Below are 114,143 nucleotides of genomic sequence, written 5' to 3'. Positions count from 1 at the left end.
GAGCGACGACGCGGCGCTGGGCGGCGTCCCAGCCGCCGAATCTGCTGCGACCAAGGCAGGCGGGCTCTCCACAGATGTTCCGCCCGCCGGGGAGGCCTCCGATCCCGCATACGCGAATCAGAGTGCCGATAACGGTCCGCCGGAGCACGATTCGGCGCCGGGATCCGGTGAGCAACCGCGGGAGGCCCCGCAGCGCGATCCGATGTACGACACCGGGATGATCCCGATCCCGCCGCAGCTGCCGCCGATGGACGACGGCGCGGGTCGAAGAACGCCGCGCGGCCCCAAGCTGATTCCGGGCGCTTCCGTAGCGGGCGGCCGCTACCGGCTGCTCGCGAGTCACGGCGGATCCCGCGGACTCAAGTTCTGGCAGGCGCTCGATATCAAGCTCGACCGCGAGGTCGCACTCACCTTCGTCGACGCGGATCAGAAGGCCACCGACAACTCCGGTCACGATGGTCCGCAGGCCATCCTGTCGCGCACGCTGCGCCTCGGCCGAATCAACTCGCCGGGCCTGGCCCGTGTGCTGGATGTGGTGCGTGGCAGCTCCGGCGGCATCGTGGTGGCCGAATGGACGCCGGGGCGATCGCTGCGCGAAATGGCCGAAACGGTGCCGTCTCCCATCGGTGCCGCCCGCGCCATCCGGGCGCTGGCCTCGGCCGCCGAACTGGCGCATCGTGGCGGTGGGTCGCTGTCCATCGACCATCCGGATCGGATCCGGATCAGTGCCACCGGTGATGCGGTACTCGCATTCCCGGGCACACTGTCCGATTCCGACGCGCAATCCGATGTGCGCGGCCTCGGCGCGATGCTCTACGCGCTGATCACCGCACGCTGGCCGATCCGCGCCGGTGGTATGACCGGCGCCGCCGCGACGGTCGGTGGGTTGCGGCTCGCCGATTTCGGTTCCGACGGCACCCCCGTCGAACCGCGGCAGATCCGGCCCGAGGTGCCGTTCGAGATTTCGGCGGTCGCAGTCCGGTCGCTGGAATCGAATAAGGGTGTGCGCACCGCGGCGACCGTGCAGCATGTGCTCGAACAGGCCTCGGTGGTCGATCAGAAGACCGATTTCATCCCGGTGCTTCGTCTCGGTCAGCGCGCGCCGAGCGGTGCGGAGGAGTCGCTCGCCGATCCGGAATTGCTTGCGGCGGAACGGGAACGCTCGCAGCGGATGATGTGGATCATGGTCGGGCTCGGCATCCTGGCCGCACTGGTGGTCGGCATCATCATCTGGTGGATGGTGAGTGTCTTCGCACCGGGCGCGACGGACGCACCCCTCAACGAGCAGCGCAATATCGGTCTCACCACGAACAGTTCACCGGGGCCGGCACCCACCTCCGGTGGTGCGGCAGGTACGACGGGAACCGCCGCGAACGGGGTGCCGGTTCCGGTGACGAGTGTGTCGGTCTTCTCTCCGGAGGGCACGCCGGACAATGTCGGTGGTACCGGTGCGGTGCTCGATCACGATCCGGGCACCGTCTGGCGCACCGATCAGTACTTCCAGCAGTTCCCGGCGCTCAAGAAGGGCGTCGGGCTGCTGGCCACCCTGCCGAGTCCGGCCAAGTTGACGAGCGTCTCGATCGAATCGCCGAGTACGGGCACCTCGGTCGAGATCCGCACCTCGCCGACCTCCTCGCCGACCCTGGACCAGACCCAACTGATCGGCTCGGCCCGACTAGAGAACGGCATCACCGAGATCCCGGTCCGCGGCGATCAGGCGGCCCGCTATGTGCTCGTATGGATAACCGGACTCGGCAATTCCGGTGGTCAGTTCCAGACCTCGATCGCCGAAATCCGATTCGACGCCGCGGCTTGACCGCCTCCGGCGAATCAGTAAGTACCGCCAGGGTCGCGTTTCGGTCCTGAGCCGAGTGCCCACCGACTTTGTGGGCGCCCTCGTCGAGTTACCGATGTTCTTGCGAATGTTCTCGCATTCCGCCCGCCGGTGTCGATTCCCCGGGCCCACCGCACCGATTCAGCCCTGACTGGTCTGGTTGCTGCCAAATCTTTACTGACGATATGATCTAGCCGCGCTCTCACAGCAGGGGGAGCTCCCCGGGTTCTGGTTGTTCGATCCTGGATGCTGCGAAATTTCGATGGTGGTCGCCCGTGTCCGTCATCGCCGTGAGAGCTGTCCAAGGGGTTGGTTTTGCCGTCCGAACTGAACGAGGATTCCCACGGGGGAAAGTCGCGGCCTGTTGCGTTCCGCGAGCGTTCGTTCACACCCGACGAGCTCACCGATGCCGAATTGCTGCAAGCCCATGTACGCGGTGAGCGGCATGCCTTCGCCGAACTGCTGCGCCGTCATAACGATCACCTCTGGCAGACCGCCCTGCGCACCTCCTATACCCGTGAGGACGCGGCGGATTCGCTGCAGGACGCACTGCTCTCCGCACACCGCACCGCCGCCACCTTCCGCGCCGAGGCCGAGGTGCGCAGCTGGCTGCACGCCATCGTGGTGAATGCCTGTCTGGACCGGATCCGGCGCAATAAGACCCGACGCGCGGTATCGCTGTCGCCGGAGTCCATGCCGGAACCGAAGGACACCAGGGACGATTTCGCCGAACTGGAAATGTCACTCGTCATCGACCGCGCGCTGTTCACGCTGCCGGAGGAGCAGCGTGCGGCGCTTGTCGCGGTGGAACTCGAGGGGCGTAGTGTCGCGGAGACAGCGGCGCTGCTCGGCGTTCCCGAGGGCACCATCAAGAGCCGATGCGCGCGGGGTCGGCTGCGGCTTCAAGAACGTTTGGAATTTCTGCGTGATCCGGGGAACCGGAAGTAGTCGAGATGCGTCATTAATAGTGACGGACAACCAGGCGATGTACCGGCAGTGCCCGCGCCGTGCGGGCGCGCGCGATATCTACTCGAGGACCCGGAGGTGCGATGGCGACCCGATCCGATCCGCAACCTCCGTTCTCGCCCGAACTGCTCGCCGATCTGCACGCCGACAATGTGGCCCCGGAGCTGAGTGAGCAGCTATGGCCGGTGGTCCGCAATGATCCGGACGCGCTGCGGTTCCTGAACTCGCTCGATGACGTCAGCGTCGAATTGCGCGCACTCGGCCGAAATGAGCGCGTCATCCACACCATGCCCGCCGATATCGCGGCCCGGCTGGAGGAGTTCGTCGAAGGCCTGGACGTGGCGCAGGAACCCACCGAGCGGGCCGCAACCGTCCATCGGCTGCCCTCGGTCGCCGCACGGCCGGAATCAGCGTCGGTATGGCCCGAATCCGCCGATGACGCAACGGATTCCGGACCGGCGGACCTCACACCCCGCGCGGCCCCCATTCCGCTGGAACAACGCCGTACTCGCACGCTCCGCTGGCTCGCCGCCGCGGCCGCCGTGGTCGCGGTCGTGGCTTGCGTCGCGGCCGTAGTGGACGTACTGCGCGGGCGTGAGGTAGCCCCCAGCGCCCAACCGACCACCGGCAACGTCCAACTCGGTGATGAACTCGACGCCACCGTCGCACTGACCGCCCTCGGTCGCAACGACGTCACCGGCACACTCGGCACCCCGGCGGCCCTGAACCGCTGCGTTCACGCCAACGGCCTGGACCGCACCGTCCTCGGCTCGACCAATACCACCTTCCAGGGCAGGGACGCCGTGCTGATCCTGCTCACCGGACCGCGCCCGCACAAGATCACCGCACTTGTCGTCGGAATCGGTTGCGGCGCCGACGATCCGCAACAGTTGGCACTCACCGATATCGGTTAGCGAGTGGGCGAGGTCACGTCGCGCGGTTGTCCCACATCACGTCGGGAACAACACCGTTTACCCTGTTGTTGACCGACACGTCTAATGAATCTCCCTCGGAAGGGTCACCCGTGAGCGAGCGCAGCGAGCGAACAATCAACACAGCCAACTCGTTGGTCGTGGTGGAGCCGAGCGCCAGCGAGGCGGAGGCATGAGCAACGCAGTTCGCGACTTGATCATCGTCGGCTCCGGCCCCGCCGGCTACACCGCCGCCGTCTACGCGGCCCGCGCAGAACTCCAGCCCCTGCTGTTCGAGGGCACCCAGTTCGGTGGCGCACTGATGACCACGACCGAGGTCGAAAACTTCCCCGGCTTCCGTGCCGGCATCATGGGCCCGGATCTGATGGAGGAGATGCGCGAACAGGCCAAGCGGTTCGGCGCCGACATCCGGACCGAGGATGTGGACGCCATCGACCTGACCGGTCCGATCAAGACCGTCACCGTCGGCGATGAGACCTACCAGGCCTATGCCGTAATCCTCGCCATGGGCTCGGCGGCGCGCTATCTGAATGTCCCGGGTGAGCAGAAGCTGCTCGGCCGCGGTGTCAGCGCCTGCGCCACCTGTGACGGCTTCTTCTTCAAGGGCCAGGACATCGTCGTGGTCGGTGGCGGCGACTCCGCGATGGAGGAGGCGACCTTCCTCACCAAGTTCGCCAGCAGTGTGACCATCGTGCACCGTCGCGAGGAATTCCGCGCCTCGCGCATCATGCTGGAGCGCGCCAAGGCCAACGAGAAGATCAAGTTCGTACTCAATGCCGAGGTCGCCGCGGTAAACGGCGATACCAGCGTAACCAGCCTGACCTTACGCGATACCCGCACCGGCGAGACCTCTGAGCTCGCCGCGACCGGCCTGTTCGTTGCGATCGGTCACGATCCGCGCAGCGAGCTGGTCAAGGATCAGGTGGAACTGGACGACGAGGGCTATGTGCAGGTGCTGCATCCCTCGACCGCCACCAAGGTGCCCGGTGTCTTCGCCGCCGGCGATCTGGTCGACCACACCTACCGCCAGGCCATCACCGCCGCGGGCACCGGCTGCCGCGCCGCGATCGACGCCGAGCGCTGGCTGGCCGAACAGGGTGACATCACCTCGAACACCCTGGATCACGCCGGCACCTCGGTTGCCGTGCCCACCAACTGATCTCATTATTTTTGCACTACAAGGAGATACCCATGTCCGAAAACACGGTCACCGTGACCGACGCGTCCTTCGCCGACGATGTGCTGCTCAGCGAGAAGCCGGTACTCGTCGACTTCTGGGCCGACTGGTGCGGCCCGTGCAAGATGGTCGCCCCCGTGCTGGAGGAGATCGCGGGCACGCACGCGGATAAACTGACCGTAGCCAAGGTGGATGTGGATGCCAATCCGGGCGTTGCCCGCGATTATCAGATCCTCTCGCTGCCGACTATGATGCTGTTTTCCGGTGGCAAGCCGGTCAAGCAGATCGTCGGCGCGAAGGGCAAAGCCGCCCTGTTGCGCGAACTCGACGGCATTATCTGACGTATTCGTCAAAGGAACGCCGTCATTCGACGACGCGCCGTAGGATGCCTGGACGCCGGGAATTGCTGAATTCCGGTCCGGGTCTGAGACAATCGACCGACCTCCGGTCGTGCGAGGGTGTTAGCCATCGCATGAGTGGGTACCCGGGTTGACGGAAGGAAAGGGCTCTCACGCATGCACCGACTTCGTCACGGCGATACCGGTCCAGCCGTCGCCGAGGTTCGGAGCACCCTGGCAAGTCTCGGTTTCCTGCATACGCACTCCGCCGCGGCAGATCACGCTGATGCGCGAGAGTACTGGAAGGACACCGACGCTTCCTTCGATCGCCAGCTCGACTCGGCGGTTCGCGCCTTTCAACAGCACCGCGGACTGCTGGTCGACGGGGTCGTCGGGCCGGCTACCTACCGTGCGCTCAAGGAAGCCTCCTATCGCCTGGGTGCCCGCACGTTGATCTACCAGCTGTCCGCGCCGCTCTACGGCGACGATGTCGCAACGCTGCAGCGCCGGCTACAGGACCTCGGTTTCTACGTGCACCGCGTCGACGGTTACTTCGGCCCGCACACCCATGAGGCACTCACCGCATTCCAGCGGGAGATCGGCTTGGCCGCGGACGGCATCTGCGGTCCGGATACGCTGCGCTCGCTGGAACTGCTCGGGGCACGCGTCACCGGCGGCAATCCGCATCGGATCGCCGAGGAAGAGGTCGTGCACCGGGCCGGGCCGCAGTTGACCGGTAAGCGGATCGTCATCGATCCCGGCCTCGGCGGTCCGGACAAGGGCTTCGCGGTGCCGACCGAATACGGCGATGTCTACGAGTCGGAGATCCTCTGGGATCTGGCCAGCAGGCTGGAGGGCCGAATGGCCGCCACCGGCATGGAAACCTTCCTGTCGCGGCCGTGGGGTGCCAATCCGACCGATGCCGAGCGTGCCGACACCTCCAATGCGTTCGACGCCGATCTGATGATTTCGCTGCGTTGCGCGAACAACCCGAGCCCGTCCGCCAACGGTGTCGCGAGCTTCCACTTCGGCAACTCGCACGGGTCGGTGTCGATGATCGGCCAGGTGCTGGCCGGCTTCATCCAGCGTGAGGTCGTCGCGCGAACTTCGTTGCAGGACTGCCGAACTCACGCGCGCACCTGGGATCTATTGCGGCTCACCAAGATGCCGACGGTCCAGGTCGATATCGGTTATCTCACAAACGAATACGACGCGTCGGTGCTCACCAATCCGCGGATGCGCGATGTGATCGCCGAGGCCATCCTGATCTCGGTGAAGCGGCTGTATCTGCTCGGCCAGGACGATCAGCCAACGGGCACATACACTTTCGCTGAACTACTGGCTGAGGAATTAGCCGCCGCGGACCGTATGTAGCTGATTACCTTCTGGATCAATAAAATACGAACAAGCCGAAGTACTTCCGATACGAGTGCGCCCCTGCCGACAAAGACCGTCAGCGGGGGCGCACGTTTGTTGTTCGTGCAGAACTTCAGGGTGCTCCGACGCGGAAGGGCACCGTCAGCGAGGCCGCGGCGAGCAGCTGATCGAGCGCGCGCTCCACATCTTCCTTCCAGCCGTGATCGGAGTTCAGCTCCAAACGCAGCCGAGGGAAACGATGGTGCGGCGCCACCACTTCGAAGCCCACGTCCTCGAGGAAGTCGGCCTCGATCATGCAGGTCTCCGGCGAGCATTCGGTCGCCTTACCTGCCGAGGCGGCATCCCGGACCGGTGACCCGATCCGCTCCATCAACCGAATCGAGCCGAGCGAACGATCCGACATCGCGGTCGCCGGGGGATCGGTGCGAATGCCGAAGGCCTCCAGCGCACGTACACCGCGACGCACCAGATCGGCTACCACGGCCGTCATGAGGCGCGTGGCTATGTCGGCATCCTGATAGGGGAATTCGGCCCGCAGCGTGGTCAGGAGGACCGCATCCGGGCTGACCGGCGAGGTGGGGAAGAGACCGGCACGCGGTACCGCGCTGGGTGGCGAATACAGCGCACACCCTGCGACATTTCCGTCCACATTCGCGACCTGCCCGCATGAACCCCACTCCAGCATGACCGTGGAGAGCCAGGCCTCCTTCTCGAAGACCGGGTCACTGAACTCACGGGAGGTCGCGGCCACGGCCGGATCGATCTCCCAGAACACGCAACGCCGCGCATGCGCGGGTAGTTTGTCGAGTCCGCCCAGGGTTAGTGCTGTGACGCTGGTCGACACCGCTCTGCTCAGCCTCCAGCTATCCGATTCATCCACACTCACGCTGCATTCACTCGCCAGCAAGAATAAGCGATCAAAGCGAACCCGCCTCATTCCACGTCGCTGTGCTGTTGGTAAGGAGCCCCTCCGTAGGCCGTTTTCGGCGCCGTCACAGTGACGTTTCGGTGCTGAACACATTGCCTACCGGAAACACACGGCTATTTTTGCCACTTCTGTCACTTGCCGAGCTGCTGCTGCTCCATCATGCCCACGATGCGTTCGAGGTCTTCGACCGAACCGAATTCGACGACGATCTTGCCCTTCCGCTTGCCGAGGCTCACTGTGACGCGAGTGTCGAATGATTCCGACAGCCGCTCGGCCACATCCTGCAAACCCGGCATATGAATCGGCTTGCGCCGGGGGGAAGGGGGAGTGGCAGTATCCGGATCCCGGTTCGCCAGGGTGACGGCTTCCTCGGTGGCCCGGACCGACAATCCCTCGGCCACGATGCGGGCGGCGAGTACCTCTTGGGCGTCGGCGCCTGCCTCGAGACCGAGCAGCGCGCGAGCGTGCCCAGCGGAAAGCACGCCGGCCGCGACCCGGCGCTGCACCGGGATCGGCAGTTTCAACAGGCGAATCATATTCGTCACGACAGGGCGGGAACGACCGATTCGTGCGGCCAACTCCTCGTGAGTGACATCGAATTCCTCGAGCAGCTGCTGATAGGCCGCCGCCTCTTCGAGTGGATTCAGCTGTACCCGATGGATGTTCTCCAACAGGGCGTCCCGCAACATCGCGTCGTCCGCGGTCTCACGAACAATGGCCGGAATCGCCGCGAGCCCGGCCTCCTGGCAAGCGCGCCAACGTCGCTCGCCCATGACGATCTGATACTTGTCCACCCCCGGTTCCAGCCGACGCACCACGATGGGCTGCATCAGGCCGAATTCCTTGATGGAATGCACCAGCTCGGCGAGCGCCTCTTCCTCGAAGACGTGGCGCGGTTGCTTGGGATTCGGTTCGATCTGCTCCGGCGGAATTTCGCGATAGGTCGCACCGCCATCCGACAGCTGCTCGTCACTGGGGTCGGGGACCCGATGCAGGAAGGCGGAGGCCGGTTGCGGACCGATCGGATCGATGCCGATGACGACATTGGCTGCGGCACTGCCGAGTCCCGGTGTGGCACCGAGTCCCGGTGTGACTGCCGGCCCCGTCGGAATCAACGCGGCAAGTCCGCGGCCTAGCCCGCCCTTCTTCGCCTGAGTCATCGGTTACCGACCCTTTCCTCGTTCGTCATTGCGCGTGCTCTGCCGCACCCGGCCGGACCACCGACCGCGCGGCCATCTCGCGACCGGCGTCCAGATAGCTCATCGCACCCCGGGAGCCTGGATCATAATCGAGCACCGTCATGCCGTAGCCCGGTGCCTCGGAGACCTTCACGCTGCGGGGGATGACCGACTTCAGCACCACATCGCCGAAGTGCCCACGCACCTCCTCGGCGACCTGGTCGGCCAACTTGGTCCGGCCGTCGTACATCGTGAGAAGCACCGTCGACACATGTAGTTCGGGATTCAGATGCGCCTGCACCAGACCGATATTGCGGAGCAGCTGCCCGACACCCTCCAACGCGTAGTACTCGCACTGGATCGGGATCAGCACCTCCTTGGCCGCGACCATTGCGTTGACGGTGAGCAGACCGAGCGACGGCGGGCAGTCGATCATCACGTAATCGATGTCGTACCCGGCGATATTGGCCTCCTGGATGGCGGCCTTGAGTCGTCCCTCCCGGGCCACCATGGAAACCAATTCGATCTCGGCACCGGCCAGATCGATGGTCGCTGGGATGCACAGCAGGCGATCGCTGTGCGGGCTCTGCTGAATCGCATCCATCACCGACACCTCGCCGATGAGGAGTTCATAACTCGACGGAACCCCCGAGTGATGTTCGATGCCCAGGGCGGTGCTGGCATTGCCCTGGGGATCGAGGTCGATCACGAGAACCGTCATCCCGGTATGCGCCAGGGCGGCCGCGAGATTCACGGCGGTTGTCGTCTTACCGACGCCCCCCTTTTGATTGGCGATGGTGATGATCCGTTGCTCGTGCGGTTTCGGCACTGTCACCTTTCCTGGATGCAATATTTGGCTTGCACGTTGGGCTTCGGCCGCTATCGGGGTCTCACTGGGGGAGATGTGCCCGAACGGTGTGCTTCCAAATGCCTCCGCATCGAAGGTGCTGGAGTCCAGCATCCCCGGCACGCGCGACGTTGTTTCCCGTGAAACATTCGCCGGACCGCTCGACATAGACAGCTCCTAACGCGAGAACCTCAGATCACGTGCGCCCGACCGAATTCGGCGCCGCGTCATCACTAGCTGTGTCGGATCGAAGTTGATGCTCGACCGGAACCGCGTCGCCCGATCGACCGAGCGGAGCTCCCATCGATGTGACATCAACATCCCTCCGTGGCATCAACGCTCACGCCCGACGCACACTAGCTTGCCAGCACTCAGCGGGATAAGAAAGTTGAATCGCGGCAATACGCAAAGGACACGCGAATCTGCGTCGAATCATGCCGCCGCGAACAAGATTGATACGCCCGATTCGCTGTTTCACATGAAACATGAAGCCCGAGACCAACACCGAAGTCCCGTTTCACATGAAACATCGGGCACGTCTCGGAGTCGACTCCACCTATCGCGGAGCGGAAGCGATATCTCACACCGAGCGCTCTCGCGTCCAATGAGCCTTGCGCAATGGGGATAATCGATTTCCTCACCCGATGGCACCAGATTCAAAACGTCACGTGAAGTTTCGTCTTGATGCCTGCAGCAAGACGGGGCACTCGAGCGCATGTTTCACATGAAACATCGCCTCGAATCGGCTACTGCTGCTTCGGCTTCCGCGCCGACCTACCGGACCGACGAGACGGGCGCGCGGCGCGCGGTAGCCGCTCGGCGCTGATCACCAGAGTCGGGGTGGAGACGAGTCCGGCGCCGCACTCCAGCACGGTCGCATTCCCTGCGCCCGCCTTAGCCAATGCCTCACCATCGCGCTCGAGTTCTTCGGCCGCGCTGACTCCCTTGAGCGCGAGCATCCGTCCGTGATCACGCAATAGGGGAATGGACCACTGTGCCAACTTCGCCAGCGGTGCGACCGCGCGCGAGGTCACCACATCCGCGCCGCCCGCTTCCTTCGTCACGCCCGACTGCTCGGCCCGGCCGCGTACCACGGTCACATCGAGTCCGACCGCCTCGATGAATTCGCTCAGAAAGATGGTGCGGCGCAACAGCGGCTCGACCAAGGTGATTCGGAGATCCGGGCGCGCAATCGCCAATGGGATTCCGGGCAGTCCGGCACCGCTGCCGATGTCGACCACGGTGGCGCCCTCCGCCATTAATTCACCGACCACCGCACAGTTGAGAATGTGTCGATCCCAGAGCCGTGGCACCTCTCGGGGACCGATCAGTCCGCGCTCGACGCCTGCGGCGGCGAGGGCAGCACAGTACCGACGCGCGAGATCCAGCCGGTCTCCGAAAACCACCGCAGCCGAGGCTGGGGGCTCCAGCTCATTCGGCAACGCGGTGATGCTACCGAGATCTCGTTCCACGTGAAACATCCTTCCGAACTCGAGTCGATCAGTGCGGCTATAGGGCCGGGGGGAGGGGGAGCGCATCCGAGACATAAAGAGGGCCCTCGGTCCGAAGACCGAAGGCCCTAATCCAATCACAGCGCGCGATTCAGACAGGCACCACGACAACGTGCCGGTTGGGCTCGACGCCCTCGCTCTCGCTGCTGACACCGTCGACGGCGGCCACCGCGTCGTGCACGATCTTCCGCTCGAACGGAGTCATCGGCGCCAACGGCTCCGACTTACCGGATTTCAGCACCCGCTGTGCGGCGGCGGTACCGAGTGCACTCAACTCCGAGCGACGTTTGGCCCGCCAGCCCGCCACATCGAGCATGAGTCGACTGCGCACCCCGGTGGCCTGCTGCACGGCCAGGCGGGTCAGCTCCTGCAACGCGTCGAGCACCTCGCCGTTACGGCCCACCAGCTTCGAGAGATCGCGGCCGCCATCGATGCTCACGACCGCGCGGTCACCCTCGACATCGAGATCGATATCGCCATCGAAGTCGAGCACATCGAGCAGCTGCTCGAGGTAGTCGCCCGCGATTTCGCCCTCTTCGATGAGGGCTTCCTCGGCATCGTTGGCGGCGTCGGTGGATTCGGCCCCCGCATCGGCTTCACGACCGTCCGCGTCGTTCACCATCGTCGTCGCCACTGTGGCGTCCCCTCCGTCGGTTTCAACAGTCATTTGATTTCCTTCATCTGCTCATCGCGCGCGACCGGCGACCGGCGCCGATCGGAGAACGCGAACAGGGTTGCTCAGAGATCCCGCAGGCGCGCGAGGTGTCAGCGCCGTCGCTTCTGGTTGGGCCGCCCACGGTTACCCGGTCGCTTCTGCCCGCCCGAGCGCCGTTGCCCCGCCTTGGTCGGGGATTTCGCGGTGCCATTCGTCGACGGTGCCGCGTCGACCGCGTCAACGGCATCGGCATCCGCATCGACGGGTGTTGCGTCGGAGGGTGACTGCTTCTTCTTGACATTGACCGGCTTCGCACCGGGCTTGGGCGCGTTCTGTGCGCGCTGCTCCAGCTTCTGCTGCTTTTTGACTTCCTCTTCCTTCGCCATGCGGCCGAAGACGAGGTGTTGCTGTCCGTAGGTCCAGATGTTATTGGAAACCCAGTAGAGCAGGATGGCGATCGGCAGGAACGGACCACCGACGAGCACACCGAGCGGGAACACCCACAGCGCAAGCTTGTTCATCATGGCCGACTGCGGATTGGCCGCGGCCTCCGGACTCTGCCGGGCAACCGAGGCGCGCGCATTGAAGTGCGTCGCCAGACCGGCGATCACCATCAGCGGGATAGAGACCAGCGCGATGCTCAGCTTGGTCGGCACGCCGCCGTAATCGGCGAAGGCTTGCAGCTGGCTCGGCGGGCTGGTGATGTAGGCCGAGATGGGGGCACCGAAGATGCGTGCGCTCAGGAAGGACTGGACATCGGCGGCGCTGAAGACATAGTTCGGCGTATGCGCATTGTCGAAGGCCGACATGCTGAGCTGGCCGATACCGGTGCCGGTGCGGTTGAACGAGCGCAGCACATGGAACAGACCGAGGAAGACCGGCACCTGGGCCAGGATCGGCAGGCAGCCCATCAACGGGTTGAAACCGTGATCCTTCTGCAGCTTCTGCATCTCGGTCGCCATCTTCTGGCGATCGTTCTTGTACTTCTTCTGCAGCTCTTTGATCTGGGGCTGCAGCTCCTGCATCTGCTTGGTGGTCCGCACCTGCTTGACGAAGGGCTTGTAGAGCACCAAGCGCAGCGTGAACACCAGGAACACCACGGCGAGTGCCCAGGTGAGTCCGTTGTCCGCGCCGAACGCGAACCCGAAGACCCGATGCCAGAACCAGAGGATCCAGGACACCGGATAGTAAATGAAGTCGAGCACGGCTCTATGCACTCCCGTCGTTCGTATCGCCGATCACCGCGCGCGGTGATCCTTTACAAGCGTGTGGCGCCGACTCTTGCCGGTCGGCGGCTGGCCCGTTCCGTTCGCGCGTTTTTCGCTCCGGAACGGGATCCCACCCACCAGGGTGCCAGGGTGCGCATTTCGCCAATCGCACGACCGTCAATCCGAGGCCGACGAACAGGCCGCGGGTGCGCAACGCGGTCACCGCGTACTCGCTACATGTCGGGGTGAAACGGCACACCGGCAGGCGCATGGGGGAGACATATGTCCGGTAGAGCTCGATCAGGAAGATCACCGTGTTCGCGGGTAGCCGAGCAACGGTGGAGCGCGCACTCATCCCGCACCGGCCACGGTAGCCGATGGGCGGACGATATCGAGCTTGCGCAGCGCGCCACGCAGCTGGCGGAGCAATTCCGTCGAGTCGGTGATCGCGGCGCCGGGCAATGCGCGGATGACGATATCGGCATCAGCGGGCAGCTCGGCGATCACCTGAGCGCACATATGACGCAGGCGGCGGGCGACGCGGTGTCGAACCACCGCGTTGCCCACCGCCTTGCTGACAATCAATCCGAACCGCGGACCGCCCACGCGGACCAACGATCCGGCCTCAGCTGCATCGCTTCGTCGTCCACTCGCGCCCATGATTCCGTCATACCCGTGCACGAGCGCGTGTACGACCAGATCTCGCCTCCCGATTCGCTGGCCGCGGCGCACCGTCCGGGAGAAGTCGGCACGATGATGCAACCGATACGGCTCAGGCAACACCCGAGCGTCCGAGAGCGAGGATCAGGCAGTGAGGGACTTGCGGCCCTTGCCGCGACGCGCGGAAACGATGGCGCGGCCAGCGCGGGTGCGCATCCGGAGACGGAAGCCGTGGACCCGCGCCCGACGACGGTTGTTCGGCTGGAACGTCCGCTTGCCCTTGGCCACGGTCAACACTCCTCGAGTAGGTGGGCACCGTTCGGCGCCCAAAGCTTGTCAGTGATACGTCTTTGCGCGATGAATCACGAGGCGGTCATCATCGATGCGCGTCGGTCCTGGCGCACGAGGTCGATACGACCTGACACGGTCAGCACAGGACCGCCACCGCACCAAGGGGTGACTGTACGAGGGTACTGATCGGCAAAGTGCGGGTCAAACTCGGCCCACCCGTTCGGCGGCCTGCTCGGTACCGCTGCACGGGAGTGACGCATCCTGGGTATAACCGTGAGTTCGTCCACACCCCTAGCCGTCGACCGGTGCACCGACTACGGTACGTAGCCAGAAGATTGCTACAGAACCGCAGGTCCAGGCCATATAGTGGCTGAGCGCAACCTCGTTTCACATTTCCCCAGGGTTCTCCACATCTGTGGATAATTGTGTGGAAAGACCCCTGGAGTGGCATATTCGTAGGGCCGACGGTGCCACGCCGCCGCCCGGATGGGGGACCTGGGCTGCGTTCGAACCGGTTACGGACGTACGCGGAATCACAAACATCGGCTCAGCCATGGCCGATACTCCGCAGGCTCCGACCGTCTGCTCCTATCGCCTACTTCCGGGGAGGAAACTGCATGGACGACGAGCAGAACGTGTTGGCCACCGTGTGGCCGGAGGTGGTCGCCGAGCTCACCGCCGGCTCGGCCGATGGTGCCATCCCGCCGGTGTCCCGGGCACAGCAGGCCTGGCTCAAACTGGTCAAGCCGCTGACGGTGGCGCAGGGTTTCGCCTTGCTCTCGGTGCCATCGTCGTTGGCCCAGGAGGCCATCGAACGCGATCTGCGCGAACCCATTCTGCGTTCCCTCGGCCGTCGGCTCGGTCCACAGGTCGAGGGCCTCGGCGTCCGGATCGCGGCGCCGGCGACGCAGCCGACCGAACGGCCCGGCAACAATCCGCGCCACGCACGCATGACGAGTCGGCCCGAGCGTGGCCGCGACAGCGGTCGCGGTCCGGCCGGCTATCCCGCCCCCGACTATCCCGGACGCAACGACTACGCACCGCCGCGTTATGCACAGCCCAGCGACTACCCGGCGACGCCCGAATACTCCGCCGGACCGGACTACTCGTCGGCACCCGACTACGAGCCCGCGCCCGAATATGCGGGCGCAGCGGAGTACCTGCCGGTGCCCGGATACGAAGTGCCGGGCGAGTACCCGACGGACGAATACCCGACCCGTGGCGACTATCCGAGCCAGACCAATGGCGAACGGCAGGAGCCGTCACCCGCGCCCCGACGCGAGTCCGGGCTCCCGCCGCGACGCGATTCCGTACCGCCCGGCCAGGAGTCACTGTTCAATCCGGAACCGACACCGGAACCGGTGCGGGCGCAGGGCCGTGCGCCGATGCGTGAAGCGGCGCCCGCGCGGGAATCCCGGCCGAACGCCGATCCGGCCATCGTGGCCGCACACGAATCGGTCCGCGAGCCGATCTCGGACAGCTCGCACGACGACGAACCGGTCGTCAATGTCCGCAATTCGTGGCCCACCTACTTCACCAAGTCGCAGGAGAACCCGGCACCGTCGAATTCCTCGGCGAGTCTGAATTCGAAGTACACCTTCGAGACGTTCGTCATCGGTGCATCCAATCGCTTCGCGCACGCAGCGGCGGTCGCGATCGCGGAGGCGCCCGCGCGCGCCTACAATCCGCTGTTCGTCTGGGGCGCCTCCGGTCTGGGCAAGACCCATCTCCTGCACGCGGCCGGACATTATGCCCAGCGGCTGTTCCCAGGCATGCGGGTGAAGTACGTATCGACCGAGGAATTCACCAACGACTTCATCAACAGCCTGCGTGACGACCGCAAGGTGGCATTCAAGCGCCGCTACCGCGAGACCGACATTCTGCTGGTCGACGACATTCAGTTCATCGAGGGCAAGGAAGGTATCCAGGAAGAGTTCTTCCACACCTTCAACACCCTGCACAACGCCAATAAGCAGATCGTGGTGTCCTCCGACCGACCGCCCAAGCAGCTGGCCACGCTGGAGGAGCGGCTGCGGACCCGGTTCGAATGGGGGCTGATCACCGATGTGCAGCCGCCGGAGTTGGAAACCCGCATCGCGATTCTGCGCAAGAAGGCGCGGATGGACCGACTCGATGTTCCGCACGATGTGCTCGAGCTCATCGCCAGTCGGGTCGAGCGCAATATTCGCGAGTTGGAGGGTGCGCTGATCCGGGTGACGGCCTTCGCCTCGCTGAACGGCCAAGCGCTGGATCTGCCGTTGGCCGAGGTCGTACTGCGCGATCTCATGCCGGATACCACGACGTTGGAGATCAATGCGGCGACGATCATGGCCGTCACCGCTGAATACTTCAACACCACGCTCGAGGAGCTGACCGGGCCGGGTAAGGCCCGGCCGCTGGCCCAGGCGCGTCAGATCGCCATGTATCTATGCCGGGAACTGACCGATCTATCGCTACCCAAGATCGGCCAGGCCTTCGGTCGTGACCACACCACGGTCATGTACGCGGAGAAAAAGGTACGCAAGGAGATGACCGAGCGGCGGCGCGTATACGACCAAGTACAAGAACTAACAGCCCGGATTAAACAGCGTTCGCGCTGATCGGTACTAACACCCCGGCACCGCCTCTGACCTGGGGCGGTGCTTTTCTATGCCCTGTGGAGTCCTCGAGGAATTCTTGTGGAGTCCTCGAGGAAACTCCGAGTTGTGCACCGGTTCGTCCACAGGCTGTGCGCGCGATCGTGGATCCGTTGCTAACAGGGGTGGAATCAACAGAGTCCACAGGCGGCCGCACACACAGGCCCTGACCAGCGACGGGCTCGGTCAGCGGCTTGTGGAATCCTCGAGGAGTCCATGTGGAGTCCTCGAGGATTCCACGAGCTGTCCACGATTCGGTGCACATGTGTGAACAACCTCGTGAATCAGGTGGAACAACTCGAGGAGTGCTCGAGGATGAATGGGGAACAAACGCGCAACGTCCACAACCCCCATCCGTTCATCCTCGAGTCACCCCGCAGTCATCCCCACCGCACCACGCCCCCGGACCTGCGGATTCAGCCGCAGTCCACAGATTCCACAGTGCCTACTACTACTTCAGTTCTTCTTCTTGAAGATCTCTCTTCAAAACAGGATGTGTGGAAAGTCGATCGGGGAACATCGGTAACCGAGCCACTCATCGAGACAAGCAAGGACAAGAGAGCGGGACATCTCCGTGTGATTCACCCGCACCTGTTCTCCTTGCCCGATATTTCGGAGCGCGGATCGTGTTCGCTACACAGAACGACCGGAGGGTCGGGCTAGGTTCAGCTGGTCCGGACGAGTACGGTTCAATGTCGGTCGCCTATGCCAGACTGCAAGGTGGCAGGTACAGCACCCCCTATTTCGAGAATCAACGCTGACGAGCCGACAGAGATCACGGAACCGGGAGAGGACAGATCGGGCGATGGAGCTGGCGAGTATGAAGTTTCGGGTCGCCCGAGAGGATTTCGCCGAGTCCGTTGCGTGGGTGGCGCGCAGCCTCCCGTCGCGGCCTCCGGTTCCGGTACTCGGCGGCGTACTACTCGTGGCGGGCGAGGACGGACTCACCGTCTCCGGCTTCGACTACGAAGTCTCCGCGCAGATGCGCGTAGCGGCCGAGGTCGCTGGACCTGGTGAGGTGCTGGTCTCCGGTCGACTGCTCGCCGACATCACCAAGGCACTGTCCAATAAGCCGGTGGATGTCGCTGTCGACGGCACCCGCGTGCTGATCACCTGTGGTAGCGCGAAATTCTCATTGCCGACCATGCCGGTCGAGGACTATCCCCAACTGCCCGAGGTGCCCCAGCAGACCGGTGAGCTGAGCGTCGATGTTTTCGCCGAGGCCGTCGGACAGGTCGCGGTCGCCGCGGGTCGCGACGACACCCTGCCGATGCTCACCGGTATCCGGGTGGAGATCGAGGGGCCGCAGGTCGTGCTCGCGGCCACCGACCGATTCCGGTTGGCGGTCCGGCACATCGAATGGCAGCCCACCCGCACCGATATCGAGACCTCGGTGCTCATTCCGGCTCGGACGCTGTCGGAGGCGGCGAAGACACTCGGCCCGTCCGATGCCCCCGTGCAGCTTTCGCTCGGCACCGGCAGTGGTGCGGACGGTCTGCTCGGCATCGTGAACGCGGGCCGCCGGACCACCACCCGACTGCTCGACGCGGAATTCCCCAAGTTCCGGCAATTGCTCCCCAAGGAGCACACCTCGATCGCCACCCTGCAGGTCGCCACGCTGACCGACGCCATCAAGCGCGTCGCGCTGGTCGCCGAGCGCGGTGCCCAGGTGCGACTGGAATTCACCGACGAGGGATTGCTGCTCTCGGCGGGTGGCGATGACGCGGGCCGCGCCGAGGAGTGGCTGGAGGCCGAATTCCGCGGTGAGGCACTGACAATCGCGTTCAATCCGGGCTATCTCATCGACGGACTCTCCGCGCTGCACGCCGATCGGGTCACCTTCGGCTTCACCACGCCGAGCCGTCCCGCGGTGCTGCTGCCCGCGAGCGACGAGGAACCCAAGGTGACGGAGTCGGGCGCGTTCGCCGCGCTGGAGAGCCTGTACATCTACCTGTTGATGCCGGTTCGGTTGCCGGGCTGAGCATCGGCGGCGATGCGATTTATCCACAGTTCGTCCACAGACAGTGGATGGACCACAAGATGTTGTGGTCTAGGCACGATTCGTTGCCAACGGCGGCGGAAAACGGCGATTACGACGGCCGGAGCGGAGTAGACGGGTGTTCATCAGGACGCTGTCACTGCGCGACTTCCGCTCGTGGGAGCACGCCGAGCTCGAATTATCCCCAGGCCGAACGGTTTTTCTCGGGGCCAATGGCAATGGCAAAACAAACCTGCTCGAGGCGGTCGGCTACCTCGCCACCTTGGGCTCACATCGGGTCGCCGCCGACGCACCGCTGATCCGGATCGGCACCGAACGCGCCAGGATCGGCGCGACCGTCGTCAATGCGGGCCGCGAATTGCGCGTTGATCTCGAGTTGAACCAGGGCGCCGCGAATCGCGCGCAGATCAACCGATCTCCGGTGCGCAGGCCGCGGGAAATCCTCGGCATTCTGCAGACGGTCCTCTTCGCACCGGAGGATCTCGCCCTGGTTCGCGGAGATCCGGGGGAACGGCGGCGCTTCCTCGACGAGTTGTGCACAGCCAGATTGCCGCGGCTGGCCGCCGTGCGCGCCGACTACGACCGGGTGCTGCGGCAGCGCGCCGCCTTGTTGAAATCCGCTGGGCGCCAGGCCCGCTCGAAGGCGGAACTCAGCACGCTGGACGTATGGGACGGACATTTGGCGATACACGCCTCGGTGCTGCTCGCCCAGCGACTGCGCCTGGTACACGATCTGTATCCCTATCTCGCACAGGCGTACTCGTCGATCGCGCCCGAATCACGCCCGGCCACAATCGGCTACCGCAGCGCGAGCTTGCCGCCGGAGTTCCTGGATCCGGCACGCGCGCCGGAGCCCGATGACGTCGCGGCGCTCGAGGCGAATATGCTGCGGGAATTGGCGGCGGCGCGGCCGAAGGAATTGGAACGTGGAGTCTGCCTGGTCGGCCCGCACCGGGACGAACTTGATCTGATGCTCGGCACCGCCCCCGCGAAAGGCTTTGCCAGCCACGGTGAGTCATGGTCGTTCGCGCTGGCACTGCGGCTGGCGGCCTTCGAACTGCTACGCGCCACCGGCGCCGAACCCGTGCTGCTGCTCGATGATGTATTCGCCGAACTCGATCGCCGTCGACGCAGTGCACTCGCCGAGGTCGCGGCCGGTGCCGAACAGGTGCTGATCACCGCCGCAGTCCCCGAGGATGTGCCCGCGGAACTTTCCGCGGTTCCGCTTCGGGTGGAAACGAACGGCGGTGCGGACGGCCGGATCTCCCGGATCGTCGACCGGGAATCCGACGCCGCCACCGGTTGATCGCGCCCCGTCGGGGCCTTCTCACGTCGGTAAGATCAGCCGCGATTTGCAATGCGACGCGTCGGCAACCAATGCGCGAACGGCGGCAGGGAGAAGGGCGGACCAGGTGAGCGATCCGACAGCGTCGAATACTTCCGGATCCGAGCCGGAACCGGAGCTCCGCGGTATCGATTTGGCGCGGCGCGCGCTCGAAGAGGCGCGGGCGGCAGCCAAGGCCAGTGGTAAATCGGTGGGGCAGGGCCGAGCATCGCCGCGTCGGCTGCGCACCGGAGCCCGCCGCCGCACCGGCTGGTCGGGCGCGCGGCCCGATGACCGTGACCCGCAATTGCTCTCGAGCCTGGCCGGTGTCATCGCGAAGAACCGGGGCTGGTCGGCCAAGGTCGCCGAGGGCATGGTCTTCGGCCGCTGGGCCGGCGTGGTCGGTGAGGACATCGCCGCGCATGCGACTCCGATGACATTGAAGGACGGCGTGCTGGCCATTGCCGCCGAATCCACGGCATGGGCCACCCAACTGCGCATGCTGCAAGGTCAGATCCTGGCGAAGATCAATGCGGCGGTGGGACAGGGCGTGGTCACGTCCTTGAAGATCACTGGTCCGGCGGCGCCGAGCTGGCGCAAGGGCGAGCGGCATATCAAAGGCCGAGGTCCGCGGGACACCTACGGATAAGCCGTGGTCGCGGCGCATTGATCGGTTTCACGTGGAACGCCCTGGGCACTATCGAGCGAGTTCGCACCGTAGGCTGAACCGTGTAGTGGTCACCCACTCGGCAGCCCGTGATTGCGGCTCCGCCGCACAGGTAACTCTCAGGCCGAATCTGATGGACTCAAAGGGGTTGAAGGCGGAACCGACCCGCGCTCGACCGATTTCTCGCATCCACGGAGCCGTCAGGGGTGTCGTAGGTGCATTGTGGCTTGGGTCTACCAGTAGGATGGTGGGGTAACTAGCGGCGAACCTTCGGCGCGTTCCGTACAGCCCGCGCATGGGCCCGTATTTCACGACCAGAAATCTGAAACCGGGCCCCACGTGTGCTGCCGATCGCTGCGCCAAGGATCAGCAAGTAAGGAGAGCTACCGACCAGTGGCTGCCAAGGACTCCAACGCATCGGGCTCGACCAACGCGACATCGGGTAAGCAGGACTACGGTGCCTCCTCCATCACGGTTCTGGAAGGCCTGGAGGCGGTCCGCAAACGCCCGGGCATGTACATCGGCTCCACCGGCGAGCGCGGCCTGCATCACCTGATCTGGGAAGTCGTCGACAACTCCGTCGACGAGGCGATGGCCGGCTACGCGAGCAAGGTCGAGGTGACCCTGCTCGCCGACGGTGGTGTGGAAGTGGTCGACGACGGCCGCGGTATCCCGACCGATATGCACGCGCAGGGGGTGCCCACCATCGAGGTCGTCATGACCCAGTTGCACGCCGGTGGCAAGTTCGACGGAGAATCCTACGCGGTGTCCGGCGGTCTGCACGGTGTCGGCATCTCGGTGGTGAACGCACTGTCCACCCGCCTCGAGGCCGACGTGAACTATGGCGGTTACCACTGGACGCAGGAGTACAAGGACGCGAAGCCCGGCAAGCTCATCCAGGGCGAACCGACCAAGCGCACCGGTACCACGATCCGGTTCTTCCCGGACCCGGATATCTTCGAGACGACCACCTTCAGTTTCGAAACAGTCGCGCGTCGCTTGCAGGAGATGGCGTTCCTGAACAAGGGACTCACCATCACCCTCACAGATCAGCGGGTACATGAAGGTGATGTCACCGATGAGGTGGTCAGCGAAACCGCCGAGGCGCCTAAGCACCTCGACGAGGGCACCCCAGCCGCTGAGCCGAAGGTGAAAGCCCGGACCTACCACTATCCGGGTGGCCTCGAGGACTTCGTCAAGCACATCAACCGCACCAAGCAGCCGATCCACAACTCGCTCGTCTCATTCACCGGCAAGGGCACCGGTCACGAGGTCGAGGTTGCGATGCAATGGAACTCGGGTTATTCCGAGTCCGTCCACACCTTCGCCAACACCATCAACACCCACGAGGGCGGTACACACGAGGAGGGCTTCCGCGCGGCGCTCACCACGGTGGTGAACAAGTACGCGAAGGATAAGAAGCTGCTCAAGGAGAAGGAGGGCAACCTCACCGGTGACGACATCCGGGAGGGGCTGGCCGCCATCGTGAGCGTGAAGATCGCCGACCCACAGTTCGAGGGGCAGACCAAGACCAAGCTCGGTAATACCGAGGTGAAGTCGTTCGTCCAGCGCACCTGCAACGAGCACATCTCACACTGGTTCGAGGCCAATCCGGCCGATGCGAAGACCATTGTTCAGAAGGCGGTTTCGTCCGCGCAGGCCCGGGTGGCGGCGCGTAAGGCCCGGGAGTTGGTGCGGCGCAAGTCCGCCACGGATATCGGTGGCCTGCCCGGCAAGCTGGCCGACTGCCGATCCAAGGATCCGAGTAAGTCCGAGATCTACATCGTGGAGGGCGACTCCGCCGGTGGCTCGGCCAAATCCGGCCGCGATTCGATGTACCAGGCGATCCTGCCGCTGCGCGGCAAGATCATCAATGTCGAGAAGGCCCGTATCGACCGCGTCCTCAAGAACAACGAGGTGCAGTCGATCATCACCGCCTTCGGCACCGGCATCCACGACGAATTCGATATCGCCAAGCTGCGGTATCACAAGATCGTGCTGATGGCCGACGCCGATGTGGACGGCCAGCACATCTCGACCCTGCTGCTCACCCTGCTGTTTCGCTTCATGCGGCCGCTGGTCGAGCACGGGCACGTGTACCTCGCGCAGCCGCCGCTGTACAAGCTCAAGTGGCAACGGTCCGATCCGGAGTTCGCCTACTCCGATCGCGAGCGCGACGGCCTGCTCGAGGCGGGTCTCGCCGCGGGCAAGAAGATCAACAAGGACGACGGTGTCCAGCGCTACAAGGGTCTCGGCGAGATGAACGCCAAGGAGCTGTGGGAGACCACCATGGATCCCTCGGTGCGGGTACTGCGTCAGGTCACCCTGGACGATGCCGCCGCGGCCGACGAGCTGTTCTCCATCCTGATGGGTGAGGACGTCGAGGCACGTCGCAGCTTTATCACCCGCAATGCCAAGGACGTTCGCTTCCTCGACGTGTAACCGGCGTGACGCGTAATTCCACGTCCGGTGCCAAAGGAGACTTTTAGATGACTGAAACCACCCTGCCACCCAACGGCGGAGCGGGTGACCGGATCGAGCCGGTCGATATCCAGAACGAAATGCAGAGCAGCTACATCGATTACGCGATGAGCGTGATCGTCGGCCGCGCGCTGCCCGACGTCCGCGACGGCCTCAAGCCGGTACATCGCCGCGTGCTCTACGCGATGTACGACAACGGCTACCGGCCCGACCGCGGCTATGTGAAGTCCGCCCGTCCGGTCGCCGAGACCATGGGTAACTACCACCCGCACGGCGACGCGTCGATCTACGACACCCTCGTGCGCATGGCCCAGCCGTGGTCGCTGCGCTATCCACTGGTCGACGGCCAGGGCAACTTCGGTTCCCGCGGCAACGACGGCGCGGCCGCCATGCGGTACACCGAGTGCCGCCTGACCCCGCTGGCCATGGAGCTGCTGCGTGAAATCGACCACGAGACGGTCGATTTCACGCCGAACTACGACGGTCGCTCGCAGGAGCCGACGGTTCTCCCCAGCCGGGTGCCCAACCTGTTGATGAACGGCAGCAACGGCATCGCGGTCGGCATGGCGACCAATATCCCGCCACACAACCTCAACGAGTTGGCCGAGGCGATCTACTGGGCGCTGGAGAACTACGACGCCGACGAAGAGGCGACCCTGGCCGCCTGTATGGAACGGGTCAAGGGTCCGGACTTCCCTACCTACGGCCTCATCGTCGGCAATCAGGGCATCCAGGATGCCTACACCACCGGTCGCGGCTCGATCCGCATGCGCGGTGTTGTCGAGATCGAAGAGGACAACCGCGGACGCACCACGATCGTCATCACCGAACTGCCGTACCAGGTCAACACCGACAACTTCATCAACTCCATTGCGGAGCAGGTGAAGGACGGCAAGATCGCGGGTATCTCCGATATCCACGACGAGTCCTCGGACCGCGCGGGTATGCGGATCGTGGTCACCATCAAGCGCGACGCTGTTGCCAAGGTGGTGCTGAACAACCTCTACAAGCACACCCAGCTGCAGACCAGCTTCGGCGCCAATATGCTCTCGATCGTCGACGGCGTGCCGCGCACGCTGCGCCTGGATCAGATGATCCGGTTCTACGTCGAGCATCAGTTGGAAGTCATCGTTCGGCGTACCAGGTACTTGCTGCGCAAGGCCGAGGAACGGGCGCACATCCTGCGCGGTCTGGTCAAGGCACTCGACGCGCTGGACGAGGTCATCGCGCTGATCCGGCGTTCGGCCAATACCGACACCGCGCGCACCGGCCTGATGCAGTTGCTGGATATCGACGAGATCCAGGCCACCGCCATCCTCGATATGCAGCTGCGCAGGCTGTCGGCCCTGGAGCGGCAGAAGATCATCGACGAGTTGGCCAAGATCGAGGCCGAAATCGCCGACCTCAAGGACATTCTCGAAAAGCCGGAGCGGCAGCGCGCGATCGTGCGTGACGAACTGGTCGAGATCGTCGAGAAGTACGGCGACGAGCGACGCACCAAGATCGTGGCCGCTGACGGCGATATGGCCGATGAGGATCTCATTGCCCGCGAGGACGTGGTCGTCACCGTCACCGAGACCGGTTACGCCAAGCGCACCAAGACCGACCTGTACCGCAGCCAGAAGCGCGGCGGTAAGGGCGTGCAGGGTGCGGGCCTCAAGCAGGACGACATCGTCAAGCACTTCTTCATCAGCTCCACGCACGACTGGCTGCTGTTCTTCACCAATAAGGGCCGGGTGTACCGGGCCAAGGCCTATGAATTGCCCGAGGCCAGCCGGACCGCGCGCGGTCAGCACGTCGCGAATCTGCTGGCGTTCCAGCCGGATGAGAAGATTGCCCAGATCATCCAGATCAAGGGCTACGAAGATGCGCCCTACTTGGTGCTCGCCACCAAGAACGGCCTGGTCAAGAAGTCGAAGCTGTCCGACTTCGATTCCAACCGCAGCGGCGGCATCGTCGCGGTGAACCTGCGCGACGATGACGAATTGGTCGGTGCCGTGCTGTGCTCGGCCGATGACGATCTGCTGCTGGTGTCGGCGCGCGGCCAGTCGATCCGCTTCTCCGCCACCGATGAGGCACTGCGTCCGATGGGCCGCGCCACCTCCGGTGTGCAGGGCATGCGGTTCAATGCCGACGATGAACTGTTGTCGCTCAATGTGGTTCGCGCCGACACCTATCTGCTCGTCGCGACCTCCGGCGGTTATGCCAAGCGGACCGCGATCGAGGAGTACACCCCGCAGGGGCGTGGCGGTAAAGGCGTATTGACTATCCAATACGACACCAAGCGTGGCACCCTGGTCGGTGCGCTCATCGTCGACGACGAGGATGAGTTGTATGCGATCACGTCCGGCGGCGGCGTTATCCGGACGGCGGCGAAGCAGGTTCGTAAGGCTGGACGACAGACCAAGGGCGTGCGATTGATGAACCTCGCCGATGGCGATACGTTGCTTGCTATCGCGCGCAATGCCGACGAACCCGATCCTGATTCGATCGTCGGCGGAGACGGCGACACCGGTTCCTCTGAGCAGTAACCCCATAGCGGCGGCAACGAACGGATCTAAGGATTCCCATTGACCACGAATCAGCCGAACGACGAGCGGCACCAGACGAACGGTGTAACCGAACGGATCGCACCGTCACCGATTCCGCCGCGGCCGATCCCACGGCCGGTCGCATCGGCCGAGAACGGCCAGCCGAGTAGCCCGCAGGGAGGGGCCCAGCCGCACGAAATGCACGGCCAGCAAGGCGAAGTCGCGTTCAGCGCGCCGGAGCCGAAGTCGGGTGCGGATGGGCCGGAGGCTTTCGGTCCGCGGGCGGCTCGGCCGGGTAACTCCGGCGAGTCGGTCGCCCCGGAGGCAGGCGACCGCTCGGCATCGAACGGCGGCGGCCAGTCGCCCTTCCAGGAGGGTTGGTCGCAGCTGCCGCAGCGGGAGCCGCAGTCGAACCTCTACCGCCCCGGACAGTCGCCGGTGACCGGTCGCCCGAATTCCACCGGCGGTGGCCTCGGTGGCGGTGGTGGGCTCAGCGGTGGCGGCGGTGGTGGCGGTCTCGGTGGCGCCGGTCTCGGTGGCGGCAATGCCCGTACCACCGCGGATCTCGCGGCCAAGGCGGCGCGCAAGGAGGCGGCGATGGTGAAGTCCGTCGGCATCGACGGACCAACCCGCAGCATCGCGCGCCCGGAACTGATCAAGGACATGCCGGACCTGTCCGAGATCCGGCACCCGCTGCCGGTCGAGGCCCCGGGCCCGCAGGCCGTACCCGTCTCGCCCGCGGTTCCGGTCGCCGTCGCGGCGGCTGTCGCCTCTGGTGAGCCATTGCGGGCCACAGTGCAGATCCGCCGGATCGACCCTTGGTCGACCTTGAAGATCTCGCTGGTGATCAGCGTGGCCATGTTCTTCGTATGGATGCTCGCGGTTGGTCTGCTCTACATCGTGCTCGAGGGCATGGGTGTATGGGAGCGGCTCAACAGCACCTTCACCGATATGGTCTCCTCCGACAGCGGCGGTGTCGGTTTGGTCGATGCCGGCTCGGTATTCGGCTACGCGGGCGTCATCGGACTGATCAATGTGGTGCTTTTCACCGCATTGGCGACCGTTGGTGTCTTCATCTACAACCAGTGCTGCGACCTGGTCGGCGGTATCCAAGTAACCTTGGCCGACCCTGACTAGAATGGCATCCGTGCGGCCGGTCGCTGTCCTAGAGCAGGGCGGTGACCGGCCGTTTTGGTCATCGGCGGGCGGGTAAGGTAATCTCGTGCCTCGGTTCGGTTAGCAGCTCCGGCGGGTAATCCGAACGAGAATAAGGGCCTATAGCTCAGGCGGTTAGAGCGCTTCGCTGATAACGAAGAGGTCGGAGGTTCAAGTCCTCCTAGGCCCACTCCCGAATATCACAGTAGGGTGGGAATCATGAAAATTCTTCTCACGGTCGGTGTCGTTGTCGCGGTTCTCATTGGAATCACCAAACTCCGCAAACGCGACGATGCGGATCTGTGGCACGAAGTCACCACCCGCTGAACTGTCTTCGGACGGTAGGGATTCGGGGCCTTAGCTCAATTGGCAGAGCACTGCCTTTGCAAGGCAGGGGTTAGGGGTTCGATTCCCCTAGGCTCCACTCGATAACAGGCTCATGCTCACGGAGAGCGTGAGCCTTTTCTCGTTTCGCGTGTTTTTTGGGGGCGAAGCCCCCGAACCCCACCCGGAGGGGCTTCGCCCCCGGACCCCCATACCTGGTGCGCCTGTCCGGATGATGCGCTCAGCCTCGGTCCCTCAGCCTGGTTTGCCTGTCCGGATGATGCGCTCAGCCTCCGGATCCTCCGCCTGGCGCGGCATGTCCAGATGCTGTGCTCGAACCCGGACCGCCGACGCTGGCGCTGTTCAGATGTTGTGCTCGGACCGAGACTCTCCGCACCTGGCTCGCCTGCCGGATGTGGCATTGGGCCCTCGACATCCGGCTCTTCGGTCCGGATGTCGCGTTCAACCCTGGGACCTTGGTTTGCCAGCCCGGATATCGCGATCGGCGGTGGTCGGTCACACCTGGCGCGCTTGGTTGGATGCCGCGCCTGGCCACTTGGTTGTGATTGCGTGTGTTGGGTCGGCACTTGGTGCGCTCTGGGGGGGCGGGGCGCGGCGGATGAGATTGTTGAGAACTGTGGCTTGTCGAGGTTGTCGGGTTCCGCCCAGGGCTCGGCGGCGTTGTTCTTGTCGTGGTGGTGTGGAGGCGGATGGGGGAGGGCGGTAAGGCCGCGGATCAGCAGGCTTTTTCGCCATGTCAGGGTTGTTGGCCGGTGCATTTACTGGGATGCGGGCCAGTGGGCGGGGTGAGGGCGACGGTGGCTTCTGTGCGGTCCAGGGCGGCGCCGAGGCCGAGTCATCGACGAGGACTGCGGTCACGGAATTCGTCCTTGTCCGCGCCCGGCACCTCGAGCAATTCGCAGATCACCGAGATCGGCACCGGGAATGCATAGCTGTCCAGCAGGTCGGCGGCTCGGGGGTGGTCAGGTCGTCGAGCAGCGTGTCGGCGATCTGCTCGATTCGAGGTCCGAGATCTCGGATGGCCCTGCGGATATCCGAACCGAGTCCCGGCAGGATTCACAGGGCGACCGAGGCCTGCTTCAACTGGGTGAGCATTGTTGCATCGGGCCAGAAGCGGGCTTCGAATCGAATGGGGGACATGGCGGGAATCGGTGTGAGGCCGGTTATTTCGAGGGCCGCGGTGAGTGGGACGGTACAGACGGGAACCGCGTTGTTGTCGGCGTCGGTGCTGGCGAACATGATGTAGTCGGCGGCGGGGAGCAGATAGTCGACGCCCTTACCCCAGACGGTGTAGGTGTAGGGGCGGGTGTCGGTGCCTGCCAGCTTGATCTCGCCGACTATGGCCATATCCAAACCGTGGCGGGTGAATTCGAGGTCGCGTTCGAGCGCCCGGTTGAGCCAGTGGGCCTGGACGGCGTATTCCCACATGGCCAGGCGATATCCCGCGCGGACGGCGGTCGGGTGTTGTTCGTGTCGGCCCGCGCGGTCGAAGGGGACAACGGTGTCATCCCCGTCGAGGGTGTAGCCCTGGGGTGAGAGGCGGTGGCGTGCATCCACATACTGCTGCTCGACTTGGCGGTAGATGCGGGCGAGCAGGTGTGGGATATCGGGTACCACGATCAGGGTGTCGATATCGGGCATGAAGACGACGGGGCGGCGGCCGGCGTAGCGGCGGCTGAAGCTCGCCAACCAGCCTGGGGCGAGTGGCCAGGAGGTGAGGTACGCGCTGCCGTCGCGATCGGTGCGGGTGAGGATGGCATTGCCGCGTGGATTATGGGGCTGCGCAATGGCTTCCAGATTTTCGCGGGCCGCCGCGAATACCTCGTCGGCCGAGACCGGCCAAAGCTCCAGGGTCGAGTAGTTGATGACCGATCGCGCATTCGGCAGATCGATCGCGACCAATTCGTCGACGAACGGGAAGGCCGGGCGGCTGACGAACCGGGTGTCGATTTCGGCGGCCTCGGGCCAGCGGTGCAGCAGATCGTCTCGCGCGGCCTGTTTGTAGGTCGTCGGGCGCAGAATCGGCCGCAATAGCGGTCGGACTTCGGCCCAGTTGCCGTGTTGTGTAAGTGCCGCAAGGTGATCCGGCGTTGGATCCTCGAAACTCCACACCGCACAACCGTATCCGTCGTTTCGACGGCGCGCACGGGGTCAGCTCTGCGTGGGCGGGCCGTGGCGGTCCAGGTGCAGGTAGGTGTAGCAGGTAGTGATCAGGCACACCACGGTGGCCGTGATGAGCATGGCCCAGCCTGCGACGATCAGGCTCAGCAGTCCACCGAGCAGTGCACCCGCACAGAAGGCGGCATAGAGCAGGAAGTAGCCGAGCCAGTCCGTGTAATCGCCACCGCCGATGTGACGTTCGATGCCCTGGGCCAGCTTGACGAGGGTGCCGGTGACATAGCTGAGCGGAACCGAGACCTCGCCGTCCTTGACGAATGAGGTGTTGAGCGCACCGACGCCGAAGGCGACGAACAGGATCGGGATGAGGTCGATATTGGTGGCGTTCGTCGCCCAATAGATGACGCCGTCGACCAGCGATGCCACGGCGAGGCTGAGTGTGGTGAGCAGGGTCGGGCCGTGCGGATGGCCCGACCAGTAGTGCCTGCGGCACCAGGAGGCCACCACCACGCCGGCGAGGAAGGAGAACAGCAGCAGGGCCGCGGCGATGGCGAGATGGGGTTCGTCATGGAAATAGCCGACTACGGCGCGTTCGGTATTGCCGGTCATGAACGTGACGAAGTAGCCCTCGGTATGCATGAAGGCCGCGCCTCCGATGAGACCGGCCAGTGCGGCGAGTACCCACGACAGCCGCGCCTCGGCGTCGTAGAGTGCCTTTCGGCGCGCGAGATCTGGTTTCGTCACTGGTCAGGCTCCTCGTGAGGGGAATGACGAGTCAGTGATACCCGGCGATCCTGAGATTCTGCTGTTGCATCGCCGACGTTGCGGATAAGGATTGCGCGGTGGTCGCTGGCTTCCTGGATGCGAGCAGGACGACGGCTCTCGGTTAGCGTGCACGGGTGGACTCTGTGTTCGACTACCTGTTGACCGAGGCGCTCGATCCGACACCGCTCGCATCGGTCACCGACGCGTGGACGCGGCATCGGGCGGCCGCCGAGCGTTTCGACACCACGATCGATATCGCGATCGCCGGAGGATTCGGTGCGGACCGACTGGGTTTCGCATTCGTGTCCGGATATCAGCAGGCGCTGCGCGCGCTGCTGCCCGAACTCCCCGTCGACGAGCTGGTCGCGGTCTCCGCGACCGAGGCGGGTGGCGCGCATCCGTCGGCGATCACGACCCGGGTGACCGAAACCGACGGGAGCTGGCGGGTGAACGGCACCAAGACCTTCACCACCTTGGGAATACTCGCACGGCGGTTGTTGGTCATCGCCAGCACGGGCACGGCGGCCGACGGCCGCAACCGGCTGCGCGCGGTGCTCGTCGATACGGCACAGCCTGGCGTCAGTGTGACGAATCTGCCTCGGGTACAGTTCGCTCCCGAAATCCCACACGCCTCGGTGATATTCACCGATGCCGCCGCTACGCCGCTGCCTGGTGACGGGTACTCCGATTACCTCAAACCGTTTCGCACAATCGAAGACGTCCATGTGCTCGCGGCCACGCTGGGCTGGCTGGTGCGGGTCGGGCGCGCGTCCGGCTGGCCGCGGGCGACGCTGCAGCGGTTGGTCGCGGCGGTGGCCTTCGTACGTGGCCTCGATATGGATCGGCCGACCGCGCCCGGCGGACATATTGCACTGGGTGGCGCGTACGCGTGTTTCGAGCAGATGCTGACGGAATTGGAGCCGCTGTGGGCACAGGCCGATCCGGTGGTTCGCGAGCGGTGGGAGCGGGATCGTCGGCTGCTGGCGACCGCCGGAAAGGTACGGGCGCAACGGTTGACGGCGGCCTGGCTGTCGGTGGGTATGGCGGAGAATCCAGCGGTGCCGACAGATAGCTGAGTGGGCTGACCTGCCCCGGAAATGGGGAGCGGGCCTCGGCGAAGGGGGGGAGTTAGCCGAGGCCCGCGTAAGGTCGGCCCGGGGGGGGAGGGGCCGACGTGAATGATCCTACGCGATGATCCGAGATTGTGTGCGCGTGGGGGATCGCCACTTTCCAAGATTTTTCTAGACGGCTCACCTGCGGCAGGTGCAGGCGCCGCCCAGGTAGCCGGACCGGTCGGTTATCGGCCCGCGCGGCGGTTCCCTGACTGTTGTCAAAAATGTTGTCGCGCAGGGTTTTCCGGCCGCCGCCGGAGTTCACGATCCGGTCGAGACATATATGAAAACCATGCCGACCGGTTGCTGCGTGCCCGGAGTCGCTCCTCGGGTTCGTCGTGTTGACGGCAGATTCGGTCGGATTTGCCGCGTGTCGTTCCGGCGCGGGCATGTCGGGGCGCATGGATACCGAGTACCGGTCGAGCCCGAATCGGGTAGTGCGCTACCCGCGATCGGCTAGGTAGCGGGCGGGATGATCGAACCGGTCGCATCCCGGACCGGCACCCCCGAGCACCGCCCGGAACGGGATGCGGCCGTTTTGTGTTCGATCGCAACTCGCACCCGTCGATCTCCGACAAAGCCCAGGTCGACGAAAAATGACCGGAAATTGTCGGTGCCCAGGGCAATACTGACTCGAGTAATGGTCACCTCGCCCGCGCGAGCGAACCTCAGGAGAAGTATGCCCGACGCAATTGTCGCCGAGGGTCTGGTCAAGAGATATGGCCAGTTGGTCGCCCTCGATGGACTCGACCTGATGGTGCCCGAGGGCACCGTCACCGCATTGCTCGGACCCAATGGTGCGGGCAAGACCACCACGGTCCGGGTCTTCACCACCCTGCTCATCCCGGATGCCGGCCGCGCGACCGTCGCGGGAATCGACGTGCTCCGCAATCCACAGGCCCTGCGCTCACGCATCGGCGCATCCGGGCAATATGCCGCCGTCGACGAATATCTCACCGGATTCGAAAACCTGGAGATGGTCGGTCGGCTCTATCACATGGGCGTGCAACGCAGTAAGGAGCGCGCGCGGGAACTGCTCGAGCGCTTCCGGCTCAGCGATGCCGCCGACCGGCCGGTCAAGGGCTATTCGGGCGGTATGCGCCGACGGCTCGACTTGGCCGGCGCGCTGGTGGCCAATCCACCGGTGCTCTTCCTCGACGAGCCGACCACCGGACTCGATCCGCGTGCGCGCCTCGACCTCTGGGATGTCATCGAGGAACTGGTGGCCGGGGGCACCACCCTCTTGCTCACCACGCAGTACATGGAGGAGGCCGACCGACTGGCCGATGCCATCGCGGTGATCGACCACGGCAAGGTGATCGCCCGCGGCACCGCGGATGAACTCAAGACCCTGGTCGGCGGAGACCGCATCGAACTCACCGTCGACCACGCCGACAATCTCACGACCGCCCAGGAGGCACTGCAGGGTTTGGCGGACGGGGAGATCCATCTCGAACCCGGACTGCGACGGATCACCGTTCCGGTCAGCGACGGGTCGCAGGCGCTCGTCGATGCCATCGGCAGGCTGACCACCCACAATGTGCAGATCCACGATGTCGGTCTGCGTCGTCCATCACTGGACGATGTCTTCCTCACGCTGACCGGTCACGAGGCCGAGGAATTGGTCAATGGCGATGGTCGCGGTGGTGACAAGGCCGCGGATCGGCTCGAAGTAACGGAAGGACACAAGCGATGACCGCGGCGACTATGGACACCAGAATCCGCATGCCGCTCGGCGAACGCCTCGCCATCGTCTGCACCGACAGCGTGACCATTGCGAAGCGGAATGTCATCAAGATCAAGCGCGTACCCGACGTGCTGATCTTCTCGACGCTGTCGCCGATCATGTTCGTGCTGCTGTTCGCCTATATCTTCGGCTCGGCGATCGAGGTGCCCGGCATGTCGGGCGGCTACCGAGAGTTCCTGATCGCGGGCATCTTCGCGCAGTCGGTGGTGTTCGGCGCGACGTTCACCGGATTGGGCCTGGCCGAGGATATGCAGAAGGGCATTATCGACCGGTTCCGCTCGCTGCCGATGGCGCCGTCGGCCGTGCTGGTCGGGCGCACGATCAGCGATGTGGTGATCAATGTGGTCAGCCTGGTGGTGATGTCGCTGACCGGTTATGTCGTCGGCTGGCGGATTCGCGGATCATTGCTCGACGCGGTACTCGCCTACGTGCTGTTGCTGCTGTTCGCGTACGCGATCTCCTGGATCATGGCCGTGGTCGGCCTGCTGGTCCGCGCGCCCGAGGTCTTCAACAACGCCAGCTTCATGGTGATCTTCCCGCTGACATTCCTGGCCAATACCTTCGTGCCGCTCGAGAATCTGCCGACGGCGCTGCGGGTATTCGCCGAATGGAATCCGGTCTCGGCGGTCACCCAGGCGACCCGCGATCTGTTCGGCAATACCAGTCCGATGGCGCCGAAATCGGACGCCTGGTCCATGCAGCATCCGGTGGTCACCACGCTGGCCTGGGTGGTCATCATCCTGCTGGTGTTCGTCCCGCTGGCGCTGCGGCAGTACAAGCGCACCGTCAGCCGCTGACCGGCGCCGAGCGGCCCGTCAGCGACCGTTGTCGGCGCCGGCGCCCGCCAAGGGGTTCGGCGCCGAACCGTTGCGGGAGTATCCGATTCGCGGCGGCGCCGGTGCGGGCTCCGGCGGTTGTGGGCGCTTGCTGCGGGCCAACCAGGCCACTCCACCGGCCAGCGCGACGGCGATCGCGGCGATCAGTCGGTTACGAGAACGTGTGGAGGTGAGTAGGCGCCCCAGGGTCATTCGACAACTGTGGCACATACCCGCGCATCGCGCAGTAGCTGCAGATCACCGCCGCCGGTTGTGGCAGGACCGCCAGGGCGGCGCGAGCTTACGGCGCGCCAAGACACCGGCGCGGCAAGAGCGTGTCGCGCGATGGATAGCATGGCGGGGTGACCTCACCGAATCAGACCGCCGTGGCCACGTTGCACACCAACCACGGCGATATCAAGATCTCGCTCTTCGGTAACCACGCGCCGAAGACGGTGCGGAACTTCATCGGCCTGGCCGACGGATCAGCACCGTACAAGACGGAGAACGCCAGCGGCGGCACCTCCGGTCCGTTCTACGACGGCGTGAGCTTCCACCGGGTGATCGACGGGTTCATGATTCAAGGTGGTGACCCGACCGGCACCGGACGCGGTGGACCCGGCTACGAATTCGGCGACGAATTCCATCCGGAGCTGCGCTTCGATCGCGGCTACCTGCTGGCGATGGCGAATGCCGGACCGGGCACCAATGGTTCACAGTTCTTCGTCACCGTCCGCCCACAGCCGCATCTCAATCGCAAGCACACCATCTTCGGGGAGGTCGTCGACCCCGATTCGCGCAAGGTCGTCGACGCCATCGCGACCACGCCGACCGATCGCAACGACCGTCCCAAGGAAGCCGTCACCATTTCCAAGATCACCATCGAATAGTCCGATGAATGCTCAACCGCCCGCACCGACCTGCGTCCGCCACCCCAATCGCCCTACGGGCCTGGCCTGCACAAGGTGCGGGCGGCCCGCCTGTCCGGAATGTCTGCGACCCGCGGCGGTCGGACAGCACTGTGTCGACTGCATCCGTCAGGGGCAGCGTGAGGTCCGGCCGGTGCGAACCGTCGCCGGTGCGCAGACCGCGCGGACCCCGATTCCGTATGTCACCTATGCACTGATCGCGCTGAATACGATCGTCTTCGCGGTCACCGCGGGCCAATCGAAGAGTCTGGTGGAGAACACCGGGCATTCCGCCCTGTACATCGACTGGGTGCTGTACCCGCCCGCGGTGGCGCACGGTCAGTACGTGCGGCTGATCGGATCCGGTTTCCTGCACTACGGTCCGATCCACCTGTTGCTCAATATGTTCGCGCTGTATGTGGTCGGCCGCAGTATCGAGCCGGTGCTCGGGCGGGTGCGCTATCTGGTGGTCTACCTGGTGTCACTGCTCGGCGGTTCGGCCGCCGTGATGGTTTTCGCCGAGGACAGCCTGACCGCGGGCGCGTCGTGCGCGGTGTACGGACTGTTCGGCGCGATCACCGTGGTCCTGATCCGAGTGCGGCAGAATCCGAATCAGATGTTGATCCTCATCGGCATCAATGTCTTCATCAGCTTTTCGCTGCCCGGTATCTCATTGGCCGGACACCTCGGCGGACTCGCCGCGGGCACCCTCGCCGCCCTCGGCATTCTGTTCCTGCCCGAGTGGTTGCGCGCGAAATCCCAAGAGAACGCCCGGCTGATCGGCTGGGCGGCGGTTGCCGCGGTCGCGGTGGCGGCTCTCGCCGTCATCGTCGCCGCGGCGATATCAATCAAGTGAAGCATCTACCGCATTGAATCCTCTCCTACCGGAAGGTGGGAGATTCCTGGCTCATGCTGCCCTCTCGCTCGGCGAGCGTTTGGGTCTTCCGCAATCAGCACCAGCAGGGTTGAAACCAACCCTGTAGCACCGCACAAATCCTCGCCTGTAGTGTCGCGGGGAACAATGCGATGGATGCTTCACGTGAAACGTTGCCGCCGCGCATATTCGGTGCGCGGCTACTGCGCCAGTCCGTGTGCGACAAGGGATTCGAAGACCTCGTCCGGGCTGGCGCCGAGGTCCCAGCGGCCGAAGATCAGCAGGCGTTCGTCGCCGTGGTGCTCGACGTCGATTTCGAGCATTGGATTCTTGCGGCCGAGGCGGCGATAGCCGACGACGCGAGCGCGCAGGATCTGATCGCGGGTGTATTCGGTCGGTCCGGTGAGGGTACGAACCACCAGCCGCGGCTGCGGGTCCGCGGTAATGCTCAGGCGCGGGCGCTGTCGGTATCCGAGTCCAGCCAAGGCGAGCAGGCCGACCGCCGCCAATCCGATGAGCAGCCGGCTCGGTCCGTCCTTGGCCAGGATGGCGGCACCGGCCAGCACCACGCCGCCGATGGTGACCGCGATGAGCGCGGCCATCGGCGTGGTCCAACTGGTGCGTGGTTCGGGAAGCGGATCAGGCGAATCGGATTCGGGATCCACGTGTCACTTTCCCCAATCGTTCCTCGAGTTGTCCACACGGTTATCCACAGGTGTGCATGAATGACACGTCTGTAATCCCACCGTTAGCGAATGTCTGCGGGTCGCTCGAAACAGCCAGCTATGGCGCGGGTCAACGCCACCGCATAGTCATGATCAGACCGATGACCATCAGTCCGAAGCCGATCAGGAAGTTCCACGCCCCGAGATCCGCCATCCAGGTGATCTTGTCGTTGGCCAGGTAGTAGACGAGCAGCCAGACCAGCCCGGCCAGCATGAAGCCGAGCATGATCACGACGTACCAGACCGGAGACGGTCCGGCCTTCACCTTGACCGGTGTGCGGCTGGCGGGATTGATCGTGTAGTCGGTCTTCTTACGGACCTTGGACTTGGGCATGTCGTCCTCGTGTTCGGCGTTCAGGTCGGGTACCGGCGGGCGGGATTCGGTTGAATTATGGCCGAGCTCGCGCACCACAGAACCCGCTCCGGCGGGCGCCGAGACGGTCCGGGTGAGGGCTCAGGTCCCCTCCGGTCTGCCTCTAGGCTATCCCAACTGGTAATGCGCGCGACGGTCCGCCGGGTCGCCACGTAATCTCGACAGCATGCGTGTACTGGTCGTCGATAACTACGACAGCTTCGTGTTCAACCTGGTGCAGTACCTCGGCCAGTTGGGTGCCGAGGCCGTGGTCTGGCGCAATGACGACCCGAAATTGGCCGATCCGGACGCGGTCGTCACCGAATACGACGGCATTCTGATCAGCCCCGGTCCTGGTACTCCGGATCGGGCGGGTGCGAGCATCGATCTGGTGCACGCCTGCGCGCGGCACAGCATTCCGCTGCTCGGGGTATGCCTCGGCCATCAGGCCATCGGCGAGGCCTTCGCTGGGACCGTGACGCGCGCGCCGGAGCTGCTGCACGGCAAGACCAGCTCGGTATTCCATCTGGGGACTGGCGTGCTGGCCGGCCTGCCCGACCCGTTCACCGCCACCCGATACCACTCGCTCACCGTCCTCGAACACACGTTGCCCGCAGAGATCGAGGTGATCGGGCGAACCGAGTCCGGGATCGTCATGGCCATGCGGCATCGGACCCTGCCGATCCATGGCGTGCAGTTCCATCCGGAATCGGTGCTGACCCAGGGCGGTCACCGGATGTTGGCGAATTGGATGGAGGTATGCGGCGAGCGTCCGTCCGAGGGGCTGGTCGAGATGCTGGAGGCGGAGGTTGCGGCACTGGTGACCCAGTGACGCGACGCCCCTACGTCCTGCTGTCCGTCGCGGTCAGTGTCGACGGATATATCGACGATGCGAGTCCGGCGCGGCTGAAGCTGTCCAATGCCGCGGATTTCGACCGGGTGGATCAGGTGCGCGCCGACTCCGACGCGATCCTGATCGGTGCGGAGACACTGCGACGCGACAATCCACGGTTGCTTGTCGACAGCGCGGACCGGCGGGCCGCGCGCATCGCGGCCGGAAAACCGGAGTACCCGTTGAAGATCGCCGTGAGCGCGCGCGGTGATCTGGATCCCGAGCTGCGGTTCTGGCACCACGGCGGCGAGAAGCTCGTCTACACCACACATACCGGTGTGGCGAAGCTAGGCGATCGGTTGGCGGGTCTGGCGCAGGTGGTTGCGCTCGGTCCCGATATCGACCTGGGTGCGTTGCTCGACGATCTCGGCCACCGCGGCATCGCCCGGCTGATGGTGGAGGGCGGCACGCGGATTCACACCCAGTTTCTCGCGGCGGATCTGGCCGACGAGTTGCAGATGGCGGTCGCGCCGATCGTCGTCGGGCATGCGGCGGCGCCGCGCTTTCTCGGCCCGGCCGCCTACCCGGCCCGCCGGATGCACTTGGCCGATGTCAGTCAGATCGGTGATGTCGCGCTGCTGCGCTACCTGCCCCGACAAACGGCGGTGCGTGATGACCGCTGAGTGTCGCCGACCGCGGAGGCTTCACGATGGCGGCTGACCGGACTGATATCCAATTCATGCGCCGGGCAATCGAACTGGCGCGGCTGTGCCCGCCCAGCCCGACCGCATTCTCGGTCGGTGCGGTCATCGTTGCCGATGGTGTCGTGATCTCGACCGGCTACTCGCGCGAGACCGACGTCAAGGTTCATGCCGAGGAATCCGCGCTCGACAAGCTCGACGCCGACGATCCTCGGCTGACGGGTGCGACGATCTACAGCACCCTGGAACCGTGTTCGCAACGCGCCACCGCGACTCGGCTACCGTGCTCCGACCGAATTCTGCGGGCCGGGATACCGCGCGTCGTCATCGCCTGGCGGGAGCCGGCGACGTTCGTCACCGATTGCGTCGGGGTCGAGCAATTGCGGCAGCACGGCGTCGAGGTGGTCGAGCTGGCGGAACTGGCCGAGGAGGCGATGTCGATGAATCGCCACCTGGATCTCGGTCCTCCGCGCATTTAGGCGCCTCACCTAGGTGCCGCGAGAGCGGCGCCGGCGGCTCAGCGTCACAGCGTGCGTGAGTTGGCCCGTACCCGGCGAGTTACCCATGTGCTCATGAGATCACCTGTGCTGATGTACCGGCCGCCGTCACGGCGGACCAAGTACGTAGGTGGTGATCGATACCGTTCCGTTCTTCGCGATCGCCGATCCGGCCGCGGGTTGCTGGCTCACGATCCGGCCGACGCTGTTCGTATCGAAGGTGCCCTGGGCGGATTGGCTGATCTGTGCCGATGTACCGGTCCATCCCGCCTGCCGCAGCTTGTCCACCGCCTGTGCCGCGGTCAAGCCGATCAGGCTCGGCATGGTGATATCGCCGCTGGAGACCTGCACTGTGACCGTCGACCCCTTGTCCGCGGTGGTGCCGCCCGCCGGGTTCGTCGCGATCACCTCACCCTTGGGCTTCGAGGACGGCACCTCCTGGATGGTGATCTTGAACCCGGCGCTGTCCACCAGATTCGGCTGCGCGACGCTGATGTCCTGACCGACCACATTCGGCACCCGGATCTGTTCCGGCCCGGAGCCGAGGATCACGACGATGGCTCGGTCGATGTCGACACGGGAGCCTGCCGACGGATCGGTGCCGATCACCTTGTCCGTCTCCTGCGCACTCGACGGCTTGCGTTGCACATTCGGATCCATCCGCAAACCGCTGGCGTTCAGTTGCTGTTCGGCCTGCTCTTGGGTCATGCCGTCGAGCCGGGGAATCTGTACCTGCGCCGGTCCGGTGGAGACCTGCACGGTAATCGTGCTGCCCTTGTCGACCCGGGATCCGCCCAGCGGCTGAGTGGAGATGACATTGCCGGTGCCGACCTTGTTATCCGGCTTCTGCTGGATGGCAACCGTGAAGCCGAGCTTCTGCAGCGAGTCCTGAGCTTGTTGCGCCGATTTGTTCGACAGGTCGGGTATGGCGATCTGATCCGGGCGCGCGCCCGGTCCGATCAATACCCAGAACAGCGCGAACGCGACGATGACCGCCGCGGCGGCACCGAGCGCGATGTAGAGATTGCGGCGCGGACTCGCCGGTTCGGCGCGTTCCTGCTCGGCGGTGTCGTCATTGCGTTCGACGGTGCGGAAGTTGCGCGGCGCCGGTTCGTTGGAGCCGAGGATGGTGGTGCGGTCCTCGTCGGTCATCACCATCGGTGCGCTCGGCTTCTGTCCGCCGAGCACCCGGATCAGATCGGCGCGCATTTCGGCGGCCGTCTGGTAGCGGTTGGCCGGATTCTTGCTCATCGCCTTGAGCACGACGGAATCCAACTCGCGTGGCACCCCGTTGTGTACATGCGAAGGCAGCCGCGGATCCTCCCGAACGTGCTGGTAGGCCACCGCGATCGGCGAGTCGCCGGTGAAAGGCGGCTCACCGGTGAGGATTTCGAACAGCACACAGCCGACGGAGTACACGTCCGAGCGGGCATCGACGGTCTCACCGCGTGCCTGTTCCGGCGAAAGATACTGCGCGGTACCGATGACGGCCGCGGTCTGGGTCATCGGATTGGAGCTGTCGGCGATCGCGCGCGCGATGCCGAAGTCCATCACCTTCACCGCACCGGCCCGGTTGATCATGATGTTGGCGGGCTTCATATCGCGGTGCACGATTCCGGCCTTATGGCTGAAATCCAGTGCCGCGCAGACGTCGGCGACGACTTCCATGGCCCGTCGCGGCGGCAACGGGCCCTTGCCGCGCACGATGTCGCGCAGCGTGTCACCGTCGACGTACTCCATCACAATGTAGGGCAGCGGGCCGCCGTCCACCTCGGCCTCGCCGGTGTCGTATACCGCGACGATGGCCGGATGGTTCAGTGCTGCCGCGTTCTGTGCCTCGCGCTTGAAGCGCAGATAGAACGTCGGGTCGCGGGCCAGGTCAGCGCGCAGCACCTTGATCGCCACATCCCGACTGAGCCGTAGATCGCGCGCCTTGTGGACTTCGGACATGCCGCCGAACCCGATGATCTCACCCAGCTCGTAGCGGGAGGAGAGATTCTTCGGGGTCGTCATGGTTGTCCTTGCGGAGTAGCAGCGCCTGGAGTGGCCGAGGGTCCTCGGGCACCGGGACTATCCGGAAATGGTAAATCGAGCGTAGGGAACCACGAGCCTCTGGTGGTGGTGGATGGACTCGTTGTTTTCGACGACTTCGTCGTGGTCGGCGCTGTGGTGCTCGGCGTCGTCGTCGGCGGCTGCGTTGTCGTCGTCGGTTCCACGGTCGGCGGGGGCGGGGCCGGTCTTGTCGTGGTGACGACGGTCGTCGGCGGCTCGGTTGTTGTCGTCGTCGGCGGCGGTGTGGTGACCGGCGGCGGAACGACCACCTTTGTGGTGGTGGTCGGACGCACGGTGTCCGGATTGGTATCGCCGCCGAAGAGCAGCCACAAGACGAGACCGACGAGTAGCACCGCGCCGACCGCGACCGCCGCGCCGACCTTCTGGCCGGTGGTGAACTTCGAGGTCTCCGGACCGGGCACCGGGTTGGCGCGGGGGGCGCCGGAACTCATCACGGTTCTGGGCGCGGCAGGCGATTGTCTTGTCGAACCGGCGCCCGCCACGCCCATCGGGCTGGCCGGGGTGTTGTACCGGACCGTCGGGCCCTCGTGGTCGTGCGACGGCAGCATCACCGTCGGACCGGGCGGTAGCACCCGGGTCGCACCGGTCGCCATCGGTCCGCCGGTGGTGACCGGTGGTGGTGGGCGGCGTCCGGCGCGCACAGCGGCAACCGCGTCGGCGAATTCGCCGCCGCTGGCGTAGCGCAGGGTCGGATCCTTGCCCATGGTGATCTCGATCAGCTCGCGCACATTGGGCGGCAGATCGGACGGCATCGGCGGCGGGGCCTCGCGCACATGTTTCATCGCGACAGTGATCGCACCGTCGCCGCTGAACGGCCGCTGCCCGGCCAGTGCTTCATAGCCGACCACACCGAGTGCGTACACATCGCTGGCGGCTGTCGCGTCCTCGCCGACCGCCTGCTCCGGCGCGATGTATTGAGCGGTGCCCATCACCATGCCGGTCTTGGTCACCGGGGACGCGTCGACCGCCTTGGCGATGCCGAAATCGGTGATCTTCACCTGGCCGGTAGGCGTGACGAGGATATTGCCGGGCTTCACGTCCCGGTGCACGACGCCGGCGGCGTGCGCGACCTCGAGTGCGCGGCCGGTCTGCTCCAGCATGTCCAGACCCTGGACCACCGAAAGTCGACCGAGCCGATTCAACACCGTATTGAGCGGTTCGCCCTGCACCAATTCCATGACCAGATAGGCGGTTTCCCCGCCGTGCGGATCCATGGTCTCGCCGTAGTCATAGATTCCGGCGATGCCCGGGTGATTCAGCTGGGCCGTGGTCTTGGCCTCACTGCGGAACCGGTGCCGGAAGGTCGGGTCGGCCGAGAACTCGGATTTGAGCACCTTCACCGCCACCCGGCGGTCCAGCCGGGTGTCGAGTGCCTCCCACACCTGACCCATACCGCCCGTGGCGATCAGGCGTTGCAGCCGATATCGGTCGGCGATCATCGCGCCGTTGTTCAGCATCCCGGCCCCCGTACATCCACTCGCACGTTCATATCTCTCAGCGCCCTCGCAAACCGGCATCCAAGACCGCGCGGGCAATCGGCGCGGCCACTGAGCCACCGGTCGCGGCCAACGCCCGGTCGCCGCCGTTCTCCACGATCACCGCGATGGCGATCTTGGGGTTCTGCGCGGGCGCGAAGGCGATGTACCAGGCGTGTGGTGGCGTATTGCGCGGATTGCTTCCGTGTTCGGCGGTTCCGGTCTTAGAGGCGATTTGATACCGGGTCTGGCCGTGTCCGACGGTGTTGTCCTCCGACGCGATCATCAGGTTGGTCAGCGTTGACGCTACCTGGGCGCTGACAGCTTGGCCGACCGAGACCGGTTTATTTTTCGAGAGCTCGCTCAGATCAGGTCCCTGCAGTTGGTCGACCAGGTACGGCTCCATGCGCACGCCGCCGTTGGCGATGGTCGCGGCGATGACCGCATTGTCCAATGGGGTGAGCGCGACATCGCGCTGGCCGATGCTGCTCTGGGCCAATGCGGCATTGTCCGGAATCGTGCCGACGGTGCTCTCCGCCACCGGAATCGGAATGTTGCGGTGCTGGCCGATGCCGAAGGCGGCGGCCTCGTCCTTCAGGTTCGAGGAGCCGACCTTCAGGCCGAGTTCGACGAATGCGGTATTGCAAGATCTGCGGAACGCCTCGGTGAGCGTCGCGGTGGGGCCGCTGCCGCAGGTGGTGCCGTTGTAGTTCTCCAGCGTTGTGGTGGTACCCGGCAACGTGATGTTCGGCGCCGCGGTGAACTGGTCGTCCGGGGTTGCGGTGCCGTTGGCCAATGCGGCGGCGGTGACGACCACCTTGAAGGTGGAGCCCGGCGGATATGTCTGCGACACAGCACGATTCAACATGGGTTGGCGCTGGTCCGCACTCAGCTCTTCCCAAGATTTCGTGCCCTGGGCGCCATCGTGCCCGGACAACAGGTTCGGATCGTAGCTGGGGGTGGACACCATGGTGAGAATCTTGCCCGTACTCGGCTCGATCGCCACCACGGAACCGGTATAGCCCTTGGAGGTCAGTTGCTCGTAGGCGACCTGCTGCATCATCGGATCCAGCGTGGTGAGCACATTGCCGCCGCGTGGATCACGACCGGAGATCATATCGATCAGGCGGCGTCCGAACAGCGCATTGTCCGAACCGTTGAGCACGGTATCTTCGGCGCGTTCCAGCCCCGTGCTGCCGTACTGCATCGAGTAGAAGCCGGTGGCCGGTGCGTACGCCTCCGGATCGGTGGGGTAGGTGCGCAGGTACTTGTAGCGGTCGTCGGTGGCGACCGAACTGGCCAGCACCGTGCCACCCGCGGAGATCTGCCCGCGCTGGCGCGCGTATTCGTCGAGTAGCACGCGTGAGTTGCGTGGATCGGTGCGGTAGTCGTCGGCCTTGATCACCTGCACATAGGTGGCATTGAGCAGTAGTGCGACGATCATGAGCATCACCGCGACCGCGACCCGTCGTAGCGGTGTGTTCATTCCTGCGGCCTCGCTTCCGGTTTGCGCAGAAGCTCGGTGGTCGCATCCGCGATCGGGGCCACCGGATCCTTCTTGCGCACCGGCGCCGGGGCACGTGCCGCGTCGGAGACCTTGATCAGCAATGCCAACAGCGCGTAGTTGGCCAGCAGTGACGAACCACCGTAGGACATGAACGGGGTGGTCAGACCGGTCAGCGGAATCAGTTTGGTGACACCGCCGACCACCACGAACAGCTGGATGGCGATGGTGAACGACAACCCGGCGGCCAGCAGCTTGCCGAAACTGTCACGCACAGCGAGCGCGGTCCGCAGCCCGCGCACCACGAACACCAGGAACAGCAGCAGCACCGCCGCGAGTCCGAACAGGCCGAGTTCTTCGCCGATGGTGGTGATGATGAAGTCGGTCTTGGCGAAGGGCACCTGCGAGGGCCGTCCGCTGCCGAGGCCGGTACCCGCCAAACCGCCGGTGGCCAGGCCGAACAGCGACTGCGAGATCTGGTAGCCGGTGTTGTTGTAGTCCGCGAACGGATGCAGCCAGGTCTGGGTGCGTACCCGCACATGGCTGAAGGCCTGGTAGGCGAAGAAAAATCCGATGATCAGCAGTCCGCCGCCGATGACGAGCCACCCGACCCGCTCGGTCGCGATGTAGAGCATCACCAGCACCGTGCTGAAGATCAACAGCGAAGTGCCCAGGTCTTTTTCGAAGACCAGCACGCCGATGCAGACGATCCAGACCACCAGAATCGGACCGAGGTCGCGGGCGCGCGGGAACTCCATGCCGAGGAAATGCCGACCCGCCGCGGTGAACAGATCGCGCTTGGCGACCAGCACCGAGGCGAAGAAGATGATCAGCAGGATCTTCGCGAATTCACCCGGCTGCACACTCAATCCGGGCAGCCTGATCCAGATCTTGGAGCCGTTGGTCTCCGAATACGCCCCCGGCAGCAATGCCGGAATCGCCAGCGCGACAAGGCCGATCAGCCCTAGGGTGTAGCTGTAGCGGGCCGGCGTGCGGTAATCGCGCAGCACGACCAGGAGCGTGATGAAAATGATCATCCCCAGCCCGGTCCACAGGATCTGTTGATTGGCGTCGGAGGAGGGGATCGGCCACGAGTTGTAGGCGGCTGTCTGGGCATCGGCGAGATCGAGCCGATGGATCAGTACCAAGCCGAGTCCGTTCAGCAGCGCGGCGATCGGTAAGAGCAGTGGATCGGCGAACGGTGCGAAGCGCCGCACCGCGAGATGCGCCACCGCGAACAAGGCCAGATAGGCGAGACCGTACTTGGCGATATCCCAGGTGACCGATTGTTCCTGACTCGCCTCGACCAGGAACAGCGAAACGGTGACGATGCCCGTCGCACCGGCGAGCAAGATGAGTTCGGCATTGCGCTTTGTCGACGGCGGTGGCGCGGGCGCGAATCCACCGGGCGGACTGGGAAACGCCCCAGCGGACGGCGGTGCCGGAGCGGACATCAGTCCGTCACCCGGCAAGGCTCCCCCGCCGTCTGGGGGTTCGGCGACACCGTCGCCGGGGTCTTGACTTCGGGGCTCTTCGTCTCGGCCGGCTGCTGTTCAGGGGCGGGCGGCCGGTTTTCGGTGGTCGGCACGACCGTCGTCGGCACGGGTACACCGGGCTGGGTGGGCGGTTCGCTCGGCGGCACGACGCCGGGCTGCGGCACCGACTCCTTGGACGGGCAGACGGGCAGCAGTTCATTGCGCGCCAGCATCTGCATCTGCTTGCGCGCCTCGTCCAGCGAACCGGGCGGCAGTCCCTTGTCAACCTGGTCGTGTCCGGTCTGCTTGAGATCGGACACCTTGAGCGCCCTGCATTTCGGCGGCAGCGTCTCGTCCGGCTGCTTCAGGGTGAGGGCGCCGGTCGGATCGACACAGCCGATCGTCTCGACCTCGTGGATCGAATACCCCAGCACCGAACCCGGCAGCCCGCGCATGATGACGACCTTGTCGTTATCTGCGCCGACGTAGTAGTTGCTGCGAATCATCGTGTAGCCGACCAGCAGGCCGACAACCGCGGCCACCACCAGGGCGGCCGCGAGCAGGATCCAGCGCAACTTATGTGATTTGCGCTGTGGCGGCGTCTCCGGTGTGGGGGCGGCCCTGCGCGGTTCGGCCCGCGGCGGACGCATCGCGGCGGCTCGACCGGCCGCGGTATTCGGCGGCGGGGTGTCTTCGTCCTGGCCCGAGGCCGCACCCGCCACGATCGGATGGCTCTGCCCGTAGTCCAGATCGATGACATCGGCGACGACCACGGTGACGTTGTCCGGACCGCCGCTGCGCAAGGCGAGCTCGATGAGCCGGTCGGCACATTCGTCGGTGCTGCCCTCACGCATGGTGTTGGCGATGGTCTCATCGCTGACCACATCGGAGAGCCCGTCGGAGCACAGCAGGTAGCGATCGCCGGCGCGGGCCTCACGCATGATCAGCGTCGGTTCGATCTCGTTGCCGGTGAGGGCACGCATGATCAGCGAGCGCTGCGGATGGGTATGCGCCTGCTCGGGCGTGATCCGGCCTTCGTCCACCAGCGACTGGACGAAGGTGTCGTCGCGGGTGATCTGGGCCAGTTCGCCGCCGCGCAGCAGATAAGCGCGCGAGTCACCGATGTGGACCAGGCCGAGCTTCTTGCCCGCGAACAGGATCGCCGTGAGCGTGGTGCCCATGCCGTCGAGTTCGGGTTCTTCCTCGACGTGGTCGGCAATGGCGGCGTTGCCCTCGTGGACGGCGGTATTGAGCTTGCCGAGCAGGTCGTCGCCGGGCTCGTCGTCGTCCAGATGGGCGAGCGCGGCGATCATCAACTGCGACGCGACCTCGCCTGCGGCGTGGCCGCCCATACCGTCGGCTAGTGCGAGTAGCCGTGCACCCGCATAGACGGAGTCCTCGTTGTTGCCTCGGACAAGACCGCGGTCGCTGCGCGCTGCGTAGCGGAGAACAAGTGTCACGATCGCAGCTCGATCACTGTTTTGCCGACACGGACAGGGGTGCCGAGTGGAACTCGGACTGCGGTGGTGACTTTCGCGCGGTCGAGGTAGGTGCCGTTCGTCGAGCCGAGGTCTTCGACGTACCAGTCGTCACCGCGCGGTGAGAGCCGCGCATGTCTGGTCGACGCGTAATCATCGGTGAGTACCAGCGTTGAGTCGTCCGCACGTCCGATCAGCACCGGTTGGGTGCCGAGCGAAATGCGAGTGCCGGCGAGTGAACCTTGAGTCACCACAAGAAATTTGGCGCCCTTCTGGCCTCGGCTGAAAGACGGCAGCACCGCGGAACCGCGTGCGGCCCTGGGCTGGATCCGGATGCCGGATGCCGCGTAGATGTCGCTGCGCAGGGTGCGCAATACCGCCCACACGAATAACCACAACAGCAGCAGGAACCCCGCACGGGTCAATTGCAGGATAAGTCCCTGCACGGCGCTCCACCTCCTGTTCGACCGTGTACGTCGGTGCCCGTAGGTGCGAGTTCGCCCCCACCGGCTTGCTGGTTTCGCGAGCCCCGGTCCTGGCGACGCGCGTGTGTTGGCAGCATCATAGGGCCGTGGGTCGAGTTCGATCACGATACGGCCGCAGAATCCCTCTACGCCATCTCGTGACCTGCATCGCGAGCTTACGGGATCAGACGATACGGATCAGGATCTCGGAGTGCCCGGCGCGGATAACGTCGCCGTCGGCCAACTGCCAGTCCTGAACCGGGGAGCCGTTGACGAGCGTGCCGTTGGTCGAACCCAGATCCGAGAGCATCGCGGTCTGCCCGTCCCAGCGAACTTCGATATGCCTGCGGGAAACCCCGGTATCCGGCAGCCGGAAGTGTGCGTCCTGACCGCGGCCGATGATGTTGCTGCCCTCGCGGAGCTGGTAGGTGCGGCCGCTGCCGTCGTCGAGCTGCAGCGTGGCGGAATAGCCCGAACCGGCTTGTGCGCCACCGCCATACGCGGGGGCCTGGTAGGCGCCGCCCTGCGCGCCGTAGCCGGGCTGTTGCGAGTAGGCCTGACCGTAGCTGCCCTGCTCCTCGGGCGCGGCATAGCCCTGTTCGCCGTAACCCGGTTCCGCGTAACCCTGTTCGCCGTAGCCGGACTGTGCGTAGCCCTGCTGGCCGTAACCCGGCTGCTGACCGTAACCGCCCTGGTCAGCGTAGCCCTGCTCGCCGTAGCCGGACTGTCCGTAGCCTTGCTGACCGTAGCCACCTTGGTCGCCGTAGCCCTGGCCGTAACCGGGCTCCTGGTAGCCCTGCTGGCCATAGTCCTGGTCGGCGTAGCCACCCTGCTGCTGGCCGTAGCCGCCCCGCTCGCCGTAGCCCTGGCCGTAACCGGGCTCCTGGTAGGCCTGCTGCCCGTAGCCCTGGCCGCCCTGCTGGTAGTCGTAGCCGTTCTGGTAGTCGCCGTAACCCTGCTGCGAGTCCGGCGCCTGGTAGTCGGAGCCACCGCCGTAGGGCGCGCCGCCCCGGCCGTAGTCGTCGCGGTACGCACCGTTCGGCGGTCCTGGCCGCCCCGCAGGCGGCGGTGCGTACCCGCGGTTGCGTGGATCGGACTCCGCGGGCTCACGGCTTGGGTCGTAGCCTGAGTTCTGCGTCATGGGGCCAGCTCCTGGTTGCGGGTGTGCAGGTCGTTGTGGCGTGGGTTCGGGGCTGCGAGCCGCGGTGGCTCTGCGGCCGATGTCGGGATCGACCCGACCGCTCGCTCTGAACTGTCCGGTGTGCAGCGTAGGTGATGCCTCGAATGCCACGTGTACTTCGCCGTAGGTCTGCCAGCCTTGCTCGCGGATGTAGTCCTGAAGGTGTTTGGCGAACGCGCGGGTGGTGAGGTCGTGGTCGGCGTCGAGTTGTTGGTGATCAGAGGTGTTGAGAGTGATCACATAACTGTTGGGCGCCAACAGATGTCCGCCACCCAGATCCTGGATATTGTCGGCGGCCTCCTGCTTGAGTGCCGCTTCCACCTCCTGGGGAACGACACTGCCCCCGAAGGCTCTGGCGAACACGTCACCGACGGCGCCTTGCAGGCGACGCTCGAATCGAGAAACGATGCCCATCTCGGCCTCCCTTCGGTGAGCGTCTGTGTTGATTCATAACAACGACACACGAATATGGCGTGTCGCGTATCGACCACGTTCATTGCATGATATCCACGATCGTCCACACCTGTAACTCCCGGAAGCCCCCCTGGGTTCCCGTGCCGTTCCGGACTGCCCTCGAGTGCCGCTAACAGGCGATTTCGTGTCTCACCGACCCGCGTGATACTGTCTCTCAGTCGCTCGGGCGAGTGGCGGAATGGCAGACGCGCTGGCTTCAGGTGCCAGTGTCCTTCGGGACGTGGGGGTTCAAGTCCCCCTTCGCCCACAGATGTAGTGCGGTAAAGCCGCAGGTTCGCGTATGTTCTGCGAGCCTGCGGCTTTTTCGTCGATCAGCTCTGTTGACTCGCATATCGACGGAGACGGGTTTGACCTGTCTTGGTGTCGGTGTTCCCCCTTGGGATGGGTTCCATTTCGGTTTGGCTGTGTGTGGTTTCCCCTGTGCGGCAGTGGTTTTGGCGAGTGCCACGGATATGTCAGGGGGATTGGGATGCTGCGGTGCAGGGGTTCGTAACACGCCTGACCCCCTGCCTCGGCGGGCGGGTGAGGTACTGGCACGGGCGTCTGACCGCAGTGACGGGTAGGCCGATACGCTATCCGGTCTGAAGCGCTACAGCTGCGACGGGCAGGTCATCGCCCGCGGGGTCGGTGAACCAGGCGATCAGCAACGTCTCGGCCGCCTCGGTGTTGTTCACCGAGAATCCACTGCACGCGCTGCTGTCGGCAAGCATCAGTCGCCCGGGTTTTCCTGCGCCTGCGGTGCGACGACGAAGGTACCTTGCCCGTTCGGGTCGAGTCCGGTGTCGAGGATCTTGTCGTCCAGGTAGGCGGCCGCCTCCTGGTCCAGGAAAACCCGTGATCCTTCGGCGGTCAGGACCTGGTCTTGCTCGGCCGGTGCCGCGGCAACCGCGAGCTGCAGCGTCTCGGCGCCGTCCGCGGTGAAGATTCGCAGCCCGGCATCCTGCGGCATCCCATCCGTGGACGTGATACTGCGAACGGCTTCGATAGCAGTGGGGGTGAGCATCAACATGTGTCTGTTTCCTTTCCTTTCCCGCTGTCGTGACAGCCGGCCTGATAGTCGGCGAACTCGAATTCCGCAGGAGGGTTCCCGACGCGATCTCCTCGGCATCGCCAACCAGCACCGGCGTTCTCGACCGAGTAGCCATCGGCTGCTTTGCGAAACCTCTCGTCGGGACCGCCCCGATCCGACTGGCGATTCACGCGCCGGTGCGGCGAGTGGCGGCCAGGACGGTCAGGACGCCGTAGACGCGGCCGGCTACCGGGCTGCCCGACAACCAGGAGAAGTCGGTGTTGCCCGAGGCTTTTCGCCATCGGCAGCTGCATGGCGGGGACCACGCCGTACTGCCAGGACCAGCTGGCGAGCAGTCCGGCGGCCAGGCTCACCAGACCGCACGCGTTGAACTTCCCGTAGATCGATGTCGCGCCGTCGCGGTAGAGGTCCGGGATCGAGAGGGTGCGGCGGCGCACCAGGAAGTAGTCGACGAGCAGGATGGACATCCATGGGCTGATCCACATCAGGATCGACACCATCCAGTTGTCGAAGGCGTGCGCGAAACTCGACGAGTCGATGAACATCGTGACGCGCTGCACCCAGGCCGCACAATCCAACAGGTTTGTGTCGTCGCCAGACGGTCGGGACATGAGGATGCCGGTGCGGGGTCCGGGCCGCACCGCAGGCGTGGGCAGGGTGATGCCGCAACTGCCGAGGTAGCTGAGCACCATGGTGGTGCGCAGGACGGCGATGTTGGCACTATCGTACCAATCCGGGTCGGCCTGGAGGTCGGCTGTGCTCGGTGGGATACGGCGCACGGTTGGGCACGATCATGCACGGTCCGATCGCCACCAACATCCTCAACCTCTACTCATGCTCGCTGGCCGCGCTGACCATCGGCATCCGCATCGCCCGATGGAAGATCACCCTGTTTGCCGGTGTGGTGGCCTCCGCGGTCCTGGCGGACCTCGGCTATCGGAGGAGTGCGGCCGCACCCGTGACGGTGGTTGAGCGGTGGCACTCCATCGATCATCCGAGCGGGTCGAGCCGTACCCCGGAACTGAGCTCGCTGCGGCAATCACATTGCACTACAACCATTTCGACGATCTGGGTTACTGTCCTGCGGACCCGCGCGCTGGCGATCCAGTTGCTCGGGCGGTCATGTCGTACTCCGGAATCGAGGCAAAGCGAATGAACCACAAGCTCTGGTTGCTCGGACGGTCTGCCACGGTCGGCGCTCACATTCTCGGTGAGAAGTTGTTTCGGCCGAAAGCCCGGGACGTCGCGGACGTGCCGGTGTCCGGTGAGACGCTGACCCCGCAGTGGCTGACGGCCGTCCTGTGCCGCGATGTCCCCGAGGCCGAGGTGCTGTCGTTCGAAACCTTGAACGGCAGCCGCGGAACATCCACTCGTGTCGCGATTCGCGTCGTCTATAACGAGGCGGGCGAGCGGGCAAGCTTGCCGACAGATCTCTTCGCGAAGACCACGACGGCCTTCTCGCAACGCATCCTGCTCGGTGGCGGGAAGATGATCGACGGTGAGACCCGGTTCTTCAGGGATTTTCGCCCCCAGGCCGACATCGAGGCTCCGTTCGGCTACTGGGGTGCCGCCGACCCGGCGTCCTGGCGATCGATCGCCCTGATGGAAGACATCGTCTCGACCCGTGGTGCGCAGTTCATCGAGCCGACCGCCCCGATCGCCCGTGACCAGATCGAAGACTTGGTGCGCAATCTCGCCCGGCTCCACCGCACCTTCTGGAACCACCCGTCGATCACGGACCTCAAGACCACGACCGAGGCACTCCAGGCGTACCTTGCCGCCATCGACATGAAAAAGCGTTGCGAGGTCGGCCTGCGCCGCGCCGGGGAGGTGATTCCCGAGGTACTGCACGGCCAGAGCGAACGACTGTGGGCCGGTGTCGATCGAGCGATCGACAAGGCGACGAACGAGTTGCCCCAGACCCTGCTGCACGGTGACCCGCACATCGGACAGACATACCGAACCGGTACAGGGCGAATGGGATTCGTCGACTGGCAGGTCGTGATGCGGGGAGGTTGGGCGCACGACTTCGCCTACACCGTCAACTCGGGCTGCGAGCCGGAGGACCGGCGTGCCTGGGACCGGGAACTGTTGGCGGCCTACCTGGACGAACTCGGGACTCTCGGCGGCCAGGCGCCATCCTTCGACGACGCATGGCTGGCCTATCGGCAACAGTCCATGTTCGCTTACGCGGCATGGGCGTTCACCATCGGCAGGGCGGCCTATCAACCCGAGATGCAGCCTGTCGACACCTGCTTGACGCTGTTGAAGCGGATCACCACGGCCATCGACGATCACGATTCGCTCGACGCCCTCGGTGTCTGACACCGAGTTTCCTCCGCCCGATCGCGTCGCGCTGGACCGAAAAACATGCTGCGGAGCCTATTTTCATGTTCGTTGATGATTGTCGTCCATGGGCGCTATACCATCGACCGGTTCCGGCGCAGACCGACTCGCTTCCGTGCAGGTGTTCGGGCAGGGAGCGGTAGTTCAGCAGTCAAGTAGTGCATACGAATCCGTTTGGAGTTTTGCCCTTGAGTTTGCCGCAATCCCAGGCTCCCGCTCAGTCGTGTCCAGTCGTCCACGGCTCGCCGACCGATTCCGACGACCCGCGGGTGCCCATGTACGCGCCCGAGTTCGCGGCCGATCCACATCATGCCTATCGCGAAATGCGCAGGCGCTACGGATCTTTGGCACCGATCGAGTTGGCGCCCGGCGTACCGGCAACCTTGGTGATCGGCTACGGCACCGCGGTGCGGATCCTCAATGATCCCGAACACTTCCCCGCCGACCCCCGGGCCTGGCAGAAGGACATTCCCGCGGACTGCCCCATCCTTCCCCTGCTGGAGTGGCGGCCCATGGCCAGTCGCAGCACCGGGGCCGACTTCACCCGCTACCGAGGGGCGATCACCGCCAGCATCGACGAGATCGACCTGTATGCCCTGCACGCGGTCGTGGAGGGGCTCGCAATCCCGCTGATCAACTCCTTCTGCCAGGACGGCTCCGCCGACCTGATCCGCCAGTACGTGTTCCCGTTGGTCTTCGAAGTGGTGAACTACCTGCTCGGCTGTCCGCCGGAGATCGGCGGGCAGGTCGCCGCCGGTACGGCTGCCCTGCTCGAGGGTGTCGACGCCGAGAAGGGCAATCAAATGCTCGGGGAGGCGCTGATGAGCCTGGTGGCACTCAAACGCGCCGAGCCCCAACGTGACATCACCTCGGTGCTGCTCCAGCACCCCGCCCAGCTGGACGACGTAGAAGCCTCGCACCACGTGTCACAGGTCTACGGCACCGGTATCGAATTCGAGCTGAATCTGATCGCGAACACCTTGCTGCTGATCCTCACCGACGAGCGCTTCGGTGAAAGCTTCCTCGGCGGCAACCTGTCCTCCCGCGATGCCCTCGACGAGGTCTTGTTCAACGACCCGCCGCTGGCGAACCTGCTGATCACCTACCCCCGCCACCCGATCCTCATCGACGACGTGTGGCTGCCCGCACACCAGCCCGTCGTCATCAGCATGGCCGCCTGCAACAACGACCCCGCGATCCGCACCGGCGACCTGACCGGCAACCGCTCGCATTTGGCCTGGGGACTCGGCCCGCACGCCTGTCCGGCGCGCACCCTCGCCTACCTGATCGCGCAAGAGGCCATCGACCAACTTCTCGACGCACTGCCGGAGATCGAACTCGACCTGCCGAATCGCACACCCGGCTGGCGACCAGGCCCCTTCCACCGGGCGCTGACCGAATTGCCGGTCACCTTCCCGCCCATCGCTCCACTGGAATACCAGGGGCAGTCCTCCCACTGACTGTCGGATAACCGCGAAACGAGCCCGCACCGATAACGGCAGCAGCACTGAACCGCCATGTCAGGGTTCACATCGTCGGTGCTTGCGGTGACTGGTGTCGCACCAGGGGTAGGTCGTCGAACGGCGGCACAAACAGAGCGCTATGACGACCCGGTCGCAGTGAATGGTCCGTCCGTCCGGGGTGACGAGTTCGACCGGACCCTCGATGAGGGCGGGGCCGTCGCCCGTCAGCCGGATCCGTCGGGGTTCATGGTCGGGGTTTGTCGGCACGGATCACCACCAGATCTTCGCGGTTCTGGCCGGGCTCGATCAGCCCGGTCGCGGTCAGCCACGGGGTCAGCTCGCGCATGATGGGACCGAACGGCACCGACGAGCGCGCCACGATGGCGGCTTTGAGACCGCCGTCGCGGAGCTGAGCGAGGGTCGTGTCGGGATGGCACAGCCCCGAATGCACGGTCAGCGCGATCCCGCCGGGTTCGAGTAGGCGCGGCATCATCGCGCACAGTCGATCCAGAATGGCCCGTCCCTTTTCGCCCGCGTTCCAGGCTCGGGCGCTGCCGCGGTCCGGGGCGCTTCCCGGCGCCGGAACGTAGGGCGGGTTGGCCAGGACCAGATCGAAGCGATCGGCACCGAGTGTCGCCTCGAAGTCGCCGTGTAGGGCGCGCACGGTCAGGCCACGCAGCCGACAGTTCAACCATGCGGTGGCCACCGCGCTGCGGGAAACGTCGACGGCGGTGACGGCGCGGGCGCCGTGTCGGGCGGCGGCGACGGCAAGCGCCCCGGTGCCGGTGCAGATATCCAGTGCGTGACCGCCGCGTGGGATGCTCGCCTGCGACAGTGCGCGGATGAGCAGCCGCGTATCGTGCTGGGGTCGATAGACGCCGGGCGCGCGGACCAACATCATGTTCTCCGGATTGTCCGCTCGGACCGTCCTAAACATCGGCGCCCAGCGGGCAGCGGACCGGTCCGCAACGAGCTGCGTCCGGCACGCCAGGCACTGAGGATGTGGTCGGCGAAGCGGTCCTCCAACAGATTCGTGGCCTGGATGCCGAGGACCATGGACTTCGTCAGCGCGGGTTCCTGCGCGATCAGGTCACCGATCACATCGGTGCGCAGCAACTGCTCGTGCACCGCATCGGCTTCGACGTGTTCCTGGTAGAACCGCACGCAGGCCGGGGCCGCGTCGAGCCGGCGCAGGGCGTCGACGAGGCGTGCCGACGCCGGTGACGAGGTGATTTCGACGGTCGCGAAATGTCCGACGAGCGCACCGCGCAGCGACCGATGCAAGCCGAACAGCGACATCATGTTCACCAGGGAAAGCATCGGTTCCGGGACGGCGTCGAGGTAATGCAGATATCCGGCCTCGAGGTCGGCGCCTGCCATCAGCTCGGCATACAGTCGCGAGTGGACGCGCTCACCGCGGCCGCCGCCGAATTCGTCGAATTCCACCGCGACGAAGGCCGCTTTGGCATGTCCGCGCAGGCGCGGGATCGCCCATGCATAGGGGTCGGCCTCCTTGTGGTGATAGATCGACCTGTGCACGAAATATTCGCGCATTTGCCACCAGCGGCCCTCGTCTCGGAGGTAGTAGGACGGACCGGTGGATTCGATCGGCGTCACCAGAAGTGCGTCGAGTTCCGATTCGAGATCATCGCCTCCGGATACATCCGCGCGCATCGCGTCCAGAAACGCGGTCTCCATAGCGGCGCGCAGGGTCAGTAATCCGGGATCCCATTCCCATTCGGGGGCCACCGCCGCGAATCCGTGATAGTGCAGCTCGTAGCAGGTGTGTAGAGCCAGCTGCAGATCCTCGCTGTACGGATCGAGCGACCGGGCCGGTGGCACTGGTTTGCCAGGTGTTGCTCGCAGCACCTGCGTCACCGCCTCGGACAGGGTGCCGCGTGGGTGTGGCAGGGTGCGAGGTCGGATATCCGTCGGGACGGTCATATCTGTCCATAATCCCCTTGACCTCGTGTGATATCCAGCAAAGTCGGATGCGGACCGTGCTGGGACGACGGGGTCGCGTGCCGTCACCTGGTCGAATAGTCGATCACGCATAGGAAATGCCGCAAGTTTGCCAGAGATTTTTTCGGCTGTGCATTTTCATTCGGGGCCGAGATGTGGCGGCCGTATGTGACCGGCTAGCTGACCGAGCACCAGCCCGAGGCGACCCCATGCGCAACTGGCGAACTCGGCGGTTGTCGCCGTCATCGGTCCGATTCTGGCCGCCGCACTCGGCGCAGGTCGCGGAGCCAGCGGTGACTGAGAGCCCGCGCTGAACGCGACAGAAAATCGAATGACTGCTTGCCCGGCGGTCCTTAATATCGGGCGGGTGCACCGATGGCTCCCGATTTCCCCGCCGCCAGTCTCCTGAGCGAGGTGTAGGACCACGCGTCCCATCAGGTGATGCGCCGCTCTGGTATCGGTTGTGCACCTCGCTTCCGCGACCTCAATCCATTTCTGTCGCAGGAGCACGAATTTCCATGTCCACATCCATGGCCAGCCGATCCGGGTTGGTCTGCCTTGTCGGCGCCGGGCTGTCGGCGGGGACCGGCGGTTTGATCGGTACCCTGCTGCATCGTGCGACCGGTCTTTCGCCGGTATCCGTCGCCGCCTGTCGACTCGCCGCCGGCGGGCTGTTGCTGATCGCGCTGCTGGCCGTGACCCGACGGCCATTGCCGCGCAACACCGCGGCCTGGCGCAGGATCGGTGCGGTCGCAGTCCTTGTCGCAATCATCCAGGCGAGCTATTTCGGGGCGGTCGCGGCGTCGTCGGTGAGCCTGGCAACGCTGATCACCCTTGGCATGTCACCGGTGGTCGTCTCGCTGCTGGAACATCTGACCGGCAGGCGGATTCTGGACCGTCGGCATGCGGCGACGATCGGAATCGCTGTGTTCGGGGTGGTCCTGTTGGTCGGCGCGCCCGCCGACGACACGGCGATCGGCGCGATATTCGCTGGTGCGGCAATGGCATTGGTATCCGCCTGTGCCTTCGCGACACTGACCCTGATCAGTGCTCGTCCGGTGCCTGGACTCGACGCGATCACCACAACAGGATTCGCCGTGACCGGTGGCGCCGTGCTGTTGCTGCCACTCGCGGCAATATCCGGGCTCACCTTCCAGCCGACGCCACACCACGTTGTGCTGGTCATCGTGTTCGGGCTGATATCCACCGCAATGCCATACACGCTGTACCTGCGCGGTCTTGCGGAGGTCGGTGCGGGCACAGCCGCGGTGCTCGCGCTCCTCGAACCGCTGACCGGCGCGATATCGGCTGCCGCGATACTCGGTGAACGGCTGACACCGACCGGTCTGGTCGGCGCGGCATTGCTGACCGCCGCACTCATCCGCACCAGCCGGCAACCGCAGACCAGCGAGGCGGTTCAGTAGTTCGGCGCTCGTAGCTCGACGCCGCTGCTGGCCAGGACGGTGGCGAGTTGGTGCCAGCGGCGGTGGCGGTGGCGAAACATCAGGTGGGCGAAGATGCGGGTTGCGGCGCCGCGCAACCCGGGCTCGATTTCGATTTCGTCGGTGTAGCGGCAGCGGGATTCGGTGATCGGCTCGAAGGTGAGGCGGTGGTTCCAGGTGCGGACCGGGCCGCCCCATTCGTTGGTGTAGATCTCGCGGGCATCCAGTCGCACCAGACGCAGGTGATGGCGCCAGGACGGGATGATGCCGAACCACCACAGCCGGGCGGAACCCTCGACGCCCGGTTCGACGCGGTCCGGAATTCGCAGTTGTGGCACCGAAAGGATCGGTGCCACAACGTAGGCGAACAACTCCGGTGTCCGTGCCAGTGCGCACGCCACCTCGGCGCCGATAGACAGCTCGATAGTTAGGGTTACCTTACTCATACGTGCATGATGGTCCTCGACGCCGTTGCCCGCAATAGCCGTTCACGCAGCGGCGGCACCGTAATGGCCGGCGATCTCGTCACTGGTGGTGCGCCATACGCCCGGGTGGTTCGCCACATACTCCAAGGCCTGTTCCAGATATTTGATGCGGAACGCCTGCCCGATGACGAAGGGGTGCAGCGCGAGGGCCAGCACGCGGCCGTTGTCGGCCGACTCGTCGTAGAGCCGGTCCAGCTGGTCCTTGACGATCTGCACGAAATCCGCACCGCGCAAACCGGTTCCGAGGAACAGGCTGTTGTCGTTGAGCTCGACCGAATACGGAACGCTCAGCAGCCCTGGCACATTGAGCCGATATGGCTGATCGTCATTGGTCCAGTCCAGGACGTAGTCGAGGCCGAGTTCGGCCAACAGTTCCGGAGTGTGGAAGGTCTCGGTGAGCGCGGGACCCATCCAGCCGCGCGGGCGGCGGCCGGTCGCGTGCTCGATGGTTTCGACGACCTCGGTGAGGTAGGCGCGTTCGTCGTCGATCGACATATCGGCCTGGAAGATCGAATTGTTCTTGCCGTGCGCCAACCAGGCCCAGTTCCGCTCCCGCCCGGCGGCGATGATCTGTGGATTATGCTGTGCGACATCGGAGTTGAGCAGGGCGCTGGCGCGGATGCCGAACTTGTCCAGCGCCTGTATGACCCGCCAGACGCCCACCCGAGGACCGTAATCACGCCAGCCGTAGTTGAGCGGATCCGGGGTGAGCGCGGCCGTGCCGGGGAAGATGCTGGTCGAGGGCCGGTCCACCTGGTAGTGCTCGATATTGAGCCCGACATAGAACGCGACGCGGGCATCGTCGGGCCAGCGAATCGGTGCGCGGTCGACGATCGGGCGGTAGTCGAAGAGTGCGTTGTCCATGTCGCCTATGCTCGAACCATCACATACATGTGAAGGTCAACTGCGAGGTGGCGTGCGATGCGGATCGGAGAACTGTCGAAGCGCACCGGCACCTCGCGGCGGCTGCTGCGCTACTACGAAGAACAAGGCCTCATCGCCGCCGACCGCTGCGCCAACGGCTATCGCAGTTACGACGACCGCTTCGTCGACCGAGTGCTACAGATCCGCGGCCTACTCGACGCCGGCCTGCCGACCCGCATCATCAAACAGATCCTGCCCTGCCTGGACAAACCGCGCACCATCTACTTCCCGGACGCGACGCCGGAAATGCTGGCCACCCTGGAGCGGGAACGCGACCGCATGTCCGACCGCATCCGCTGCCTGTCCCGCAACCGCGACGCCATTGCCGAATACCTCGAGGCGGTCCGCGTGAATGCCGTCTCCTGACCTCGGTTCCGCGAGAACCTGTTGACTCCCAATGAGAACCTGTTCTAATTTTTGGCATGCGTAGATTTGACGGCCGCCGCGTATTGGTCACCGGAGCAGGATCGGGTATCGGGCAGGGGATCGCCTTGCGGCTGCTCGATGAGGGGGCGACATTGGTTGCCGCCGATATCGACGCGGCCGCCCTGGAGACCACCGCGGCGAAGGCAGGCGATGCGGCCGAGCGGCTGCGCACGGTCCCGGTGAATATCGCCGATATCGAGTCGGTGCGCACCGCGACGGGCGAGGCGGTCGAATTCCTCGGCGGTCTGGATGTGCTGGTGAACGCGGCGGGCATTCTGCGGCCCGCGCGCACCGAGGAGATGCCGCTCGAGGTGTGGAACCAGGTGATCGGGGTCAATCTCACCGGGACCTTCCTGATGACCCAGAGTGCATTGCCCGCACTGCTGGAGTCCGGCCACGGCGTCGTGGTGAATCTCTCCTCGACCGCGGCCTTCAGCGCGGCGCCCTATCTGGCGTCGTATGCGGCGTCGAAGGGCGGGGTGAATGCCTTCACCCACGCGATCGCGCTGGAGTACGCCAAGCAGGGGTTGCGCGCGGTGAATATCGTGCCCGCGGGCATCACCAGTGGGATCACCACCAAATCCATCCTCGATCAGCCGAAGGACTTCGATCCGAAACTCTTCTCGCGCCTGACCGGTTGGCTCAACGGCGGTGCGCTCGGCAGTCCGGAGGATATCGCCGGTGTGGTCGCCATGGTCGCCTCTGATGACGGTCGCTACATGACCGGCTGTGAGATCCGCGTCGACGGCGGCGCCCTGATGTAGTCAGGCGGGTCGGGCGACGAGTAGGTGATGCGGAATCGGCGGATCGGGCAGTTGCCGATGGTCGACGGTGCAGCCCGCGTCTTCCAGTGCGGCGATTATCTCGGCCACCGGTCGCAGCGTGAAACCGTATGCGGTGAACGGCATTTCAGCCATCGCGTCCGGATCGCCGATACCGATGACGAGGCGGCCACCGGGACGGACGACGCGCACGAGTTCGGCACAGGCGGCGGCCAGATCCGGCACGAAATAGACGGTATTGACGGTGATGGCGGCATCGAGAGCGGCATCGGCCAGCGGCAGTTCGGTCATCGGGCCCTGCGCGAGTCGCATTCGGCCCGTATCGATTTCCGCGGCGAACTTCGACTTCGCCCCGGCCAACATGTCCGGCGAGATCTCGAAACCGTGCACCGTCCCGTTCGTGCCGACCCGCTCGAGAAGCATCGAAAGCCCTGCGCCACCGCCGAATCCGATATCCGCGACCGTCGCACCCGCGCCGATCCCGGCCGCATCGACCGCGCCCGCGATGGCACGTTTGTTACCGCGATTGAGAATGAAGGCGACGCCCTTGCCGAGCGTTCCGTGGGGTTTGCCGAGTTGACCGGCAATCGTGGACAGCACGCGAGTCCGGATTCCGTTCACAGCGGTCATAGTATCGACCGACATTCCGAATCGGATACGCCAAGACCGACCAGACGGACAGCTGATTTCGTATGAACATGGGCAACTCGTCGGGTACGTCCAGAACTCGACCCACACGCAACCGCCGGTCCGCGACGGCACCGGTGTGGCTCTCGATGAGAGGCAAAAGGCGCGGGGCGGCTCCGATGCGGTCACCGCTGGTACTCCTTGCCGCCACCGTCCTGGCGCTCGCGCCGATCGGTACCGGCGAGGCGGCGGGATCGTGGGGTCCGCTGGCACCGTCCAATCCGTACCTGGGTCCGCTCGGCACCGCGACGATGCACGGTGACGCCGGATCGTCGGATGCGACACCGCTGGCCGGGCCCGGCGCCGGCGGGATTTCGGTGGCCGGGTACCCGTTGGCATCGGCATGTCCGACGCTGCTGCAGGGGTCGGACAACCTGGTCGTCGCGCTGTGCACGCCCGTCATCGGCCAGACCCCGACCATCCATCTGCTCGACCCGTCGTTCGCCGGTCCGGTCGGCACATCGCTGGCCTCGTTGGAGATCGCCAAGGGCAGCCTGCTCGGCGGTGTCTACGCCTATCTCGACAATGCCGACCGCTTGGTCGTCGTGGACGGCGACCGCACGCTGCTGCGCGTCGGCCATGCGCGTGACGCGGCGGGCACATGGCGGCTGTCGGTCGATGCGTCCACCGATCTCAGCTCGGTGATTCCAGCCGGGGACAATGTGACCGGGCTGGTGCCGGACTGGTCCGGCAATGTCTGGTTCGCGACCGGCAAGAGTGTCGTCGGGCTGGTAACGCCCGCGGGTGCTGCGGCCACGATCGCACTGCCCTCGGGTGAGTCGGTGGCCAACAGCATCTCGTCGGCACCGAGCGGACGGGTCGCGGTGGCAACGACGCACGCGCTCTATGAGTTGCACGCAGACTCCGCCGGGCGGCCGGAGGTGCTGTGGCGCGCGGCCTACGATCGCGGATCCGCGCGCAAGCCCGGCCAACTCAGCTGGGGTACCGGCTCCACCCCGACCTACTTCGGGCCGAGTTCCGGCGCGGAATATCTGACCATCGTCGACAATGCGGACGGACAGGTCAACGCGCTGGTATTCCGTTCCGGCACCGGACAATTGGTGTGCTCACAACCGGTGCTCACCCACGGTGGTGCGGGCAGCGAGAATTCGCCGATCGGCATCGGCCGGTCGCTGTTCGTCGCCAGCACCTACGGCTACCCGTATCCCACGGTCCCCGAGGGCGCAGGCCCGGCCGTTCCGGCCACCGCACCATTCGTCGGCGGTATGACCAGGGTCGATGTCGACGACACCGGTTGCCGCACGGTGTGGGAGAACACCATCCGCAGCGCGGCCGTTCCGCATCTGTCCGCTGCCGACGGCACCATCTACACCGTGACGCGCGTCGGACTCGACATCACGACCCCGCTCGACGGCTACGCGTTCACCGTCGTGAATCCCGATACCGGCGCGGTGATTTCGAACAGGCCGCTGGCGGGAACCGTCGTCGACGATCCGCTGCAGATGTCACCGCTGATCACGCACGATCGCAAGATCCTGCAGGGCACGATCACCGGAATGCTGCGCGTCAGCTGAAATCGGGGGCATTCGGGCCGGTTGCCAAACCCCGCTCGACGACCGCTAGGGCGCGGTGAATCGCCTTATCCCGCGCGGCATCGTCGAGGTCGTCGAGTACGCCATCGATGATCAGTGCGGCCATGCCGTGCACGGTTGACCAGGCGGCGTACTCGGCATCCGGCCGGTCCGCGGGATCGAGGAAGCCGACGTCGACGAGTTCGTCCAGAACTCTGGCCAGCAGATCGAAGGCGGGCGACGGCGCGTGTTCGCCGCAGAAGGCGGTGCGGAACAGGCCGGGTTCGCGCATCGCGAAGCTGATGTAGCCGCGGCCCACCGCGCCGAGCCGGGTGATCGCATCCGCCTGCGGCGCCAGGCTCGCCATCGTCTCGGCCATCGCGCCGAACAGGGTGTGCTGGGCCTGTTCCTGCGCCGCGTTCAGCAGCTCCTCGTGATTTGTGAAGTGCCGGTAGGCCGCGGTCGGCGTGACGCCGACCTGCCGGGCGGCCGCGCGCACGGTCACCGCGTCCGGCCCACCGGTCTCGGCGAGTTCGGCGGCCGCGCGCACCAGGGCATTGCGCAGGTCGCCGTGGTGATACGGGCCGACGCGGGTGGAGCGCTTCGTTGCTGTTTCCGAATCCGTCATCACATCGATGTTGACACCCACACACATCGCATGGCAAGTTAACACCCATAAAGTTTACGCACGACAACATGTCCGATCGGAGACCGATATGTTCGAAAGACTCGGCAGCTTCGTTGTCCACCGCGCCCGCTGGATCCTGGTCGTCGGCGTGCTCGCCCTCATCGCGGGTGGTGTGGTCGGCGTGACCGCCTTCGGCAAGATGCAGCCCGGTGGCCAGCAGGATCCCGATGCCCAATCCAGTGCCGCGGTAACCCGATTGGCCGATGAGTTCGGCACCGATACCGACTACGTCTTCCTGGTCGAAGCGAAGCAGGAAACCGTCGACAGCGCCGCGGTCGCCGCCATCGGCCGCGACCTGGTCCGGCGGCTCGCGGCCGACCAGCGTCTGACCAATGTCGTCTCGTATTGGGATACCGGATCACCGGCCATGCGCTCAGCGGACGGGACCGCGGCCGTCGTCCTGGCAGGCAATGTCGACAAGGATGCCACCGATAAGGAGAAGTCCGCCGCCTCGATCGTCGAGGCCTACCGCGCCGACGGGCCGGTCGCGCAGATCGAGGTCGGCGGCGGCACCGCGATCTTCCACTCGATCACCAAGCAGATCGGTCAGGATCTCGGCCTCGCGGAAGCCGTTGCGGTACCGCTGATTCTGGCGCTGCTGGTGTTGGCCTTCGGCAATGTGGTCGCCGCACTGCTCACCCTCGTAGTCGGCGGGATCGCCATCCTCGGCACCTTCACCGAACTCTCGATCCTCGGGTCCGTGACCGATGTGTCGATCTACGCGGTGAATCTGACCACCGGACTCGGGCTCGGGCTCGCGGTGGACTACGGGCTGCTGATGGTGAGTCGCTTCCGCGAACGCCGTGCGACCGGAGCCGAACCCGACGATGCGGTGATCGCGGCCGTATCGACGGCCGGGCGCACCATCGCATTCAGTGCGGCCACCGTCGTGGCGGCCCTGTCCGCGCTGGTCATCTTCCCGCAGTACTTCCTGAGGTCCTTCGCCTACGGCGGTATCGGCGTCGTCGCCATCTCCGCCATTGCCGCGGTGGTCGTATTGCCCGCGTTGCTCGCCGTGCTCGGCGTGCGAGCCGATGCGTGGCGTGTGCCCGGTGTCCGCGGGATCCGCGGTGACGCAACACCGTTCTGGGCCGGAGTGGCCGGATTCGCCATGCGCCGACCGCTGCTGGCGGGTGCGCCGGTGGTGGCGGTGCTGCTGCTCGCCGCCGCGCCGCTGTTGCATGTGCAGTTCGGTACGCCCGACGATCGGGTGCTGCCGACGAGCACCGAGGTACGTCAGGTCGGTGACGCGATGCGGGACGATTTCGGGGGCGGCGATGTCAACGCGCTGTCGGTGATCACCGAAACCGGTGTTGCCGCAGCGCCGCTCGCGGACTACGCGCGCACGCTGTCCCTGGTCGCGCATATCACCCAGGTCGAATCGAGTGCGGGCACTTTTGTGCGCGGCGAGCTGACGGCGAGCACGCCCGCCGATGCCCGGTTCGCCCGACCGGATGCGCAGCGCCTGACCGTTCTCACCGATCTGGACCGCAATTCCTCCGCCGCCCGCGATCTGGTCGATCGAGTGCGTGACGTTCCCGGTCCGGGCGGGGCGAATGCGCTGGTCGGTGGGCAGGTCGCCGAACTGCGCGACAGCCTCGCATCGATCGGTGCGAAACTCCCGATCGCCATCGGGTGGATCGTGGTCACGACCTTCGCCCTGCTGTTCCTGTTCACCGGCAGCATCGTGCAGCCGCTGCGCGCACTGCTGTCGAATGTGTTGAGTCTGGCCGCCACGCTCGGGCTGATGGTGTTCATCTTCCAGCAGGGGCATCTGTCCGGGCTGATCGGATTCACCCCTGCGCCACTGGATGTTTCGATGTTGCTGCTGTTGTTCTGCATCACCTTCGGACTGTCGATGGATTACGAGGTCTTCGTGATCAGCCGGATCAAGGAACTGCACGATCGCGGCGCGTCCACAAAGGAAGCGGTGATCGAGGGACTGGCCCGCACCGGGCGCTTGGTGACCACTGCGGCGGCGCTGATTTCGATCAGCTTCTTGGCCTTCACCAGCAGTGACGTCCGGTTTATCCAGTTCTTCGGACTCGGCGCGGGCCTGGCCATTCTGATCGACGCGACGCTGGTGCGCGGCGTGCTGGTGCCGGTGGCGATGCGACTGCTCGGTCGGGCCGCCTGGTACGCACCGAAGCCGTTGCGGGTGGCGCACGGGCGGCTCGGTCTGGCCGAAGCCTGAGATGTAGGTCACGCGGCCTCGCATTGGGTAGTGCGGGGCCGCGTTCTGCTGTCGCACTGTCGTTTTCGCCTGATTCGGCGAGGTCGAGCGAACAAGGTGGCGGAGATCACAGAGATCGTTATGGTTGCGGTTGTGGTGCTGACCGCGGTCCGATTCGGGACTCCGGCGCTCGTGTTTCCGCAGCTGGTTAATCATGATCTTGACCGGATGTAAGTCCACCTTGGACCGTTACGGCTGGGTGTCGATCACGTTTATAACGCGGTAAACCAACCTAAAGTTTCTTTTACCTTATCCAACTGTCAGCAACACCAATTCTCGTGCGGCTATCACCCAGGTCCGAACGGGATTCTGGGACCATTGAGGGGTCTACGTTAGCAATTCAGCTAATCGCTCGAAGAATGTTTGTTACCGACCGGTGGTTTCTCGATTGTGATCTGGGATCGTGTGCCGAAGGGTGGTTCCGCGGTCCGCTGTTCCCCGCTGGAATCGCCGCCAAAAGTTTGCTGGACGACTGGAAAATGATGTGTCCACATGGGTTTGCTGGGGCGCTGCTTTATACGCTTGACCTCGGCGGGGAGGGTTGCATCGGAATAACGATTGTGTAGAGTTGACGGTAACGCTGGCCGCAGCTGAGCTGGACTCGCTGCGGCCAGCGGAACTCAATTGGGGGACTTCGGAACTCGTTCGTTACGTAGCGTTGCTACCGATTGCCCGGACCCATTTCACTCACCGTGTGCTCGGCGTTGTCTGCCAGCGTTGAGCGGGATCCTCCTGCGCGGAATCCTCCTCAGCGCCACCGAATCCCAACGCCGCCGCGACTCGCGCGTCCTGCTCTAGTGCGGCCCGGCGACCCACCACGAACACATAGCCGAGAAACAACGCCTCCGCGACGAATCCGATGCCGACCTTCACCGGCACCGGCAACGAGCTCGGCGTCACGAAACCCTCCAGCAGCCCGCAGACCAGCAGCACCGCGACCAGACCGAGCGCGACCGTCGCGGTGGCCCGGCCCTGGCGCGCCACCGCCTCCAGTCGACTCGACCGGCCCGGATCGATCAGCGTCCAGCCCAGCTTCAGCCCCACCCCACCCGCCACGAAGACCGCGGTCAGCTCGAGCGTGCCGTGCGGCAGGATGAATCCGAAAAACGAGTCGAGCCGGCCGGCATCGGCCATCAACCCACCGGTCACCGCAGTATTGAGCGCGTTTCCGAACAGCAGGTACACCGCGGGCAGGATCAGCACACCCGTGAACAGCACCATCGCGGTCACCCAGGCGTTATTGGTCCATACCTGCGCGGCGAACGCGTCGTGCGGATGTTCGGAGTAGTAGGTCTCGAATTCACCACCGGGTGCGGTGAGCCAGTCGTTGTGATCGGAGATGCCGAACAGATCGCGCGCCGAACCGGATCCGGCGATCCAGACCGCAAGACCGGTGGAGACGATGATGAAGACCGCCGCCACCGCGACCCACCACGGCCACGTCCGATACAGCGTTGCCGGGAAGCGGTGTGTGAAGAACCGGCCGACTTGGCTCCACGCATCGCCCTTGGTGCCGAGCACCCGGCCGCGCGCCTTGGTCAGCAGCGCGCCGAGTCCGGCGATGAGTTCCGGATCCGGACTGTGCGATTGCAGCCGCGCCAACTGCTGTGAGGTGCGCCGGTACAGCGCGACCAGTTCGTCGGCCTCCGCGCCGCTGAGCTTGCGCCGCCCGGCCAGATAGGCCAGTCGATCCCATGCCCCCCGCTGTGCGTAGCTGTACGCATCTATGTCCATTGGTTGCCTCCCATACCGCCGGTCGGAAGAATGCTATCGACATGGCTGAATTCACCACCGGCGAAGCGGTCGCACTCGAGCTGCCGATCGCGCGGATCCCGACCAGGGCCACCGCGTTCCTCCTGGACGTGCTGGTGCAATTCCTGCTGGGCAGCCTGCTGATGCTCGGACTCAGCGTGGTGCTGCTCTACTTCCGCGCGGACTCCGCGTGGTACAGCGCGGCAGTGATCACCATGATCGTCGGGACGCTGGTCGGCTATCCGGTGGTCTGCGAAACCCTGATGCGCGGACGAACCGTCGGCAAGCTCGCGCTCGGACTGCGGGTGGTGCGCGGCGACGGCGGGCCGATCGATTTCCGTCACGCCCTGACTCGCGGTCTGGCGGGTGTCATCGTCGACTTCTGGATGTTGGGCGCATTCGGTGCGGTCGGGGTGCTCACCTCGATGTGCTCGCCGAATGCGCGCCGGGTCGGCGATGTGCTCGCGGGCACGGTGGTAGTGCACGGTCAGCGCCGCGTGCCCTTCCCGCTCCTTGCCGTCGCCCCGCCCTGGTTGGTCGCCTGGTCCGGACAGTTGGACCTGTCCGGTATCACCGAGGATCTCGCACTCGCGGTGCGCCAGTACCTGTCTCGCATCAACACCCTTACCCCCGCCGCCCAGGCGAACCTCGGTCACACATTGCTCATCGCTGTCTGTGACCGCCTGCAGATCCCGGTCCCGGCGGGCTACCCACCCGTCCAGATCCTCGGCGCGGTTATCGCCGAACGCCAACGCCGCACTCTCGCTCCGATCATTACCCCGATGGTGATGGCCGGTCCGCGCCCGATGCCGATCGCCCGCACGAGCTGAGCCTCGTCGAAACTTCCTCGGCAACACAGTCATTCATCCGTGACTCGAGCTAGACTGATGTCGACGCAGGATCGCTGCGTTCGGGGGACATCGACCGGCTGGCGGTCGAAGAGCGAAAAAAAGTATGCTTTGGTCGGCTTTGCACCCTGGCTTGTTGTTGTACTGGTTCTGATCGCCCTCTTGTGGGCAGGGTTCGTGGCAATTGTGCTGCTCGCCAAGGTCTTATCCGCACCGGATCGGGAGATAGCGATCCGGATTCGGATGATGCCTTGGCCCAGAATCGATATCGATGCCAAGGCATCATCCTCGCCAACCGGGCAGGTCACATAGTGCCGGACTGCTTGAGCTCGAGGTATTCGTCGGCCAGTGCTTCAGGGAGGCGCTCCGGGGATGCCGCGACGACGGCAATGCCCATGCGGCGCAGGGATTCCTGGACCAGGGCGCGTTCGGCGATCAAGGATTCGGCGGCGGCGGCCGGGTAGAGGTCGGCGAGGGTTTCGCGTTTGGTGGCGGCCGCGGCGACATCGGGATCGGTGACCGAGACGATCAGGACGCGGTGGCGTTGGGCGAGCGTCGGCAGGACCGGTAGCAGATTCTCTTCGACGGCAGCCCCATCCAGACTGGTGAACCAGACCACCAGGCTGCGGCGGCGGGCGCGTTGGATGGCGGCGCGCACCAGGCCCGCGCTGTCGGTGTCGACGAGTGCGGGGGTGACACCCGCCATGGCGTGCATGAGTTTCAGTTGCAGGCGGCGGCCACCGACACCGCGGATTTCGGTGCGCACCTGGCGGTCGTAGGCGAGTAGATCCACCGAATCACCTGCGGCGGCGGCCAATCCGCCGAGCAGGAGGGCGGCCTCGATACTCGCGTCCAGACGGGTGCCCGTGCCAACGCGGCCCGCGCTGATACGGCCGGTGTCGAGCACCATCAGCATGTGCCGATTGCGCTCCGGACGCCAGGTGCGTACCAGTACATCGGTGGCGCGGGCAGTGGCACGCCAGTCGATGGCCCGCACATCATCACCCGCGACATATTCGCGGAAGGAATCGAATTCGGTGCCCTGGCCGCGCATATTCGCGACATTGCGGCCCTCGAGATGCTGCAGCCGTTTGACTTTCGAACGCAGCAGCCGTTCGCTACGGAATTCGGGCAGCGCACGGATCCGCGCGGGCACGGTGTGGCGGCTCTGCCATCCGGCCATGCCGAGCAGGCCGAACAATCGCACCGTCACCGGACCGGCGACTCGATCCCCGCGATAGGTCGGGGTCAGTGCGGTGGGTACGCGCAGGCGGGTGTTGGGTGGCAGATCAATTCGGCGGGTGCGGGTTTCGGCGCGGGCACTGCCGGGCCAGTCGTCCCATAACCGCCCGCGCACGGTCCTGGTGCCGTTGTTCACCACGCCGAGTTCCACCTCGGCGCTGCGTCCGAGCCGGACTACGGTCAACGAATCCCTGGTCAGCGCGAGGTCGCGCGCCCGCGCCACCGTGCCGAGATCGAAAAGCACCAGGGCGGCAAGCACACTCGTCATGAGGACGACACCGAGCCACGATGGCATGACGAAGCAGACGAACAGCGCGAGCACCGCCGCCGTCAGCGCAAGCCGACCGGTAACGACCACGAGCTACACCGGAACCGGAACCGAAAGCAGCAGCGACGACATGACGCCTTCGGTCGTGACACCGTCCAACTCCGCCTCGGGCCGCAGATGTAGCCGATGCCGAAGTACCGCGACCGCAACGGATTTCACATCGTCCGGAGTCACGAATCCGCGGCCGTTCAGCCAGGCGAAGGCGCGCGAGGCCGCCATCAGCGCGGTCGCGCCGCGGGTGGACGCACCGTGTTGCACCGCGGGGGAGTTGCGGGTGGCCCGGCAGATATCCACCGTGTAGGCGAGCACCTCCGGACTGATGGCGACCCGGGTGATCGCCGCCCGCGCCGCGGCGATATGCGCCGGACCCGCGACCGGACGCAGACCGGCCGCGGTCAGATCGCGTGGATCGAAACCGCCCGCATGCCGCTGCAGAATGCGGAATTCGTCGTCGCGGCCGGGCAATTGGATATCGACCTTGAACAGGAATCGGTCCAGCTGCGCCTCCGGCAACGGATAAGTGCCCTCTTGTTCGATCGGATTCTGGGTCGCGACCACGACGAACGGATCCGGCAGCGGCCGCGGCTTGCCGTCCACCGAAACCTGCCGCTCCTCCATCGATTCCAGCAGCGCCGATTGGGTTTTCGGCGGCGTGCGGTTGATCTCGTCGGCGAGCAGCAGGTTGGTGAAGACCGGACCGTGCCGGAAGGTGAATTCGGTGGTATGCGGATCGTAGATTTGCGAACCGGTTACATCGCCCGGCATCAGGTCCGGGGTGAACTGGACCCGGGCATGCTCGAGATCGAGGGCCGTCGCGAGCGCCCGGACCAGCAGCGTCTTCGCCACGCCGGGAACGCCTTCCAGCAGCACATGGCCGCGGCAGAGCAGGGCCAACACCAGGTACATGATCGCGTTGTCGTTGCCGATCACCGCCTTGCCGATCTCGGCACGCAGCGCGGCGAATGCGGCGCCCGCCTCCTCGGCGGTCGGGGTGTGGTTGGTGTCCGTGCTGGTCATCCGACCTCCGCCTCTATCCAATCGAGTTGTGTGGCAACGAGTTGCAGGGTGCTCGCATCGGGTACCGGTCCGTACAGGGCGGCGCCGACCATGGCCGGATCGGCCCTGGTGCGGGCGGCGATGGTCGCGACAAGCCGGTCCGGCGTGACATCGGTGCCGACGCCGAGCATCGGGCGGATGCGGCGCAGGGTGGCGGCGCGCAGCCGGGCCGCGACATGTTCGTAATCCTTCGACCGTCGATAGAGCGCTGCCTGGCCGCCGAGCAGTTCGTTCGCGGCCACCTCCACCGGTCGCGGTTCACCGACGAGGGCACCGCGACGGCGCGCCCGCCACCACACCAGCACCGTCGCGGCGATGAGGAATTGCAGGCCGCCGAAGGCGACCGGTGCGGGCAGCCTGCCGAAGATGGAGTCCTCGCCCGCGCCGAAACCGGAGTCGTCGCGGTTGTCGTCCGGATGGTGCTCGGGTGGTTTGGGCGGCGGAATATCCGGCGGCGTCGGACTATGCGGCGCGGGCGCCGCGCACGAATTCAGCACCGCGTACAGCAGTACGACCAGCGCGATCGCGGCGAGCAGCGCGGCCCAGAATTTCGGGTTGCGCAGCAGATCGGGTAGCGGCGGAAGTTGCCGGCGGGTCTTGATCTTCTCGCTGATCGTCGCTTCGACCGGTTCCGGTGCGGGCGGTGGGGCGCTGCGCGAGTAGCGGTCGGCATATTCGAGGCGGCGGTATTCGTCCTCGGTCGCGCGGCGGCCGCCGTAGACGACCTCGTCGAAACTGTGTGCGGCCGGATGTAAATCGCTCGCATCCTCGAGCGGTAGTGCGGTGGTCGCATCGTCGGCGGTTTCCCGCGCGGTCCGCGAGCGCCGGACCTCCAGCATGCCGCGCTGTTCCAGGCCGCGCAGTACCGCGCGGAACCGCTCGCGTAGCGCGGTATCGAAATCCCGGTGCAGTGCGGCATCTTCGGCGGCGTCGCGGTGGGCGTCCGCGGGGCCGAGTCGTGGTGGCGGCGGGGCCGCGGGCTCGTTCGACGCGGGTTTGCCGAGGTCGGTCATCGTCTATCCGTCCCAGGGACCCGGATATCCAACCCCTCGCGCCGGCATCGGCGATCCACATACGAGACCACCCGCGTCGCCGACTCCACCACCTCACCGAAGGCGATGATCAACAGCGTGGACGCCGACAGCAGGACGATGACCTGCCAGCGATGGGTGCCGGTGAAATCCGAGAGGTACCACGGAATGCCGAGCAGTGGCACGGCGACGAGGACGACCAGTGCGCGGCAGGCGAACCATAATCCGGTTATCGACGACTGTGCGCCCTCGACGAGCAGTTTCGAGCGCGTGACCGCACCGGCGTGGGTGGTCCGTTCGACGAAGATCACCGGCACCGCGACGAACCGTCCGGCACGCAGATAGCCGAGCCAGATCAGCGCGAACGGATACGAGATGATCAGCAGGCTGCCGATGATCAACACGCCGATGCCGACCAGTGTGAACAGGACGTGGAATGCCAGCAGTGGCCCGGCGACGGCGCCCACTCGGCCCAGCGCGGTGCGCCAGCCGATCGGCGATCCGGCGACCGTCGCCAGTCCGAGCGCGACCGTCATTCCGCGTAGCAGGAACCTGAGCAGCCAGGCGGCGGCCGCCGTCGTGAGGATGGCCGCCGACGCGGTGCCCGCGTCGGAACCGTCGGTCAGCGCGGATATCCCGCCGGTGACCGCGATGACCAGCAGTTCGGCGAGGACGAGTCCGAGCGCGGTCGCGCCCGCCAGCACGACGACATTCGCCTGGATCAGCGCGAACGGCTCGTCGAGTAGTTCGCGGAAGCTCAGTGGGCGGATCGGCACCGTCGTTCCAGGGGAGGTTGGCACCGGATCGTTCCCCGCCCCGACGGCACCGGCCGGCTCGGCGGCTGGAAGCACGCCGCCGAGTCTAGCCGTCGGCGACCCGGCAGGCCGGGCGCAACATACGGATCGTGCGTCGGGTCATCGCTCGAGCAGCCGGGCTACGACCTTCCGATAGCGCGTCGGGTCGACCGGTGGGAGGCCGAGCAGTGCGCGCAGGTACACACCGTCGCCCACCAAGCGGATGATGTCGGCCCACACCGGGTCGTCGGTCTCCTTGTCCAGGCCGTCCGACCAGGTCTCCATCATGTCCGCCAGCGCCCGCTGTACCTCATCGGTTTGCGGGTCGGCGTTGCCGTCGACGGTGCGCATGGCCGCGACCATCGAACGGTAGAGCGCCAATTCGAGCGCGTCCGAGGCATTGTTCGGATTCGGGGTCTGTAGGTACCACTCGGCGACGGATGTGCCCTTGGCGACGGCGGCGCCGAGTTGCTGTTCGGCGCGTTCGCTCAGCCGACGCACGAGTCCGGCGAGCAGGGCGTCCTTGCTCTTGAAGTGGTACAGCAGGCCGCCCTTGGAAACACCGGCGGTCGCGGCGACATTCTCCAGGGTGACCTGGGACATGCCCTTTTCCAGCAGCAGGTTTTCGAGCGCGTCCAGGATCCGATCGCGGGTGTTTGCCGTCACTCCGGTCAGTATACCGGCTGGACGGTAAAGTCAATTTACTGTACCGTCTGGACGGTAAGGAAATCGAACTATGGAAGTCGGGAAGGCGATGACCACACAGATCGAGAAGCGCGCCGGACTCGTACCTCCGCGGGCCACGGCACGCGATTGGGCCGGTCTCGCGGTGCTCGCCTTGGCCCTGCTGCTGCTCTCCGTCGACGCGACCGTGCTAGACCTCGCGGTGCCCGCGATCAGCGCGGAACTGGCGCCGACCACGCCGCAGCTGCTCTGGATCATCGACGTGTATTCGTTCGTGCTGGCCGGGTTGCTCGTCGTCATGGGCAATCTGGGTGACCGGATCGGACGGCGCAGATTGCTGCTGATCGGTGCTGTCGGATTCGGTCTCGCCTCGGTGCTCGCCGCGTGGTCGGTCCATCCGGAGATGCTCATCGCCGCACGTGTGCTGCAGGGTGTTGCCGGTGCGACCCTGATGCCCGCGACGCTGGGTCTGATCCGGTCGATGTTCCTGGATCCGCGACAGCGCACCGTCGCCATTTCGGTCTGGGCCGCGATGGCCGGTGGCGGTGCGGCGGCCGGTCCGCTGCTCGGCGGCTGGCTGCTCGAGCATTACTGGTGGGGTTCGGTATTCCTGGTGAATCTGCCGGTCATGCTGGTACTGCTCGCGGTTGGACCGGTGCTCGTTCCGGAATCTCGTGATCCGAAGCCCGGTCGATTCGATCTGGCGAGTGCGGTGCTGTCCATACTGGCCCTGGTGCCGGTGGTGTATGCGGTCAAGGAGTGCGCGGCGCACGGTATGAGCGTGCGGCTCTTGGTGATCGGTGCGATCGGCGTGATCGCGGGTGTGCTGTTCGTGCGCAGACAGCGCGGTCTCACACATCCGATGCTCGATCTGAAGCTGTTCGCACTGCCCGGATTCCGCACCGCGGTGCTCACCAATCTGCTCGCGGTATTCGCGCTGGCCGGCGTGCTGTTCTCCGGTTCGCAGTATCTGCAGTTGGTGCTGGGGCATTCGCCGATGCGGGCCGGATTGCTCCTGCTGCCCGGTCTCGCGGCCAGCGTATTCGCCTCGTTGGCGGCGGCGTGGTTGGTTCGGGTATTGCGTCCCGCGGTGGTGCTCGGTGGTGCGCTGGTGCTTGCCGCGGTCGGTTCGGTGCTGTTCCTGTGGCTGAGCCCGGAGGCGGCGACCAGCACGGTGCCGTTCATTTTCGGGTTCCTATTCATCGGGGCCGGTGTCGGTGTGGCACTGACGGTTTCGTCCGACCTGGTGGTGAGTTCGGCTCCGGCCGCGCGGGCCGGTGCGGCCGCAGCGGTTTCGGAGACCGCCTACGAGGCCGGCATCGCACTGGGTGTCGCCATCCTCGGCAGTCTGACGATGGCGGTATTCCGCGGCGGGCTCGACCTTTCCCTGGTGCCGGGCGATCAGACCGGCGCGGCCTCGGAATCCCTCGGCGGTGCTACGGAATTCGCGCGTCGGCTACCGGAATCGGCGACGAATGGATTCCTGGCCTCGGCGCACGAGGCCTTCGTCTCCGGCGTTCACGTTGCCGCGATCGGTACGGCCATGGTGTTGCTGATCGCCGCGGTGGTCGCCTTCCGCCTGCGTACGACTCGTGTGTAAAGCGGTAGCCCGGTGGCGATTTCGCCCTGGCTCCGTATCCCGGAGCAGGGGTGAAGCCACATAGAAAACCGATCGGTATGAAATTCTTCCTCGGGCCGGGTACGCCGAGGTGCTGGTACTCGTCCTCGATAATGCTTCGGAACAGCGGCGATATCGTTCTCCGGAATTGATGTCCTATTCGGTACAGCTGTACGGTCCCGTACATGTGACCGGTATCGGATAACTGGTGCGGATACGGATATGCAGTACCGACGGGCTCGATCCGGTTGCGATCGTTCCGATCGGGTTGCTGTGACGCGGCCGCGTAGCCGGACGGACTCGTCGAGTTGCCGCTGTCGCGCTTCGGTCGGATCGGCGGTGGCGATGATGGATTCGGAGGTGAGTTGGAGTTGCGGATTGTTCTAGACGAGTTCGCAGCGGCGGACGGCCTCATCGACCGCATCGCCGATGACGGTGAATTCGTAGCGTCGGTGGGTGCCGACATCGCCCGCGACGACGCGGCCCGCGGCAACGCCGATGGCAGGTGAGATCGAAGGCCTCGGCGGTCAGCGGGTTTCGGATGCCGATGGAGACCCGAATTGTGCGGGCCGGGGCACGGATCCGCGGCGGCTGGTGCGCGATCGCCCGCGTCGTTTTGTGCGGTGTCGGGTCAGTGGGCGGGCGGCAGTTCGCGCGGGCCGCGGTGGTTGGGGAGTTCGAGGTGGGGGCGGGCCGAGAGTTCGTCGTGGCGCTCGACTCGGGGCAGACGGGATGCGGCGGTCGGCGGGAGGGCCGCATAGCGGGGGTCCTGGGTGTAGTCCGCGTCGACGACGGTGGACGCGACGTGCTGGGCGTGCCAGGACTCCGGGGTGCCGGGCAATTGGTAGCCGGGGTGCGGGGCCTGGGCCATGGACTGGGACGAGTCCTGGGAGTCGATGGTCACCTTGCGGGTGCGGCGCAGGGTGAAGGTGATCTCCTCGACCTCTTCGAATGCCTGGCGCGCGGTGCGCAGCGGGTGGGTGGCGGTGTCGATCGCATTGGCGACGAATGCGGGCACCAGCGGTCGGATGAAGCGGGCCGCGGTATCGGAGAACGGCACGGTGCCGATCAGCGGAAGTTCCAGACCGCCGCTCTTGGGGGCGGCGGGTGCGGCCGCGGCGGCGTGCGGCACCACCGCGCCCGCACCGCTGGTCGGTGCCAGCGCGCCGGTGCGCACGGTGGCCGGAAGGTTGGGTGTCACAGTGTCGTCTCGAGACACGGAGCTGTCCTCTCGGTCGCCAGCCGTTCCGGCTGGAAGTTCGCCACGTCGACCCGGTTCCGAAATACCGATTTCCACCCCGCCGATGGCGGCGATGATCCGGGTGCGCTGACGCTCCCGGTCGATTGCGGTATCGGCCTCGACGGCCAATCGGGCGGCGGTCAATTGCTGTTCGGCGCGCAGATTTTCGGCCTCGGCCCGCACCTCGGCGCGTTTCACCGCAATCGCGGCATCGGCGCCGCGTTCGGCGCGGTCCTGCACGGTGTGGAAGGCCAGTCGCCGATCGAGTGAGGTTTCGCCGCGCCACCACCGCAGGATCAGCGGCAGCAGCGCCAGCAGGACGAAGGTGCTGACGGTCAGCATTCGCAGCAGGAATGCGCCCGTGGTGCCGGTGGTGTAGTCGTTCATGGCCAGCCAGCGCGCGCCGAGGCCACGATCGGCATCGGCGAAGGCGACGGAACCGGCTGTGTCGACGGCCGTCTGGTCCGCGCTGACCCGCAGATCGAGCCCGGCCACCCGATCCTGCGCCGCGGCCAACTGCTTTCGCGCGTCGTCGAGCATCTCGTTGGCGGTCTGTGATTCGGGGCCGCGGCCAGGCACACCGGTGATCCTGGTCTGCGGACATTCCGGTGTCGGGTTGTATTCGCAGCGCGCGATCACCAGTGCGTGGTCGATATCGGCCTGCGCCTTGGCAACCGACTGATCCGATGCCGCGCGGTCGGCCTTCGCGCGGTCGAGTTCGGCGCGCGCGGTGACCACCGCGGGTGCGGAATCGACCGCACGCTGGGCTTTCTCATCGAGCAGCCGATCGATGGTGCCGCCGAAGAGCACCGTCGAGGCGAGTTCGGCGACCAGTATCCCGGTCACGATCGCGACGGCGGTGCGGCCGGCGAGGCCGCGGCGATCCGGACCACCGGCCGGTCGTGCGGTCGCCAAGGCACGCGCCACCGCACCGGCCAGCAGTGCGACGACCATCGCGACGAGCACGATCGCGAACAGCGCCATGCCATCGGCCGTCGCGAGTGCGAGCGCGCTGACCGTCCCGGCCACCGTCGCGAACAGCAGTACGACGGCGCCGCTCACGGCATAATCCGCTCGCTCGTGCGGGTAGTCGAGTTCTGTCCTCTGCTCACGCCCGAGACCTCCGCCGAGCCAGGTGAACAAGCCGGTGGCTGTCATGGGATCCCACATCCTCTACATCCCAGTCAGAGTGGCCGCCCGCTAGCGACTGCTTGCAGGTCGCTCGAAAAAGCCCGCCGAAACTGTCACAGACTCGTTGTCACAGCGTGACAGGCGCGGCCGCGACACACCGAGCACGGTGCCGGGGATGTGGCCAGGCTCACAGAATTCGGCATAGTCGCCGGACTTGTGTCCCCGCTCACCCTTAATCTGGCATGGATGAGCGGATCGGGACGAGCCAGCGGACGAGGTGTTGCGAGTGTTTTTCCGAGGCTCGGCAAGGGTTTTGGTGTGTATGGCGGCGGTCCTGTTGATGGCTGCCCCCGATAGCCGTGCGCAGCCACTCGACGCCGATCCGGCCTTGGATCGCATCGTCGCATTGGTGACCGAACGCCTGGATACCGCCGACGCCGTCGCCGCGGCCAAATGGGCGACGGCCGCGCAGAACGGCGGCCAGCCCTCGATCGACGATCCGGAACGGGAAGAACAGGTATACGACGCGATGGCGCGCCTCGGCGCCGACCGCGGACTTCCGGAAAGCTGGATCCACCGGGTGTTCTACGGGCAGATCGAGGCCAACAAGATCGTGCAGCGCGGCCTGGTCGTCCGCTGGCGCTTCGATCCGTCCGCGGCGCCGAGCACGCCTGCGGAGTTGACGACCGTGCGTCCGGTGATCGACCGGGTGAATGTGGAAATCGTCGACCAACTCGCACTGCGCCGCGCCGAGCTCACCGGGCCGAACTGTGCCGTGCGCTTGGCATCGCCTGTTTTCGGGGCGCTCGCCTCCGGCCGTGATGCGCTGCATCAGGCGGCGCTGGTCCGGGCTGCCGCCGCGCTGTGTGGCCCCTAGTTCGGCGCGTTGCGAGCCTCGAGTCTTGGGCACCGCGTGTCTCCGGGCGCAAATGTGTCGTAAACCACTCGAGTCGGATTGCTGGAAATGTGCTGAATCCCACATCGGGCAAAAGAGTCCGGACGGTCGGATCAGATCGTGTGCTTGTCACACCCCTATCGGAAATCTCTCATCCAGCCCGCTGGCCAGTTAGCCACCGTGAATCGTGTTTGCGTCGAGCGAAGCAGGGGAAATCCACTTCGATGCAGGTGAGCGCCGGTTCTCGGCTGCGCTGTGCGCCGCGCCGCGAGTCCTGGGCGCCCATTGTCGCTGGTTGGCACCCGGTGCCAAGGGGATCGATCGGACCGCGTTCGCTGCTTTACACTGGACGACGCGCACACGTGGAGGACCGATTGAAGAAGCCCAGCTAAACCCGGTTATTAGCACAACCTAAGTTGGTTGGGTCCCGGACCTGACTTATCGTTTGCTCTTACGCCGAACACAGAACGTTCGGCAATATCGCCTGCTCGGGCTCGGCGAAACCGGTGCCCAAGCGTAGCGGGCGAGCACCCATGCGGAGGTAAGGAACACGTAAGCGTTCCGTTACCGACGAGCACCCAAACGTCATCGCAGCGGGTGGACAACTGGAGACGTGACTGCACGAGAGAAGACCATCAGCGCGGCTGGTTTCGCAACGTACGGGCGCAGTCTTGACGGAGGCAATCGACGAAAGGCCCCTTTCCCATAGGCCGATTCATCGAGGGCCGACTTTCTTGAAGGCAGAGGCATGACGCAACTTCCTGGCCACAGGTCCCCCGGACCCATCGGGCTCTATGACCCGGCGAACGAGCACGACGCCTGCGGTGTCGCATTCGTCGTCGACATGCACGGCCGCCGCAGCCGCGACATCGTCGACAAGGCTATTACGGCTCTGTTGAACCTGGAGCACCGCGGTGCCGCGGGCGCCGAACCCAATAGTGGTGACGGCGCGGGCATCCTGATCCAGGTCCCGGACCGGTTCTTCCGCGCCGTGGTCGATTTCGAGTTGCCGCCGGAGGGCTCTTACGCCACCGGTATCGCCTTCCTGCCGCAGGCCCGCCGCGAGGCGACCAAGGCCGCCTACGGTCTGGAGCGCATTGTCGAATCCGAGGGCCTCGCCGTCCTCGGCTGGCGTGACGTGCCCACCGACGAGTCCACCCTCGGTGCCCTGGCTCGTGACGCCATGCCGACCTTCCGGCAGATCTTCATCGGCTCGCCGAAGGGTTCGGCGGAACCGCTGTCGGGCATGGACCTGGAGCGCCGGGCCTACGTTGTGCGCAAGCGCGTCGAGCACGAGCTGGGCAAGGCCGGTGCGGGCGAGGGCGCGGTCGGCAAGGAGTCGGTGTACTTCCCGAGCCTGTCCGGTCAGACCTTCGTCTACAAGGGCATGTTCACCACGCCGCAGCTGCGCGCGTTCTACCTGGACCTGCAGGACGGCCGGATGGAGTCCGCCCTCGGCATCGTGCACTCCCGGTTCTCCACCAACACGTTCCCGTCCTGGCCGCTGGCCCATCCGTTCCGCCGGGTCGCGCACAACGGTGAGATCAACACCGTCACCGGTAACGAGAACTGGATGCGCGCTCGCGAGGCGCTGCTGCGCTCGGATGTCTTCGGCATCGATGAGGCGGGCAACAACCGTCTGCAGAAGATCTTCCCCGTCTGTACCCCGGGGGCGAGCGATACCGCGCGCTTCGACGAGGTGCTGGAACTGCTGCATCTCGGCGGCCGCAGCTTGCCCCACGCGGTGCTGATGATGATTCCCGAGGCCTGGGAACGCAACGAGAACATGGACCCGCAGCGGCGGGCGTTCTACCGCTACCACTCGATGCTGATGGAGCCCTGGGACGGCCCGGCATCGGTGTGCTTCTCCGACGGCACCGTGGTCGGCGCCGTCCTCGACCGCAACGGTCTGCGCCCGAGCCGCATCTGGGTTACCGATGACGGTCTGGTCGTCATGGCCTCCGAGGTCGGTGTCCTCGACATCGATCCGGCCAAGGTGGTCAAGAAGGTCCGGCTGCAGCCGGGCCGCATGTTCCTGGTCGACACCTCGCAGGGCCGCATCGTCGGCGACGAGGAGCTCAAGAGCCAACTCGCCGCCGAGCACCCGTATCAGGAATGGCTCGACGCCGGTGTCACCAAGCTGGCCGATCTGCCCGACCGCCCCCATGTGCACATGTCGCACGACCGCGTGCTGATCCGGCAGCAGATCTTCGGATACACCAATGAAGAGCTGAATCTGCTGATCTCGCCGATGGCCAAGACCGGCGGTGAGGCGCTCGGCTCGATGGGCACCGACACCCCGATCGCGGTGCTTTCGGCGCGCCCCCGACTGCTCTTCGACTACTTCTCCCAGCTCTTCGCACAGGTGACCAATCCGCCGCTGGACGCGATCCGCGAAGAAGTGGTGACCAGCCTGCGCCGGGCCCTCGGCCCGGAGGCCGATCTGCTGCATCCGGGCCCGGAGTCCTGCCACCAGATCACAATTCCGCAGCCGATTCTGGACAACGACGAGCTGGCCAAGCTCATCCACATCAACGACGACGGCTCGCATCCGGAGCTGCGCTCGGTGGTCGTGCACGGTCTGTACCCGGTGAAGAAGGGTGGCAAGGGCCTGCGCAAGGCGCTCGAGGCCATCAACACCCAGGTCTCGGCCGCCATTGAGGGCGGCGCGCGGATCATCGTGCTGTCCGATCGCGAGTCCAATGAGAAGCTGGCGCCGATTCCGTCGCTGCTGCTGACCGCGTCGGTGCACCACCACCTGGTGCGCGAGCGCACCCGCACCATGGTCGGCCTGGTCGTCGAGGCCGGTGACGCCCGTGAGGTGCACCACATGGCCATGCTGGTCGGCTTCGGTGCGGCCGCGATCAATCCGTACATGGCCTTCGAGACCATCGAGGATCTGCTCGAGCGCGGCGGGCTCCAGATGCCCGGCAGCACCGGCGATCTGGCCGCCGACTACCGCAAGGCGGTCGCGAACTACAACAAGGCCGCGAGCAAGGGCGTGCTGAAGGTGATGTCCAAGATGGGCATCTCCACCATCGCCTCCTACACCGGCGCGCAGCTGTTCCAGGTCATCGGCCTGTCGCAGGATCTGGTGGACGAGTACTTCACCGGCCTGCGTTCGCATCTGGACGGCATCGGCCTGGACGAGATCGCGGCCGATGTAGCGGCCAGGCACACCGTCGCATTCCTGGAGAACCGCAACGAGCGCGCGCACCGCGAACTCGAGGTGGGCGGTGAATACCAGTGGCGGCGCGAGGGCGAGTACCACCTGTTCAACCCGGACACCGTCTTCAAGCTGCAGCACGCTACCCGCAGCGGTCAGTACTCGATCTTCAAGGAGTACACCAAGCTGGTCGACGATCAGTCCGAGCGGCTGGCCTCGCTGCGCGGCCTGTTCAAGTTCAAGACCGGTGAGCGCAAGCCGATTTCGATCGACGAGGTCGAACCGGCCAGCGCCATCGTCAAGCGGTTCTCCACCGGCGCGATGAGCTACGGCTCCATCTCCTCCGAGGCGCACGAAACCCTCGCGATCGCGATGAACCGGCTCGGCGGTCGTTCGAATTCCGGTGAGGGCGGCGAACATCCGGCCCGCTTCGAGGTCGAGGAGAACGGTGACTGGCGGCGTTCGGCGATCAAGCAGGTCGCCTCGGGTCGCTTCGGTGTCACCGCGCACTACCTGACCAACTGCACCGATATCCAGATCAAGATGGCCCAGGGCGCCAAGCCCGGTGAGGGCGGCCAGCTTCCGGCACACAAGGTGTACCCGTGGGTCGCCGAGGTGCGGCATTCGACGCCCGGTGTCGGCCTGATCTCGCCGCCGCCGCACCACGACATCTACTCGATCGAGGATCTGGCGCAGCTGATCCACGACCTGAAGAACGCGAACCCGCAGGCTCGGATTCACGTGAAACTTGTTGCGGAGCCCGGTGTCGGCACGGTTGCGGCTGGTGTGTCGAAGGCGCATGCGGATGTGGTGCTGATCTCCGGCCACGACGGTGGTACCGGTGCCTCGCCGCTGACCTCGCTGAAGCATGCGGGCGGTCCCTGGGAGCTCGGCCTGGCCGAAACTCAGCAGACGTTGCTGCTCAACGGACTTCGCGATCGCATTGTCGTGCAGGTCGACGGTCAGATGAAGACCGGCCGCGACGTGATGATCGCCGCGCTGCTCGGCGCCGAGGAATTCGGTTTCGCCACTGCGCCGCTGGTCGTCTCGGGCTGCATCATGATGCGGGTCTGTCACCTCGACACCTGCCCTGTCGGTGTCGCGACGCAGAACCCGGTGCTGCGTGAACGCTTCACCGGCAAGCCGGAATTCGTCGAGAACTTCATGCTGTTCGTCGCCGAAGAGGTCCGGGAACTGTTGGCGGAGTTGGGCTTCCGCACCCTGGACGAGGCCATCGGCCGGGTCGATATGCTCGATACCTCCAAGGCCAAGGCGCATTGGAAGGCCAGCAAGCTGGACCTGTCGCCGATTCTCGACGATGTCGAAACGGCCTTCATGCGCCAGGACCGATACCGCACCAAGACCCAGGACCACGGCCTGGACAAGGCGCTGGACGTGCAGCTGATCGCGCAGAGCGCCGATGCGCTCGAGCGCGGCCAGGCGGTGAAGTTCGAAACCAAGATCACGAACGTGAACCGCACCGTCGGCACCATGCTCGGCCATGAGGTGACCAAGCTCTACGGTGGCGCGGGCCTGCCCGATGACACCATCGACATCACCTTCACCGGCTCCGCGGGCAACAGCTTCGGCGCATTCGTGCCCGCAGGCATCACGCTGCGGGTGCAGGGTGACGCGAACGACTATGTGGGCAAGGGTCTTTCCGGCGGCCACCTGATCGTGCGTCCGTCGCTGAACGCACCGGCCGACTTCGTCGCGGAGCAGAACATCATCGCGGGCAACGTGATCCTGTTCGGCGCCACCAGCGGTCAGGCATTCATCAGCGGTGTGGTCGGCGAGCGGTTCGCCGTGCGCAACTCGGGCGCCACCGCGGTGACCGAGGGCGTCGGTGACCACGGCTGTGAGTACATGACCGGTGGTCGGGTGGTCATCCTCGGTGAGACCGGCCGCAACTTCGGCGCCGGCATGTCCGGCGGTGTCGCCTTCGTCTACAACCCGAACGGCACCTTCGAGGCAAAGCTCAACCCGGAGCAGGCCGACGCGGTCGAGCAGCTCGCCGGTGACGACTTCACCTGGCTGCGCGACATCATCACCCAGCACCGCGATCAGACCGGTTCGGCTGTCGCCGAACGCATTCTGAGCGACTGGTCCCAGCAGGTGAACCACTTCGTGAAGGTTATGCCGCGCGAATACAAGAAGGTTTTGCTCGCGATTTCCGAGGCCGAGAAGAACGGCACGGATGTCGACGAGGCGATTATGGAGGCGGCACGTGGCTGACCAGAAAGTTCTAAAGATGATGTCGACGAGGCGCTGTGACTATTCGGGGGCGGCACGTGGCTGACCCGCAAGGATTTCTGAAGCACACCAAACGGGAACTGCCGACGCGTCGTCCGGTTCCGCTGCGCCTGCTGGACTGGAAAGAGGTCTACGAGGGGGACTTCTCCCACCAGACCCTGCAGACCCAGGCCAGCCGGTGTATGGACTGCGGCATTCCGTTCTGTCACAACGGCTGTCCGCTGGGCAACCTCATCCCGGAGTGGAACGACCTGGTCTACAAGGGCCAGTGGCGTGAGGGCATCGACCGACTGCACGCGACCAACAACTTCCCGGAGTTCACCGGGCGGCTGTGCCCGGCGCCGTGCGAGGCGTCCTGTGTCCTCGGCATCAACCAGGATCCGGTGACGATCAAGCAGGTCGAGGTCGAGCTCATCGAGAACGCCTTCGACGAGGGCTGGGTGACTCCGGTCTACCCGACCCGCCTCACTGGCAAGAAGGTCGCCGTGGTCGGTTCCGGCCCGGCCGGTCTGGCCGCCGCACAGCAGCTGACCAGGGCCGGTCACACCGTGACCGTCTTCGAGCGCGCCGACCGCATCGGTGGCCTGCTGCGCTACGGCATTCCGGAATTCAAGATGGAGAAGCGCTTCATCGACCGCCGTCTCGCGCAGATGGAGGCCGAGGGCACCATCTTCAAGACCGGGGTGAACGTCGGTGTCGATATCACCGCCGCGCAGCTGCGCGAGCGGTTCGACGCGATCGTGCTGGCCGGTGGCGCCACCCTGGCGCGTGATCTGCCGATCCCGGGCCGGGATCTGGACGGCATCCACCAGGCGATGGAATTCCTGCCGTGGTCCAACCGGGTGCAGCTCGGCGACGACGTCACCGACGAGCACGGCCTGCCGCCGATCCACGCGAAGGACAAGAAGGTCGTGATCATCGGTGGCGGTGACACCGGCGCGGACTGCCTCGGCACCTCGCACCGCCAGGGCGCGGCCAGCATCCATCAGTTCGAGATCATGCCGCGGCCGCCGGAGGAGCGCGCCTCCTCCACCCCGTGGCCGACCTACCCGCTCATGTACCGGGTCTCCTCGGCGCACGAGGAGGGCGGCGAACGCGTGTTCTCGGTGAACACCGAGCGTTTCGTCGGCAAGGACGGCAAGGTCACCGCGCTCGAGGCGCACGAGGTCAAGATGGTCAACGGCCGCTTCGAGAAGGTCGAGGGCACCGACTTCACCCTCGAGGCCGATCTGGTGCTGCTCGCCATGGGCTTCACCGGACCCGAGAAGCCGGGCCTGCTCGAAGGTTTGGGCGTCGGCTACGACCAGCGCGGCAATGTCCAGCGCGATAAGAACTGGTCGACCAATATCCCCGGCGTCTTCGTCGCCGGTGATATGGGCCGCGGCCAGTCGCTGATCGTCTGGGCCATCGCCGAGGGCCGCGCCGCCGCCTCGGCGGTCGACAAGTTCCTCGAGGGTGAGACCGCGCTGCCCGCGCCGATCCCGCCGACGGCTGTCGCGCAACGATAGAACCTCTCTTACCGGAGCGGAAAAGGGCGCCTGTGGATTTCGGTCCACAGGCGCCCTTCTTTGGGTGTCGGCACTGCCGGGCATTTGCTCCATTTTTGTCTTCGATCTCGGCGAGGTGCGCGGAAGGCCGCTGAGCGGAACGATTTCGGCATCTGCGCCGACGGGAATCGGACACGGTCACGAGTTGGAATGGCGTTGGTTGTGGTGTTGCCTTATTGTGATCTGCGGCGTGGTGCGTGATCTTGGGATGTGGGTTGCGACGTGCATGTCATACCGATGGGTCAGTCCTGTTGACCCGATGTGCACTCGGCCGACATCCGCCGAGGTCAGCACGGTTAGCAAACAACTGTCGGAGCTTGCTCTCGCAAGGGGCGATGTTTTGAACTGGAGCAGTATGCGGTTGAAGAAGGTTGCCGCCGCCATCGGTGCGTGCGCGGCTGTTGCGTCCGGCGTGGTCCTTGGTAGCGGTTCGGTAACGGCCGATCCCGGCTGCCCGAGCCTGTATGTGGTGGCGGTGCCCGGCACCTGGGAGACCGGAAAGGATAAGACGCCGCAGCCCGGCATGCTGTCCGGTGTCACCAACAATCTGCCCCGGTCGGTGGATATCGATTACGTGACCTATGCCGCTACCGCGTTCCCTTGGGAAGGCGATGTCTACGGCGCGTCCAAGAAGGAAGCGACCGACCGTGCGCGCGGCCTGGCCACCGACATGGCACAGCGCTGCGGTGGCACCAAGATCGCGCTCCTCGGCTACAGCCAGGGTGCCGATGCGGCGGGTGACCTCGCCGCCGAGATAGGCACCGGCCTGAGCCCGATTCCGGCGGACCGGATCGCGGGTGTCGGCCTGATCTCCGATCCGCGCCGCTCGCCCACCGACATCCAGGTCGGACCGGTAGCGCCGGGCGCGGGCGCCGGTGGCGCTCGGGTCGGCGGCTTCGGCTGGCTCAGCGATCGCACCCGCACCATCTGCGCGCTCGACGATCTGTACTGCGCCACCGCCACCGATGACTTCGTGACCCGGTTCGCCGGTTTCCTCGCGCAGACCTCCGAGGCGAATCCGGCCAACCTCTGGCGCTACCAGCTCGAGGCGGGCGCCATCATGAACGACCTGATGAACTTCGGCGGCATCCCGACGCTGCAGTCGCAGCTCACCGAATCCGCCAACCAGCAGCGGGCGAAGGATCTGGAGCGGTTCTACAACTCGCACGCGCATACGCTCTACGGCAGCTACCCGGTGGGCGGCGGGCAGACCGCTATCTCCTGGATGCACAACTGGATTGCGGGCATGGCCTGATCCGAGACGCACAGACAAAAGCGCGGGCCACCCCCTCCATTCGGAAGGGGTGGCCCGCGCTTTTCCAAACGGCCTCGAACGGTTAGCCGGCCGAGCCCGTCGGTGGCAGGACCGGCGGCTGCCAGGGGCCACCCTGCCAACCACCCGGGCCACCCTGCCAATCGCCTGGGCCGTCGTGCCAATCGCCAGGACCGCGATGATCACCGTCATGGTTGCGCGGTCCATCCCAGTCGCCATGATCGTGGCGGTCGATATCGGCGCCTTGCAGCGGAATCTGGTCCGATACTTCCTGAGCAGTTGGCACGGACGAATCAGGCGCCGCAGCAGAGGCGGTGACCGCGAGCGCACTGAGCGGTAGTGCGACCAGGGCGCCCGCGATCGCAACGCGAGCGAAGCCACGCCTGAGGCTGGTCGATGTCTTGGGGAGCAAAACGGATTCCTTTCCTCGGACTTGTGAGTCGCCCGTGCTGGTTGCTTCGAGAGCGACCAGCCAGTAGTCGTTTCGGCGGCTCACCGCTCCAATACAAGGCTTCGTCACTGGGATTGCGGTGCGACTTGTCTGGCAGTCGACTGTGAATGCCCGAGTCTGTGGATAAGCATCAAGATTGCTGTGAAATATTGCGCGGCAACAGATCCCACACATGGCCGTTCTCGTTGATGGTCGCCGCGGTCCGGCGGCCGCTGCGGGAGAACAGAATTCGGGTGATCGAGCAATAGTCGATGGGGAAGGTCAGCGGCCGGGCCAGGCCGAGTACCTCCTGCAGGAGCACATTGATAACCCCACCGTGCGCGAAGACGACCACCGTATCGGCCGGATCGGTATGCGCGGCGATCGAGGTGACGGCATCGCGCACCCGGGTGATGAACCCGGGCGCGTCGATCTGTTCGGGCAGAAATCCGGATTTGATCCGCTCGTAGACGGCCGTGAATTCGGCCTTGGCATCCTCGATCGGAATGTAGGCGGGCAGGTCGCGATCGTATTCGGCCAGATCGTCGATCACATCCACCGGCAGCCCGAGCTTCGCCGCGGTCGACTCGGCCGTCTCCCGCGCCCGCCGCTGTGGACTGCTCACGATCCGGCTGATCCGATGCTGACCCAATGCCGCGGGTACTCGTTCGGCCTGCTCGACGCCGACCGGCGCCAATTCGGGATCGGCGGGTCCATCGGAGGTCGCCACCCGCACCGGCTGAGCATGACGAACGAGTATCAACTGCACCCCGCCCACTCTGCCGTATGGTCGGTGTTCATCGCACTAGGGGGAATCAGCGACGTGTGGGTGCCATACTCGAAATCATGACCGTCGAACCGTTTCCGCAGTGGCTGCGCCCACCACCGGGCGGTTTCGTCGCCGAGGATCTGGACCGCCTGCCCGACCTGCCCCCGCATACCGAGTTGATCGACGGGAGTCTTGTCTTCGTGAGCCCGCAGGCGAAGTTCCACATGTTGGTTATCACCCTGCTGGATTCAGCCCTGCGGCACTTAGCGCCCGCACATTTGCGGGCACGGCGGGAAATGACTGTCACGTTGGGCCGCGATCAGCGTCCGGAGCCGGACATCGTTGTCGTTCGTGCTGATCGCGATGGTGGCCCCGAACTGACGACATATCAGGCTGATGATGTGGTTCTGGCGGTGGAGGTTGTATCTGCCGAATCGCGTACTCGTGATCGGGAACGCAAACCCCAGCTGTACGCGCGGGCAGGCATCACGCACTTCTGGCGCGTCGAGAACGTCGACGGCCGCCCGGTGGTCTATGTCTACGAGCTCGACCCCGCAACAAAGGCGTACGCGCTCACCGGAATCCATCATGAGCGACTGAAGTCGAGCGTGCCGTTCGATATCGATATCGATCTCACCGACATCGATCGACTTTGACCACTCGACCTCGTGGTCAGGTCGTCGAAGTTCCCTTGCACTCCGCCGGGAGTTCGAAGAAGTCGATGAAGTGTTCGGCGGCAGGGAGGTCACCGGAGATCTTCGCCTCGCCGGTGGCCATAGTGTCGGCCAAGGGGTGGCCGTCGAAGACGATCGCGACGAAGGCTGGGACGGTGGTGTGGAAGGTCGTGGCGGCGCGGCCGGTGGCGCCGCGGCCGATGGTGAAGGTGCCGTCGGTGACCAGCGCGTGGAATTCGTCTGTGCCGGAATCGGATCCGGTGAAGTACAGGTCGTAGTCGGCGTGCACGCCTGCGGCGGATTCGGGCTTGAAGAAGGTCCGCAGGGTGACCACCAGTGAGTCGGTGGATACCTCGGAGCAGCGGTAGCTGTTGGGTGAGCGGGCGCCCCAGCGGTTGAGCGCGACGATCACGTCATCGAGTTCGCGGCCCCAATCGGTGAGGTCGTACACGGCGGCGCCGACCGGCGGCGGCAGTTTGCGCTTGTGCACGACGCCGATTTGGAGGAGTTCCTCGAGGCGCTGCGAGAGCACATTGGGACTGATGCCGGGCAATCCGGCGCGCAGATCGGTGAACCGCTTGGGGCCCAAGAGTAGTTCGCGCACCACGAGCAGGGTCCAGCGCTCGCCGACGAGGTCGAGCGCCCGCGCGGCGCCGCAGGCGTCGTGGTAGCTGCGCTTCGCGCGCTGCTCCGGGGCAACAGTCATGGGCTACAGCATATCAGTCGATACTTCAACTGAATTAATTAGTTGTCTTTTAGGACTAATCATTGCTAGCGTGCCACAGTAACGATCTTCGGGTGGAAGGCGTCTGTGGTGACGGAAGCAAAAGAACGACATAGACAGGTGGGGGACGCCCCGTCCGGTTCGGACAGCAAGCGCTGGCTCGCCCTCTATGTGTTGTGCGGCGGCATGCTGATGATCGTGCTCGATGCGACGATCGTGAATGTCGCACTCGCGGATATCCAGACCGACCTGGGCTTCACCGCATCGGGACTGGCCTGGGTGGTGAACGGATATCTGATCTCCTTCGGCGGCCTGCTCATGCTGGCCGGCCGTCTCGGTGACCTCATCGGTCGCCGCACCATGTTCCTGTCCGGCCTGGTGGTCTTCACCTTGGCCTCGGCGCTGTGTGGTGCGGCGGTCAACGAGGTGACCCTCATCGCGGCCCGCTTCCTGCAGGGCATCGGCGGTGCCATGACCTCGGCGGTCATCCTCGGCATGATCTTCGCGATGTTCCCGGACCCGCGCGAGCAGGCGAAGGCGATCGGTCGCTATGCCTTCGTCGCGTCGGCGGGTGGTGCGATCGGTCTGCTGCTCGGTGGTTTCCTGACCGCACTGGACTGGCGGCTGATCTTCCTGGTCAACCTGCCGATCGGTATTACCGTCGGCCTCGGTGCGCTGAAGATCCTGGACAAGGACAAGGGTGCCGGACTGAAAAACGGCGCGGATGTGCCTGGTGCCGTATTGATTACGGCGGCGCTGATGCTCGGCGTCTACACGATCGTCAAGCCCGCGGCCGAATACGGCTGGACCGATCCGGTCACGCTCGGGCTCGGCGCGGCCGCGCTGGTACTGCTCGCCGGATTCATCGCGCGGGAGGCGACGGCGCGCACCCCGCTGATGCCGTTGCAGATCTTCCGTTCACGGAATCTGTCCGGCGCCAATGTGATCCAGGTGCTGACCGTCGCAGGCATGTTCGGCATGTTCTTCATGGGTTCGCTGTATCTGAAGCAGGTGCTCGGTTATTCGCCGATCCAGCTCGGCACGGCATTCTTCCCGGTCGCGGCGATCATGGGTCTGCTGTCGGTGCGCTATTCCGAACATCTGGTGATGCGCTTCGGCGCGCGCAAGGTGCTGATTCCCGGGCTGCTGCTGATTCTCGTCGCACTGCTCTGGCTGACCCAGGCGCCGGTGGCTGGCAACTACTGGCTCCACATCTTCGGTCCGATGGTGCTGTTCGGCACCGGCGCGGGCCTGGCCTTCCCGGCGCTGATGAATCTGGCTATGTCGGGGGTCCAGCCGCAGGAGGCCGGGCTGGCCTCGGGTCTGGCCAACACCACCATGCAGGTCGGTGGCGCGCTCGGGCTCGCGGTACTCGCCACGCTGTCGGCGAGCAAGACCGAACATCTGCTGCAGGACGGTGTCGCCCCGAATGCGGCGCTCACCAGCGGATTCCACCTGGCGTTCTGGATCGGCGCCACACTGGTGGTAGCCGCGCTCCTCGCAGCGGTGGTGGTGCTGAAGTCGGTACCGCCGCAGCCGCACGGGCCGCAGGACGAGTTCGACGACGAACTGTTGCTCGAGGCCGAGGTGGCATCCGAACGCACCGCCATCTAGTTCGGAAAACCGAAACGGCCCGGCCCGCCATAGGCGAGCCGGGCCGTTTCTCGGGTTTACTGCTGCTTCTTGCGCTGGGTCAGCAGGTAGATGCCGCCGACGATCAGGGCGACGACGACCAGGCAGCACAGGCCACCGATCAGCAGGCCGCTGCTGCTCTTCTTCTTTTTCTTGGCTGCGTATTCCATCGTCGATGCCAACGTGTCCGAGCTGGTCCAGGTATCCGCGCTCGCCCACACCTGCGGGTCCAGCAGAGCGGTATTGGTCAGCAGGTCAAGGTACATATGCATCCCCAGTGTCGAAGGTAACGGCCTCCTCCCGGGGCCGAAACATCAAGGCTACCGGGCGATTACCGTATGGGAAACTTTCTCCGGTTGCAATATTTCATAATGAGATCCTCAGCGCGGCTTCACCAATGGGAAGGGCAGCGTCTCGCGAATGCTGCGGCCGGTGATCAACATGACGATGCGGTCGACGCCCATCCCCAATCCGCCGGTCGGCGGCATCGCATGCTCGAGCGCCTGCAGGAAGTCCTCGTCGAGTTCCATGGCCTCCGGATCGCCGTTGGCCGCCAACATCGATTGCTCGGTGAGCCTGCGGCGCTGTTCGATCGGATCGGTGAGTTCGCTGTAGGCCGTACCCAATTCGACGCCCCAGGCGACCAGATCCCAGCGCTCGGTCACGCCGGGAATGCTGCGATGCGCGCGGGTCAGCGGGGAGACCGAGGTGGGGAAGTCGATGTAGAAAGTCGGCTTCTCCGTACGGGATTCGACCAGATGCTCATACATTTCCTGCACGACCTGTCCGGCATCCCAACCGTGCTGATAGGGCACCTCGACTTTGTCGCAGAGTTCGCGCAGCTCTTCGAGTGTGGTCTGTGGGCTGATCGCGGTGCCGAGTGTCTCCGATACCGCGCCGTGCACGGTCTTCACCGCCCACTCCCCGGAGATGTCGACCTCTTCGAAGGAGCCGTCCGGCTTGGGGCGCAGCGCCACCATCGAACCGTTGGCGGCTTGGGCGGCGTTCTGGATCAGCTGGCGGGCCAGGCGCATCATCCGCTCGTAGTCGGCATGTGCCTCATAGGCTTCCAGGCTGGTGAACTCCGGATTGTGGCTGAAGTCCACACCCTCGTTGCGGAAGTTGCGTCCGATTTCGAAGACCTTCTCCATGCCGCCTACGCATAGCCGCTTGAGATACAGTTCGGGCGCGATCCGCAGATACAGGTCCAGGTCGTAGGCATTGATATGGGTCAGGAACGGTGTCGCGTTGGCACCGCCGTGCACCTTCTGCAGGATCGGAGTCTCTACCTCGAGATATCCCCAGGCGTTCAACGAATCCCGCAGCGAGCGCACTACCGCGGTGCGCTTGCTCAGCACCTCGCGGACCTCCGGATTGATCGCCATATCGACGTAGCGCTGGCGCACCCTGGCCTCGGGGTCGGCCAGGCCCCGCCACTTATCCGGCAGCGGATGCAGGCATTTGCCGATCATCCGCCAGTCCGCGGCCAGCAGTGAAAGTTCGCCGCGCCGGCTGTGTCCGATCTGGCCGCTGACCTCGATGAGGTCACCGAGGTCGAAGAATTCGCCGAATTCGGCACTGCGTTCGGCACCGACCCGATCGCGGTCGATGACCAGCTGGATATCGTCGGTCCAGTCCCGGACTACCGCGAAGATCACACCGCCGTAATCGCGGATGCGCAACAGCCGGCCGCAGATCCGCACTGTGGTGCCGCGCGGTGAACGACGCGCCGCCGCGACGGTATGGGTCGGGGCATAGGCGACCGGATAGGCATCGATGCCGGCGGTCGCGAGCCGGTCGAGTTTGTCCATGCGCACTCGCACCTGCTCCGGGCGGCGCGGAAGCTGTTCCACCCCGACGTTATCCGGCAGGTCCGGCGGACTGCCGTCGGCATGCAGTCCGGTGATGCCCGCGGGTACCGCACTGTGCAGACCGGTGTGGGTGATGGTTTCGGGCTCCTTGCCGAAGCGCGGTAGGAAGCCCTCGGCGAGCGCACTGGCCATGGCCACCCGAGGCAGTTGCCTGCGCTCCTCGAACAAGAAGAACCGAGGCACCCAGTACGGCTGATACTTCACATTCGACCGGTACAGCGCCTCCAGCTGCCACCACCGCGAAAAGAACAGCAGCACACCGCGCCACAGCCGCAGCACAGGTCCGGCGCCGATGCGTCCGCCCTCTTCGAATACCGAGCGGAATACCGCGAAGTTCAGCGAAACCTTGGTAATGCCATGCTGTTCGGAGGTCAGCGCGAGCTGGGAGATCATCAGCTCCATGACACCGTTGGGACCGTGTGGATCTCGGCGCATCAGCTCGAGTGACGCACCGGTGCGACCCCACGGCACCAGCGACAGCATGCCGAGCACGCGCTCCTCGGGTTGGGATGAGCCGTGCCCGTTGACGTTGGCCGGCTGACGGGCGGGCTGCACCGCTTCGACCAGCAGGCAGTCACCGTCCAGCGGATCGCCGAGGCGGCCGAGCGCCATGGAGAAGCCGCGCTCGGCTTCGGTATCGCGCCAGGCATCCGCACGGGCGATCACCCGCTGGAATTCCTCGGCAGGGATATCGCGATGGCGGCGGATGCGCACAGTGATCCCGTGCTTGCGCAACCGGTTCGCGGCCTGGCGGACCTGCTTCATCTCCGGGCCCGCGAGCGAGAAGGACCTGGTGTCGAGAATCGCCTCATCACCGAGGCGCAGCGCCGAAAGTCCGGCCCGTCGATACGCCGTGGCGCCGACTTCGCTGGCGCCCATGACCGCCGGGGCCCACCCGAATTGGTCGGCTAGCCGCAGCCATGCATCGATCGCCTGCGGCCAGGCCTCCCGAATGCCGATCGGATCGCCACTGGCGAGACAGACACCCAATTCGACGCGATAGGTGAGCGCCGCCTTGCCGCTCGGCGCGAACACCACGGCCTTATCGCGCCGAGTCGCGAAGTAGCCCAGCGAATCCTCGACATCCGAGCGCTCCAGCAGACCGCGGATCGCGGATTCGTCGGTGCCGGTCATCGCATTGCCCGCCCGTTGCGAGCGCAGCAGGATGATCACCGCGGCCAGCAGGGCGATGGCGCCGAAGAGGCCGAGCAGGAAGTTGACGAACGGGCGCGGATGACCGTCGAAGTGTTCGTTGTCCACCAGCACCGCGGCAGTCACCCGATAGACCGACCACAGCGGCCGCTGCACGCCACGCGGCAGCGAACCGGGGAGCAGCTCCACCAGACCCCAGCCGAGGAGACAGCCGACCGCGAGGCCACCGGCCAGTACACCCAACGCCTTCCAGCCCGCGCCCGGACGCACCTTGGTGTAGAACTCCCGCCAGGACGCGAGCAGCACGCCGATCGCGGCGATCTGCACCACCGCAGCAACCAGCGCGTGCATATTGCCCTCGTCGGCGAATTCGAGCACATTCGCCAGCGCATAGAGCGCGATATAGCCGACCAACAACCACCAGGCGATCCGTTTGCGGCTGGCCGTGGCTCCCGCGAGTAGACCGACCACCAACGCCCATACGAGGCTGGTATCCGGTGCGTCGAAGTAGTACAGGTCGATGTAGCGACGCGGTACATGCGTCAGATATCGCAGTCCGGGCGAGAGGCTCCACAGGAAGCAGAGCACGGCGAACACACCAAGGATCAACCCCGAGATATGCGGGACCTCACGCAGTCGTCCATGGCCGCGATGCGGAACCGGAGGTGCCGATCTTTCCGAGGGTGGTTCGGTGTCGATGTGTTGCCCGGCGTGCATGGTTGTCACAGCACCAGTGTGTACGGTGCCGCGGTGGTCGTGCTCGAAGACCACCTGGGCATGTCGGTGTTTAATTCGCGACACTCTCGGGGCCTTCCCTGGTTGCGCGGTGCGCCTCCGGGCGCATCGCCGGTACCGGCGCGTCATCCATGCGTGTCGGCCGTTCGGGCGGGGGCTGGATTTCCGGTTCGACGGCAACGGAGTAAGGATGTATCCCATGTCCGATGCAGTCGATGTGCCGATCGATGACGACGTCATTCGACTCGGTCAGTTCCTCAAGCTGGCCAATCTGATCGATTCCGGATCGGAGGCCAAGACCGTGATCGCCGCGGGTCTGGTACGGGTGAACGAGGAGGTGGAACTGCGTCGCGGACGGCAACTGCACGTCGGCGACATTGTGGCCATCGCCGGTCACAAGGCCAGGGTGGCTGCGGCCTAGTCGCTCAGGCTTCGGCACGGACCACGATGCCGTCGTGGTCGCTGTAGAGCATTTCGCCCGGCACGAAGGTGATACCGCCGAATTCGACCGGGATATCGCGGTCGCCGGTGCCGGTCTGGGCGCTCTTGCGCGGGTTGGTGCCCAGCGCCTTGATGCCGATATCGAGCGTGCGCAGGATGGCCGAGTCGCGCACCGCACCGTTGACGATGACGCCGGACCAGCCGTTCGCAACACCGCGTCCGGCGATGATGTCGCCGACCAGTGCGGTGTGCACACTCGCGCCACCGTCGACGACGAGCACGCCGCCGTTGCCCGGCTCGCCGAGCGTTTGCTTGACCAGCAGGTTGTCCTGGAAGCAGCGGATCGTGGTGATCCGCCCGGAGAACGTCGCGCGCCCGCCGAACTGGACGAACTGCGTGTCGCAGCTACGGATTTCGGGGCCGATCTCGTCGGCGAGGTCCGCGGTGGCAATGGTGTTCTGCGATTCGGTCACGGTGTCATCTTGCAGCGCCTTCGACGCTGCGTGTTCGCGGCCCCCCTCTGTCTCGCGCCGACCCTTTCGAGCGACCTGCAAGCATTCCCAGCGGCGCCGTCGAGACTCGCGCCTGCGGCGCATGCGCTTCGACAGCTCGGACGCGAGACGGGCCGCGAACGTCACTCGTAAGACTCGCTCCGTGGTGGTCAAGCGAGTGCCGATAGTTAGCGCTGAGCAAGGGAACGCCGTGCAATGCGGCGTTGCTAGCGGTGTCCGTAGTGCATCTCGTATTTGATCCGCTCGGTTTCGCGCATCTTGTTGTGGTTGATCCATTCCTGATCGATGCCGTGCTGGGCCAGCCGGAACCGACGCCAGACGTAACTGAGCGACACCGTGAACAGGATCAGCGGCACGATCATCATGACGATCATGCCGATCTTCAACCCCATCGGGCCGGGGAACAGCATCCACAGCGCGAAGAACGGGATGAACGGTACGAGGAAGCGGACGAGATAGCGTTCCATGGCCCCGTGCCCGACGAGGTCGTGGATGACCCACTCGTGCAGCTCCTCGGGGAGCTCGCGGCCGAGATCGTATGCGATCCGCTGGCCTATCGTGGGGCGTTTCATATGTTCAGGCTATGCCCGTGAGATGCCTCACGGCCAGGTTCGGCGAATATTCGGCAGACGAAATCAGGCGCGACCGTGGCGGCGTTCATAGGCCAGCCGTTCGGCTTCGGCACGCTTCCTGGACGCGGAGTCGGCCAGTGCCGGATCGAGGCCGTGCTTGACCAGCCGCGCCCTGCGGTACACGTACATCAGCGCCGCGGTGAAATAGATCAGCGGCAGATACAGCAGGGCCATCATTGCCAGGCCCATCCATATCGGTCCGGGTACCAGCAGGAACAGGCTCAGTACCGGAATCATCGGAATGAGCAAGCGCAGCAGATAACGCCGTGCCGCACCGGGGCCGGTGAGATCGTCGAGCACCCATGCCGACATCGACTCCGGCAGCGTGCGCCCGCAGATGTAGGCGATGCGCTGCGGGAATGTCGGCGTCGTTCGGTCAGCCATAGTGCACAGCATCCTCCGGCCGGACCGGCCCGGACAAGTTCCGGCTACCCCTGTCTACTGACGTGGAATTCGGCGATCTGGGTGGTGAGATTGTGCGTGGAGTGTTTGACCGCGATCTTCACGAACGGCTCGATGGTCTTGCCGAGTACCTTGCCCGCGATCCCGCCTGGCACTCGATAGTCGACGATCGCGTCGACCGTGCAGTTATCGGTGCCCTTGGCGTGGAACAGGAAGGTGGATTCGATCTCGAAACCCTTGATCGACTTCACCGCGATCGCGAAATTCTCCTCCCACCGCACGACCTGCAGGCGCGAATGCAGCGATGCGGGACCGAGTTTGATGGTGCCGTCGAAAGTCGCGCCGATGCCCTCGACCTGGTCGGTGATCGGCGTGAAGTTCTGGACCTCGGTGATGAAACGCGACAGATTCCGGTAGTCGTTGACATACGCGAAGGCTGTTTCGGCCGATGCCACACAGTCTTCGACGATCTTCACCTCGGTCATGGGCACAACTGTAACGGGTTGCTAACTGCTCGGCAGCGGGTGCTTGCATTTGCAAGCGTCAGGCGGTCACGGCCAGGGTCGCCGCCATCCCGAAGGCCACGGCCATGACCGCCACTTCGATGACTGCCCGCCGCAGCGACGACTCGGCTGGCATTCGATGCCCCGTCGCCTGCGGTACCCAGGTCCGGCGCCACCACCAGCCCAAGGCCAGCAACGCAACCAGCACAAGGGTTTTCGCGAGCAGAATGCGGCCGTAGCCGGTCGTCACGAACGGAGCGATCCCGCCCACCCGCACCAACCCGTTGACTAGGCCGGTGACCGCGACAATGCCGACCAGCGGCAGCGCCACCGCCGAATACCGGGGCAGCGTCACCGCCCACTCACCTCGGGTGCGCACCACCAGCGCCAGCGCGACCAATAGGCCGAACCAGGATGCCGCCGCCAGCGCGTGCACCGCGGCCAGTACCGAGCCGAACGGCTGCTGCGACATATGCCCGGTGATCGGGCGCAGTGCGAGCGCCACCGCGGCGAAGACCAGCACGAGATCGGCCGATGCGGTCTCGGGTCGCCGGAACGCCAGCGCCGAATAGCAGGCGACCGCACCGCTGCCGATCAGCACCGCGATGCCGACCTGACCGCCGCTGATCTGGACCAGGTAATCGCCGAACTGCCCAGTGCTGAGCTTGCCGATGGGCACCCCGACGACGGCGGCCGCCTCGAAGACGAGCACCGTGAATTCGGTGACGCACCAGATCCCGGCCAGTGCCGCGAGCATCCGCCACGGCGGCCGCAGCCGATCGTGCAGCCGGGGCAGTGCGGCCAGTCCGAGCACGGTGGCCCCGGTGCAGTCCGCGAGCACCCGAATGACGCTCTCGGTCTGCGCGGGGGTCGGCACGGCCAGGATCAGCGCGAGCGCGACACCGAGCAGCCCGGCCGGGACGACCAGCAGCAACGCTTGCGCATTTCCGCCGCCGGTCGTCCGCTGCGCCCTGTTCACCCGTGTGCTCTTCTCACCGCTGCGATGTGCGGCTCCTGCCGCCGAACAGGGCGAAGGCCAGACCGCCGCCGAACAGTACGACCGCGCCGATGATGAAGACCCACAGCGGGATTCCGCCGGAATCGTCGCCACCGCCGGAGTTGTTCTGGCTATTGGCCTTCGGGCCGGGGGTCCCGGTGCCCGCCTTGGTCAGGGTGAAGGTCAACTCACCCTTGACCGGATGACCGTCGGCGGAGGTGACCCGGTACCCGATCTTGTAGACGCCGGTCGGGCCGAGTTCGCCGACCGCGACGCTGACGGTCGGCCCGTCCACCTTCGGATCGCCCTTGGACCACAGATTCCCGTCCGGCCCCACCACGGTGAGTGCCGGAAAGCTCTCCTGCAGTGGCTCGTTGAAGGTGATGCTCACCCGTTCCGGACCGGTTTCGATGCTCGCGCCGTCGGCGGGCACACTGCTGACCGGCGTGGAATGCGCGGCCGCCGTTCCCGCCGCGAGCGCGCCCGCGCTCAGGAAGAGCAGGCCCGCGACCAGCCCGGCGACCATGCGACGCATGGCGGTGTCACTCATGCCCGGCGTCCGCGGATCACATTGCCGAGGCCGAGCGCGACGCCGAGCAGGCCGAGCGCGAGGCCGATGCCACCGAGCCAGCGCGCGGTGTTGTCGGTGTCCTTCGACTTCTCCTCGGCGGCGGCCGAACTGCCGACGTGGTGGCCGTCATGGCCGTTGCCGGTGGCTGCCGCGAGGGTGAGCGTCGGTGCCGGATGTTCGGGTTCGGAACCGTCGGCGCCCATGGGCTGATCCCATGTGACGACCTTGCCGTCGCTGTAGGTCTGGGTGGCCGGGAAGCTGACCTGATCCTGGGTCGGCAGCGGGCCGACCGAGAGGACGAAGCGCTGGAACTGGCCGGGACGCACGCCGGGTGAGCCGGGATCGGCCGTCCAGGTGACCGAGGTGGCTTCGGCCTTGTCATTGCGGTCGACCTTGGAGCTCCAACCCGGAATGGGTTCGGTGCGGGCGCTCTTGAGGTTGGGCAGGGCGACGGTGAGCGCCGTGGTGTTCGCGGTCTCCGATTCGGTCGGAACCTTGAAGGTGATCACCGAGTAGTCGCCCTGTGTCGCGCCGGGTGCGTCGGCGGTGACATGTGCGGAGGCGGTGCCGCCCGCGAGGAGAACGAAGCCGGCGGCGGCCACCGCCGTGCAGGCGCGCGTGATCTGCGTACGCATGGGTGAAGTGCTTTCTGTCCGAAGGGGTTTGGGTGTGGCGGGTCAGGCCGACACCGGTGGCGCGCGCGGACCGATCGCGCCGTTCGGATGAAAGCGGTAGGGCCGGAGCGTGGGATCGGACCAGCGCGGCGGCCGAGTGACCGCGAGCGGTGATCCGGTGACCGAAACCGCGCGAATGACGCTGGACGCCATCGCAAAGAGCCGCTCGGCCAACAGGATCAGTGCGACGCAGCCGAGTGTTGCGATCAAGTGCGCCGACAACATCCAGCCGGAGGGCAGATATGGGTCGAGCCGCGGTGCGCCGACGGCGGTATGGCGGTGGGTGTGGTCGATCAGTCCCGACAGCACGGCGTGTCCGGCGAGCTGTCCGAGCGCGAGTGGACCCAGCAGGCCCCAACCGCCGATGGCGCCCGGACGCAGCCGCCCGGCGGTCCAACCCGCCGACGCCGAAACAAGAAGCAGTAGTGCAGATTCGGCCGAATCCGGAAATCCACCACCCGCCGCACCGTGTGCGGCGATGGCGAGTGCACCGACCATGCCGCCGACCAGACAGCCGCGCAGGCTGCCGGAGAGCTGGCCGGGTGACATCGGATGGATCAGTTGACGCCGAGGCGCGCCAGCACGTCCGCCTCGATACCGGACAGCTCGCTCGAGATCGACGCGTGGACGGCGCGGCGGCGCGGTGCCGGCATCTGCTCCGCGGTCTGGATCGCGGAGGTCAGATTGCCGAGTCGATCCTGGGTGGCGGCGACGAATTTGTGCATCTCACCCTTGCCCGCCTTGTCGCCGGACTGCGCGCCGATCTTGTCGAGAGCGGCTTCGGTATTGGTGATCCGCGCCTGCAGGCGGCCGCCGTGGCCGCTGAAATCACCGAGCTGTTCGACGCCGATGCCGAGTTGATGCGCCCGACGGGTATCGATCCGGCCACGGATGTAGGTCGCGGCGCGGTAGGCCAGCGGTGCGAGTACCGGAACCAGCACACGGGCGACACCGAGGTACTTGCGGACCTGGCTCGCGGTGAACGGATCCCGCTCGGCCTTGGCGGCCACCTTGAGTGCGGCCTTCTCCTCGGCCTGCAATGCGGCTATCTGCGCCTTGGCGACCTTGCGCTGGGTGCGGGCCTCCGCGCGGCGGGCCTTGCGGTCGTTCCTGGCGCCGAGCTTCGCCTCCATAGCGGCCTTGTGCTTGAGAGCCTTCGCCTCGGCCCTGCGGCTCGGCCGCCGCTTGCGCTTCGTGAACAACCCCATCGAGGCCCTCCTGTGTCCAATGTGCCGCGCCTGCGGCGGGCCGCGAACGTCGCTCTCGTAAGACTCGCTCCGAACGGGCTGCGCTGATATTGAACCATCTCGCTGCTCGTCTACCAGGCACAGGTCTACCACGCCGCTCATCGGTGCACCACGTGACTGAATGGCTGCTCCGCGAGTTGTGGGCCGACCGAGTCATGCGGTTCACAGAGTTGTCAGGGGTCTGGACCATACTGCGTATGTGTATTCGGGCAGCGGTGACCGCGACGGTCGCAATCACGAAGGCGTAGCCGACGAGCGGCAGGCCGAGGTCGATACTGCGCCGATGTCAGTCGAGCCCGCGTCGCCGCTCACCGAACCGACCGCATTCGTCGATGCCAGGGCATTGATCGGCTGTCGGCACCGATTGCATTTGAATGCGGCGCACCCGGACCTGCTGACCGGGGTGATCGAGGATGCCGGGGTCCGTCAGCGCCGGGAGGCCGCGACCGCGCATCGCGCCCGGGTGCGCCAGGCGCTGATCGCCGCGGATCCGGACAACTGGGTGGTGATCGATCCGGCGCTGCGCGCGGGGGAGCGGGCTGCGGCCACGATGCGCGCGTGTGCCGAAGGCGCACAACATATCTGGGGCGGACTGCTGCCGCAGGAACCGGATACCGGTCGGCGCGGCGGCTCGGAGATCCTGCTGCGCGATCGCGATCGCGGCGGCTACATCCCGGTCATCGTGGTCAATCACAAGGTCACCGACCCACGTCAGCCCGAACCGGCCGATTTCCACCCGACCACCTCGGATCCGTATCACTGGGATCCGCAACCGGATCCGTATCGCAAACTGCGCCAGCAGCCCCGCGACCAACAGCGGCTCGCCCATCTGTACCGCATGCTGCAGCGGCACGGTCTGGCCAGTCCGGCGCTGGTCGGCGGTGTGATCGGCTATAGCTTCGATCGCATTCTGGTGCACGATCTCGGCCCGCTGCTCGCCGACTACGACCGGCGCTATGCCGATCGAATAGCGGTGGTGCGCGGGGATTTGCCAACGGTTCCGTCGAAGGTGCCCGAATGCCGCCAGTGCCCGTGGTGGACGCGCAAAGCGCCCGCCGACGAGGCACAGGTCGCCGGTCAGAGCTGCGAGGGCTGGCTGACCGAACATCGGGACGTGAGCCTGGTCGCGCCCGGTTCCCGCGCGGAGGTGCTGCGCGGACACGGTGTCGAGACCATCGACGATCTGGCCGCCTGGGCCGGTGACGATCCGGAGGACTGGCAGCACGGTCCGTTCGACGAGGCCGTGGTGACCGCTCGCGCCTGGCTCGCGGGCGCCCCGCTGGTGCGCCGGGTCGAGCGGGTCCGGGTGCGTCGGGCCGATGTCGAGGTGGATGTCGATCTGGAGAGCTTCCAGGAGTACGGCGCATACCTGTGGGGCACGCTGCTCGACGGTGTCTACCGCCCGTTCGTCACCTGGGATCCGCTGCCGACCGAGGATGAGGGCCGCTCCTTCGGCGAATTCTGGACCTGGTTGATGACGGTGCGCGCCGAAGCCGTCGCGGCCGGGAAAACCTTTGCCGCCTACTGCTATTCGCGTACCGCCGAGGACAAATGGCTCTACGAATCGGCGCGCCGGTTCGCGGGTCGGCCCGGGGTGCCGACGGTGGAGCAGGTGCGCGCATTCGTCGACGGACCGCAGTGGGTGGATATGTTCCAGGCCGTCTCCGATCAGTTCATCTGTCCGAACGGCAAGGGGCTCAAGAAGATCGCGCCGGTGGCAGGTTTCTCCTGGCGCGATCCCGAGGCGGGTGGCGAGGCGTCGATGAGCTGGTATCGGCTGGCCGTCGGCTACGAGGACGAACCCGATCCGAGCCAGCGCACCCGGCTGCTGGAGTACAACGAGGACGATGTGCGGGCCACCATGGTCCTGCGCGAATGGATGCAGCCACGCCCCGCACGGGCGGATGATCCCCATCGTGCCGACGTCGAAGTGCCCGGCTCGGCCGACTTCGGGCAGATGTCCGCGGATGTCGGATAGGCGCGGCGGTACCATCGCGACGTGACTGAGCACGTCGAACAACTCGAGTTCCAGGCAGAAACCCATCAGCTGCTCGAGCTGATGATCCATTCGGTCTACTCCAACAAGGACACCTTCCTGCGGGAGCTGATCTCGAACGCTTCCGACGCGCTGGACAAGCTGCGGCTGGAGTCCTTCCGCGATAAGGATCTGCACGTCGACACCGCCGATCTGCATATCGAGCTGGAGGTCGACAAGGGCAATCGGATCCTGACCGTCCGGGATAACGGCATCGGCATGTCCCGCGCCGAGGTGGTCGACCTGATCGGCACCCTCGCCAAATCCGGCACCGCTGAGCTGCGCAAGAAGCTGAACGAGGCCAAATCCGAGGCGGCCGCCGAGGAGCTGATCGGCCAGTTCGGCATCGGCTTCTATTCGACCTTCATGGTCGCCGACAAGGTCACGCTGACCACCCGCAAGGCCGGCGAGACCGAGGGCACCCGCTGGGAGTCGGCCGCGGGCAGCTCGAACTACACCATCGAAACTCTCGACCAGGCCCCGCAGGGCACCGCCGTCTCGCTGCATCTGAAAACCCCGGACGAGGACGATCACCTCTTCGACTACACCCTGGAGTGGAAGCTCCGCGAGATCGTCAAGAAGTACTCGGACTTCATCGCCTGGCCGATCCGCATGCAGGTCGAGCGCACCGTCACCGAAGGTGAAGGCGACGAGAAGACCGAGAAGACGGTTCTCGAGGAGCAGACCCTCAACTCCATGAAGGCGCTGTGGACCCGCCCCAAGAGCGAGGTCAGCGACGAGGAGTACAAGGAGTTCTACAAGCACGTCAGCCATGGCTGGGACGATCCGCTGGAGATCATCCCGATGAAGGCCGAGGGCACCTTCGAATATCAGGCGCTGCTGTTCGTACCGTCGCACGCGCCGTTCGATCTGTTCACCCGCGAGCACAAGCGCGGCGTGCAGCTCTACGTCAAGCGGGTGTTCATCATGGACAACTGTGAAGAGCTGATGCCGGAATACCTGCGCTTCGTCAAGGGTGTGGTGGACGCGCAGGATCTGTCGCTCAATGTCTCCCGCGAGATCCTGCAGCAGGACCGGCAGATCCAGATGATCCGCAAGCGCCTGGTGAAGAAGGTGCTCTCGACGGTCAAGGAACTGCAGGCAGCGCAGGACCAGGAGAAGTACCAGACCTTCTGGAAGGAGTTCGGGCGCGTTCTCAAGGAGGGCCTGCTCTCGGACTTCGACAACCGCGAGACGCTGCTGCAGGTGTCCTCGTTCGCCTCGACCAATTCCGAGGAGGAGCTGACCTCCCTCGCCGCCTACGTCGAGCGGATGCAGGACGGGCAGGACGCCATCTACTACATGACCGGCGAGACCCGTCAGCAGGTCGAAAGCTCCCCGCATATGGAGGCCTTCAAGGCCAAGGGCCGCGAGGTGCTGATCCTGACCGATCCGGTCGACGAGATGTGGGTCGGTTCGGTGACCGAATTCGACGGTAAGCCGTTGCAGTCCATCGCCAAGGGCGAGGTCGACCTGGAGACCGAGGAGGAGAAGAAGGCCACCGAATCGCTGCGCGAACAGCAGGACAAGGACTTCGCCGAACTGCTCGGCTGGCTCGGCAAGACCCTGGACAGCGTCAAGGAGGTGCGCCTGACCAACCGGCTCACCACCTCGCCCGCCTGCCTCGTCGGTGATGTCTTCGACTTCACCCCGATGCTGGAGCGCATGTACCGCGCCTCCGGTCAGCTGGTTCCCGAGTCCAAGCGGATCCTCGAGCTCAACCCGACCCACCCGCTGGTCACCGGGCTGCGCGACGCCTATGACACCCGCCGGGACGACGCCGACGCGGGCAAGGTTCCCGAACTCACCGAGACCGCCGAATTGCTCTACGGCACAGCGGTTCTCGCCGAGGGCGGCGAACTGAAGGATCCGGCCCGCTTTGCCCAGATCCTCACCGATCGCCTGACCCGCACGCTCTGACGAAGGTGCCCGCATAACCAGTGGCCGTCTCGCGCACCCGGGTGAGGCGGCCACTGTGTATGCGATGGCAGCGTGATCAGGACAACAACACCCATCGCGCGGTGCGCGCAGGAGAATAGATACGTGCCGAATGCGAACGGGCCGGTCATCCGGGCCGCACGTGCCGATGACTACGACGCCATCGCCACCGTCATCGATGACTGGTGGGGGCGCTCGGTGTTACCGCACCTGCCCAGGTTGTTCCTCGATCACTTCTACCGGACCAGCCTGATCGCCGAGGTGCCCGGCGCCGGATGGCGGGAACCGACCGAGTGGCTGGCCGGATTCCTGATCGGCTTCCTCTCGCCGTCGGAATCCGATGAGGCCTACATCCACTTCGTCGGCGTCGATCCGCAGTCCCGCAAGAGCGGCCTCGCGCGCGAGCTCTACGAGCGGTTCTTCGCGATAGCCAGGGCGAATGACCGGCATATCGTGAAGGCGATCACCGCGCCGGGCAATGACGCGTCGATCGGTTTCCACCGGCATCTGGGCTTCACGGTCGCCGGACCGGTGCGCGATTACAACGGACCTGGCCATCACTTGATCACCTTCGAACGCAAGATCTGATCTGCTTCGCGCACAGTGAATTCGGCCGGAGTCGGTAGGTTCCGGGGGCGGTGCCCGGTTAGCCTTGGACGGTCGAAAGGATCGTCAGCTGATGTCTGGTAACCCGCTTGCCGCCGTTGAGCCGTGGGATCTCGTTGCCGACGGATATGCCGAATTCGGACCCGCGATCATGGCGCCCTTTTCCGCACGTGCCCTCGAACTCGCCGGCCTTTCGGCGCGATCACAGGTGGTCGATGTCGCCGCGGGGCCGGGCACGCTGAGTCTGCCCGCTGCCGCGCGGGTGGCGCGGGTATCGGCCATCGACTTCTCGGACCCGATGATCCAGCGACTCGCCGAGGACGCACGGGCCGCCGGGCTGACCAATATCGAAGCGCGTGTGGCAGACGGGCAGGCGCTGCCGTTCGACGACGAGAGCTTCGATGCCGGTTTCTCGATGTTCGGGCTGATGTTCTTCCCGGATCGGGCCAAGGGGTTCGCGGAATTGTTCCGGGTGCTGCGTCCCGGTGCCACCGCCGTGGTGTCGAGTTGGGCGCCGGTAGCCGAATCGCCGCTTATGCGAATGATGTTCGGCGCCTTCGCCGCCGCCGATCCGTCCATCGAGGAACCCCAGCCCAACTTCCTCACCCTGGAAAATCCGGAGGTTTTCGCGACCGAGATGCGTACCGCGGGCTTCGCCGGGGTGAGCATCCAGCGTCACACCAGCACACTGAGTTTCGCCGACTCCGACGAGATGTGGGAGACCATGGTGCGCAGCAGCGCCCCACTTTTGCTGATGCGCCGCACCGTCGGCGAGCAGGTGTGGGCCGAACGTGTTGCGCTCATGCGCGCCTACCTCGCCGTCAACTACCGACCGAACAAGCCCCTGTCCACCACGGCATTCCTCGGCATCGGCCACAAACCCACTGCGTGAGAGCACACGGGAACGCCCCGCCATCCAGCGGATGGCGGGGCGTAGTCGCCTTGTGTCGCAGGCTTTTAGCGGGGGGCCATGCGCAGGGCGCCGTCCATGCGGATGGTCTCGCCGTTGAGGTAGTCGTGTTCGACGATGTACTGCGACAGCTGCGCGTACTCGTCCGGGCGGCCCAGGCGCGACGGGAACGGCACGCCGGCCTCGAGGCCCTTGCGATACTCCTCGGTGACACCGGCGAGCATCGGGGTGTCGATGATGCCGGGGGCGATAGTGTTCACGCGGATGCCGAACTGGGCCAGGTCGCGCGCGGCCGGAACGGTCATGCCGTGCACGCCGCCCTTGGAGGCCGAGTAGGCGATCTGGCCGATCTGGCCCTCGAATGCGGCGACCGAGGCGGTGTTGATGATGACGCCGCGCTGGCCGTATTCGTCGACGGTGTCGGTCTTGGCGATCGCGTCAGCGGCCAGGCGCATGACATTGAAGGTGCCGAGCAGGTTGACGGTGATGACGGTGCGGAACAGCTCGAGGTCGTGCGGGCCGTTCTTGGACAGGATGCGGCCGGCCCAGCCGACACCGGCGCAGTTGACCACGATGCGCAGCGGCGCACCGGATTCGACGACCTGTGCGACCGCGGCGGAAACCTCGTCGTTGCTGGTGACGTCGGCGGGGATCAGGGTGACGCCGTCGGGCACGTTGTCCCCGGCGCGCTCGATGGATTGGGGTACGTCGAGTCCGAAGACGGTTGCGCCCAGATCGGCGAAACGCTTGGCAGTGGCGGCGCCGAGGCCGGATGCGCCTCCGGTGATGATGGCGGCGGAACCCGAAATCTCCACGATGGTCCTCTCGTTCGTGACAGCCGGTTGGCCCTTCGTCAATTGCACCCTAACCGGTGCGGTGTGAGAGCCCCATCACGGCTCCCTCGACTCGGTGCTCGCTCCGCATAGCACCGTCGGATAAACGGAGAATTATTTGCGAACATATGTGTTCACAGCTGGTATCGTCGCAGGTATGAACCTGTTTTCCGTCGCGTCCGTGGCCGGGCGCCGGATTCTGATCACCGGCGCGGCGCGCGGAATCGGTGCTGCGCTGGCCCGGCAATTGCACGCGAAAGGGGCAAAGGTAGCGCTGCTCGGGCTGGAGGCGGATCTGCTCGCGGAGGTGGCGCGCGAATGCGGGGACGCACCGTGGCGCTACTGCGATATCGCCGACAACCGGCAGGTGGAGCGGGTTGTCAGCACGCTGGTCACCGAACTCGGTGGGCTGGATGTGGTGGTGGCCAATGCCGGGGTGGCCAAGCAGTTGGCGCTGCTCGGCGGGGATCCGGCGGTCATGGAGGAAACCCTGGCGGTCAATGTGCTGGGCGTTTACTACACCTTGCGCGCCGCCGGACCGCACATCTGTCATCCGAACGGATACGCGTTGGTCGTCTCGTCCTTGGCGGCCGCGGTGAATCTGCCGTTGGTCGGGGCCTACAGCGCGTCGAAGGCCGGGGTGGAGGTGCTCGGCAATACGCTGCGGCACGAGGTCAGACATACCGGTGCAAAGGTCGGGGTCGCGTATTTCGCCGAGCTCGATACCGATATGACCGCACGCGGCTTCGGTACCGCGGCCGCGCGGGCCATCCTCGGCCGGTCGACGGTATCGGGGGTCGCACCGCTCGGTCCGGCGATAGATGCGGTGGAACGCGCCATCGCCCGGCGCAAACGTCAGGTGGTATCGCCGTGGTGGGTGGCGGTGGCATTGCCGTTCCGGCCGATCGCTCAGCGGGTCATCGATATCGCGCTGCGGCGCGGGGTGGCGCGGGCATTGGAGATCGCGCGCACCGAAGAGGCACCCTTCACCACCGAGCAACCGGCCAGACCCCGCAAAATGGAGCGACCGGCGTGGCCGGATACCACCCACCCGACCCTCGGAGCCATTGAATGACCGAATCCGTAAGCAGCGCACGCCAACTCCCACGGGGGCGACACGGCCTGCCGAGGGAGGAGGTGATCGCCTCGCAGCGCGAGCGGATTCTGAGCGCGATGGCCGAGGCCATGGTCGAGAACGGATATGTCGGGACCTCCGTCGCGGCCATCCTGAAGCGGGCCGGGGTTTCGCGGGAGACGTTCTACGAGCAATTCCGTTCCAAGGAGGATTGTTTCGAGGCCGCCTACGAGCGGGCCGTCGAGTTGCTGATCGTGAATATCGCGAACGCGATGGACGGCGAAGCGCGCGATCCGGCCGGTCCGTCCGATCCGGATCGGATGGGCCGCATCCTCGAGGCCTACTTCGACGGCCTGATCGGCGAACCCGCATACGCCCGCCTCTACCTCGTCGAGGTCTATGCCGTGGGTTCGAAGGCAATCGCTCGCCGCGCCCAGCTGCAGGAATCGTTCGTCGCGATGATCGCCGACGTCCTCGACGCCCGCACCGACCAACAGCGCTTCGCCTGCCAAACCCTTGCCGCCGCCGTGAGCGCCATGGTCACCGCCCGCATCGCCGTGGACGACCTCCCCGGTCTCCGAGCCCTCCGCGAACCGCTACTCGACCTGGTGCGCCGCAGTGGCGATCTCTACGGCGAGGCGATGCTGCACCAGTCCGAAGTACGTACCTGAGCGGGCTGGCAGGCAACGGCCGGTGGACGGGGGGCCGGAGCGTGACCGGTCAGAGCACTTTGTCGGATTCTGGTGCCGGGTCGTTCGGCACGCGTGCCGAATCTCGCCGTGAACGAATCAGCAGGGCGATGCCCGCGGCGGCCGGGGCGAGGGTGGCGAGTGCGCCGCCGGTGAGTATGCCTAGGTCGGGGCGGGCGGCGGCAAGCAGGCTCGCGGTGCCGAAGTAGAGGAACAGTAGGCCGGAGCAGATGCCGATGACGTGTTCCGGGAGATGCTTGCCGACCACGATGCCTGCCGCGATGGCGAGTGCGTCGGCGGCGACCATGCCGACGGTGGAACCGATCCAGACGCCGATCCAGCTGTTGTCGGTGGCCAGGGCGGCGGTGGCGAACATGGTTCGGTCGCCCAGTTCAGCGAGCAGAAAGGCCGAAAGCACCACGAAGAATGGCGCGGTTGTCGAACGCGGCGGCTTGGGTTCGGCTTCGGCGTCATCGCTGCCGAAATGTTCGCGCAGGGTCCACAGGCCGACGGCCAGGAAGGTGAGCGCGGCGACCAATGCGATGGCACGGGTGGGTAGCGCCGCACCGAGGAAATAGCCGATGCCGACCGAGATCAGATGCACCGCCGCACTCGCGGTCGCAATGCCGCCGAGCACGACCCACCAGCGGTAGCGCAGCGCGAACGTCAACGCCATCAGCTGGGACTTATCACCCAACTCGGCGAGAAAGACGATTCCGACGCTGAGCAATATCGTCGCGATCATGTGGTGTGCACTCTCGGGCTCCGGCCTGTCGGCCAGGAGATCGGGTGACGCCTCCGGCCGACAACGCAATGGTTGTCTCGGCCGAAGGTCTCGCCCACCGGATCTACGCCGGTTCACGCGGCCGGGTCCGCGCCCTCGTGAGGCGGCGGACCAGTATGTCGACAGCGCGATTGCGGGCTACTCCCCTTCGCTGCCATCGACTGTACCCTCGCGACCGGACAAGCACCAAGCCATTGTTATCGAAATCGCAATGCGCACAATAAGTTTGGCGATCCAACCGGTGATTTTCGGGTGCCCGCACAGCTCCGGCAGCAAGCACTGATCCAAAAGTGAGCTAGCCCATGGCAATCAACGCGCTGCCGTCGCATGCCGGCTGCCTCGCCGGTGCAACTTATGCGAGGCAGCCACGGGATATGCGAGGGATCAGGCGGCGAGGAGCATGGCAAGGACCGCGGTATCGGGGTCACTGATCGGGTCGAGGCCGACGCGGCTGACCAACGAGGTAACGGTGCCGTCGGATTCGGCCTCGGCCCAGGCCGCTCGGTGTTCCAGGCCCAGATGCGGGACGCCGGGCAGGAGCACACATCCCGATGCCACGCCGACGCATTCCGGTAGCGACGGCCGGGTCTCCGCGGGCGGATGCAGCATCAACAGCGCCGGTGGCACATGGTCGGCGAACCGGCCCGGTTCGAGCGCCTGGTCCCCGAGCACCGGTCCCTCGGCGAGGACGAGCCCGACGGTGCCCGGTGCCGGATCGTCCGGTAGCTCCTCGCGCACACCGAAGACGGTCGAGGTGGTCAGCAAGCCCGGAAACGAGGCCACCCGCACGGCGAGTACCAATACCTGCGCCCATTCCCTGGTGGTGTCGGGCCAACGTCCGGAGATGACGAACCCCCGCAGTAATCCGTGGGCATGGAACGGCGTGATGCCGATGGGGCCATTCGTATGCATGATTGCCTCCCGTCATGGAACCGGGGGCGGCGTTGCCCGTCCTCGAACTGTGGATTTCCGAGAATGCGCCAAAACTCACCTGGCACACAAGTACCAAAGAGTGCTAACCGGACGAAACAAAACAAACCCGCGGGCTGCAGTAATGCCCACGAGCTCGTAGATGCTCGACGGTGACCGCGACCGGGGGTTCGTTCGATGCCTCCGCACGCAACAACATCGGCATCACACCGTGTTTCGAGCGAAGCGAGATCGAGCATGCGCCGTTCGCGGCCCGGCTTGCGCCCGAGTGGTCGAAGCGCATGCGCCGCAGGCGCGAGTCTCGACGCTCGGACGCAAGCCATCAAGGGGCCGCGAACACGCAGCGCCGGAGGCGCTGCCATTGGATTCAGCCGAAGATGAGGCCCTTGGCCTGGCCGATGGCGCGCGCGAAGCGCTCCTGCACGTCTTCCCAGTTGACGACGTTCCAGAACGCGGTCACGTAGTCCGCCTTGACGTTCTTGTACTGCAGGTAGAAGGCGTGCTCCCACATGTCGACCTGCAGCAGCGGGATGATGCCCAGCGGCACGTTGGCCTGCTGGTCGTAGAGCTGGAAGGTCAGCAGCTTCTGGCCGAGGGTGTCATAGCCGAGCACCGCCCAGCCGGAGCCCTGCAGGCCGTTGGCCGCGGCCGTGAACTGCGCGCGGAACTTGTCGAACGAACCGAACTGGTCGTCGATAGCGGCGGCCAGTTCGCCGACCGGCTTGTCACCGCCGTTGGGGGAGAGGTTCTTCCACCAGATCGAGTGGTTGACGTGCCCACCCAGGTGGAAGGCCAGGTTCTTTTCGTTCAGGAAGATCGCGCCGTGGTCGCCCGCCTCGCGTGCGGCCTCGAGCTTCTCCAGCGCGGCGTTGACTCCGGCGACATAGGCAGCATGGTGCTTGGAATGATGAATCTCGTTGATCTGCCCGGAGATGTGGGGCTCCAGGGCGCTGTAGTCGTAATCCAGATCTGGCAACGTGTACTCAGCCACGATGTCCCTTTCCTAATGTCGGGCCGTGTGTGCCCGCCGTCTCGAGCACACTCAACCATCATTCGTACACCCGCTCGTTTGCAACCGCGCCCCTTGCCCCCACATTCCGTCACGGTGCGCGGGACACTTGACGATACGACCGATTTCGTGAGTACAACTCGCCCACAACACCAATCGGACTCGGTACCTGGAACACAACCGCACATCCGTTGCCCGGGTGCGCGGTTCGAACAGCGCTACAGCGGCGGCACGATTCCGGCGCGCATGGTCCGCGGATCGCCCTCGTCATGCGCCTGCCACCAGCGCACCCCACCCGCGATGAATTGCTGCATCGGGATTTCGGCGCCTTGGGTGTCGTGAATCGTCATGCCGTCGAACCACACCCGCACATCGAGTTCGCGCGGATCGATGCCCTCTTCCTGGGAGAACTCGAGTACGTGCGCGGAGACGCGGGAGTCGATCCCGGTGTCGAAGCTGAGCAGTTCACTCCAGTGCACCCAGCCGCTGTCGTCCACATCGATGAATTCCCAACCGTGCAGTCGACCGCCGCCGAAGCTGCGAATGGCCGCGTCCAGGTTGTCCAGTTGTAGCGGCAGCACCCTGGCCGCCGGATCGTCCCACTCCTGAATGCGCAGCGAGGCCGCGACTCGACTGACACCGGTGAAGATCAACTTCACGCGGTAGTCCTCGGGCGCGGGTCCGTCGGCCGGAAGCGTCAGAACTTCCAGGTCGAGGCTCAGACGCGCGTTCGCGGTATCGACCTCCACGCCTAGGCAGGTGGCCTCGGAGAGTGCTGTGTTGAGTGCTGCCGTATCCATTCCGTCGAGTAGCCCCCTGCTCACGTCCATGCACCCAGGCTACCGACCGCAGCTGCGGGAACCCGGTATTTCGGCTATTCGCCGGTGTTATGGCTTTTCGGTGGAACCGATCGGCGATCGGCGGCGTCCAAGTAGATATCGGGACCTGCACAGCCTCAGATCCCGAAGCAGCGGCGAATGACCGCTCCGGGATGGCAAGGAGGGGAGTCTCGGATCGGTCGTTCGTACCGCGACCTGATTCAGCAACCTGCTGGGTCCGCCTGCCTGATACCGGATCTGGTACATAAGCGCTGGTAGATCGAAAGCTGTTTGATAGCCGATGCCTGTTGCTGGTGTGCTGTCCGATAGCTGTGGCCTGTGGATCAAGTTGTGGATTATGTGGATAACTTCGATCGGGATATGCACAAGCGGCCCTGGCGCGGGGCATCGGAGAGGATCCAGAAGCACAGAACATACCCGAGGTAACGTGCCGATGTCGAGGCCGTGCAGTACCCGTCGAGGTACCCCCGTCGCGGGGCCGGAACTCCCCGGTGGTGCGCGACCCATGGCAGGATCGAAGCGTGACGAGCCCCGAAGTGTCGTCGGTGCCGGTGGAAGCCGTACCGGACGAATTCGATAAGACCGAGCGTGTCGCGGCGGACGCCCCGGTGGCGATTCTGCTCGACGTGCGCGAGGACGACGAATGGCAGCTCGGACATGCACCGGGTGCGATCCACATTCCGATGGCCGACGTGCCGGCCCGCGTCGACGAGCTGGATTACGACGCCCAGCTGTATGTGATCTGCCGCCAGGGCGGCCGATCCATCGAGGTGGTCAAGTACCTGGCGCACATCGGATACGACGCGGTCAATGTCGGCGGTGGCATGGTGGCATGGCAGCGGGTGGGTCGACCATTGGTTGCGGACGGCGATCACCAGGCGAAGATCTACTGAGGCAATAGAGAGAGGGGCGCCGTGAGTACGGTGGTACAACCTTGTGCGCGCTGTGGCGCGCGCTGGGCCGTGCAGACGACGCCGATGCACTGGTGCCCGCGTTGCCGTGGCGTGCTGTTGTCACCGGCGCCCATCGATGCCCCCGCCGAGCGGCGCAATTACCGGTGGGTGGCGCGACGTCCCGATCAGCGCACCCGCAAGTTGAGCTCGGGTCGGCAGCGGCCCCCGGTGGAAACGCCGCGCTACCAGCAGATTCCGCGCTGGGGTCTGCTGGATCCGCCGGTCGTATCCGCACCGGCGCCACGACGGCCGCTGGACCGGCTGACCAACAGGGCCGGCGCGCTACTCATCGCGACCGCGGCGGTTTTCGTGGTCTCCGCCTGCGCCGAATTCGGGCGCTATCTGATTCTGCTGCGCAACCGCACCCGGCTGATTCCATCGTGGTTGCTGCATTTCTCCGATGCGATGGTGTGGCTTTCCGCATTGGTCGGCCTCGCACTCGGGTTGATCACCGCGATCGCGATGCTCGGCTGGTTGATCGAAACGCGTCGGGCCGCCTTCGCCGCTGTCGGCCGCCGCGACCCGCGGTTGGTTCGGACGCTCGCGCTCGGCTGTCTGGTACCGGTGGTGAATCTGTTGTGGCCCGGCGTCTTTCTCACCGAGGTGGTCGCCGTGCACCCGGATCCGCGAACGCTGCGGGCCGTGCGCATCTGGTGGGTGGGCTGGGTGCTCGGCGCCGGGTGCACGGTCGCGGCACTGCTCTGGCGGACCGCGGATACCCTGCAGGCCAAGGCCGACGGGGTGTTGTTCACCGCGTTCACCGATCTGGTCGCGGCCGGGGTCGCGGTGCTGACGCTCTGGGTGCAGCGGTCGATGACGGGGCGCGATCTGTTCGGCCGCACCAGGATCGCGCGCCGGTGGGTGATCGCGGTCGATCCGGCGGTGCCCGTTATCGAACCGGTGCAGCCCGGCGGCGGCGCGCCGAAGCAGCCGGTCCCCACGTCCGTCGCGTCCGAAACAACTACACCGCACCGTGAGCACGAGGAGGTTTTGGCCAAGTGAGCCAGGGCAGTCGCGCACCGTTCGTCGTCGCGCACCGGGGTGCCTCGGCGGCGCGCCCGGAACATACGCTCGCCGCGTATGAGCTAGCGCTGCAGGAGGGCGCCGATGGCGTGGAGTGTGATGTCCGGCTGACCAGGGACGGGCACCTGGTCTGCGTGCACGACCGCACCGTCGACCGGACCTCGTCGGGCACCGGATTGGTCAGCGAAATGACCCTGGACGAACTCGAGGGACTCGACTTCGGAGCCGACGGCGCACCCGCATCGGTACTCACCCTCAGCGAACTGATCGAGCTGGTACTCGATTGGCGCAGCAGGCCGACCAAGCTGTTCATCGAGACCAAACATCCGGTGCGTTACGGCGCGCTGGTGGAGAACAAGCTGCTCGCCGAACTCCAGCGCTTCGGCATCGCCACGCCCGCCTCCGCCGATCACTCCCGCGCGGTGGTGATGTCGTTCGCGGCCACCGCGGTCTGGCGGATCCGTCGCTCCGCACCGCTGCTGCCGACAGTCCTGCTCGGTGAATCATCGCGTTATCTGGGCGGCAGCGCCGCGACCACGGTCGGCGCGACCGCCGTCGGCCCCTCGGTGAAAACCCTGCGCGAACACCCGGATCTCGTCGACAAGGCCGCCGCGGCGGGTCGCGCCACCTACTGCTGGACGGTGGACGATCCCGACGATGTGCGCCTGTGCGCCGACCTGGGTGTCAGCTGGGTCGCGACCAACCATCCGGCCCGCACCAAGGCCCTGCTCACGGCCGCTTGAGTCGACTCGATTCGCATATGTCGCAGGCGCGAGTCTCAGCTGGTGGGCGAGCACACCGCCGGTGTCGACTTGCTCGCCATCAGCGACCACGGAGCCCTGTCTCATGAGCGACCGTTCGCGGCCCGTCTCGAGTCCGAGTCGTCGGAGCGCATGCGACGAAGTCGCGAGACTCACCCGTCTGGTGCGTGTACATCGGGTGCCGAACGCTCCGCCAGCAATGACCACATCGGAGCGAGTGTTACGAGCGACGTTCGCGGCCCGTCTCGAGTCCGAGTCGTCGGAGCGCATGCGACGAAGTCGCGAGACTCACCCGTCTGGTGCGTGTACATCGGGTGCCGAACGC

104 protein-coding genes, 3 tRNA genes and 1 pseudogene (1 of these 108 only partly in view) are annotated in these 114,143 nt (G+C 65.5%); 52 read left to right on the top strand and 56 right to left on the bottom strand.

The annotated features are described in order from the left end of the window. The 6 genes from AB0L58_RS31275 to AB0L58_RS31250 all read left to right on the top strand — a co-directional run. Positions 1-1,816 carry the 3' end of a lipid II flippase MurJ gene (locus AB0L58_RS31275; RefSeq protein WP_364392254.1) on the top strand. 2,603 nt of this gene lie to the left of the window's left edge, so the window shows 1,816 of its 4,419 coding nt (coding positions 2,604-4,419); the start codon falls outside the window, past its left edge; the stop codon is at positions 1,814-1,816. A 345-nt stretch (positions 1,817-2,161) separates the two neighbouring features. Then, positions 2,162-2,782, top strand: a complete 621-nt coding sequence (gene sigM, locus AB0L58_RS31270; RefSeq protein WP_364392336.1) for an RNA polymerase sigma factor SigM — start codon at positions 2,162-2,164, stop codon at positions 2,780-2,782. Positions 2,783-2,883: 101 nt separating this feature from the next. Further along, the gene (locus tag AB0L58_RS31265) at positions 2,884-3,714 is read left to right on the top strand and encodes a hypothetical protein (RefSeq protein ID WP_364392252.1); all 831 of its coding nucleotides are present in this window, start codon (positions 2,884-2,886) and stop codon (positions 3,712-3,714) included. A gap of 190 nt (positions 3,715-3,904) precedes the next feature. After that, positions 3,905-4,891, top strand: coding sequence for a thioredoxin-disulfide reductase (trxB, locus tag AB0L58_RS31260; RefSeq protein WP_364392250.1), 987 nt, complete (start codon positions 3,905-3,907; stop codon positions 4,889-4,891). A gap of 32 nt (positions 4,892-4,923) precedes the next feature. After that, entirely contained in the window at positions 4,924-5,250 is a 327-nt protein-coding gene (gene trxA, locus AB0L58_RS31255) for a thioredoxin (RefSeq protein WP_062981517.1), read from the top strand. Between the two features lie 174 nt (positions 5,251-5,424). Next, the gene (locus tag AB0L58_RS31250; protein ID WP_364392248.1) at positions 5,425-6,621 is read left to right on the top strand and encodes an N-acetylmuramoyl-L-alanine amidase; all 1,197 of its coding nucleotides are present in this window, start codon (positions 5,425-5,427) and stop codon (positions 6,619-6,621) included. A gap of 115 nt (positions 6,622-6,736) precedes the next feature. Here the strand turns inward: AB0L58_RS31250 and AB0L58_RS31245 are convergent, their stop codons facing one another. The 9 genes from AB0L58_RS31245 to rpmH form a co-directional block, all read right to left on the bottom strand. Further along, positions 6,737-7,468 carry a GNAT family N-acetyltransferase gene (locus tag AB0L58_RS31245; RefSeq protein ID WP_364392246.1) on the bottom strand — a complete coding sequence of 244 codons (732 nt, stop codon included), beginning with the start codon at positions 7,466-7,468 and terminating at the stop codon, positions 6,737-6,739. Positions 7,469-7,683: 215 nt separating this feature from the next. Beyond that, complete coding sequence (locus tag AB0L58_RS31240; protein WP_364392244.1) at positions 7,684-8,712, bottom strand: ParB/RepB/Spo0J family partition protein; 1,029 nt, start codon at positions 8,710-8,712, stop codon at positions 7,684-7,686. 25 nt (positions 8,713-8,737) lie between these two features. Then, entirely contained in the window at positions 8,738-9,745 is a 1,008-nt protein-coding gene (locus tag AB0L58_RS31235) for a ParA family protein (RefSeq protein WP_364392241.1), read from the bottom strand. Positions 9,746-10,323: 578 nt separating this feature from the next. Then, entirely contained in the window at positions 10,324-11,058 is a 735-nt protein-coding gene (gene rsmG / locus AB0L58_RS31230) for a 16S rRNA (guanine(527)-N(7))-methyltransferase RsmG (RefSeq protein WP_364392238.1), read from the bottom strand. A 121-nt stretch (positions 11,059-11,179) separates the two neighbouring features. Continuing rightward, positions 11,180-11,710, bottom strand: coding sequence for a protein jag (locus AB0L58_RS31225; RefSeq protein WP_364392334.1), 531 nt, complete (start codon positions 11,708-11,710; stop codon positions 11,180-11,182). Positions 11,711-11,853: 143 nt separating this feature from the next. Then, positions 11,854-12,948 (bottom strand): membrane protein insertase YidC, encoded by a 1,095-nt coding sequence (gene yidC / locus AB0L58_RS31220; protein ID WP_364392235.1) that lies wholly within the window; start codon positions 12,946-12,948, stop codon positions 11,854-11,856. 4 nt (positions 12,949-12,952) lie between these two features. After that, on the bottom strand, positions 12,953-13,306 hold the full coding sequence (gene yidD, locus AB0L58_RS31215) for a membrane protein insertion efficiency factor YidD (RefSeq protein ID WP_364392233.1): 354 nt from the start codon (positions 13,304-13,306) through the stop codon (positions 12,953-12,955). Then, positions 13,303-13,734, bottom strand: a complete 432-nt coding sequence (gene rnpA, locus AB0L58_RS31210) for a ribonuclease P protein component (RefSeq protein ID WP_364392230.1) — start codon at positions 13,732-13,734, stop codon at positions 13,303-13,305. Before rnpA ends, yidD begins: the two co-directional genes overlap by 4 nt. Before the next feature lie 21 nt (positions 13,735-13,755). Next, a complete protein-coding gene (gene rpmH / locus AB0L58_RS31205; RefSeq protein ID WP_083898281.1) occupies positions 13,756-13,899 on the bottom strand; it encodes a 50S ribosomal protein L34 in 144 nt (47 codons plus the stop codon). A gap of 620 nt (positions 13,900-14,519) precedes the next feature. On the opposite strand from rpmH, the gene dnaA reads away from it, so the two are divergent. From dnaA to AB0L58_RS31155, 10 genes are all read left to right on the top strand, one after another. Next, positions 14,520-16,502 carry a chromosomal replication initiator protein DnaA gene (dnaA, locus tag AB0L58_RS31200; protein WP_364392228.1) on the top strand — a complete coding sequence of 661 codons (1,983 nt, stop codon included), beginning with the start codon at positions 14,520-14,522 and terminating at the stop codon, positions 16,500-16,502. A gap of 841 nt (positions 16,503-17,343) precedes the next feature. Beyond that, positions 17,344-18,519 carry a DNA polymerase III subunit beta gene (dnaN, locus tag AB0L58_RS31195; protein ID WP_364392225.1) on the top strand — a complete coding sequence of 392 codons (1,176 nt, stop codon included), beginning with the start codon at positions 17,344-17,346 and terminating at the stop codon, positions 18,517-18,519. Between the two features lie 136 nt (positions 18,520-18,655). Further along, complete coding sequence (gene recF, locus AB0L58_RS31190; protein WP_364392223.1) at positions 18,656-19,843, top strand: DNA replication/repair protein RecF; 1,188 nt, start codon at positions 18,656-18,658, stop codon at positions 19,841-19,843. Between the two features lie 106 nt (positions 19,844-19,949). Then, positions 19,950-20,510 carry a DUF721 family protein gene (locus tag AB0L58_RS31185; RefSeq protein ID WP_364392221.1) on the top strand — a complete coding sequence of 187 codons (561 nt, stop codon included), beginning with the start codon at positions 19,950-19,952 and terminating at the stop codon, positions 20,508-20,510. Between the two features lie 411 nt (positions 20,511-20,921). Continuing rightward, on the top strand, positions 20,922-22,970 hold the full coding sequence (gene gyrB, locus AB0L58_RS31180; protein WP_364392219.1) for a DNA topoisomerase (ATP-hydrolyzing) subunit B: 2,049 nt from the start codon (positions 20,922-20,924) through the stop codon (positions 22,968-22,970). Between the two features lie 47 nt (positions 22,971-23,017). Further along, positions 23,018-25,540 carry a DNA gyrase subunit A gene (gene gyrA / locus AB0L58_RS31175; RefSeq protein ID WP_364392217.1) on the top strand — a complete coding sequence of 841 codons (2,523 nt, stop codon included), beginning with the start codon at positions 23,018-23,020 and terminating at the stop codon, positions 25,538-25,540. A 198-nt stretch (positions 25,541-25,738) separates the two neighbouring features. Beyond that, a complete protein-coding gene (locus AB0L58_RS31170; protein ID WP_364392332.1) occupies positions 25,739-26,677 on the top strand; it encodes a DUF3566 domain-containing protein in 939 nt (312 codons plus the stop codon). A 134-nt stretch (positions 26,678-26,811) separates the two neighbouring features. Beyond that, a tRNA-Ile gene (locus tag AB0L58_RS31165) sits at positions 26,812-26,885 on the top strand. Positions 26,886-26,914: 29 nt separating this feature from the next. Continuing rightward, the gene (locus AB0L58_RS31160; RefSeq protein ID WP_218007666.1) at positions 26,915-27,022 is read left to right on the top strand and encodes a DLW-39 family protein; all 108 of its coding nucleotides are present in this window, start codon (positions 26,915-26,917) and stop codon (positions 27,020-27,022) included. A gap of 24 nt (positions 27,023-27,046) precedes the next feature. Next, positions 27,047-27,119, top strand: a tRNA-Ala gene (locus AB0L58_RS31155). 977 nt (positions 27,120-28,096) lie between these two features. On the opposite strand, the gene AB0L58_RS31150 is transcribed toward AB0L58_RS31155, so the two are convergent. Together AB0L58_RS31150 and AB0L58_RS31145 are read right to left on the bottom strand one after the other, a co-directional pair. After that, a complete protein-coding gene (locus AB0L58_RS31150; RefSeq protein WP_364392214.1) occupies positions 28,097-29,152 on the bottom strand; it encodes a hypothetical protein in 1,056 nt (351 codons plus the stop codon). 39 nt (positions 29,153-29,191) lie between these two features. Then, positions 29,192-29,902, bottom strand: a complete 711-nt coding sequence (locus tag AB0L58_RS31145; RefSeq protein ID WP_364392212.1) for a YoaK family protein — start codon at positions 29,900-29,902, stop codon at positions 29,192-29,194. Positions 29,903-30,057: 155 nt separating this feature from the next. Between AB0L58_RS31145 and AB0L58_RS31140 the strand changes: the two genes are divergently transcribed. The 3 genes from AB0L58_RS31140 (at position 30,058) to AB0L58_RS31130 (ending at position 33,579) form a co-directional block, all read left to right on the top strand. Further along, positions 30,058-30,999, top strand: a complete 942-nt coding sequence (locus AB0L58_RS31140) for an acyl-CoA dehydrogenase family protein (RefSeq protein WP_364392210.1) — start codon at positions 30,058-30,060, stop codon at positions 30,997-30,999. 715 nt (positions 31,000-31,714) lie between these two features. Continuing rightward, on the top strand, positions 31,715-32,731 hold the full coding sequence (locus AB0L58_RS31135) for an ATP-binding cassette domain-containing protein (RefSeq protein ID WP_364392207.1): 1,017 nt from the start codon (positions 31,715-31,717) through the stop codon (positions 32,729-32,731). A gap of 29 nt (positions 32,732-32,760) precedes the next feature. After that, the gene (locus AB0L58_RS31130) at positions 32,761-33,579 is read left to right on the top strand and encodes an ABC transporter permease (protein ID WP_364392330.1); all 819 of its coding nucleotides are present in this window, start codon (positions 32,761-32,763) and stop codon (positions 33,577-33,579) included. Positions 33,580-33,597: 18 nt separating this feature from the next. On the opposite strand, the gene AB0L58_RS31125 is transcribed toward AB0L58_RS31130, so the two are convergent. Next, entirely contained in the window at positions 33,598-33,810 is a 213-nt protein-coding gene (locus tag AB0L58_RS31125; protein WP_364392205.1) for a hypothetical protein, read from the bottom strand. A 149-nt stretch (positions 33,811-33,959) separates the two neighbouring features. Between AB0L58_RS31125 and AB0L58_RS31120 the strand changes: the two genes are divergently transcribed. Together AB0L58_RS31120 and AB0L58_RS31115 are read left to right on the top strand one after the other, a co-directional pair. Beyond that, positions 33,960-34,487, top strand: coding sequence for a peptidylprolyl isomerase (locus tag AB0L58_RS31120; RefSeq protein ID WP_364392203.1), 528 nt, complete (start codon positions 33,960-33,962; stop codon positions 34,485-34,487). 4 nt (positions 34,488-34,491) lie between these two features. Further along, entirely contained in the window at positions 34,492-35,361 is an 870-nt protein-coding gene (locus tag AB0L58_RS31115; RefSeq protein ID WP_364392201.1) for a rhomboid family intramembrane serine protease, read from the top strand. 218 nt (positions 35,362-35,579) lie between these two features. On the opposite strand, the gene AB0L58_RS31110 is transcribed toward AB0L58_RS31115, so the two are convergent. Together AB0L58_RS31110 and crgA are read right to left on the bottom strand one after the other, a co-directional pair. Continuing rightward, positions 35,580-35,981 (bottom strand): PH domain-containing protein, encoded by a 402-nt coding sequence (locus AB0L58_RS31110; RefSeq protein ID WP_364392327.1) that lies wholly within the window; start codon positions 35,979-35,981, stop codon positions 35,580-35,582. 193 nt (positions 35,982-36,174) lie between these two features. Beyond that, on the bottom strand, positions 36,175-36,438 hold the full coding sequence (gene crgA, locus AB0L58_RS31105; RefSeq protein WP_364392325.1) for a cell division protein CrgA: 264 nt from the start codon (positions 36,436-36,438) through the stop codon (positions 36,175-36,177). 205 nt (positions 36,439-36,643) lie between these two features. Here crgA and AB0L58_RS31100 point away from each other — a divergent pair, with 205 nt between their 5' ends. Genes AB0L58_RS31100 through AB0L58_RS31090 form a run of 3 tightly spaced genes read left to right on the top strand, consistent with a single transcriptional unit; the run spans position 36,644 to position 38,468 of the window. Continuing rightward, on the top strand, positions 36,644-37,288 hold the full coding sequence (locus tag AB0L58_RS31100; RefSeq protein WP_364392198.1) for an aminodeoxychorismate/anthranilate synthase component II: 645 nt from the start codon (positions 36,644-36,646) through the stop codon (positions 37,286-37,288). Then, positions 37,285-37,971 carry a dihydrofolate reductase family protein gene (locus AB0L58_RS31095; protein WP_364392196.1) on the top strand — a complete coding sequence of 229 codons (687 nt, stop codon included), beginning with the start codon at positions 37,285-37,287 and terminating at the stop codon, positions 37,969-37,971. Before AB0L58_RS31100 ends, AB0L58_RS31095 begins: the two co-directional genes overlap by 4 nt. A 26-nt stretch (positions 37,972-37,997) precedes the next feature. Next, positions 37,998-38,468 (top strand): deaminase, encoded by a 471-nt coding sequence (locus AB0L58_RS31090; protein ID WP_364392194.1) that lies wholly within the window; start codon positions 37,998-38,000, stop codon positions 38,466-38,468. 126 nt (positions 38,469-38,594) lie between these two features. Here AB0L58_RS31090 and pknB read toward each other — a convergent pair whose 3' ends face one another. The 7 genes from pknB to AB0L58_RS31055 form a co-directional block, all read right to left on the bottom strand. Next, positions 38,595-40,499 (bottom strand): Stk1 family PASTA domain-containing Ser/Thr kinase, encoded by a 1,905-nt coding sequence (gene pknB / locus AB0L58_RS31085; protein WP_364392192.1) that lies wholly within the window; start codon positions 40,497-40,499, stop codon positions 38,595-38,597. Then, the gene (locus AB0L58_RS31080) at positions 40,496-42,016 is read right to left on the bottom strand and encodes a protein kinase (RefSeq protein ID WP_364392190.1); all 1,521 of its coding nucleotides are present in this window, start codon (positions 42,014-42,016) and stop codon (positions 40,496-40,498) included. Before AB0L58_RS31080 ends, pknB begins: the two co-directional genes overlap by 4 nt. 37 nt (positions 42,017-42,053) lie before the next feature. Beyond that, positions 42,054-43,520 (bottom strand): penicillin-binding protein 2, encoded by a 1,467-nt coding sequence (locus AB0L58_RS31075; RefSeq protein ID WP_364392187.1) that lies wholly within the window; start codon positions 43,518-43,520, stop codon positions 42,054-42,056. Then, the gene (locus AB0L58_RS31070; RefSeq protein WP_364392184.1) at positions 43,517-44,992 is read right to left on the bottom strand and encodes an FtsW/RodA/SpoVE family cell cycle protein; all 1,476 of its coding nucleotides are present in this window, start codon (positions 44,990-44,992) and stop codon (positions 43,517-43,519) included. The genes AB0L58_RS31075 and AB0L58_RS31070 overlap by 4 nt, the downstream gene beginning before the upstream one ends. Further along, on the bottom strand, positions 44,992-46,473 hold the full coding sequence (locus tag AB0L58_RS31065) for a protein phosphatase 2C domain-containing protein (RefSeq protein WP_364392182.1): 1,482 nt from the start codon (positions 46,471-46,473) through the stop codon (positions 44,992-44,994). The genes AB0L58_RS31070 and AB0L58_RS31065 overlap by 1 nt, the downstream gene beginning before the upstream one ends. Beyond that, positions 46,470-46,937, bottom strand: coding sequence for an FHA domain-containing protein (locus AB0L58_RS31060; RefSeq protein ID WP_014980860.1), 468 nt, complete (start codon positions 46,935-46,937; stop codon positions 46,470-46,472). The genes AB0L58_RS31065 and AB0L58_RS31060 overlap by 4 nt, the downstream gene beginning before the upstream one ends. Before the next feature lie 202 nt (positions 46,938-47,139). Next, positions 47,140-48,549, bottom strand: coding sequence for a DUF3662 and FHA domain-containing protein (locus AB0L58_RS31055; RefSeq protein ID WP_364392180.1), 1,410 nt, complete (start codon positions 48,547-48,549; stop codon positions 47,140-47,142). 224 nt (positions 48,550-48,773) lie between these two features. On the opposite strand from AB0L58_RS31055, the gene AB0L58_RS31050 reads away from it, so the two are divergent. Beyond that, positions 48,774-48,856: transfer RNA gene (locus AB0L58_RS31050), tRNA-Leu, on the top strand. 462 nt (positions 48,857-49,318) lie between these two features. On the opposite strand, the gene AB0L58_RS31045 is transcribed toward AB0L58_RS31050, so the two are convergent. Continuing rightward, a complete protein-coding gene (locus AB0L58_RS31045) occupies positions 49,319-49,618 on the bottom strand; it encodes a hypothetical protein (RefSeq protein WP_364392178.1) in 300 nt (99 codons plus the stop codon). Then, positions 49,612-50,418, bottom strand: a complete 807-nt coding sequence (locus AB0L58_RS31040; RefSeq protein ID WP_364392175.1) for a cytosine permease — start codon at positions 50,416-50,418, stop codon at positions 49,612-49,614. Before AB0L58_RS31040 ends, AB0L58_RS31045 begins: the two co-directional genes overlap by 7 nt. On the opposite strand from AB0L58_RS31040, the gene AB0L58_RS31035 reads away from it, so the two are divergent. The 3 genes from AB0L58_RS31035 (at position 50,403) to AB0L58_RS31025 (ending at position 53,445) form a co-directional block, all read left to right on the top strand. Continuing rightward, positions 50,403-50,795 carry a hypothetical protein gene (locus AB0L58_RS31035; protein WP_364392172.1) on the top strand — a complete coding sequence of 131 codons (393 nt, stop codon included), beginning with the start codon at positions 50,403-50,405 and terminating at the stop codon, positions 50,793-50,795. The genes AB0L58_RS31040 and AB0L58_RS31035 overlap by 16 nt on opposite strands. Then, the gene (locus AB0L58_RS31030) at positions 50,792-51,964 is read left to right on the top strand and encodes an aminoglycoside phosphotransferase family protein (protein ID WP_364392170.1); all 1,173 of its coding nucleotides are present in this window, start codon (positions 50,792-50,794) and stop codon (positions 51,962-51,964) included. Before AB0L58_RS31035 ends, AB0L58_RS31030 begins: the two co-directional genes overlap by 4 nt. A gap of 296 nt (positions 51,965-52,260) precedes the next feature. Beyond that, positions 52,261-53,445, top strand: a complete 1,185-nt coding sequence (locus AB0L58_RS31025) for a cytochrome P450 (RefSeq protein ID WP_364392167.1) — start codon at positions 52,261-52,263, stop codon at positions 53,443-53,445. Between the two features lie 60 nt (positions 53,446-53,505). Here the strand turns inward: AB0L58_RS31025 and AB0L58_RS31020 are convergent, their stop codons facing one another. The 3 genes from AB0L58_RS31020 to AB0L58_RS31010 are packed head-to-tail and all read right to left on the bottom strand — an operon-like array spanning position 53,506 to position 55,392. Then, on the bottom strand, positions 53,506-53,715 hold the full coding sequence (locus AB0L58_RS31020) for a CDGSH iron-sulfur domain-containing protein (protein WP_364392165.1): 210 nt from the start codon (positions 53,713-53,715) through the stop codon (positions 53,506-53,508). After that, entirely contained in the window at positions 53,693-54,349 is a 657-nt protein-coding gene (locus AB0L58_RS31015) for a HemK2/MTQ2 family protein methyltransferase (protein WP_364392163.1), read from the bottom strand. Before AB0L58_RS31015 ends, AB0L58_RS31020 begins: the two co-directional genes overlap by 23 nt. Then, on the bottom strand, positions 54,346-55,392 hold the full coding sequence (locus AB0L58_RS31010; protein WP_364392161.1) for an iron-containing redox enzyme family protein: 1,047 nt from the start codon (positions 55,390-55,392) through the stop codon (positions 54,346-54,348). The genes AB0L58_RS31015 and AB0L58_RS31010 overlap by 4 nt, the downstream gene beginning before the upstream one ends. Before the next feature lie 536 nt (positions 55,393-55,928). Here AB0L58_RS31010 and AB0L58_RS31005 point away from each other — a divergent pair. Continuing rightward, positions 55,929-56,834 (top strand): DMT family transporter, encoded by a 906-nt coding sequence (locus AB0L58_RS31005; protein ID WP_364392159.1) that lies wholly within the window; start codon positions 55,929-55,931, stop codon positions 56,832-56,834. On the opposite strand, the gene AB0L58_RS31000 is transcribed toward AB0L58_RS31005, so the two are convergent. Both AB0L58_RS31000 and AB0L58_RS30995 read right to left on the bottom strand, forming a co-directional pair. Then, positions 56,828-57,298 carry a hypothetical protein gene (locus AB0L58_RS31000; protein ID WP_364392157.1) on the bottom strand — a complete coding sequence of 157 codons (471 nt, stop codon included), beginning with the start codon at positions 57,296-57,298 and terminating at the stop codon, positions 56,828-56,830. The genes AB0L58_RS31005 and AB0L58_RS31000 overlap by 7 nt on opposite strands. A gap of 42 nt (positions 57,299-57,340) precedes the next feature. Continuing rightward, positions 57,341-58,201: a polysaccharide deacetylase family protein gene (locus AB0L58_RS30995; RefSeq protein WP_364392154.1), complete on the bottom strand. Its 861-nt coding sequence runs from the start codon at positions 58,199-58,201 to the stop codon at positions 57,341-57,343. A 57-nt stretch (positions 58,202-58,258) separates the two neighbouring features. Here AB0L58_RS30995 and AB0L58_RS30990 point away from each other — a divergent pair, with 57 nt between their 5' ends. Both AB0L58_RS30990 and AB0L58_RS30985 read left to right on the top strand, forming a co-directional pair. After that, entirely contained in the window at positions 58,259-58,627 is a 369-nt protein-coding gene (locus AB0L58_RS30990; RefSeq protein ID WP_364392152.1) for a MerR family transcriptional regulator, read from the top strand. 56 nt (positions 58,628-58,683) lie between these two features. Further along, complete coding sequence (locus AB0L58_RS30985; protein ID WP_364392150.1) at positions 58,684-59,451, top strand: SDR family NAD(P)-dependent oxidoreductase; 768 nt, start codon at positions 58,684-58,686, stop codon at positions 59,449-59,451. Here the strand turns inward: AB0L58_RS30985 and AB0L58_RS30980 are convergent, their stop codons facing one another. Next, positions 59,452-60,099: a methyltransferase domain-containing protein gene (locus AB0L58_RS30980; protein WP_364392149.1), complete on the bottom strand. Its 648-nt coding sequence runs from the start codon at positions 60,097-60,099 to the stop codon at positions 59,452-59,454. It lies immediately after the preceding gene. A gap of 176 nt (positions 60,100-60,275) precedes the next feature. Here AB0L58_RS30980 and AB0L58_RS30975 point away from each other — a divergent pair, with 176 nt between their 5' ends. Then, a complete protein-coding gene (locus AB0L58_RS30975; protein WP_364392148.1) occupies positions 60,276-61,691 on the top strand; it encodes a hypothetical protein in 1,416 nt (471 codons plus the stop codon). On the opposite strand, the gene AB0L58_RS30970 is transcribed toward AB0L58_RS30975, so the two are convergent. Beyond that, a complete protein-coding gene (locus AB0L58_RS30970) occupies positions 61,684-62,316 on the bottom strand; it encodes a TetR/AcrR family transcriptional regulator (protein WP_364392145.1) in 633 nt (210 codons plus the stop codon). The genes AB0L58_RS30975 and AB0L58_RS30970 overlap by 8 nt on opposite strands. An 88-nt stretch (positions 62,317-62,404) precedes the next feature. On the opposite strand from AB0L58_RS30970, the gene AB0L58_RS30965 reads away from it, so the two are divergent. Continuing rightward, entirely contained in the window at positions 62,405-64,570 is a 2,166-nt protein-coding gene (locus AB0L58_RS30965) for an MMPL family transporter (protein ID WP_364392142.1), read from the top strand. 726 nt (positions 64,571-65,296) lie between these two features. Here the strand turns inward: AB0L58_RS30965 and AB0L58_RS30960 are convergent. Next, positions 65,297-66,343, bottom strand: coding sequence for a stage II sporulation protein M (locus tag AB0L58_RS30960; RefSeq protein ID WP_364392140.1), 1,047 nt, complete (start codon positions 66,341-66,343; stop codon positions 65,297-65,299). A gap of 41 nt (positions 66,344-66,384) precedes the next feature. Here AB0L58_RS30960 and AB0L58_RS30955 point away from each other — a divergent pair, with 41 nt between their 5' ends. Further along, a complete protein-coding gene (locus AB0L58_RS30955) occupies positions 66,385-67,191 on the top strand; it encodes an RDD family protein (protein ID WP_364392138.1) in 807 nt (268 codons plus the stop codon). A 57-nt stretch (positions 67,192-67,248) separates the two neighbouring features. After that, complete coding sequence (locus AB0L58_RS30950) at positions 67,249-67,521, top strand: hypothetical protein (RefSeq protein WP_364392136.1); 273 nt, start codon at positions 67,249-67,251, stop codon at positions 67,519-67,521. Here the strand turns inward: AB0L58_RS30950 and AB0L58_RS30945 are convergent. The 5 genes from AB0L58_RS30945 to AB0L58_RS30925 form a co-directional block, all read right to left on the bottom strand. Beyond that, positions 67,514-68,809: a DUF58 domain-containing protein gene (locus AB0L58_RS30945; protein ID WP_364392133.1), complete on the bottom strand. Its 1,296-nt coding sequence runs from the start codon at positions 68,807-68,809 to the stop codon at positions 67,514-67,516. The genes AB0L58_RS30950 and AB0L58_RS30945 overlap by 8 nt on opposite strands. A 3-nt stretch (positions 68,810-68,812) precedes the next feature. Continuing rightward, positions 68,813-69,796, bottom strand: a complete 984-nt coding sequence (locus tag AB0L58_RS30940; protein WP_364392130.1) for a MoxR family ATPase — start codon at positions 69,794-69,796, stop codon at positions 68,813-68,815. Next, positions 69,793-70,848 (bottom strand): DUF4129 domain-containing protein, encoded by a 1,056-nt coding sequence (locus AB0L58_RS30935; RefSeq protein WP_364392127.1) that lies wholly within the window; start codon positions 70,846-70,848, stop codon positions 69,793-69,795. The genes AB0L58_RS30940 and AB0L58_RS30935 overlap by 4 nt, the downstream gene beginning before the upstream one ends. Beyond that, positions 70,845-71,717: a hypothetical protein gene (locus AB0L58_RS30930; RefSeq protein WP_364392124.1), complete on the bottom strand. Its 873-nt coding sequence runs from the start codon at positions 71,715-71,717 to the stop codon at positions 70,845-70,847. Before AB0L58_RS30930 ends, AB0L58_RS30935 begins: the two co-directional genes overlap by 4 nt. Before the next feature lie 63 nt (positions 71,718-71,780). Then, positions 71,781-72,326, bottom strand: a complete 546-nt coding sequence (locus AB0L58_RS30925) for a TetR/AcrR family transcriptional regulator (RefSeq protein ID WP_364392122.1) — start codon at positions 72,324-72,326, stop codon at positions 71,781-71,783. An 88-nt stretch (positions 72,327-72,414) separates the two neighbouring features. Between AB0L58_RS30925 and AB0L58_RS30920 the strand changes: the two genes are divergently transcribed. Continuing rightward, on the top strand, positions 72,415-73,944 hold the full coding sequence (locus AB0L58_RS30920) for an MFS transporter (protein ID WP_364392323.1): 1,530 nt from the start codon (positions 72,415-72,417) through the stop codon (positions 73,942-73,944). 407 nt (positions 73,945-74,351) lie between these two features. Here the strand turns inward: AB0L58_RS30920 and AB0L58_RS30915 are convergent. Together AB0L58_RS30915 and AB0L58_RS30910 are read right to left on the bottom strand one after the other, a co-directional pair. Then, a pseudogene (locus tag AB0L58_RS30915) lies at positions 74,352-74,462 on the bottom strand (hypothetical protein); the annotation flags it as partial. 131 nt (positions 74,463-74,593) lie between these two features. Beyond that, positions 74,594-76,360, bottom strand: a complete 1,767-nt coding sequence (locus AB0L58_RS30910; RefSeq protein WP_364392120.1) for a DUF4407 domain-containing protein — start codon at positions 76,358-76,360, stop codon at positions 74,594-74,596. 313 nt (positions 76,361-76,673) lie between these two features. Between AB0L58_RS30910 and aroQ the strand changes: the two genes are divergently transcribed. The 4 genes from aroQ (at position 76,674) to AB0L58_RS30890 (ending at position 85,449) form a co-directional block, all read left to right on the top strand. Beyond that, positions 76,674-77,210 (top strand): gamma subclass chorismate mutase AroQ, encoded by a 537-nt coding sequence (gene aroQ / locus AB0L58_RS30905; RefSeq protein ID WP_364392118.1) that lies wholly within the window; start codon positions 76,674-76,676, stop codon positions 77,208-77,210. Positions 77,211-77,976: 766 nt separating this feature from the next. Beyond that, on the top strand, positions 77,977-82,629 hold the full coding sequence (gene gltB / locus AB0L58_RS30900) for a glutamate synthase large subunit (RefSeq protein ID WP_364392116.1): 4,653 nt from the start codon (positions 77,977-77,979) through the stop codon (positions 82,627-82,629). Positions 82,630-82,685: 56 nt separating this feature from the next. After that, complete coding sequence (locus tag AB0L58_RS30895; RefSeq protein WP_364392113.1) at positions 82,686-84,155, top strand: glutamate synthase subunit beta; 1,470 nt, start codon at positions 82,686-82,688, stop codon at positions 84,153-84,155. 394 nt (positions 84,156-84,549) lie between these two features. Continuing rightward, complete coding sequence (locus AB0L58_RS30890; protein WP_364392111.1) at positions 84,550-85,449, top strand: cutinase family protein; 900 nt, start codon at positions 84,550-84,552, stop codon at positions 85,447-85,449. A gap of 599 nt (positions 85,450-86,048) precedes the next feature. Here the strand turns inward: AB0L58_RS30890 and AB0L58_RS30885 are convergent. After that, entirely contained in the window at positions 86,049-86,666 is a 618-nt protein-coding gene (locus AB0L58_RS30885; protein ID WP_364392109.1) for a histidine phosphatase family protein, read from the bottom strand. Positions 86,667-86,743: 77 nt separating this feature from the next. Here AB0L58_RS30885 and AB0L58_RS30880 point away from each other — a divergent pair, with 77 nt between their 5' ends. Beyond that, a complete protein-coding gene (locus AB0L58_RS30880) occupies positions 86,744-87,322 on the top strand; it encodes a Uma2 family endonuclease (protein ID WP_364392106.1) in 579 nt (192 codons plus the stop codon). Between the two features lie 16 nt (positions 87,323-87,338). On the opposite strand, the gene AB0L58_RS30875 is transcribed toward AB0L58_RS30880, so the two are convergent. Next, positions 87,339-88,046, bottom strand: a complete 708-nt coding sequence (locus AB0L58_RS30875) for a helix-turn-helix domain-containing protein (RefSeq protein WP_364392104.1) — start codon at positions 88,044-88,046, stop codon at positions 87,339-87,341. Positions 88,047-88,154: 108 nt separating this feature from the next. Between AB0L58_RS30875 and AB0L58_RS30870 the strand changes: the two genes are divergently transcribed. Further along, positions 88,155-89,678 carry an MFS transporter gene (locus AB0L58_RS30870; RefSeq protein ID WP_364392101.1) on the top strand — a complete coding sequence of 508 codons (1,524 nt, stop codon included), beginning with the start codon at positions 88,155-88,157 and terminating at the stop codon, positions 89,676-89,678. A gap of 56 nt (positions 89,679-89,734) precedes the next feature. Here the strand turns inward: AB0L58_RS30870 and AB0L58_RS30865 are convergent, their stop codons facing one another. Together AB0L58_RS30865 and lysX are read right to left on the bottom strand one after the other, a co-directional pair. Next, positions 89,735-89,962, bottom strand: a complete 228-nt coding sequence (locus AB0L58_RS30865; protein ID WP_364392098.1) for a hypothetical protein — start codon at positions 89,960-89,962, stop codon at positions 89,735-89,737. Between the two features lie 114 nt (positions 89,963-90,076). Next, the gene (lysX, locus tag AB0L58_RS30860; RefSeq protein ID WP_364392321.1) at positions 90,077-93,436 is read right to left on the bottom strand and encodes a bifunctional lysylphosphatidylglycerol synthetase/lysine--tRNA ligase LysX; all 3,360 of its coding nucleotides are present in this window, start codon (positions 93,434-93,436) and stop codon (positions 90,077-90,079) included. Between the two features lie 217 nt (positions 93,437-93,653). On the opposite strand from lysX, the gene AB0L58_RS30855 reads away from it, so the two are divergent. Then, positions 93,654-93,875 carry an RNA-binding S4 domain-containing protein gene (locus tag AB0L58_RS30855; RefSeq protein WP_364392095.1) on the top strand — a complete coding sequence of 74 codons (222 nt, stop codon included), beginning with the start codon at positions 93,654-93,656 and terminating at the stop codon, positions 93,873-93,875. Between the two features lie 4 nt (positions 93,876-93,879). On the opposite strand, the gene rraA is transcribed toward AB0L58_RS30855, so the two are convergent. From rraA to AB0L58_RS30810, 9 genes are all read right to left on the bottom strand, one after another. After that, complete coding sequence (gene rraA / locus AB0L58_RS30850) at positions 93,880-94,368, bottom strand: ribonuclease E activity regulator RraA (protein ID WP_364392092.1); 489 nt, start codon at positions 94,366-94,368, stop codon at positions 93,880-93,882. 245 nt (positions 94,369-94,613) lie between these two features. After that, on the bottom strand, positions 94,614-94,979 hold the full coding sequence (locus AB0L58_RS30845; protein ID WP_364392090.1) for a DUF5313 family protein: 366 nt from the start codon (positions 94,977-94,979) through the stop codon (positions 94,614-94,616). A gap of 63 nt (positions 94,980-95,042) precedes the next feature. Beyond that, a complete protein-coding gene (locus AB0L58_RS30840; RefSeq protein ID WP_364392087.1) occupies positions 95,043-95,423 on the bottom strand; it encodes a DUF5313 family protein in 381 nt (126 codons plus the stop codon). A gap of 44 nt (positions 95,424-95,467) precedes the next feature. Next, a complete protein-coding gene (locus tag AB0L58_RS30835) occupies positions 95,468-95,926 on the bottom strand; it encodes an SRPBCC family protein (RefSeq protein ID WP_364392085.1) in 459 nt (152 codons plus the stop codon). 58 nt (positions 95,927-95,984) lie between these two features. Then, on the bottom strand, positions 95,985-96,923 hold the full coding sequence (locus AB0L58_RS30830) for a CopD family protein (protein WP_364392083.1): 939 nt from the start codon (positions 96,921-96,923) through the stop codon (positions 95,985-95,987). Positions 96,924-96,936: 13 nt separating this feature from the next. Beyond that, positions 96,937-97,491, bottom strand: coding sequence for a copper resistance CopC family protein (locus AB0L58_RS30825; RefSeq protein WP_364392080.1), 555 nt, complete (start codon positions 97,489-97,491; stop codon positions 96,937-96,939). Further along, positions 97,488-98,147: a YcnI family protein gene (locus AB0L58_RS30820; protein ID WP_364392077.1), complete on the bottom strand. Its 660-nt coding sequence runs from the start codon at positions 98,145-98,147 to the stop codon at positions 97,488-97,490. Before AB0L58_RS30820 ends, AB0L58_RS30825 begins: the two co-directional genes overlap by 4 nt. Before the next feature lie 42 nt (positions 98,148-98,189). Beyond that, positions 98,190-98,735, bottom strand: a complete 546-nt coding sequence (locus tag AB0L58_RS30815) for a hypothetical protein (protein WP_364392075.1) — start codon at positions 98,733-98,735, stop codon at positions 98,190-98,192. A gap of 8 nt (positions 98,736-98,743) precedes the next feature. Beyond that, positions 98,744-99,394, bottom strand: a complete 651-nt coding sequence (locus tag AB0L58_RS30810) for a DUF6474 family protein (RefSeq protein WP_364392072.1) — start codon at positions 99,392-99,394, stop codon at positions 98,744-98,746. A gap of 322 nt (positions 99,395-99,716) precedes the next feature. Between AB0L58_RS30810 and AB0L58_RS30805 the strand changes: the two genes are divergently transcribed. The 4 genes from AB0L58_RS30805 (at position 99,717) to AB0L58_RS30790 (ending at position 104,904) form a co-directional block, all read left to right on the top strand. Next, the gene (locus tag AB0L58_RS30805) at positions 99,717-101,411 is read left to right on the top strand and encodes a TM0106 family RecB-like putative nuclease (protein ID WP_364392069.1); all 1,695 of its coding nucleotides are present in this window, start codon (positions 99,717-99,719) and stop codon (positions 101,409-101,411) included. Positions 101,412-101,432: 21 nt separating this feature from the next. Then, a complete protein-coding gene (htpG, locus tag AB0L58_RS30800; RefSeq protein WP_364392067.1) occupies positions 101,433-103,388 on the top strand; it encodes a molecular chaperone HtpG in 1,956 nt (651 codons plus the stop codon). A 123-nt stretch (positions 103,389-103,511) separates the two neighbouring features. After that, positions 103,512-103,994, top strand: coding sequence for an N-acetyltransferase (locus AB0L58_RS30795; protein WP_364392065.1), 483 nt, complete (start codon positions 103,512-103,514; stop codon positions 103,992-103,994). Between the two features lie 91 nt (positions 103,995-104,085). Continuing rightward, the gene (locus AB0L58_RS30790) at positions 104,086-104,904 is read left to right on the top strand and encodes a class I SAM-dependent methyltransferase (protein WP_364392063.1); all 819 of its coding nucleotides are present in this window, start codon (positions 104,086-104,088) and stop codon (positions 104,902-104,904) included. 65 nt (positions 104,905-104,969) lie between these two features. Here the strand turns inward: AB0L58_RS30790 and AB0L58_RS30785 are convergent, their stop codons facing one another. Next, positions 104,970-105,737 (bottom strand): SDR family NAD(P)-dependent oxidoreductase, encoded by a 768-nt coding sequence (locus AB0L58_RS30785; protein ID WP_062981443.1) that lies wholly within the window; start codon positions 105,735-105,737, stop codon positions 104,970-104,972. Between the two features lie 175 nt (positions 105,738-105,912). Here AB0L58_RS30785 and AB0L58_RS30780 point away from each other — a divergent pair, with 175 nt between their 5' ends. After that, on the top strand, positions 105,913-106,830 hold the full coding sequence (locus AB0L58_RS30780; RefSeq protein WP_364392060.1) for an SDR family NAD(P)-dependent oxidoreductase: 918 nt from the start codon (positions 105,913-105,915) through the stop codon (positions 106,828-106,830). Next, on the top strand, positions 106,827-107,501 hold the full coding sequence (locus tag AB0L58_RS30775) for a TetR/AcrR family transcriptional regulator (RefSeq protein WP_364392058.1): 675 nt from the start codon (positions 106,827-106,829) through the stop codon (positions 107,499-107,501). Before AB0L58_RS30780 ends, AB0L58_RS30775 begins: the two co-directional genes overlap by 4 nt. Positions 107,502-107,550: 49 nt before the next feature. On the opposite strand, the gene AB0L58_RS30770 is transcribed toward AB0L58_RS30775, so the two are convergent. The 4 genes from AB0L58_RS30770 to AB0L58_RS30755 all read right to left on the bottom strand — a co-directional run bounded on the left by AB0L58_RS30770 (position 107,551) and on the right by AB0L58_RS30755 (position 111,072). Next, the gene (locus AB0L58_RS30770) at positions 107,551-108,264 is read right to left on the bottom strand and encodes a TMEM165/GDT1 family protein (RefSeq protein WP_364392055.1); all 714 of its coding nucleotides are present in this window, start codon (positions 108,262-108,264) and stop codon (positions 107,551-107,553) included. Positions 108,265-108,687: 423 nt separating this feature from the next. Continuing rightward, the gene (locus AB0L58_RS30765; protein ID WP_364392052.1) at positions 108,688-109,215 is read right to left on the bottom strand and encodes a peptidase; all 528 of its coding nucleotides are present in this window, start codon (positions 109,213-109,215) and stop codon (positions 108,688-108,690) included. Positions 109,216-109,600: 385 nt separating this feature from the next. Further along, positions 109,601-110,224 (bottom strand): superoxide dismutase, encoded by a 624-nt coding sequence (locus AB0L58_RS30760; protein ID WP_364392050.1) that lies wholly within the window; start codon positions 110,222-110,224, stop codon positions 109,601-109,603. Positions 110,225-110,460: 236 nt separating this feature from the next. After that, positions 110,461-111,072, bottom strand: a complete 612-nt coding sequence (locus tag AB0L58_RS30755; protein ID WP_364392048.1) for a hypothetical protein — start codon at positions 111,070-111,072, stop codon at positions 110,461-110,463. Positions 111,073-111,602: 530 nt separating this feature from the next. Between AB0L58_RS30755 and AB0L58_RS30750 the strand changes: the two genes are divergently transcribed. From AB0L58_RS30750 to AB0L58_RS30740, 3 genes are read left to right on the top strand one after another with little or no spacing between them, the layout of a single operon-like run. Then, positions 111,603-111,974 (top strand): rhodanese-like domain-containing protein, encoded by a 372-nt coding sequence (locus tag AB0L58_RS30750; protein ID WP_364392046.1) that lies wholly within the window; start codon positions 111,603-111,605, stop codon positions 111,972-111,974. A gap of 21 nt (positions 111,975-111,995) precedes the next feature. Beyond that, positions 111,996-113,036 carry a DUF4328 domain-containing protein gene (locus AB0L58_RS30745; RefSeq protein WP_364392042.1) on the top strand — a complete coding sequence of 347 codons (1,041 nt, stop codon included), beginning with the start codon at positions 111,996-111,998 and terminating at the stop codon, positions 113,034-113,036. Then, the gene (locus AB0L58_RS30740) at positions 113,033-113,800 is read left to right on the top strand and encodes a glycerophosphodiester phosphodiesterase (protein WP_364392040.1); all 768 of its coding nucleotides are present in this window, start codon (positions 113,033-113,035) and stop codon (positions 113,798-113,800) included. Before AB0L58_RS30745 ends, AB0L58_RS30740 begins: the two co-directional genes overlap by 4 nt. Positions 113,801-114,143 lie beyond the last annotated feature (343 nt).

The organism is Nocardia sp. NPDC052112 (genome assembly GCF_040680135.1).
Taxonomy (GTDB): domain Bacteria; phylum Actinomycetota; class Actinomycetes; order Mycobacteriales; family Mycobacteriaceae; genus Nocardia.
This window is presented reverse-complemented; position numbering and strand designations above follow the sequence as displayed.

What these genes read in the sequence shown, in the direction of transcription:
- AB0L58_RS31265 (WP_364392252.1), top strand. Translation starts at nt 2,884, where the DNA reads ATGGCGACCCGATCCGATCCGCAACCTCCGTTCTCGCCCGAACTGCTC.
- trxB (WP_364392250.1), top strand. Translation starts at nt 3,905, where the DNA reads ATGAGCAACGCAGTTCGCGACTTGATCATCGTCGGCTCCGGCCCCGCC.
- trxA (WP_062981517.1), top strand. Translation starts at nt 4,924, where the DNA reads ATGTCCGAAAACACGGTCACCGTGACCGACGCGTCCTTCGCCGACGAT.
- AB0L58_RS31250 (WP_364392248.1), top strand. Translation starts at nt 5,425, where the DNA reads ATGCACCGACTTCGTCACGGCGATACCGGTCCAGCCGTCGCCGAGGTT.
- AB0L58_RS31240 (WP_364392244.1), bottom strand. Translation starts at nt 8,712, where the DNA reads ATGACTCAGGCGAAGAAGGGCGGGCTAGGCCGCGGACTTGCCGCGTTG.
- AB0L58_RS31235 (WP_364392241.1), bottom strand. Translation starts at nt 9,745, where the DNA reads ATGTCGAGCGGTCCGGCGAATGTTTCACGGGAAACAACGTCGCGCGTG.
- rsmG (WP_364392238.1), bottom strand. Translation starts at nt 11,058, where the DNA reads ATGTTTCACGTGGAACGAGATCTCGGTAGCATCACCGCGTTGCCGAAT.
- AB0L58_RS31225 (WP_364392334.1), bottom strand. Translation starts at nt 11,710, where the DNA reads ATGGTGAACGACGCGGACGGTCGTGAAGCCGATGCGGGGGCCGAATCC.
- yidD (WP_364392233.1), bottom strand. Translation starts at nt 13,306, where the DNA reads ATGAGTGCGCGCTCCACCGTTGCTCGGCTACCCGCGAACACGGTGATC.
- dnaA (WP_364392228.1), top strand. Translation starts at nt 14,520, where the DNA reads ATGGACGACGAGCAGAACGTGTTGGCCACCGTGTGGCCGGAGGTGGTC.
- dnaN (WP_364392225.1), top strand. Translation starts at nt 17,344, where the DNA reads ATGGAGCTGGCGAGTATGAAGTTTCGGGTCGCCCGAGAGGATTTCGCC.
- gyrA (WP_364392217.1), top strand. Translation starts at nt 23,018, where the DNA reads ATGACTGAAACCACCCTGCCACCCAACGGCGGAGCGGGTGACCGGATC.
- AB0L58_RS31170 (WP_364392332.1), top strand. Translation starts at nt 25,739, where the DNA reads ATGCACGGCCAGCAAGGCGAAGTCGCGTTCAGCGCGCCGGAGCCGAAG.
- AB0L58_RS31160 (WP_218007666.1), top strand. Translation starts at nt 26,915, where the DNA reads ATGAAAATTCTTCTCACGGTCGGTGTCGTTGTCGCGGTTCTCATTGGA.
- AB0L58_RS31135 (WP_364392207.1), top strand. Translation starts at nt 31,715, where the DNA reads ATGCCCGACGCAATTGTCGCCGAGGGTCTGGTCAAGAGATATGGCCAG.
- AB0L58_RS31130 (WP_364392330.1), top strand. Translation starts at nt 32,761, where the DNA reads ATGCCGCTCGGCGAACGCCTCGCCATCGTCTGCACCGACAGCGTGACC.
- AB0L58_RS31125 (WP_364392205.1), bottom strand. Translation starts at nt 33,810, where the DNA reads ATGACCCTGGGGCGCCTACTCACCTCCACACGTTCTCGTAACCGACTG.
- AB0L58_RS31115 (WP_364392201.1), top strand. Translation starts at nt 34,492, where the DNA reads ATGAATGCTCAACCGCCCGCACCGACCTGCGTCCGCCACCCCAATCGC.
- AB0L58_RS31110 (WP_364392327.1), bottom strand. Translation starts at nt 35,981, where the DNA reads ATGGCCGCGCTCATCGCGGTCACCATCGGCGGCGTGGTGCTGGCCGGT.
- crgA (WP_364392325.1), bottom strand. Translation starts at nt 36,438, where the DNA reads ATGCCCAAGTCCAAGGTCCGTAAGAAGACCGACTACACGATCAATCCC.
- AB0L58_RS31100 (WP_364392198.1), top strand. Translation starts at nt 36,644, where the DNA reads ATGCGTGTACTGGTCGTCGATAACTACGACAGCTTCGTGTTCAACCTG.
- AB0L58_RS31090 (WP_364392194.1), top strand. Translation starts at nt 37,998, where the DNA reads ATGGCGGCTGACCGGACTGATATCCAATTCATGCGCCGGGCAATCGAA.
- pknB (WP_364392192.1), bottom strand. Translation starts at nt 40,499, where the DNA reads ATGACGACCCCGAAGAATCTCTCCTCCCGCTACGAGCTGGGTGAGATC.
- AB0L58_RS31080 (WP_364392190.1), bottom strand. Translation starts at nt 42,016, where the DNA reads ATGCTGAACAACGGCGCGATGATCGCCGACCGATATCGGCTGCAACGC.
- AB0L58_RS31075 (WP_364392187.1), bottom strand. Translation starts at nt 43,520, where the DNA reads ATGAACACACCGCTACGACGGGTCGCGGTCGCGGTGATGCTCATGATC.
- AB0L58_RS31070 (WP_364392184.1), bottom strand. Translation starts at nt 44,992, where the DNA reads ATGTCCGCTCCGGCACCGCCGTCCGCTGGGGCGTTTCCCAGTCCGCCC.
- AB0L58_RS31055 (WP_364392180.1), bottom strand. Translation starts at nt 48,549, where the DNA reads ATGGGCATCGTTTCTCGATTCGAGCGTCGCCTGCAAGGCGCCGTCGGT.
- AB0L58_RS31045 (WP_364392178.1), bottom strand. Translation starts at nt 49,618, where the DNA reads ATGTTGATGCTCACCCCCACTGCTATCGAAGCCGTTCGCAGTATCACG.
- AB0L58_RS31030 (WP_364392170.1), top strand. Translation starts at nt 50,792, where the DNA reads ATGAACCACAAGCTCTGGTTGCTCGGACGGTCTGCCACGGTCGGCGCT.
- AB0L58_RS31025 (WP_364392167.1), top strand. Translation starts at nt 52,261, where the DNA reads ATGTACGCGCCCGAGTTCGCGGCCGATCCACATCATGCCTATCGCGAA.
- AB0L58_RS31015 (WP_364392163.1), bottom strand. Translation starts at nt 54,349, where the DNA reads ATGATGTTGGTCCGCGCGCCCGGCGTCTATCGACCCCAGCACGATACG.
- AB0L58_RS31010 (WP_364392161.1), bottom strand. Translation starts at nt 55,392, where the DNA reads ATGACCGTCCCGACGGATATCCGACCTCGCACCCTGCCACACCCACGC.
- AB0L58_RS31005 (WP_364392159.1), top strand. Translation starts at nt 55,929, where the DNA reads ATGTCCACATCCATGGCCAGCCGATCCGGGTTGGTCTGCCTTGTCGGC.
- AB0L58_RS31000 (WP_364392157.1), bottom strand. Translation starts at nt 57,298, where the DNA reads ATGAGTAAGGTAACCCTAACTATCGAGCTGTCTATCGGCGCCGAGGTG.
- AB0L58_RS30995 (WP_364392154.1), bottom strand. Translation starts at nt 58,201, where the DNA reads ATGGACAACGCACTCTTCGACTACCGCCCGATCGTCGACCGCGCACCG.
- AB0L58_RS30990 (WP_364392152.1), top strand. Translation starts at nt 58,259, where the DNA reads ATGCGGATCGGAGAACTGTCGAAGCGCACCGGCACCTCGCGGCGGCTG.
- AB0L58_RS30985 (WP_364392150.1), top strand. Translation starts at nt 58,684, where the DNA reads ATGCGTAGATTTGACGGCCGCCGCGTATTGGTCACCGGAGCAGGATCG.
- AB0L58_RS30980 (WP_364392149.1), bottom strand. Translation starts at nt 60,099, where the DNA reads ATGACCGCTGTGAACGGAATCCGGACTCGCGTGCTGTCCACGATTGCC.
- AB0L58_RS30975 (WP_364392148.1), top strand. Translation starts at nt 60,276, where the DNA reads ATGCGGTCACCGCTGGTACTCCTTGCCGCCACCGTCCTGGCGCTCGCG.
- AB0L58_RS30970 (WP_364392145.1), bottom strand. Translation starts at nt 62,316, where the DNA reads ATGACGGATTCGGAAACAGCAACGAAGCGCTCCACCCGCGTCGGCCCG.
- AB0L58_RS30965 (WP_364392142.1), top strand. Translation starts at nt 62,405, where the DNA reads ATGTTCGAAAGACTCGGCAGCTTCGTTGTCCACCGCGCCCGCTGGATC.
- AB0L58_RS30960 (WP_364392140.1), bottom strand. Translation starts at nt 66,343, where the DNA reads ATGGACATAGATGCGTACAGCTACGCACAGCGGGGGGCATGGGATCGA.
- AB0L58_RS30955 (WP_364392138.1), top strand. Translation starts at nt 66,385, where the DNA reads ATGGCTGAATTCACCACCGGCGAAGCGGTCGCACTCGAGCTGCCGATC.
- AB0L58_RS30950 (WP_364392136.1), top strand. Translation starts at nt 67,249, where the DNA reads ATGTCGACGCAGGATCGCTGCGTTCGGGGGACATCGACCGGCTGGCGG.
- AB0L58_RS30940 (WP_364392130.1), bottom strand. Translation starts at nt 69,796, where the DNA reads ATGACCAGCACGGACACCAACCACACCCCGACCGCCGAGGAGGCGGGC.
- AB0L58_RS30935 (WP_364392127.1), bottom strand. Translation starts at nt 70,848, where the DNA reads ATGACCGACCTCGGCAAACCCGCGTCGAACGAGCCCGCGGCCCCGCCG.
- AB0L58_RS30920 (WP_364392323.1), top strand. Translation starts at nt 72,415, where the DNA reads ATGACCACACAGATCGAGAAGCGCGCCGGACTCGTACCTCCGCGGGCC.
- AB0L58_RS30910 (WP_364392120.1), bottom strand. Translation starts at nt 76,360, where the DNA reads ATGACAGCCACCGGCTTGTTCACCTGGCTCGGCGGAGGTCTCGGGCGT.
- aroQ (WP_364392118.1), top strand. Translation starts at nt 76,674, where the DNA reads ATGGCTGCCCCCGATAGCCGTGCGCAGCCACTCGACGCCGATCCGGCC.
- gltB (WP_364392116.1), top strand. Translation starts at nt 77,977, where the DNA reads ATGACGCAACTTCCTGGCCACAGGTCCCCCGGACCCATCGGGCTCTAT.
- AB0L58_RS30890 (WP_364392111.1), top strand. Translation starts at nt 84,550, where the DNA reads ATGCGGTTGAAGAAGGTTGCCGCCGCCATCGGTGCGTGCGCGGCTGTT.
- AB0L58_RS30880 (WP_364392106.1), top strand. Translation starts at nt 86,744, where the DNA reads ATGACCGTCGAACCGTTTCCGCAGTGGCTGCGCCCACCACCGGGCGGT.
- AB0L58_RS30875 (WP_364392104.1), bottom strand. Translation starts at nt 88,046, where the DNA reads ATGACTGTTGCCCCGGAGCAGCGCGCGAAGCGCAGCTACCACGACGCC.
- AB0L58_RS30865 (WP_364392098.1), bottom strand. Translation starts at nt 89,962, where the DNA reads ATGTACCTTGACCTGCTGACCAATACCGCTCTGCTGGACCCGCAGGTG.
- lysX (WP_364392321.1), bottom strand. Translation starts at nt 93,436, where the DNA reads ATGCACGCCGGGCAACACATCGACACCGAACCACCCTCGGAAAGATCG.
- AB0L58_RS30855 (WP_364392095.1), top strand. Translation starts at nt 93,654, where the DNA reads ATGTCCGATGCAGTCGATGTGCCGATCGATGACGACGTCATTCGACTC.
- AB0L58_RS30845 (WP_364392090.1), bottom strand. Translation starts at nt 94,979, where the DNA reads ATGAAACGCCCCACGATAGGCCAGCGGATCGCATACGATCTCGGCCGC.
- AB0L58_RS30840 (WP_364392087.1), bottom strand. Translation starts at nt 95,423, where the DNA reads ATGGCTGACCGAACGACGCCGACATTCCCGCAGCGCATCGCCTACATC.
- AB0L58_RS30835 (WP_364392085.1), bottom strand. Translation starts at nt 95,926, where the DNA reads ATGACCGAGGTGAAGATCGTCGAAGACTGTGTGGCATCGGCCGAAACA.
- AB0L58_RS30825 (WP_364392080.1), bottom strand. Translation starts at nt 97,491, where the DNA reads ATGAGTGACACCGCCATGCGTCGCATGGTCGCCGGGCTGGTCGCGGGC.
- AB0L58_RS30820 (WP_364392077.1), bottom strand. Translation starts at nt 98,147, where the DNA reads ATGCGTACGCAGATCACGCGCGCCTGCACGGCGGTGGCCGCCGCCGGC.
- AB0L58_RS30815 (WP_364392075.1), bottom strand. Translation starts at nt 98,735, where the DNA reads ATGTCACCCGGCCAGCTCTCCGGCAGCCTGCGCGGCTGTCTGGTCGGC.
- AB0L58_RS30810 (WP_364392072.1), bottom strand. Translation starts at nt 99,394, where the DNA reads ATGGGGTTGTTCACGAAGCGCAAGCGGCGGCCGAGCCGCAGGGCCGAG.
- AB0L58_RS30805 (WP_364392069.1), top strand. Translation starts at nt 99,717, where the DNA reads ATGTCAGTCGAGCCCGCGTCGCCGCTCACCGAACCGACCGCATTCGTC.
- AB0L58_RS30790 (WP_364392063.1), top strand. Translation starts at nt 104,086, where the DNA reads ATGTCTGGTAACCCGCTTGCCGCCGTTGAGCCGTGGGATCTCGTTGCC.
- AB0L58_RS30780 (WP_364392060.1), top strand. Translation starts at nt 105,913, where the DNA reads ATGAACCTGTTTTCCGTCGCGTCCGTGGCCGGGCGCCGGATTCTGATC.
- AB0L58_RS30775 (WP_364392058.1), top strand. Translation starts at nt 106,827, where the DNA reads ATGACCGAATCCGTAAGCAGCGCACGCCAACTCCCACGGGGGCGACAC.
- AB0L58_RS30770 (WP_364392055.1), bottom strand. Translation starts at nt 108,264, where the DNA reads ATGATCGCGACGATATTGCTCAGCGTCGGAATCGTCTTTCTCGCCGAG.
- AB0L58_RS30765 (WP_364392052.1), bottom strand. Translation starts at nt 109,215, where the DNA reads ATGCATACGAATGGCCCCATCGGCATCACGCCGTTCCATGCCCACGGA.
- AB0L58_RS30755 (WP_364392048.1), bottom strand. Translation starts at nt 111,072, where the DNA reads ATGGACGTGAGCAGGGGGCTACTCGACGGAATGGATACGGCAGCACTC.